The sequence below is a fragment of the Pelosinus sp. UFO1 genome (genome assembly GCF_000725345.1).
Classification (GTDB): domain Bacteria; phylum Bacillota; class Negativicutes; order DSM-13327; family DSM-13327; genus Pelosinus.
On the sequence record NZ_CP008852.1, the window covers coordinates 2625649 to 2715000 of the forward strand.

At 36.9% G+C, this 89352-nt stretch carries 101 protein-coding genes (2 of these 101 cut by a window edge); 6 read left to right on the forward strand and 95 right to left on the reverse strand.

The genetic code is table 11. The features are described 5' to 3' along the window. The 4 genes from UFO1_RS12470 to UFO1_RS12480 form a co-directional block, all read right to left on the reverse strand. A protein-coding gene (locus UFO1_RS12470; RefSeq protein WP_038671220.1) for a hypothetical protein crosses the window boundary here: on the reverse strand, positions 1-142 show its 5' portion. It extends 140 nt beyond the left edge of the window; 142 of the gene's 282 nt are visible here — the first part of the coding sequence; it begins with the start codon at positions 140-142; its stop codon lies off the left edge, out of view. After that, positions 139-330, reverse strand: a complete 192-nt coding sequence (locus UFO1_RS12475) for a hypothetical protein (protein ID WP_038671222.1) — start codon at positions 328-330, stop codon at positions 139-141. Before UFO1_RS12475 ends, UFO1_RS12470 begins: the two co-directional genes overlap by 4 nt. A gap of 90 nt (positions 331-420) precedes the next feature. Further along, the gene (locus UFO1_RS25255) at positions 421-576 is read right to left on the reverse strand and encodes a hypothetical protein (protein WP_158442821.1); all 156 of its coding nucleotides are present in this window, start codon (positions 574-576) and stop codon (positions 421-423) included. Positions 577-579: 3 nt separating this feature from the next. After that, positions 580-783, reverse strand: coding sequence for a helix-turn-helix domain-containing protein (locus UFO1_RS12480; protein WP_038671224.1), 204 nt, complete (start codon positions 781-783; stop codon positions 580-582). Between the two features lie 243 nt (positions 784-1026). Between UFO1_RS12480 and UFO1_RS12485 the strand changes: the two genes are divergently transcribed. Beyond that, positions 1027-1392: a helix-turn-helix domain-containing protein gene (locus tag UFO1_RS12485; RefSeq protein WP_038671225.1), complete on the forward strand. Its 366-nt coding sequence runs from the start codon at positions 1027-1029 to the stop codon at positions 1390-1392. A gap of 52 nt (positions 1393-1444) precedes the next feature. Here UFO1_RS12485 and UFO1_RS25260 read toward each other — a convergent pair whose 3' ends face one another. Together UFO1_RS25260 and UFO1_RS25995 are read right to left on the reverse strand one after the other, a co-directional pair. Further along, positions 1445-1585, reverse strand: coding sequence for a hypothetical protein (locus tag UFO1_RS25260; RefSeq protein WP_158442822.1), 141 nt, complete (start codon positions 1583-1585; stop codon positions 1445-1447). Between the two features lie 198 nt (positions 1586-1783). After that, positions 1784-2008: a helix-turn-helix domain-containing protein gene (locus UFO1_RS25995; RefSeq protein WP_071842015.1), complete on the reverse strand. Its 225-nt coding sequence runs from the start codon at positions 2006-2008 to the stop codon at positions 1784-1786. 210 nt (positions 2009-2218) lie between these two features. Here UFO1_RS25995 and UFO1_RS24790 point away from each other — a divergent pair, with 210 nt between their 5' ends. Further along, entirely contained in the window at positions 2219-2395 is a 177-nt protein-coding gene (locus UFO1_RS24790) for a ribbon-helix-helix domain-containing protein (protein ID WP_158442824.1), read from the forward strand. 60 nt (positions 2396-2455) lie between these two features. Next, positions 2456-3859, forward strand: a complete 1404-nt coding sequence (locus tag UFO1_RS12490; RefSeq protein ID WP_158442826.1) for a recombinase family protein — start codon at positions 2456-2458, stop codon at positions 3857-3859. On the opposite strand, the gene sigE is transcribed toward UFO1_RS12490, so the two are convergent. The 21 genes from sigE to UFO1_RS12595 form a co-directional block, all read right to left on the reverse strand. Further along, positions 3856-4593, reverse strand: coding sequence for an RNA polymerase sporulation sigma factor SigE (sigE, locus tag UFO1_RS12495; RefSeq protein ID WP_038671227.1), 738 nt, complete (start codon positions 4591-4593; stop codon positions 3856-3858). The two genes, UFO1_RS12490 and sigE, sit on opposite strands and share 4 nt — an antisense overlap. Further along, positions 4584-5510, reverse strand: coding sequence for a sigma-E processing peptidase SpoIIGA (gene spoIIGA, locus UFO1_RS12500; RefSeq protein WP_038671229.1), 927 nt, complete (start codon positions 5508-5510; stop codon positions 4584-4586). Before spoIIGA ends, sigE begins: the two co-directional genes overlap by 10 nt. Before the next feature lie 253 nt (positions 5511-5763). Then, on the reverse strand, positions 5764-6810 hold the full coding sequence (gene ftsZ / locus UFO1_RS12505) for a cell division protein FtsZ (RefSeq protein ID WP_038671231.1): 1047 nt from the start codon (positions 6808-6810) through the stop codon (positions 5764-5766). A 32-nt stretch (positions 6811-6842) separates the two neighbouring features. Further along, positions 6843-8036 (reverse strand): cell division protein FtsA, encoded by a 1194-nt coding sequence (gene ftsA, locus UFO1_RS12510; protein WP_038671233.1) that lies wholly within the window; start codon positions 8034-8036, stop codon positions 6843-6845. A gap of 226 nt (positions 8037-8262) precedes the next feature. Further along, positions 8263-8592 carry a small basic family protein gene (locus UFO1_RS12515; RefSeq protein WP_038671235.1) on the reverse strand — a complete coding sequence of 110 codons (330 nt, stop codon included), beginning with the start codon at positions 8590-8592 and terminating at the stop codon, positions 8263-8265. Beyond that, complete coding sequence (locus UFO1_RS12520) at positions 8592-9284, reverse strand: DUF881 domain-containing protein (protein WP_038671237.1); 693 nt, start codon at positions 9282-9284, stop codon at positions 8592-8594. Before UFO1_RS12520 ends, UFO1_RS12515 begins: the two co-directional genes overlap by 1 nt. A 37-nt stretch (positions 9285-9321) precedes the next feature. Beyond that, complete coding sequence (locus tag UFO1_RS12525; protein WP_038671239.1) at positions 9322-10083, reverse strand: cell division protein FtsQ/DivIB; 762 nt, start codon at positions 10081-10083, stop codon at positions 9322-9324. A 219-nt stretch (positions 10084-10302) separates the two neighbouring features. After that, a complete protein-coding gene (locus tag UFO1_RS12530; RefSeq protein ID WP_038671241.1) occupies positions 10303-11235 on the reverse strand; it encodes a D-alanine--D-alanine ligase in 933 nt (310 codons plus the stop codon). Between the two features lie 11 nt (positions 11236-11246). Continuing rightward, positions 11247-12500: a UDP-N-acetylglucosamine 1-carboxyvinyltransferase gene (gene murA, locus UFO1_RS12535; RefSeq protein ID WP_038671243.1), complete on the reverse strand. Its 1254-nt coding sequence runs from the start codon at positions 12498-12500 to the stop codon at positions 11247-11249. Between the two features lie 300 nt (positions 12501-12800). Beyond that, entirely contained in the window at positions 12801-14180 is a 1380-nt protein-coding gene (gene murC, locus UFO1_RS12540; protein WP_038671244.1) for a UDP-N-acetylmuramate--L-alanine ligase, read from the reverse strand. A gap of 98 nt (positions 14181-14278) precedes the next feature. Then, complete coding sequence (murG, locus tag UFO1_RS12545; RefSeq protein WP_038671246.1) at positions 14279-15394, reverse strand: undecaprenyldiphospho-muramoylpentapeptide beta-N-acetylglucosaminyltransferase; 1116 nt, start codon at positions 15392-15394, stop codon at positions 14279-14281. Positions 15395-15484: 90 nt separating this feature from the next. Further along, entirely contained in the window at positions 15485-16588 is a 1104-nt protein-coding gene (gene spoVE, locus UFO1_RS12550) for a stage V sporulation protein E (RefSeq protein ID WP_038671248.1), read from the reverse strand. Positions 16589-16638: 50 nt separating this feature from the next. Then, positions 16639-17994, reverse strand: a complete 1356-nt coding sequence (murD, locus tag UFO1_RS12555; protein WP_038671250.1) for a UDP-N-acetylmuramoyl-L-alanine--D-glutamate ligase — start codon at positions 17992-17994, stop codon at positions 16639-16641. Continuing rightward, positions 17995-18969, reverse strand: coding sequence for a phospho-N-acetylmuramoyl-pentapeptide-transferase (mraY, locus tag UFO1_RS12560; RefSeq protein ID WP_038671252.1), 975 nt, complete (start codon positions 18967-18969; stop codon positions 17995-17997). An 89-nt stretch (positions 18970-19058) separates the two neighbouring features. Beyond that, positions 19059-20417 (reverse strand): UDP-N-acetylmuramoyl-tripeptide--D-alanyl-D-alanine ligase, encoded by a 1359-nt coding sequence (gene murF / locus UFO1_RS12565; protein WP_038671254.1) that lies wholly within the window; start codon positions 20415-20417, stop codon positions 19059-19061. Then, positions 20417-21910, reverse strand: coding sequence for a UDP-N-acetylmuramoyl-L-alanyl-D-glutamate--2,6-diaminopimelate ligase (locus UFO1_RS12570; RefSeq protein ID WP_038671256.1), 1494 nt, complete (start codon positions 21908-21910; stop codon positions 20417-20419). The genes murF and UFO1_RS12570 overlap by 1 nt, the downstream gene beginning before the upstream one ends. A 215-nt stretch (positions 21911-22125) precedes the next feature. Continuing rightward, the gene (locus tag UFO1_RS12575; protein WP_038671258.1) at positions 22126-24213 is read right to left on the reverse strand and encodes a stage V sporulation protein D; all 2088 of its coding nucleotides are present in this window, start codon (positions 24211-24213) and stop codon (positions 22126-22128) included. 21 nt (positions 24214-24234) lie between these two features. Continuing rightward, positions 24235-24654, reverse strand: coding sequence for a cell division protein FtsL (gene ftsL, locus UFO1_RS12580; RefSeq protein ID WP_038671260.1), 420 nt, complete (start codon positions 24652-24654; stop codon positions 24235-24237). A 59-nt stretch (positions 24655-24713) separates the two neighbouring features. Further along, the gene (gene rsmH / locus UFO1_RS12585; RefSeq protein ID WP_038675168.1) at positions 24714-25652 is read right to left on the reverse strand and encodes a 16S rRNA (cytosine(1402)-N(4))-methyltransferase RsmH; all 939 of its coding nucleotides are present in this window, start codon (positions 25650-25652) and stop codon (positions 24714-24716) included. A gap of 56 nt (positions 25653-25708) precedes the next feature. Then, positions 25709-26140: a division/cell wall cluster transcriptional repressor MraZ gene (mraZ, locus tag UFO1_RS12590; protein WP_038671262.1), complete on the reverse strand. Its 432-nt coding sequence runs from the start codon at positions 26138-26140 to the stop codon at positions 25709-25711. Between the two features lie 166 nt (positions 26141-26306). After that, a complete protein-coding gene (locus UFO1_RS12595) occupies positions 26307-27122 on the reverse strand; it encodes a polysaccharide deacetylase family protein (RefSeq protein WP_144390885.1) in 816 nt (271 codons plus the stop codon). Positions 27123-27403: 281 nt separating this feature from the next. Between UFO1_RS12595 and UFO1_RS12600 the strand changes: the two genes are divergently transcribed. Then, positions 27404-27607: a DUF1858 domain-containing protein gene (locus UFO1_RS12600; protein WP_038671266.1), complete on the forward strand. Its 204-nt coding sequence runs from the start codon at positions 27404-27406 to the stop codon at positions 27605-27607. 94 nt (positions 27608-27701) lie between these two features. On the opposite strand, the gene UFO1_RS12605 is transcribed toward UFO1_RS12600, so the two are convergent. From UFO1_RS12605 to UFO1_RS12615, 4 genes are all read right to left on the reverse strand, one after another. Further along, entirely contained in the window at positions 27702-27935 is a 234-nt protein-coding gene (locus tag UFO1_RS12605) for a FeoA family protein (protein ID WP_038671268.1), read from the reverse strand. Between the two features lie 41 nt (positions 27936-27976). Next, complete coding sequence (locus UFO1_RS12610; RefSeq protein ID WP_371256727.1) at positions 27977-28549, reverse strand: nucleoside recognition domain-containing protein; 573 nt, start codon at positions 28547-28549, stop codon at positions 27977-27979. Between the two features lie 209 nt (positions 28550-28758). Further along, positions 28759-28887, reverse strand: a complete 129-nt coding sequence (locus UFO1_RS26000; protein WP_256380515.1) for a hypothetical protein — start codon at positions 28885-28887, stop codon at positions 28759-28761. A 254-nt stretch (positions 28888-29141) separates the two neighbouring features. Continuing rightward, positions 29142-29954, reverse strand: coding sequence for a YitT family protein (locus UFO1_RS12615; RefSeq protein ID WP_051789111.1), 813 nt, complete (start codon positions 29952-29954; stop codon positions 29142-29144). Between the two features lie 250 nt (positions 29955-30204). Here UFO1_RS12615 and UFO1_RS12620 point away from each other — a divergent pair, with 250 nt between their 5' ends. Continuing rightward, the gene (locus UFO1_RS12620; RefSeq protein WP_038671274.1) at positions 30205-31656 is read left to right on the forward strand and encodes a recombinase family protein; all 1452 of its coding nucleotides are present in this window, start codon (positions 30205-30207) and stop codon (positions 31654-31656) included. Between the two features lie 4 nt (positions 31657-31660). On the opposite strand, the gene UFO1_RS12625 is transcribed toward UFO1_RS12620, so the two are convergent. From UFO1_RS12625 to UFO1_RS12640, 4 genes are all read right to left on the reverse strand, one after another. After that, complete coding sequence (locus UFO1_RS12625; protein WP_038671276.1) at positions 31661-32917, reverse strand: ferrous iron transporter B; 1257 nt, start codon at positions 32915-32917, stop codon at positions 31661-31663. Between the two features lie 112 nt (positions 32918-33029). Next, entirely contained in the window at positions 33030-33353 is a 324-nt protein-coding gene (gene trxA, locus UFO1_RS12630) for a thioredoxin (RefSeq protein WP_038671278.1), read from the reverse strand. Between the two features lie 4 nt (positions 33354-33357). Next, the gene (locus UFO1_RS12635) at positions 33358-33750 is read right to left on the reverse strand and encodes a CoA-binding protein (protein ID WP_038671280.1); all 393 of its coding nucleotides are present in this window, start codon (positions 33748-33750) and stop codon (positions 33358-33360) included. A gap of 68 nt (positions 33751-33818) precedes the next feature. Next, positions 33819-34643: an RMD1 family protein gene (locus tag UFO1_RS12640; RefSeq protein ID WP_038671282.1), complete on the reverse strand. Its 825-nt coding sequence runs from the start codon at positions 34641-34643 to the stop codon at positions 33819-33821. A 198-nt stretch (positions 34644-34841) separates the two neighbouring features. Here UFO1_RS12640 and UFO1_RS12645 point away from each other — a divergent pair, with 198 nt between their 5' ends. After that, positions 34842-35180, forward strand: a complete 339-nt coding sequence (locus UFO1_RS12645) for an arsenate reductase family protein (RefSeq protein ID WP_038671284.1) — start codon at positions 34842-34844, stop codon at positions 35178-35180. A 95-nt stretch (positions 35181-35275) separates the two neighbouring features. Here the strand turns inward: UFO1_RS12645 and UFO1_RS12650 are convergent, their stop codons facing one another. The 60 genes from UFO1_RS12650 to UFO1_RS12945 all read right to left on the reverse strand — a co-directional run. After that, the gene (locus UFO1_RS12650) at positions 35276-36979 is read right to left on the reverse strand and encodes a proline--tRNA ligase (RefSeq protein WP_038671287.1); all 1704 of its coding nucleotides are present in this window, start codon (positions 36977-36979) and stop codon (positions 35276-35278) included. 4 nt (positions 36980-36983) lie between these two features. Then, a complete protein-coding gene (gene ispG / locus UFO1_RS12655; protein ID WP_038675169.1) occupies positions 36984-38051 on the reverse strand; it encodes a flavodoxin-dependent (E)-4-hydroxy-3-methylbut-2-enyl-diphosphate synthase in 1068 nt (355 codons plus the stop codon). 78 nt (positions 38052-38129) lie between these two features. Further along, positions 38130-39161, reverse strand: a complete 1032-nt coding sequence (gene rseP / locus UFO1_RS12660; RefSeq protein WP_038671289.1) for an RIP metalloprotease RseP — start codon at positions 39159-39161, stop codon at positions 38130-38132. A gap of 33 nt (positions 39162-39194) precedes the next feature. Then, entirely contained in the window at positions 39195-40352 is a 1158-nt protein-coding gene (locus UFO1_RS12665; RefSeq protein WP_038671291.1) for a 1-deoxy-D-xylulose-5-phosphate reductoisomerase, read from the reverse strand. A 78-nt stretch (positions 40353-40430) separates the two neighbouring features. Continuing rightward, complete coding sequence (locus UFO1_RS12670; RefSeq protein WP_038671293.1) at positions 40431-41255, reverse strand: phosphatidate cytidylyltransferase; 825 nt, start codon at positions 41253-41255, stop codon at positions 40431-40433. 18 nt (positions 41256-41273) lie between these two features. Further along, positions 41274-42041 (reverse strand): isoprenyl transferase, encoded by a 768-nt coding sequence (locus UFO1_RS12675; protein WP_038671295.1) that lies wholly within the window; start codon positions 42039-42041, stop codon positions 41274-41276. A 225-nt stretch (positions 42042-42266) separates the two neighbouring features. After that, entirely contained in the window at positions 42267-42470 is a 204-nt protein-coding gene (locus UFO1_RS12680; protein ID WP_038671297.1) for a hypothetical protein, read from the reverse strand. Position 42471: 1 nt separating this feature from the next. Continuing rightward, positions 42472-43032 carry a ribosome recycling factor gene (frr, locus tag UFO1_RS12685; RefSeq protein WP_038671299.1) on the reverse strand — a complete coding sequence of 187 codons (561 nt, stop codon included), beginning with the start codon at positions 43030-43032 and terminating at the stop codon, positions 42472-42474. After that, complete coding sequence (gene pyrH / locus UFO1_RS12690) at positions 43026-43754, reverse strand: UMP kinase (protein WP_038671301.1); 729 nt, start codon at positions 43752-43754, stop codon at positions 43026-43028. Before pyrH ends, frr begins: the two co-directional genes overlap by 7 nt. A gap of 190 nt (positions 43755-43944) precedes the next feature. Beyond that, positions 43945-44592: a translation elongation factor Ts gene (gene tsf / locus UFO1_RS12695; protein ID WP_038671303.1), complete on the reverse strand. Its 648-nt coding sequence runs from the start codon at positions 44590-44592 to the stop codon at positions 43945-43947. 77 nt (positions 44593-44669) lie between these two features. Continuing rightward, the gene (rpsB, locus tag UFO1_RS12700) at positions 44670-45371 is read right to left on the reverse strand and encodes a 30S ribosomal protein S2 (RefSeq protein WP_038671305.1); all 702 of its coding nucleotides are present in this window, start codon (positions 45369-45371) and stop codon (positions 44670-44672) included. 157 nt (positions 45372-45528) lie between these two features. Then, positions 45529-46086, reverse strand: a complete 558-nt coding sequence (locus UFO1_RS12705) for a hypothetical protein (RefSeq protein WP_038671307.1) — start codon at positions 46084-46086, stop codon at positions 45529-45531. A gap of 35 nt (positions 46087-46121) precedes the next feature. After that, the gene (locus UFO1_RS12710; RefSeq protein ID WP_038671309.1) at positions 46122-46457 is read right to left on the reverse strand and encodes a hypothetical protein; all 336 of its coding nucleotides are present in this window, start codon (positions 46455-46457) and stop codon (positions 46122-46124) included. 71 nt (positions 46458-46528) lie between these two features. Then, positions 46529-48157, reverse strand: a complete 1629-nt coding sequence (locus tag UFO1_RS12715; RefSeq protein WP_038671311.1) for a DUF342 domain-containing protein — start codon at positions 48155-48157, stop codon at positions 46529-46531. Between the two features lie 23 nt (positions 48158-48180). After that, complete coding sequence (locus UFO1_RS12720) at positions 48181-48939, reverse strand: FliA/WhiG family RNA polymerase sigma factor (protein ID WP_038671313.1); 759 nt, start codon at positions 48937-48939, stop codon at positions 48181-48183. Positions 48940-48970: 31 nt separating this feature from the next. Continuing rightward, on the reverse strand, positions 48971-49291 hold the full coding sequence (locus UFO1_RS12725) for a hypothetical protein (RefSeq protein ID WP_038671315.1): 321 nt from the start codon (positions 49289-49291) through the stop codon (positions 48971-48973). A 17-nt stretch (positions 49292-49308) separates the two neighbouring features. After that, the gene (locus UFO1_RS12730; protein WP_038671317.1) at positions 49309-49794 is read right to left on the reverse strand and encodes a chemotaxis protein CheD; all 486 of its coding nucleotides are present in this window, start codon (positions 49792-49794) and stop codon (positions 49309-49311) included. Beyond that, entirely contained in the window at positions 49794-50414 is a 621-nt protein-coding gene (locus tag UFO1_RS12735) for a chemotaxis protein CheC (RefSeq protein WP_038671319.1), read from the reverse strand. Before UFO1_RS12735 ends, UFO1_RS12730 begins: the two co-directional genes overlap by 1 nt. 30 nt (positions 50415-50444) lie before the next feature. After that, complete coding sequence (locus tag UFO1_RS12740) at positions 50445-50909, reverse strand: chemotaxis protein CheW (RefSeq protein WP_038671321.1); 465 nt, start codon at positions 50907-50909, stop codon at positions 50445-50447. 14 nt (positions 50910-50923) lie between these two features. After that, positions 50924-52960 carry a chemotaxis protein CheA gene (locus tag UFO1_RS12745; RefSeq protein ID WP_038675171.1) on the reverse strand — a complete coding sequence of 679 codons (2037 nt, stop codon included), beginning with the start codon at positions 52958-52960 and terminating at the stop codon, positions 50924-50926. A 14-nt stretch (positions 52961-52974) separates the two neighbouring features. Then, complete coding sequence (locus tag UFO1_RS12750) at positions 52975-54015, reverse strand: chemotaxis response regulator protein-glutamate methylesterase (RefSeq protein ID WP_038671322.1); 1041 nt, start codon at positions 54013-54015, stop codon at positions 52975-52977. Positions 54016-54026: 11 nt separating this feature from the next. Next, complete coding sequence (locus UFO1_RS12755; protein WP_038671324.1) at positions 54027-54680, reverse strand: flagellar brake protein; 654 nt, start codon at positions 54678-54680, stop codon at positions 54027-54029. A 33-nt stretch (positions 54681-54713) separates the two neighbouring features. After that, on the reverse strand, positions 54714-55601 hold the full coding sequence (locus UFO1_RS12760) for a MinD/ParA family protein (RefSeq protein WP_038671326.1): 888 nt from the start codon (positions 55599-55601) through the stop codon (positions 54714-54716). A 1-nt stretch (position 55602) separates the two neighbouring features. After that, positions 55603-56691 (reverse strand): flagellar biosynthesis protein FlhF, encoded by a 1089-nt coding sequence (gene flhF, locus UFO1_RS12765; protein ID WP_038671328.1) that lies wholly within the window; start codon positions 56689-56691, stop codon positions 55603-55605. Next, positions 56692-58764 (reverse strand): flagellar biosynthesis protein FlhA, encoded by a 2073-nt coding sequence (flhA, locus tag UFO1_RS12770; protein ID WP_038671330.1) that lies wholly within the window; start codon positions 58762-58764, stop codon positions 56692-56694. It abuts the gene before it with no gap. Positions 58765-58782: 18 nt separating this feature from the next. Beyond that, the gene (gene flhB / locus UFO1_RS12775) at positions 58783-59931 is read right to left on the reverse strand and encodes a flagellar biosynthesis protein FlhB (protein WP_038671332.1); all 1149 of its coding nucleotides are present in this window, start codon (positions 59929-59931) and stop codon (positions 58783-58785) included. Further along, positions 59885-60664: a flagellar biosynthetic protein FliR gene (fliR, locus tag UFO1_RS12780; protein ID WP_038671334.1), complete on the reverse strand. Its 780-nt coding sequence runs from the start codon at positions 60662-60664 to the stop codon at positions 59885-59887. The genes flhB and fliR overlap by 47 nt, the downstream gene beginning before the upstream one ends. A gap of 17 nt (positions 60665-60681) precedes the next feature. After that, a complete protein-coding gene (gene fliQ, locus UFO1_RS12785; protein WP_038671336.1) occupies positions 60682-60951 on the reverse strand; it encodes a flagellar biosynthesis protein FliQ in 270 nt (89 codons plus the stop codon). An 11-nt stretch (positions 60952-60962) separates the two neighbouring features. Continuing rightward, on the reverse strand, positions 60963-61709 hold the full coding sequence (gene fliP, locus UFO1_RS12790; RefSeq protein WP_051789112.1) for a flagellar type III secretion system pore protein FliP: 747 nt from the start codon (positions 61707-61709) through the stop codon (positions 60963-60965). Between the two features lie 23 nt (positions 61710-61732). Further along, complete coding sequence (gene fliO, locus UFO1_RS12795; RefSeq protein ID WP_236639186.1) at positions 61733-62275, reverse strand: flagellar biosynthetic protein FliO; 543 nt, start codon at positions 62273-62275, stop codon at positions 61733-61735. Positions 62276-62301: 26 nt separating this feature from the next. Further along, the gene (locus tag UFO1_RS12800; RefSeq protein ID WP_038671342.1) at positions 62302-62664 is read right to left on the reverse strand and encodes a response regulator; all 363 of its coding nucleotides are present in this window, start codon (positions 62662-62664) and stop codon (positions 62302-62304) included. Positions 62665-62727: 63 nt separating this feature from the next. Then, positions 62728-63831 carry a flagellar motor switch phosphatase FliY gene (gene fliY / locus UFO1_RS12805; protein WP_038671344.1) on the reverse strand — a complete coding sequence of 368 codons (1104 nt, stop codon included), beginning with the start codon at positions 63829-63831 and terminating at the stop codon, positions 62728-62730. Continuing rightward, the gene (gene fliM / locus UFO1_RS12810; protein WP_038671346.1) at positions 63824-64828 is read right to left on the reverse strand and encodes a flagellar motor switch protein FliM; all 1005 of its coding nucleotides are present in this window, start codon (positions 64826-64828) and stop codon (positions 63824-63826) included. Before fliM ends, fliY begins: the two co-directional genes overlap by 8 nt. Before the next feature lie 60 nt (positions 64829-64888). Continuing rightward, positions 64889-65362, reverse strand: a complete 474-nt coding sequence (fliL, locus tag UFO1_RS12815) for a flagellar basal body-associated protein FliL (RefSeq protein ID WP_038675172.1) — start codon at positions 65360-65362, stop codon at positions 64889-64891. Positions 65363-65547: 185 nt separating this feature from the next. Further along, on the reverse strand, positions 65548-65742 hold the full coding sequence (locus UFO1_RS12820) for a flagellar FlbD family protein (RefSeq protein ID WP_038671348.1): 195 nt from the start codon (positions 65740-65742) through the stop codon (positions 65548-65550). Positions 65743-65802: 60 nt separating this feature from the next. Further along, positions 65803-67491 carry a flagellar hook protein FlgE gene (locus tag UFO1_RS12825; protein WP_038671350.1) on the reverse strand — a complete coding sequence of 563 codons (1689 nt, stop codon included), beginning with the start codon at positions 67489-67491 and terminating at the stop codon, positions 65803-65805. A gap of 80 nt (positions 67492-67571) precedes the next feature. Beyond that, entirely contained in the window at positions 67572-67973 is a 402-nt protein-coding gene (locus tag UFO1_RS12830; protein ID WP_038671352.1) for a TIGR02530 family flagellar biosynthesis protein, read from the reverse strand. Positions 67974-68000: 27 nt separating this feature from the next. Further along, positions 68001-68618: a flagellar hook capping FlgD N-terminal domain-containing protein gene (locus UFO1_RS12835; protein ID WP_038671354.1), complete on the reverse strand. Its 618-nt coding sequence runs from the start codon at positions 68616-68618 to the stop codon at positions 68001-68003. A 15-nt stretch (positions 68619-68633) separates the two neighbouring features. After that, a complete protein-coding gene (locus UFO1_RS12840) occupies positions 68634-70016 on the reverse strand; it encodes a flagellar hook-length control protein FliK (RefSeq protein ID WP_038671356.1) in 1383 nt (460 codons plus the stop codon). A gap of 41 nt (positions 70017-70057) precedes the next feature. Next, positions 70058-70675 (reverse strand): MotE family protein, encoded by a 618-nt coding sequence (locus tag UFO1_RS12845; protein ID WP_038671358.1) that lies wholly within the window; start codon positions 70673-70675, stop codon positions 70058-70060. Between the two features lie 54 nt (positions 70676-70729). Further along, a complete protein-coding gene (locus UFO1_RS12850) occupies positions 70730-71245 on the reverse strand; it encodes a lytic transglycosylase domain-containing protein (protein ID WP_038671360.1) in 516 nt (171 codons plus the stop codon). 9 nt (positions 71246-71254) lie between these two features. Next, positions 71255-71698 carry a flagellar export protein FliJ gene (gene fliJ / locus UFO1_RS12855; protein WP_038671362.1) on the reverse strand — a complete coding sequence of 148 codons (444 nt, stop codon included), beginning with the start codon at positions 71696-71698 and terminating at the stop codon, positions 71255-71257. A 25-nt stretch (positions 71699-71723) separates the two neighbouring features. Next, positions 71724-73037, reverse strand: a complete 1314-nt coding sequence (gene fliI, locus UFO1_RS12860) for a flagellar protein export ATPase FliI (protein WP_038671364.1) — start codon at positions 73035-73037, stop codon at positions 71724-71726. Continuing rightward, positions 73034-73774 (reverse strand): FliH/SctL family protein, encoded by a 741-nt coding sequence (locus UFO1_RS12865; RefSeq protein ID WP_236639187.1) that lies wholly within the window; start codon positions 73772-73774, stop codon positions 73034-73036. Before UFO1_RS12865 ends, fliI begins: the two co-directional genes overlap by 4 nt. Then, positions 73767-74777, reverse strand: a complete 1011-nt coding sequence (fliG, locus tag UFO1_RS12870) for a flagellar motor switch protein FliG (protein WP_038671368.1) — start codon at positions 74775-74777, stop codon at positions 73767-73769. Before fliG ends, UFO1_RS12865 begins: the two co-directional genes overlap by 8 nt. Positions 74778-74792: 15 nt before the next feature. Next, positions 74793-76322 carry a flagellar basal-body MS-ring/collar protein FliF gene (fliF, locus tag UFO1_RS12875; RefSeq protein ID WP_038671370.1) on the reverse strand — a complete coding sequence of 510 codons (1530 nt, stop codon included), beginning with the start codon at positions 76320-76322 and terminating at the stop codon, positions 74793-74795. A 37-nt stretch (positions 76323-76359) separates the two neighbouring features. Continuing rightward, positions 76360-76659 (reverse strand): flagellar hook-basal body complex protein FliE, encoded by a 300-nt coding sequence (gene fliE / locus UFO1_RS12880; RefSeq protein ID WP_038671372.1) that lies wholly within the window; start codon positions 76657-76659, stop codon positions 76360-76362. Positions 76660-76674: 15 nt separating this feature from the next. Beyond that, a complete protein-coding gene (gene flgC / locus UFO1_RS12885) occupies positions 76675-77109 on the reverse strand; it encodes a flagellar basal body rod protein FlgC (RefSeq protein WP_038671374.1) in 435 nt (144 codons plus the stop codon). 6 nt (positions 77110-77115) lie between these two features. Next, positions 77116-77523: a flagellar basal body rod protein FlgB gene (gene flgB, locus UFO1_RS12890; RefSeq protein ID WP_038671376.1), complete on the reverse strand. Its 408-nt coding sequence runs from the start codon at positions 77521-77523 to the stop codon at positions 77116-77118. Between the two features lie 434 nt (positions 77524-77957). Beyond that, on the reverse strand, positions 77958-78734 hold the full coding sequence (codY, locus tag UFO1_RS12895; protein WP_038671378.1) for a GTP-sensing pleiotropic transcriptional regulator CodY: 777 nt from the start codon (positions 78732-78734) through the stop codon (positions 77958-77960). A 41-nt stretch (positions 78735-78775) separates the two neighbouring features. After that, positions 78776-80176, reverse strand: a complete 1401-nt coding sequence (hslU, locus tag UFO1_RS12900) for an ATP-dependent protease ATPase subunit HslU (RefSeq protein WP_038671380.1) — start codon at positions 80174-80176, stop codon at positions 78776-78778. Between the two features lie 14 nt (positions 80177-80190). After that, on the reverse strand, positions 80191-80721 hold the full coding sequence (gene hslV / locus UFO1_RS12905; protein ID WP_038671382.1) for an ATP-dependent protease subunit HslV: 531 nt from the start codon (positions 80719-80721) through the stop codon (positions 80191-80193). Between the two features lie 345 nt (positions 80722-81066). Next, positions 81067-82392, reverse strand: a complete 1326-nt coding sequence (trmFO, locus tag UFO1_RS12910; protein WP_038671384.1) for an FADH(2)-oxidizing methylenetetrahydrofolate--tRNA-(uracil(54)-C(5))-methyltransferase TrmFO — start codon at positions 82390-82392, stop codon at positions 81067-81069. Positions 82393-82415: 23 nt separating this feature from the next. Further along, positions 82416-84599 (reverse strand): type I DNA topoisomerase, encoded by a 2184-nt coding sequence (topA, locus tag UFO1_RS12915; protein WP_038671386.1) that lies wholly within the window; start codon positions 84597-84599, stop codon positions 82416-82418. Next, the gene (gene dprA, locus UFO1_RS12920; RefSeq protein ID WP_038671388.1) at positions 84596-85681 is read right to left on the reverse strand and encodes a DNA-processing protein DprA; all 1086 of its coding nucleotides are present in this window, start codon (positions 85679-85681) and stop codon (positions 84596-84598) included. Before dprA ends, topA begins: the two co-directional genes overlap by 4 nt. Before the next feature lie 184 nt (positions 85682-85865). After that, positions 85866-86993 (reverse strand): glycosyltransferase, encoded by a 1128-nt coding sequence (locus UFO1_RS12925; protein ID WP_038671390.1) that lies wholly within the window; start codon positions 86991-86993, stop codon positions 85866-85868. 20 nt (positions 86994-87013) lie between these two features. Beyond that, a complete protein-coding gene (gene folK / locus UFO1_RS12930) occupies positions 87014-87517 on the reverse strand; it encodes a 2-amino-4-hydroxy-6-hydroxymethyldihydropteridine diphosphokinase (RefSeq protein ID WP_038671392.1) in 504 nt (167 codons plus the stop codon). A 4-nt stretch (positions 87518-87521) separates the two neighbouring features. Continuing rightward, the gene (gene folB / locus UFO1_RS12935) at positions 87522-87878 is read right to left on the reverse strand and encodes a dihydroneopterin aldolase (protein ID WP_038671394.1); all 357 of its coding nucleotides are present in this window, start codon (positions 87876-87878) and stop codon (positions 87522-87524) included. Next, positions 87878-89080, reverse strand: coding sequence for a dihydropteroate synthase (gene folP, locus UFO1_RS12940; RefSeq protein ID WP_038671396.1), 1203 nt, complete (start codon positions 89078-89080; stop codon positions 87878-87880). The genes folB and folP overlap by 1 nt, the downstream gene beginning before the upstream one ends. A 127-nt stretch (positions 89081-89207) precedes the next feature. After that, a protein-coding gene (locus UFO1_RS12945) for a zinc ribbon domain-containing protein (protein ID WP_038671398.1) crosses the window boundary here: on the reverse strand, positions 89208-89352 show its final stretch. 695 nt of this gene lie beyond the right edge of the window; the window shows 145 of its 840 coding nt (coding positions 696-840); its start codon lies beyond the right edge, outside the window; the stop codon is at positions 89208-89210.

Sequence of the window (89352 nt, forward strand, 5' to 3'; positions counted from 1 at the left end):
CGGCAATTTCATCATCCGTATGACCTTCTTTATGCAGTTTTTTACGTTTTGCGTCTTCTAGGTCTTTGATAAAACGTTTTTTAAACTCTTCGAGTGTCATGCCGTTTATTAATCTACGTGCTGGTCTTAAATCTTTATTCATAATGCATACCTCATTGCCAACCTTCTAACTAGGTTAGTTTTCTTTGATGCTTGCTTACGTTTTGGAATTAGTTTGCAACACAGACGATCATCCCTGCAAGTTGGCTCCATCTTCTTCCCTCCTGGTAGTACAGCCCATATTCGCGGTTCAAATCTTGATATTGGTTTACCGCATCTAGCGCAAAACATTTTTTCACCTCCTATGTATAATTTCATATGCATATGCATACTCTATACTGGGGGAATATTTAAATTTTTCGCAGTTATGAATAAAAAAAATTATCTACACAAAACATTTGATATAACCCGCCCTATATGTTGTTTAAACGACTCAGGAGGATCATTATATAAAATACCTGCTATTCTGTATTGAAACTTTACTTCTTGCTTAGTTTTAAAATTTTTATTTCTTGATTTTACTTCCACTACAGGCATAGCTTACGCTCCTTCCGCTCTTTTAAATTCTATTTCTAGTTTTAAAACTTTACATGCCATAGCCGTTGAATCAGCGTTCCATCGCTTATTACCATTTAACAAGTTGTAAGTATATGTAGCCGAAAAGCCTATTTGCTTGGCAAAGTCAGGAATACTAATCTTTTGATCTTTTAGTTGTTCAACTACAACTTCAGAAAACTTATCCACGTTTACAACTCCCTTTTCTTATGTTTTAACCTTATGGTTGAATTGTATCCCAATGGGTTACTATTAACAATCATCATTTTAAGCCATAAGGATAGTATTTGAGAGTATTTGCAAGCATTATCTCCCTATAGCTTAAAAATACGCAGTTTTTTATTGTTTTTTAACCTATAGGGATATTGATTTTATTATCCTTATGGGATAAGATATAATCAAATAACGAAATGTTAGGGTGATTTTTTACAAATGGAAAACAATATAAGAAAAATTAGATTGTCCCAAACAGATAAAAATTTAAGGTCTGGCAATAAGATAGCTGCTTTGCTTGGTATTACGCCTCAGTATTACTACAATTTAGAGACTGGAAGAGACGGTAAACGGCTAAATATTGATCATATTACCAAGCTGGCGAAGATATTTAATGTTTCTACTGACGAGTTATTAGCAGATAGTATCGTAATTGATAATTTTGAAAACGTAGATGATAAACTAATGAAACTTGTCCTTAATGAAGAAAATGCACCTTACATTGTATTAAGTGCAAAAGCTAGAGAAAAAGGGCTTTCTCCTGAAACCCTTGAAAAGTTAATAGATTTATGGGCATCAAAGTAAAAGAGGCACAGCAATTAAGCTGTACCTCTTATTTTTTATAATTATGTATATATTATTTTATAGGAATGCTTTTAAATTTATTTTCATACAACGGGTCAACAGCATATGTACCATTCGGCAATCTTAACCATGGTATTTCACCGTTAAAGTCAATAAGTTTATATTCTTCTTTATCTATTGTTTCATTTGCCATAATTAATGCGCCTCTCTTGTTATTTTGTATCGAACATATGTTCTATTTGTATTTAATTATACCATGAAAATAATATAAAATCTTAAAAACAATTAATACAGTTTATCTTATAATTCGACAATATAAAATAGACCACCATTATTAAGGTGGTCTATAAAGCGAGTTCTTTGTATTTTTGTTTTTCATTTTACATCATCCTCACTCAAACAAGTCTTCAGGATTGCAATTAAACGCCTTACAAAATCCTTGCACTTGTTTTTTATTAATAGATGTTTTTACACCTGTTGCAATATCACCAATTGCCGTCTTAGAGACACCTGACAACTCAGCAAGTCCCCTTATGGTAAGTCCGTTTTGAATGCGAAGGGACTCTATTCTGAGTTTTTTCTTGAAAGTAAACCGCCTCCACTGGTATAAAGTCAATGTCTTATTATAACAGTTTTTGTCGGTTTTTGTAATTCCCGCTTATCGTTTTGTAATATTCGTTTATTGGCATATAATTGCCTTTTGGGACAAAGTGGCAAATTCCTGCTTGACATACGATTTTCTTTTAAAAATTTGCTTAAGCTAGATGAAGCTTAAGTCAGCTTACAACTATTACCTGTAATGATATTATTATTACGAGGTGAATACATGGGAGAATTAAAACATAGAGGGCATTTTAGTACTACTGTACCAATTTGGCAAATTGATTCAATTAGAAAATTATCTACTGAAACAAAGATACCAATATCACGATTGACAGAGGAAGCTTTTGATTATTTATTAACGAAGTATGGCATAGTTGAGAAAAAGAACCTACCAGGTTAATTGGCAGGTTCTTTTTTGTTTACATTTTATCCTAATAGATTATAATTAATAATGAGGGGAGTGTTTATTATTAATGTTATATATGCTCGGGTATCGACAGAAGAACAAAAGACAGGTTATTCTATTGATGCCCAACTAAAATCAGCTAAAGACCGTTATGCATCAATGGGAATAACAGATGTAGTAAATTTTGTTGATGACGGTTATTCTGGCGAATTTATTGAACGTCCAGCATTGGACAGGCTACGCCAAAGCATCAGGGATAAAACCGTGAGTAGGATAATGTTTTATGATCCTGACCGCATGAGTCGTAATTTAACAGTGCAGCTTATACTTGCCGATGAAATTGAAAAAGCAGGAATTGAATTGCTATTTGTGACTGGAGATTACGACGCTTCTCCAGAAGGACGTTTATTCTTTAGTATGAAAGGAGCAATTTCAGCATACGAAAAAGCTAAAATTAGAGAACGTACTATGAGCGGTAAAAGAGCAAAAGCAAGAAAAGGTAAACTTACTTTTAATGATCGTGCTTTGGGTTACGATTATGATTACACTATTTGCAACTATATTATAAATGAGGAAGAAGCTAAAACAGTTAAGCTAATTTATGATATTTACTTAAGTGAGAACTTAGGAACAATATCACTTGCAATAAAATTAAAAGCAATGGGAATAAAATCTAAAAAAGGTAAAGATTTTTCTGGAGGGACTGTGTACCGAATTTTAAAAAATGAGATGTATGCAGGAACAAAGCAAGCTTTTAAAATCTATGAGAAAAAAATTAGCCAATATAAGACTCAGAAAATAGCACGTGATCCTTCTGAATGGATACCAATCGAAGTCCCTGCAATCGTCACTCGTGATCAATGGGAACGCGTTCAAGAAAGATTAATAGAAAATAAGTTGTTAGCAGCACGTAAGGTTAAACACGACTATTTATTGCGCGGAAAGATTATTTGTGGACATTGTGGATACGCCATGATTGGCATTACTAGCAACAAAAAAAATAACACCTACCATTACTACTCTTGTTCATCAAAAAACGTCTATAAGCGTCCTTGCGACTCTAGGCTCCTAAGGTCAGATGAGTACGACGAGTTAGTATGGGACGAATTAGTTTATATTGCAGAAAACAATATAGAAATTACAGATAAAAAGACTGAAATTGTAGATAATGAAAAAATTAAAAAACATATCGATACATTAAGGCAAAGACAGTCCGCTTTAACAAAATGGGTAACGGATGGAACTATTGAAATAGAAGCTGCAGATCAGCAGTTACAAACTATAAAAAAGGAAATAGACATATCTCAATCTATGCTTAAAGAAAAGCAACCAAAGAAAACAACTTTTAACCCTGCTGCGATCTTGGAAGCTATAACCTTTGAGCAAAAAAGAAAAGCAATCTTGGATAGTGGTCTTAAATTCATATTAAAGAAAGGAGATATTGTTATTGATTATTAACCCATCCGCATCATTTCTTTTTTCATCTTTTTTAAGATTCGTTTCTCTAGTCTAGATATGTAAGACTGTGATATCCCTAGCATATCTGCTACCTCTTTTTGGGTACGCTCTAGCCCATCATCATGTAGTCCAAATCTTAATTCCATAATACGCCGTTCTCGACCACATAGTTTATTCATCGCAGCATGTAATAAAGTTTTATCGACTTCCTCCTCTACAGATTTATAAATAATATCGTTTTCAGTACCCAATACATCGGATAATAGTAGTTCATTTCCATCCCAATCAATATTTAGAGGTTCATCAAATGATACTTCTGCTCTTGTTTTACTATTGCGTCTAAGATACATCAATATTTCATTTTCAATACACCTTGAAGCATAGGTAGCTAATTTTATGCGTTTGACAGGATCGAATGTATTGACAGCTTTAATTAGGCCAATGGTACCGATGCTGACTAAATCTTCAATGCCAACACCTGTATTTTCGAACTTACGAGCAATGTAAACGACTAAGCGTAGATTCCTCTCGATAAAAATACTTTTTACTCCTAATTCACCTTTTTGCAAACGATTTAATAGAAATACTTCTTCATCATTACTTAAAGGGGGAGGCAGAACTTCTGTACTACCAACGTAAAAAACCTCATCCGTTTCTAATATTCCAAGCCACTGTAATATACCAATCATTTTAAGTTTAATTACTATTTTAACTATAGACCATGTCATGCGCATACACTTGCCCCCTCTTTTTTGTATAGTTCATTTATTATCTGAGGATGCAGCAACCCAGCATATCTCCCATCCCCAGACAAAGCACCATTATAAATAGCAATAATCACATCATGAACTTCTATTAATTCTGACTTGCTCGCCACTAATAAACAGTCTGCTTTAAAAGCCAACAACATGCTACGACTACCAATTGCGTGGTAGGGAATAATTTGAGTGCGGTCCAGCCACCTTATATCGGTGCATTGGGTTAGATTCGTTAGCCAAAGATCAGGACTATTTTCTCGTAGATAAGTTACCACTCCCTCACTTAAAATTGGCTCCAAGGCACCTTGGTTAACAATGACTACAGGTTTGCGACCTACTGGTGTATATAATCCATTACCTGTATCGAGCATTGCAGTAATGTCAACCTTTTTGCCGTTATATTCAATTGTTGTCTGATATAAGTTTTGGCAATGTTTCTTACCAAGCAGCATGCTTCGCACAATGCTAACAATTAAGAAAATACCCAGGCACCCTCCAAATAGTAAATTTTCCCAAGAGAGTTTCATAAGCACTGTTGTGAAGGTGTCCATATGATGATTAGTGTGCCAAAAATATAGCCATCCAACGATTGCTCCTCCTAAAATAAAGGATACAATATAAAAAGATCCTAAAAGTAAAAGTAATTTACGTCTAGATTGATAACCAAAAGATATCAGAACTAACAATAGGGACATTGCTATCTTAACGAACGCTGTATTTAAGATATCAGCGTTCGCTAACATACTAAATAAGACATAGCAACTTCCAATTGCGGCTGCTAACAGAATACGCCATATTTTGTATGTAATTCCTGCTGTCCAAGCCGTCAACAACAGTATCGAACTATTCATCATTATATTGATAATAAAAAGCACATCCGCATATATATACACATTTATTACCATCCCATCAATTTGTTGGTAATACTCTTTTTATAATAATCTATTGTCCCAAAGCATAAGTTATTCTTATTATAACAAACAGGTCTTTTTTTTTTTGTAGAAATATGGTTTTATTTTCCATTTTATTTGTCACAAAGACGAACAAAAAAAGCATGTGAAATTTCATTGTTTCACATGCTTTTTATTCGTTTTTACTATTCATAATATATTTTAATTAATACTCAAAAAATAGCAATTATAGATATTAACGTCTCATCCACGTTGGTATATCTAGGTCGCGAACCTTAAAAGGTTCTATTGTTGTACTCTCAATTTTTCCTGCAGCTAAATTCAGAGGTCTACCATCAAACCCTGTAGCAATCACTGTAACTCGTACTTCATCTTGGAAGTTTTCATCAATAACTGCACCAAATATGATATTCGCTTCTGGATCAACAGCATCAGAAATAATAGCAGCAGCCTCGTTCACTTCTAATAAACCTAAGCTTGGTCCGCCAGTAATATTCAATAAAACACCTTTAGCTCCTTCAATCGAAGTCTCTAACAAAGGACTCTTTATTGCTGCTTCTGCTGCAGCTACAGCTCGATTGTCACCTGAACCATAGCCAATTCCCATGAGCGCTGAGCCCGTATCAGTCATAATGGTTTTGACATCCGCAAAATCTAAATTAATGAGTCCTGGTACTGCAATTAAATCAGATATACCTTGTACACCTTGTCTTAATACATCATCGGCAATACGAAAAGCATCTATCATAGAAGTACGTTTATCAGCTACTTGCAACAACCGATCATTTGGTATAGTAATAAGAGTATCTACCTTTTCCTTTAATTTAGCAGTTCCAACTTCAGCTTGAGCTTGACGTCTGCGGCCTTCAAAAGAAAATGGTTTTGTAACGACACCAACAGTTAAGGCTCCCACTTCTTTAGCACATTCGGCAACAACTGGAGCTGCACCAGTACCAGTGCCGCCTCCCATTCCCGCTGTAACAAACACCATATCTGCACCGCGTAAAGCCTTAATAATATCTTCGCGACTTTCTTGGGCTGCTTTTTCACCAATATCTGGATTCGCGCCTGCCCCAAGTCCCTTAGTTAGTTTTTCACCAATTTGTATGCGATAAGCAGCCTGAGAGTGCATTAACGCCTGGGCATCTGTATTTACAGTTATAAATTCAACACCATGCAAACCAGCAGCAATCATACGATTTACAGCATTGTTACCGCCGCCGCCTACACCAATTACTTTAATTGCAGCAAATCGATCTAAATCCATATCTAATTCAAGCATTAAAATTTTTCCCCCTTATTAGTCACAAATGTTTAATTCTTAAAAAATTTATTACACCTATTCATCAATCGTTGCCAAGCGTTACTACCAGGAGCAACCTGAGGCTTGGACAGATTTTTCACAGCATATTTTACTATACTATAACAAGCAGTATTTCCAGGTGAACTATATTCTGGAGGCAAATCGCTAGGATGTATAATTTCAACTGGAACCCCAAAGGTTGTCCCTATACACTCTATAAAGCTTGGCATAGCTCCACATCCACCAGTTAGAAACACTTTTCCGATTTGAATCTCTTCTAACGATAGCTTTAAGTAATCAGATAATAAATAGATAATTTCCGAGACACGACTTTCAACAATATCGTTTAAAAAATCATATGGAATGTGTTTATCTGTTGTATTATAAGCATTACAATCTAACGTAATTTCCTGTCCTCGTAATTGTTTATCCAGCTTCGCATAATATTTTTTTATTTCTTCAGCATGATTCCAAGAAATGGAAATACCTTGCATGATATCACTCGTAATGTAATCTCCGCCTAAGGGTAATGATGCTGACAAAAAGACATATCCTTCCTGATATAGCGTTAACTCTGTCGTCCCTGCCCCGATATCCATAAGTAAAAAGTTGCCACTACTAGTAGATTTTATATTTTCCGTAACGACAATAGAATTTACTACCACATTTACAACATTTATACCTAACTCTTCGATAGCATTAACTAAGCTGTTGAGAATTTTTTTAGGTATGCTTACTATATGGGCTTGTACCTCTAAATGAGAGCCATTTTCTTGTAATGGTAATTCAACCCTTTGTTTATCAACAAAAAACTTTTGCGGCAACACATGTAGAACTTCGTGATCTTCTGTAACAGCAACAAATGTAGCTGCGCGCTTCCCACGACTTATGTCATCCTGTGTAATCTGATCAGTAAGTAAAGGAGAAACACTTCCCAAACTATTAACGGCTTTAATTTCTATGCCGCTAATACCAATATAAGCATCTTTCACGCAAATATCAGTAGCTCCAACTGCGCAATCAACCGCTTGTTTAATTGTCATCGCAAGTAACTTAGGATCAGAAAATATACCCTTTTTAAAACCTACTGTCGGCGCGGTTCCACTACCAGCAACTAAAACGTTTCCATTAGTATCTAATGTACCAATAAATACCTTAATAGTGCTTGTCCCTATATCAATCCCTAAGATATATCTGCCATCCATGACTAACCTCATTTGAAAGTATTATACATCATTCATTTATTTCAACATAAATACCAATTTCCCTTTTTTTATTCTAATAAAAAGACTTATATCCTAATAAAATATTTCAAAGGTCCCAATTATCGTAAACTAGAACAAATTTATACATTTTTTTACAAATAAAGACTTGAAATATCAACCTAAAAAAATTTTGCCGCTCTTATGAGCGGCAAATTTTTTTTATATATTATTTTCTTAAAAAATAACGACGAATAATTGCCAGATTTTGAAATATACGCAACCCAAATGCTAATAATGCTACATAGTATAAATCAATACCCAAGCGTTCTCCAATGTAAACTAAGCCTGCTGCCATTAACGCATTTGTGAAGAAGCCAGTAATAAACACTGTATTATCAAACTTCTCCTCAGCACCAGCTCTAAGACCACCAAATACTGAATCCAGAGAAGCTAGTAGTGCAACTGACATAAATTTAGCATACTCGACGGGTATGGTTAATGGAAAAAAGGCCCCAATAATAATCCCAACAATAAGTCCAATTAACGGTAAAGCCATTACTTTCCACCTTCCTTTACCGGTTTAGCATATTCAAAACGAAAGGCACCTTTATATGCTGGTATTTGTACCATATCCTGTTTTTTAACACTTACCGAAATGCCCCAGAACTGTAATGTTTCTATTACTCCGCCCCTCATTTTAAGAGAATTTTCTAGGGTTTGTGGTTCACCAATTACTAATATCTCATATGGTGGTGAATAGCGTGTGTTATTCACTGATAAGGTTGGCCCAGCGCATCGTATTTCTGAAGTAGCAATCAATCTTTGTCCATTAATAGAAATAGCCTCAGCACCAGCTGCCCATAGTTCGTTAATTACTTTAAGCATATCTTCATCATGAATTAAATATAAGTTCGGATTTTCCCCTGGTTTTGATAATCTTTTACTATCATCGATGGTTATGACAAGGCCTGTACCAGAAACCGCAACCACACCAGCACCCATTTTAATATTCTCAACTTCTTTTGTTACCGATCCTACTTCTGTCGCTTGACGCAATTCATGAACCTGCTTGAGTAGTATATCACGTTCCTTTTCAGTCTGGCTTAAGCGTTGCGATAAGTCTTCAATACGCTGAAAAGGAATACTTGATCGAATATCCTGTGTCGTGCGAAATTGTACTGCTAGCATGAATCCCAGCACTACACAAACAAAAGCAATAGCAGCCTGTCCCTGTTTAAGATGTAGCAACTTTTTTCTCCTTTCACTAAAACCACATTTTTTTAAATTAATTTAACTGTTTTATCTTAATAAACGGTGAAGCATACGTAAGATCAAGATATTCTACCATCATTTTTTTATTACCAATCTCATACAATATATCATTAGTTAGCTTTGCCTTATCAGACAATCTATCACTACTCCCTAAACGAATATGCACTGATGAAATCGTATATGCATTGATTTGCTCTGGGGATGTAGCATTAACTTCAGAAATCTGATTTAAAACATCTTCATTTAGTAGCGATAAATAATACAAAATACTCTTAATTTCTGGATTTTCAATTTTATCACCTACATATTCATCATCCAATCGAATTCCCGTAATAATTGGCACATTCATCTTTTTGATATTTTTAACTACTGCCAGAACAACCCCCTGCTGATCTAATTCTAAAAAACCATAACTACCAGCAACATATGCCGTAGGCTTGCGTTCTTTTATGCTAATAACAATAGTAGCTGGAAATTTTCTTGATACATCAACTTCTGAAATCCTCAAATCGTGAAGCAAACGGGTTCTTATATCCGCAGCATTTAAATTAAAGATATTTAATTTCTCAGGTATCTCTGCTATCTGATATACATCTTCTACTGTTACATAGTGATTGCCTTCCACCACCACTGCCCCCACTGTAAAATAAGATGATTTGATAAATAACAGTCCTGCAATTAGGATAACTAGGACTAAAATAAGTCCAACAAACCTTTGACCCAGTATTGATCCTTTATCTTTTGACATATACTGCAATGGTTCTTGTTCTCTCATTTCATCGCTCCTTGGACAGGTTGATATATACAATTATAAAGATAATCATACAACAATTCTAGTCCATAATGCAATATAAAAAGTAGACAGCATATTATATTTTGCCTAATAATTTCCTTTACAGGTCACTGTGAAGCTAGTGTAGCATCATAGTAACTGTTAATTATTAGATCCCATACAAACACTGTCTATATAACTCTATTCTTTTAAAATACTACTCTACTTGTTCGTTACCATGCACAACAATCGCTCACATAATGCGGGGAATGTTATTCCTGCTGCTGCTGCTGCTTTTGGAACTAAGCTGGTAGCTGTCATTCCAGGTATTGTATTTACTTCTAACACATAAGGCCTATCATTACTATCAAGCATAATATCAACCCTTGCAATACCACTACATCCTAATATAAGAAAAGCCTCAATTGCTATTTTTTGTACAAGAGTAGAAGTTGCTTTATTCAGCTCAGCTGGTACAATGTACTCTGTTGCACCACTTGTATATTTAGAATGGTAATCATAACGACCTGAATGAGGTACAATTTCAATAATAGGTAACGCCTCTGGTTCCTTGTTTCCCCAAACAGCAACCGTTAGTTCTCTACCTTTTACAAATTCTTCAATTAAAATAGTATCACTATATTTGAAAGCTTGTTGAACAGCTTCTAATAAATCGCCATTTTTCTCAACAATAACGACACCAATACTAGATCCTTGTGATGATGATTTTACAACAACTGGAATACTAAATTCCGTTACAATTTCCGCGACTAAATCTCGGTCCATATCAGCCTTTGTAAATAAAAGAGAGCGTGGGGTTGGGATGTCTGCAGATAAAAACATTCTTTTAGATATCCCTTTATCCATAGCCATTGCACTAGATAACACACCTGATCCAGTATAAGGAATTCCTAAAAGTTCCAATGCCCCCTGCAATATTCCATCTTCACCATATTGACCATGAATCGCATTAAATACAACCTCAATCCCTTCCTCAGTTAATTGCTCTACAAATCGAGTTGGTTCAAGATCAATACCTACTGCATTATAGTTTGACTCTTTAAGTGCAGCTAAAATTGCTTTACCAGTGTTTAAAGAAACCTCTCTTTCAGCGGATGGCCCTCCCATTACCACTGCAATTTTCTTATCTTTCATATTGCGTCCCCCTAGTCCTTTTTATGCCGTGAGATATTAGCCCCCAAGCTTCTTAGCTTTTCCTCTAATGCTTCATATCCTCGATCGATATGATAGACATTCTCTATTTCAGAAGTTCCTTCAGCAGCCAAAGCGGCAAGAACTAATGCTCCACCAGCCCTTAGATCATGTGCTGCAACAATGGCGCCTGTCAATTTTGGTATACCGCGTATTATGGCAGTACGACCTTCCACTTTAATCTTGGCTCCCATACGAATCAATTCATCTACGTGTTTAAATCGATTTTCAAAAATAGTTTCCGTTATAATACTCGTGCCTTTGCCATTGGTGACCAAGGAAAGCATTGGCGCTTGCAAATCCGTAGGAAACCCAGGGTATGGCAATGTTTTTATATCAACACCACGCAGATCTCCACCCTGCACACGAATATAATTTTTCCCAGTAGTAATTTGCACACCCATTTCTTTTAGTTTATCCGTCACTGAAAATAAATGCTCTGATAAGATATTTTCTACCATCACATCGCCACGAGTGATGGCTCCTGCTACAAGGAAAGTGCCAGCCTGGATACGATCAGACATTACAATGTGCTCAGTAGCAGTAAGTTTATTCGTACCATCAATTCTAATAATATCAGAGCCAGCGCCCATTACTTTTGCGCCCATTTTATTAAGAAACACTTGCAAGTCATAGATCTCAGGTTCACGGGCAGCATTTCGTATAATCGTTGATCCTTTTGCTAGTACTGCAGCCATCATCGCATTTTCAGTGGCTCCTACACTAGGATAGTCAAAATTAATTTCACCGCCTGTTAAACAATTGGTTTGCGCCTCAATAAAGCCAAATCCTTCTTTAACATCGGCACCAATTTTTTCTAAAGCCTTAATATGCAAATCAATGGGTCGTGGCCCAATTGCACAGCCACCAGGGTATGACATTCTTACTTTGTGAAATCTGCCTAACATTGGTCCCATTAGAAAGACGGATGCACGCATCTCTCTCATTAAATGTTCTGGAATTTCCGTATCTTGTATAGTAGTTGTATCAATTACTAATGTATTCTTTTCTCTAGTAATCTTCGCACCTAGTAATGCTAAGATGTCCTGCATGACGTTAATATCCCGTAAATAGGGAACGTCATGAATAATACTTATTCCGGAACATAAAAGTGTTGCTGCCATAATTGGTAATATGGCATTTTTAGCTCCACTCATTCTAATTGTTCCATTTAATTGTACCTCTCCCTTGACGATAAATTTCTCCATCGCCTACCCCTCCTAGAAAAGTACAATCACCCTATATAACATTGAAAATTAGATATGTCTAAGCCTCAGCAAGACATAACTCTTAGTTATGTAAAAGTTATCAACTTATTTACATAAATTTATATAGTTTATACATCATAGAATCTGTCTCAAAATACCCATTTATCTTTACCATATATTTTTATTCAAAAGTAGCTCATACCTAACCTTTGGGCATGATAACACAGTCTTGTCTTACTAAAAATGTATATTTTTGTACTCTACAATAGAGAGAATCCTCTTAAGCCATTAAACCTGCTTTTACTGTTCTTGAACTAAATTTTCTATTAGTTCTTCTCCTACACGATAAACATTTCCAGCACCCATAGTTATAACTAAATCACCAGGTTCAACAATTTCTTTGAGATACCTAGCTATCTTATCTTTATCTGCGATATAGATTACTTTCTTGCCTGTTTGGTTCTCAACCTCCTCTTTCAAAACCTCACCAGTAATTCCTGGAATCGGGGTTTCGCCAGCTGCATAGATATCAGTAAGTACTAGTATATCACTAGAGCTAAAGGCACTACCAAACTCATTTCGTAAGAAAGCAGTACGTGAATAACGGTGAGGCTGAAATACGCAAATCAACCTCTTCGGCTCAGTCTGACGCGCTGCCAACAAAGTAGTGGTTATTTCTGTAGGATGATGTGCATAATCATCTATAATCCAAACTCCATTAATTCTTGCCTTCGTTTGAAAACGACGCTTAGCTCCTTGAAAATAGGACAATCCTTCAACAATTTGTTCAAAGGTTAGGCCAACACGTAAACCAACAACAATTGCAGCTAAAGAATTAGATACGTTATGCTTACCGGGAACATTAATTTTTATATTACCGAGTAACTTATCTTCATGATAGACGTCGTATGTTGTCACTGCTCCCTGGGTCCTAAGGTTACGTGCCATATATTGGGCTTCATGATCAATCGCATAAGAGATATAAGGCCGATCTACATCATTGACTAATCCACGGATATGTGCGTTATCAAAGCACAAAATACCAAGTCCTGTATCAGATGGTAAATTACGCAAGAACTTCTTAAACGTATGTAAAACATTATCCATCGTTTTGTAATAATCCATATGATCATTTTCAATATTTGTAACTACAGCAATATGAGGTGAAAACTTTAAGAAAGAGCCATCACTCTCGTCAGCTTCGGCTACTAAATATTCTCCCAGCCCTAACTTTGCGTTGCCATTTAAGTAATCTACTTCACCACCAATAATCACTGTAGGATCCACCCCAGCATGCTCAAGCATAACAGCAATCATAGACGTAGTCGTTGTTTTACCATGGGCACCAGCAACAGCAATCCCCTTGTATTGTAGCATTAAATAGGCAACGATATCTGCCCGATGAAAAATAGGAATCTTTTTTTCTCGTGCCAACTTAACTTCAGGGTTGGTCTCTGGAATAGCTGTTGAAACTACGATAGCTTGGGTATCACAGAGATTTTCACCACTATGCCCTAAAAATACACGAGCCCCCATGCTTTCTAATTTATTTGTTGTTTCCGTTTTAGTAAGATCAGATCCGGAAACACTATACCCCATTTCTAACAAAACTTTGGCAATTGCGCTCATACCAGCGCCACCAATACCAACAAAATGAATTTTTTTTATGTCCTTTAGCAAAAAACTTTCTCCCCTTTCTTGGGCACCCTATCTACCTACCAGCTCTTATGCGTGTTTTATTGTATGCAGATACTAACGAGGGTGTTACAGCTTACTATTTAATGTCGTTTAATAAGACTAAGAGCCATATTAGCAATACTTTCGGCAGCCTCTGGACGGCCTATCTTTTTGCTGGCAATCGCCATAGTCTCTAACCTTTCTGGACTGTTTACTACATCATTAATACTTTTAATTAACAAGTCACCATTTAATTCTGTATCACGAATAAGAATAGCAGCCCCCTGCTGCTCCATAACCCTAGCATTAAATTCTTGATGATTTTCAGCAGCATATGGATAAGGAATTAATATAGATGGGATCCCTCTAGACGTTAATTCTGCTAACCCAATGGCACCTGCTCGAAAAATTGCAAGATCCGCTGCTGCTAATGCTTGCGGCATATTGTATAAATATGGTTTGATGATACTATTTCCAGCTGTTGTTGTATCTATACCACATTGGCTAAGATTTCTAACTATGCCATTATACTCGCTTTGCCCGGTAACATGCAAGAGTTGTATCTCTTTGCTGTCGGCAAAATATTGATGTACTTGCAGCATAGCTTGGTTTATGCTGCGGGCCCCTCTACTACCGCCAGATATTAAAATAGTCCGCTTAGTTTTATCAAGACCAAGAGCAACTATACTTTCCTCACGTTTAAACCGCATCACTTCATCACGTATAGGATTACCGCTAAAAAATGTCTTATTAGGATTAGGAAAATAATTTTTCGCCTCTGCGTACCCTAAAGCAATCTTATCTACAAAGCGAGATAAAATTTTATTGGTGATTCCTGGAATTACATTTTGTTCTTGAATCATTGTAGGAATTCCCATTAGGCTTGCTGCCAACAAAACAGGTCCACAAACATAACCTCCAGTTCCAATAACCAGATCAGGCTTAAAATTCTGAATGATTTTTCGCGACTGCCAGACACTCCCTATCGTTTTCATGATTGTCTGTATATTTTTTACCGACAGGCGCCGTTCAAACCCCGCTACATTAATAAACTGAATCTCCAATCCCTCTTTTGGTATAATGTCAGCTTCCAGCCCATGCTCTGTACCAATAAATAGTACCTCAGAAAAATTCACCTTCTCTTTAATCGCTTTTATTATAGTAATAGCGGGGTAGATGTGACCACCTGTTCCCCCGCCAGACACAATAATTCGCATACTTTACTTGCCCCCTTAAGTCAGAAGAATTTAATTTGGGATTGGCTCTAGAGTAATTCGGCGGGCTGCCTTACATTACCCTCCACTATTTTACTTGTTCTGTACGTATCTTGATATATTAAGCAATATCCCTACCCCAATAAGTGTAAAAATTAATGCTGAACCGCCAAAACTAATAAATGGCAATGGAATGCCTGTAACTGGCATCGAAGCAGTAACTACTGAGATATTCATAAGCGCTTGCATAACAATCATAGTTGTTAAGCCTGTTGCTAGCATGCTACCATAAATATCAGGTGCAGAAATGGCTATCTTAAATCCACGCCATGCAAACAAAAAGAATAATAATATTACCGTTATTGTACCAATGAAACCCAACTCTTCACCAAGAATTGCAAAAATAAAATCAGTATGAGGCTCAGGTAAATATAGAAATTTTTCACGGCTACGTCCAAGTCCTACTCCAAATAAACCACCCGAACCCAAAGCATATAGGGATTGAATAATATGATACCCTGTATTTAATGGGTCAGACCATGGATCACTAAAAGCTAATAGTCTCTTGAGACGATAAGGCTCGAGAATTATAGCAGCAATAATACCAACAACACCAACACTACCTAATGACCCCAAGTGAGATAACTTTGCCCCTGCAGTAAATAACAACACAAAAATTGTCCCACCGATTGCCAGCGCAGTTCCAAGATCAGGTTCTTTTAGTATTAAGCCAAATACTACCAACAATATAAGTAGCTGAGGAACAAGCCCTTTTAAAAATGTAGTTATCTTCTCTTGGTTCCTTGCTAAACTAGCCGAAGAAAATAACACCATACTTAATTTTGCAATTTCAGATGGCTGTAAATATAATGAGCCAAATCCAAGCCATCTACGAGCTCCATTTACGACTTTTCCTAGTCCAGGTATTAACACTAAGATTAAAAGAATGAGTGTGAATATTAATATTGGTGTAGCTAATTTACGCCACACATGATAATCCATATTCAATGTTAATAGCATAGCTATTACACCAAGTGTAACCCAAATGATTTGGCGCTTTAAAAAATAATAACTATCATTAAAATTAACGTAGGCTGAGACTGCGCTCGAACTATAAACCATTACAACACCAAAAATCAATAATGCAATAACAGCAAAAAACAGAACAAAATCTGGCGACTTAGGTCTTACCGCCAAAAGAGCTCCCCTCCTAACGTAAAATGCTATTGATATCTAGCCACTCGAACTTACAATTCATAAACTAATTTCTTAAATAATTTGCCACGTTCTTCATAACTAGCAAACATATCATAACTAGCGCATGCTGGAGAAAGCAAAACAACTTGTGGTTTTTTGGCAATTTGCTGTGCTAATTGTACAGCAGCAGCTAAACTAGTCACACTGTGGATTTGATTAACCCCTTGTGCAATAGCTGCCACTTCAAACCTTTCTTTAGCTTCACCCAACAAAATCAAATGATCCACTTTTTCCTTTATTAATTGCATAAAAACAGTTAAGTCCGTATTTTTATCCCGTCCCCCAGCAATTAATATAATGTTTTTATCAAAAGCCTCTAACGCTTTAATAGATGACTCAGGATTCGTAGCTTTAGAATCATTATAATAAGTAACACCATTTATCGTAGATACCATTTCAATACGATGCTCTACCCCAGTAAAATTAATTAAAGTTTTTACCATCGCAGATAAGGAAACTCCTGCAAAAAAAGCAACACCACAGGCGGCTAGTACATTTTCAATATTATGTCCACCTCTTAGCTGTATTTTGCTAACAGGAACTACTGCATAAGTCTTCCCTTGCCACTTCATAATGATCATGCCATCTTTAACAAAGATCCCAGTCGTTAATTCTGCCTGTCGACTAAAGAAGAATACTTTGGAAGGTACTTTACTAGCCATTTCTCTTACAGTCAGATCATCATAATTTAAAACGATATAATCATCACTTGTTTGATTTGCGAAAATCCGTTCTTTCATGGCGATATAATTCTCCATCGAATGATGCCGATCAAGGTGATCAGGAGTAATGTTTAAGATAGCAGCCACCCGAGGTCTAAAGTCAATACTTCCTTCTAGTTGAAAACTTGAAATTTCGGCTACTACAATACCTTTTTCACCGACTTCTGCTACTTCTTGCGATAGAGCCAGACCGATATTCCCGCCAACTACCACATTTCGATCTGTTGTTTTCACCATTTCACCAATCAATGTGGTAGTAGTCGTCTTACCATTGGTACCAGTAACAGCCAAAATTGGAGCAGGACATAATTGATATGCTACTTCAATTTCACTCATAACTTTTATATTTCTACTTTTAGCATTATTAATTAATGGAATATTAATTGATATCCCTGGTGAGACTACCACCCAGTCTACACCTTCTAATAACCCTTCATCTTGCCTACCTAAAGCTAGTGTTACACCACTTTCATGTATAGCCGAAAAATCCTTATTTTTTAGTAATTCTTGCGGTTTTGAATCACTTAACGTTACCTGTGCGCCACGATTCTGTAATACACAAGCAACGGATATACCACTAATACCAGCACCAAGAACCAGGACTTTTTTTTCAATAAAATCCACTTATATCCCTCCAGTCTGACTAACAACTAAAATAACTAATGCGATGGCGCTAAAGACGACCCCTGTTAACCAAAATACAGTAACTACCTTAGACTCAGACCAGCCCGCTAGCTCAAAGTGATGATGTATTGGACTCATACGGAATACGCGCTTGCCTGTTAATTTAAAGGAGATTACTTGAATGATCACAGACAAGGCCTCAAGCACAAACACGCCACCAACAATAACAAGCAGTAACTCAGTTTTCGTCAGAACAGCTACAGTAGCTAATGCCCCTCCAAGGGCTAATGATCCCGTATCTCCCATAAATATTTTTGCCGGATGAGCATTGTACTTTAAGAAACCAAGGCTTGCACCAGCTAATGCTACACAGAAAATAGCCAAGTTAGTTTTCGCAAAACTCATAGCAATTACTGCATAAGCTACTGCTGCAATCGTAGTAGTACCAGCGGCTAAGCCATCGAGACCATCTGTAAGATTTACAGCATTCGTAGTACCCACCAGTACCAAAAATATTAATACGTAGTACAGCGGACCAAAATCAACTGTAATTCCTAGTAAAGGCACCCATAAATCAGTACCCCGTCCCATATAATTCGTAGCAATGTATGCTAACGCTACAGCCATAATAATCTGACCTAGAAGTTTTTGTTTCGCTTTTAGTCCTAAAGAACGCCTTAAGGCCACTTTAATAAAATCATCCAAAAAACCAATTAAACCATGACCTAAGGTCACAAACAAAGCTAACCAAATTTCTGAACTCTTACCCCCAAAGATAACAACTGGTATGATAAGGGCGATTAGAATGATAATCCCCCCCATAGTCGGCGTACCCGCTTTGGCGTAATGACTTTCAGGGCCTTCCTGCCTAATGCTTTGCCCAAATTTCAATCCTCTAAGAACAGGAATTATCATGGGTCCAATTAGTAAAGCTATAATGAATGCCATTGCTGAAGCATATAACAACTCCTGCATAATCAACCTCCTAAACCATCAAAAAGAAACTTTTAAAATTTTACTGCTCTAATGTGCAGCACTAGAGCATGCTATTGTCGTATAACCTCTTACGAAAACATTTTTATAATATTCTCCATTTTCATACCTCGTGATCCCTTGACTAAAATAGTATCACCAGGCTCAATTAGTTTTTGTAATGCTTGTTGTGCCTCTTTATGGTTAGCACAAGCCATTACCTTTTTTATACCGCATGCACTAGCTCGCCGCGCAATATTAGTCGCCAATTCACCTACCGTTACAACTATATCAACTTGGCAATAAGCTAACCGATCTCCAATATTTCCATGGGCTTCTATTGCAACCGGACCCAATTCTAACATATCACCAAGTACAGCAACCGTTCTACCCTTAGCTACTTCAACCAATGTGTCAATCGCCGCTACCATTGACATTGGACTCGCATTATATGCATCATTAATGACAAGATAGTCGCTAATTTTTTCAATATGTAGCCGCATAGGACTTGCATTAAAGTTTTTACATCCAGCGCAAATATCTTCAACACTCAACCCTAGTTCTAGCCCGAGAGCTATAGCCGCTAACCCATTGTAAACATTATGTTTACCAACTGCAGGAATCTCTACAGCAAATTCATGATGAGCAAAACGACATGAAAATTTCATATTTTGCGTTCCCATCTGAATATTTTCTGCCTTTATATCCCCTTGTTCTAAACCAAAAAATTGGACGCGACTATTCACTTGTTTGGACATTTCTTTTACATAACTATTATCAGCATTCAATAGGGATAAGCCACTTTTAGGAATAAACTCCAGCAATTCAGCCTTAGCAGCAGCAATATTCTCTATTGAACCTAATAACTCAAGATGAGTTTCACCAACATTCGTGATAATAGCTATGGTAGGCAATGCAATGTTCGCTAATTGGCGAATTTGCCCCTTACCCCGCATACCCATTTCTACCACCGCTACTTCATGTTGCTTGGTAAGTTGTAGCAGCGTTAACGGCAAGCCAATCTCATTATTATAATTGGCTTCTGTTTTAAGAACATGAAACTTACTTGATAAAACAGCTGCAGCCATATCCTTTGTAGTCGTCTTACCATTTGAGCCGGTAATAGCTACAACAGGAATTGTAAAGCGCTGACGATGAAAACGAGCTAGATTTTGCAATGCCAATAAGGTATCTGCAACCTCAATAGCCGTAATATCTTTAGAAATCAGCATATTTTTACGACTAAATATAACACCACTTGCCCCGTTCTTTATTGCTTGTTCAATGAAATCATGCCCATCAAAACTTTCCCCTACTAATGGGATAAATAAATCGCCTTGCTTCACAGTACGGGTATCTGTGGAAACACCAGTGAAGTTGACTAGCCCTATAGAATTGACAAGGTTTCCCTCTGTCGCCAAACATACTTCTTCAACTGTAAACTCTGCCATTATTTCATCTCCTTGACGATTGCCGAAGCTACCTCTTTATCATCGAAGGAAATAGTTTTGTCCTTAAGAATTTGATAATTTTCATGGCCCTTACCTGCAATTATCACTATATCATCCAATTCAGCTAAATGTAAGGCACGATCAATCGCTTGGCGCCTATCGCTAATTTTTTCATAAATTTTTCCTTCTTTTAGAGATCCCTTTATGCCATTTTCAATCTCGGCAAGAATGATTTCAGGATCTTCCGTTCTTGGATTATCTGATGTAGCAATTACAATGTCGCCATATTTCGCAGCTAATTCTCCCATAATCGGTCTTTTCGTTTTATCACGATCACCACCACAACCAAATACTACTATGATACGCTTTGTAGCAATTTGCTGTGCAGTCTTTAAAATGTTTTCTAATCCATCTGGTGTATGAGCATAATCTACAATTATACTAAATGGTTGCCCTGCATCTACTAATTCAAATCGGCCAGGTACGCTTTGGAATTCTTCTAAAGTTTCTTTTATGACCTGGATATCTATACCTTCTGCCAAGGCTGCCCCAACTGCAGATAATACATTATATACATTGAAGAATCCAGTAATTTTAAGCTCTAATGACATTGTACCAAAAGAGCCAACAATATCAAACTGAGCACCTGATGCCTTAATATTTGTATTCTGTGCTTTAAGATCGACATTGTTGTCAATCCCATAAGTAATGGTTTTACACATTGTTTTTTCTATTATAAAAGAAGCCGCCTTATCATCTGCATTTATAATAGCAGTCTTTCCCTTTTTGTAACTATTCTTTATGCTAAGCAATTCAAAGAGTTTTGTTTTTGCTTCTAGATAATTTTCAAATGACACATGAAAGTCTAAATGATCCCGTGTCATATTTGTAAAAATACCTACATCAAATTCACAACCAGCGATTCGATTCAGAGCCAATGCATGAGAAGATACTTCCATCACTACGTAATCGATACTAGCCGCTACCATCTCAGCTAAGAGTTTTTGTAAATCAATTACATCCGGTGTAGTATTCTGAGTGGGTACTATACGGTCGCCAATGCTATTTTGAATGGTGCCGATTACCCCTACTTTATACCCTGCCTTATTTAATATACTTTTAATTAAATAGGTAGTGGTTGTTTTCCCATTTGTACCTGTAACCCCAATCATACGTAATTTGCGGCTTGGGTATTCAAAAAAATGAGGAGCTATCATCATCATTGCTGCCCTCGTATCAGCTACCTTTATTACCGTTAAACCCTGGGGAATATTTTCAACATCTTTTTCTACCAATATGGCTACTGCACCTTGGTGAAAAGCCTGCATTATATAATCGTGCCCATCCGTCTTTACTCCAGGCAAACAAATGAATAATGTCCCGGCGATTACTTTACGGGAATCATGAGCTAAATCCATTATAGTAAGCTTTGTTTCTCCATGCACTACAGCGTTTGGTAATAAACCTATTAATTCTTGCAATTCCTTTTTCATGTGACTACCTCCTACACTCCAACTATTATTACCATTGTTACCAATATTATCATAACAATGTGTAGATTACCATATCGGTTAACTTGAACAAGAAGAATTCCCCGTAAAATTACCTTCAATATAGCGCACCAGTGGACCACAAATCAATCGTGATATGGTTCTTTTATCTTTGTGGTCCACTTTCACCATCAGAACATAAGTGTTGTCTTCCTTAGTTATTCAAAGAATACAGTAATCTCACTTCCTGGCGGCGCCTTACTACCAGCAGCAGGTTGCTGCTTAGTAGCTTTTACACCCACTCCCACTGGCTTAATGCTGAGACCAACTTCTGCCAACATATCAGCTACCTCACGCAATGACTGACCACTACAATCAGGTACTGTAATCTCACCTAAGCCATAACGTGGTGTCATGGTATATAACAAGACACTCGAATCTTTAGGAATACGGCTTCCCGGTTTTGGAATTTGATCTGCCACTCGTTCGCCTGATTCTTCAATTCTAGCATTTAAACCAGCTTTTTTAAGTTCTTGCGCAGCTTCCGTAACCAACAAATTAATCACACTTGGTACCATAATATGAGTTTCTTTATCATCAGGCGAATGGGATTCTATAACTTTAGGCGCAATTTTTAAATATTGTAAAACATCTTTCATAATCCCATTAAAAACAGGAGCGGCGATTTGACCACCATAATACAAGCCCACAGGTTCATCAATAATTACAACCATAACGATCTGCGGATTATCTGCTGGTGCAAATCCAGCAAAAGATGCTACATATTTACCTGGCATATACCCGCCTTCTCCAACTTTTTGCGCCGTACCCGTCTTACCAGCAATTCGATAGCCCTCAACATAAGCATTTTTACCAGTGCCGTTTTCTACAACACTTTCTAAAATTTCTTTAACTTCTTGCGCAGCTTGCTTATCAACAACTTGATTTATTATGTCTGGTGTGAATCCTCGAATCACTTCATCGTTTTTATCTCTAACCTCTCGAACGATTTGTGGTCTAAGCCGCTGTCCACCATTTGCAACTGCTGCCACTGCGTTTAGTAATTGTAGCGGTGTTACCGCGATACTCTGCCCCATAGACATTGTCGCAATATTAATCGGCTTAACCTGTGACTTTGGTATAACAATACCTTTTGCTTCGCCTGGCAAATCTATATTCGTAGGTTTCCCTAAACCAAAAGCAGTAAAATATTTGTAAAAAGAATCAGCTCCCAGCCTAAGTCCAACATTTACAAAACCTACATTACAAGAATTTTCCACAACCTCCTTAAAAGATTGACTGCCATGCCCACCAGCTTTCCAGCAATGAATTGTCCGGCCTTGAACTTCCACAGATCCCGTATCAAAAAAACGCTCATTAGCAGATACTATTTTCTCACCCAGCACTGCAGTCGTCGTGAGAATCTTAAAGGTCGAACCAGGCTCATACGCATTGGATATAGCAATATTACGCCATAACTTTGGATCATAATCTGCAAATTGATTTGGATTATAGGTGGGACGGTTCGCTAACGCTAGTATTTCACCTGTGTTCGGTTCGATGGCTATAATCGTCGCTGCCTTAGCCTTTGTATCTTGCATTACCTTCTCAAGTTCTCTTTCGACAATTTGTTGTATTACAAGATCAATTGTTAGATAAATATTATATCCGTTAATCGGTTTGACAAATTGATGGGTTGCATGAGGAATTTCCTGCCCCCTTGCATCATACTCAACGACAATACTGCCACTACGACCTTTTAAATAACTGTCAAAGGTTAATTCTACCCCATCTAGCCCTTGACTATCAATGCCTGTAAATCCTAATATATGGGCTGCTAGGCTATCATTTGGGTAATAACGCTGATTTTCTTGCGTTAATCCAATCCCTGGCAAATTAAGCAAGTTCACAGCTTTGGCTATATCATTATCTACCTTACGCTTTACCCATGTAAAGGCTTGGCGCTTCTTCAATTTGTCAGTTAGTTTCTGCCTATCTAACGCCAAAATAGCAGCCAACTTGGCTGCTGTCTCTTCTACGTCTACTATTTCAGCTGGTATAGCATAAATAGACTCAGTACTCACACTTACACCGAGTTCTTTACCATTACGATCATATATTGTACCACGCTTAGCTTCGACAGGAATGTCTCGTACGCGCTGATCAATGGCACTTTCTGTTAACCAATTGCTTTTATAAAATTGGAGATACATTAGACGACAACCAAGTGCTACCATAATTACTGCAATCAATAGAAAAAGACAAGTCACCCTTTTCCTAATAGTAACATGCGCAGATGACGCCAATGGCCACTCCCCCATCTAGTTTTATTGTCCTTTGCTTTTTACCATACTAAGCATACCTTTTTCCTTTTCGGCATTCAACTTACTGCTGCTTTCTGAAGTAGTTGCACGGTATATACTTTGAGGCATCACCATCCCAAGTTCTGAAGTAGCAATCGTTTGAATCCGTTGCGGTGATCTTAGTTTCGCAATATCTAACTGTAATAACTCATTTTCCTTTTCCAGTTTAACAACTTGCGACTTCATCTTTACTAACTCATAACCCGATCTAATAATAGCTTCACTACTTACCGTTAAGAAAAAGGCAGCAAAGGCTACTATCATAACAGTTGTCAAACACTTAACTCGCAAAGCAATATCGGGTTTCACTAACTTTGTTTTATTAATGGATGGGACTTCTTGCTGTTGATAAATAGTCCAATCTTGTTTTTTATTTACTAACATATATATTCCCCTTCCTTAAATTTAGACCAATGTAATCCCTGATGATATTACAACGCTACCTATAAAGCCACTTTTTCTGCTACACGCAACTTAGCGCTTCGCGCCCGTGGATTCTCTTCTAATTCTGCTTCAGATGGAATTCGAGGTTTTCCTAATATTTTAATCTTTGGTTTATTTGTACACATACATATAGGTAATTCTTTCGGACAAATGCAACCTTTTGCCATATTCTGCATCGTTTGTTTTGCAATTCTATCTTCTAAAGAATGAAACGTAATGATACACAATCGTCCACCTATCGCAAGTCTCTCAATCGAAGTATTAAATGCCTCTTTTAAGATTCCCAGTTCGTTATTCACTTCAATCCGAATTGCTTGAAATGTACGTTTTGCAGGATGAGGCCCATCACGCCTCGCTGCAGCAGGAATGGCCCTTTTTATTATATCTACTAATTCGCCAGTTGTTTCTATTGGTTTCACATTACGATACTCAACTATAAATTTTGCAATTCTCTTTGCCCAGCGATCTTCCCCATAATCTATAATAATCTGGGCCAACTGCTCCTCCTCATAATCATTAACAACATCATAAGCAGAAAAGCTACTATTGGGATTCATGCGCATATCTAGCGGAGCATCTTGCATATAAGAGAACCCCCTTTCAGCAATATCTAGCTGGTGGGATGACACTCCTAAATCAAACAAGATACCATCTACCTTACTAACTTGAAGTTCATCTAAGACACGTCCTATGTTTTGAAAATTATCTTGTACAATATCTATTTGACAACTAGCATTTGCTAGTCTATCTTTACCTGTTTGTATCGCAGCTGGATCCTGGTCAATGCCAATAAATCGACCTGAAGAATGTAATTGATTTATTATTTGCTCAGCATGTCCACTACCACCTAACGTACAATCTACATAAATACCTTCAGGATTTGTTACTAACGCATCTACACTTTCTTTTAGTAGCACACTTACATGATGAAATTCCAAGTCCTTCACCCCATCCATTTTAAACTCTATATGAAAACTTAAATAGTATTTATCTTTTATATACCTAAATCAACTAGACTCTCCGCTATTTTCTCTACAGTTGGAGCGGTTTGCTCGTTGTAATTATCCCACTTAGTCCGGTCCCATATCTCAATACGATTGGACACGCCAATCACAACCACATCTTTATCAAGTTGCGCATATTCCCTAAGATTATTCGGTAATAATACCCTTCCTTGTTTATCGCATGAAATCTCTGCTCCACCTGAGAAAAAGAACCGAACAAAAGCTCTAGCTTCAGGTTTTGCTAACGGTAATTGTTTTAACTTACTTTCTAGGATAGCCCACTCTTTTCTATCATATACGAATAAACAATTATCAAGGCCCTTGGTGACAATAAAACTTTCTCCCAGTTCCTCACGAAATTTGGCAGGTAAAATGAGCCTTCCCTTATCGTCAATGCTATGTAGGTACTCGCCCATTAACATAATTTTACACCACCAAGTTATTTAATCCACCACTTCGCTCCACAATTACCCACTTTTAGTGTTCTATTTTAACAAAAAAAAATCCTTCCTAATTCTTGAAGGATTTTAATTATTTTTAATTAAACGACAAAGGGCCCATCAATAGGGCCCTTTGTCCTGAACATATTTAACTTTTAATTAGTCCTAACTCTTCTAAGATAGGTGCACCATTTAGCCGAATAAAAAAGCTCCGAAAGGTTTTTTGTCCCTTAAAAATAGGAATACGTTGTAATGAATATAAATCACTATCAGCACCAACTTGACCATATTCAATCGTGAATGCTGCCTTATATTTATTAGCCCTAACCATTTCTTCAATTTCTGCGTTATAGGTGCCAGTTGGATATGCAAAATACTTTGGTGGTTTCCCCAATTGACGAGTCAATTCATCTCGAGACTCACTCAGTTCACTCATAACTTGTTCCTTAGTGAGAGTCGTAAGAGATTTATGATTTGCAGTGTGAGAACCAAAGACAATACCATTCTTTTGCATCTCTCTAACCTGGTCCCAAGTCATAAATCGATCATCATGATTAATTAAATTCGTTACTAGGAAGATAGTAGCGGTAAAACCATATTTTTTCAAAATTGGATACGCATTTGTATAATTATCAAGATACCCATCATCAAAAGTAATCAAAATAGGTTTATCTGGCAATTCTTTGCAAGACTTTAAATATGCCATTAGCTGATCCGGTGTAATAGTATGGTAACCATTTTTATATAGATATTCCATCTGCTCTTCAAATTCTTGAGGCGAAACAGACAACGCATGATTTAATATGTCTACTTTGTGATAATTCAAAATAGGTATATTCTGAAGATTAATTGGGTTGTTTTCATTATAACTAGCCACAACCGAAGTAGAATCAAATTTTAAAAGTGATATACAGAAAAAAAATAGTATAATTCCCAATGTAATATATGTCTTTCGTTTATTCATAGTAATTCTTTTACCATCTCCTTATACAGGATAATTTTTTAAAAAAATCCATTAATTAACTACAATTTTCTACCTTCCCCCTAAAATAAATACGATTCTAACTTAGTATAACATTTCAGTTTTTGATTACAATAGCTAATAATAATTTCTTCCGTATTTTCTTAACTTTAGTCTTGAATATTGCAAAACGTAGCTAATTCTTCTTCCTTACAAAGAATGACAATTAAGAGCTACTATGCTATAGTAATCGCAGTTACTGTAAATAATTAGGAGGTTTTTTGATGCTTATTACTGAAAAAATGAGTATTTTAGAGGTGGTAGAGAAATATCCACAAACTATTTCTGTATTCCGTAATCATGGTATGGGATGTTTCGGCTGCTCTGCTGCACGATTTGAAAATATCGAACAAGGAGCCTCAGCCCACGGGATCGATATAACTGTACTTATGGCTGCTTTAAATGAAGCGGTAGAATCTAATTCTTAGTCGTCTTACTAATAAGTTACATAAAAAAACTTGGCATTTTGCCAAGTTTTTTTATGTAACTCTATACTTAATTTCCGTCGCTACTCCTTAAGCCTTATTCTAATGTCACAATAATATTTTTTGCAATTTCAAAATCTAAAGCAATCTGTGTATATCCTACTTCCAATACAAAAACAGGATAGGTTTGTAAAATCTTAATCAGCACCCCCGGTAAGATTCCAAAGGCAGCCATTTTTCGTAAATGACTATCTTCGCTACTTAGTAAAAGCCTTACAACACGTACCATATTCCCTTTCTTAAGCCTTACAATGGGTACAGGCTTCACCATATCTTCATCTCCTTGCAAATAGCCATTAAAGGCAATTCTTGCTATAAGCTAATTGACCAATAGTATAGTAAATGAGATAGTACGAATCCGCCAATAAAAGCTAAAAAAATGATAGTTAATAGCATTAACATGGAGATAAATACTCCTCTTTCCTTTATCATTACCGCAACTTGCGCTACACATGGTACAAATAGTGTTAATGTCGTACTAGCAATCAATAGCTGTTCTTTACTTAGGCGATTCGTAGCACACATCTCATATAGCCCAGCAGCCCCATAGTCTCTTCGGAAAAATCCTAATAAGAACGGCTGCGCGGTTTCTATTGGCAAGCCTAGTAATACCATAATAGGTTCTAGTTGACTTATAATATAAGATAAAACTCCATATCGGTCTCCACACCACATAATAAAACTCGTTATGAGGAAAACTGGCAATATTTCCACAAAATACCACCACATGCGGATGAACGCCTTGTGGAAAACATTCGATAATTTTGGAAGACGTAGGGGTGGTATTTCCATATAAAAAGCACTACTAGTTCCAGGCATTAACTTCCCAGACAGCCATCCAATACCCGTGAAAATGACTAGCATATAGACTCCCCATATTACCACTGATAAAGAAGATTCAGATAATAGTGCTAAAATAACGCCTAATTGTGCGGAACAGGGTATTGTTAAAGCAAGTAAGAAGGTTGACAGAATTCTTTCGCGGCGTGTTTCCAATGTTCGAGTTACAACGCGCGAAAAACAAACGCACCAAGTCTTCCTCTTATTACTTGACGCATGATATAAACCTTGTCCACGTTAAGCCGAGTCTGAATTTATTCGCTTTGTTTTTGCGGAATAAAGAATGGCTTTAAAGCATTTAACAGGTCATCAATAAATTCTTTTGGTGGTTCATCTTCGGAATATATCCTTCCATCTATCTCATATTCAAAAATTACTTCCATCTTAATCCCCCCCATTACTATATATGCTTAAGATTTGTCCATATTGCTACAAAAAAAAATAAGCATGGAAATAAGCATTCGGTAAATAGGTTATAAAAAAGAATAAATTTGACCTGCAATTGCCTGCTTGCCTCACTAAGAAAGTTAAAATTTGTTTACATTATTCTAAATAAAAAAAAGACAAGGCTCTTCAAATAGAGCCGTGTCTCTTTTTTTTAGCTTCGTCGCTTTATAGAACATTCATACTTTTGACATTAATGGATTGACTTCTTTTTGACTCTGCCTCCCATGACATCATGTACATCCGTTACTGTAACGAAAGCAGTTTCATCTTTTTCTTGCACAATCGTTTTGAGTTTGGCTATTTCAAGACGTGTAATGACGGAATATAGAATCTTTTTAGATTCTCCCGAATAACCGCCTTCGCCATGAAAAATGGTTACACCTCTCCCTAGACGAGCCATTAGCGCATCTGCAATTTCGTCAGGAGCTTCTGTAACAATCAGAATTCCTTTCGATTCATCTAACCCTTCAATCGTTATGTCAATCACTTTAAAAGCAATAAAATACGCTACTAAGGAATACATGGCTTTATCCCAGCTAAAAACGAAACCTGCACTGCCCAAAATAAAAAGATTAAAAAACATAACGATTTCACCAATAGAAAATCCTGATTTTTTCCCTAGCAAAATGGCGACTATCTCCGTCCCATCTAAAGATCCCCCATACCTGATAATTATGCCGACACCGATTCCAACGACGATTCCCCCAAAAGTAGCCGATAAAAATAGATCTCTAGTAACTTCAGTAATGGGATGAAATATTGAGACCCAGTAGGATAAAGATAAAATTGAGAAAACGGTTGAAATGGCAAACGTTTTTCCAATTTGCGTATATCCCAAATATAAAAAAGGTAGGTTTAACAGCACCAAGAACAGACTTAATGGCATGCCAGTCAAATGACTTGCCATAATAGATATTCCTACAATACCGCCATCAATGATTTGGTTAGGCACTAAAAATTCTTCTAGTCCAATGGCAGTAAAAATAGAGCCGATTAAAAGCATTATGTATTTTTTTATTGTGGATATAATTATTTTTTTCTTCTTTTGCAATACGAGACGTCTCCCCCTCCTACATAAAATTTAGTAAATTGGTATTTCTTTTAACTTTAAATTCTATAAAAAAGTATTATCCCCTTTTTAATATTACATCAGCCCCAAAATAATCCTCATGATGTTCATGAAACTATTTCTAAGATTTTATGAATTGAATATATTTTATTCATAGATTAACTAATATTTTATGGAGGATATTATGAATGCTCTTTACTGTCGTGTAAGTACAGACCTTCAGGCAGAAACAGGATATTCAATTGGTGATCAAATACGTACTTGCCGCGAACATGCGCTTGAGCTTGGCCTAGAAACATTTAGAAACTTTGAATATATTGATGATGGTTATAGTGGGGAGTACTTAGAAAGACCTGCTCTTGACCGCTTAAGGGAAGATCTAAGAGCTAAACTAATACAAGATGTCATAATATACGATCCAGACCGCCTTAGTCGTAACTTAACCAACCAGTTGCTTTTAGCTGATGAAATTGAAAAAGCTGGTGCAGTGCTACACTTTGTAACTGGCAGCTATGATGCTTCACCTGAGGGGCGTCTTTTTTTCTCAATTCGTGGTGCGATCAGCGCCTTCGAAAAGGCCAAAATTCGCGAACGAACTCTACGGGGTAAACGCGCAAAAGCCTGGAATGGTAAAATCATACAAAATGGCCATGCTTACGGATATGATTGGGACGAGGAAAATAGTACCTACATCATTAATCAGAAAGAAGCTGCCATTGTTAAAATGATTTATGATTTATATCTCAGTCGAAAACATACCATAAAAGATATTGCACTTTTTCTTAAACAGCAAAACATTTTCAATCGAAAAAATAACCCGTTTACTCTTTCTATGATTTATCGAATTTTAACTGATGAAAAATATGCGGGTATAAAATGGTCATTTAATATATATGATAAGAAAATTAGTCAATATAAACGCAAGAAAATAGCAAGACCGCAGGAAGAGTGGATTCCTATTCCGATTCCTCCAATCATTACATCCGATGAATATCAAACTGTACGGCAAATTCTATCGGAAAACAGACGCAAAAGTCCACGTAATACAAAACAACAGTACCTTTTACGTAATTTTATCAAATGTGCAGTTTGCGGCTATGGCATATCTGCCCATCATAAGCTCTACTCTTCTGGTAAAGAATATTCTTGGTATAAATGTCATTCTGGAGGAACCGATAAATCATTAACCCCTTGTGGTAACCCTGCTGTTTCTGCTTTAGAGCTTGATGATCTAATATGGAAGCATCTCTGCAGGCTTACCTACAGTCAAAAAGAACCTGCTTCAATTTTGCGGCAAGAAACAGTTCTCGATGATACAGCACAGCTAACTAAGCTAAAAGATTATCACAATCAGCTTAAAAAGAAACAGACTACTATAGTACGCTGGTTTCACGATAATATGTTATCTCCCGACGACGCAGAAAAAGAACTACAGTTTCTAAAAAGAGAACTACAAATTACCTTTTCTTCTATCAGTAAACTATCTTCCAAAATAACAAAAGGGCCTACTACAACTCCTGAAGAAATTCTATCAGCAACATCCTTCGCAGAACGCCGTACAATTTTCGAAAATCTAGGCTGGAAAGTATTAGTTGATAATCGTCAGAAACCAGTAAGAATACGATTTAAAATATAATCTTTTATCTTTCACGTGTGACCATAACTGCCATTGTTCCACATCCAAGTCCCAATGCAAAAGGAATGACAGCTCGACCATTAAGACTCAATTTCTTAAATATAATATCCATTAACATTGCTAAACGCGGCAAGTATCCACTGTCTTCAAGAATTGCAAATACGAAGAAAAAAGTACTAACAATTGGCAATATGATAATAAATGCATAGCGAAAACCTAACGTGAATAACCCATACTTACCTACTACTAATGACTGCATCCATTCCCAAGGAATGAATTGATATACAAATAATTGTACGAGAGGATTAATATAGGGCACAAAAATACTATTATCAATATAATCCACTAAAAAACCTGCTCCAAACCTTCCGACAAATTGATATATTCCAAAAAATAATACTAAACATAAAATGGGTAACCCAGTTGCAGGTTCCCTCGTTAAACGCCCCAGTTTTTCACCGGCTCCTTGTTGATATATTCCCCGCTCTTTTAAAACCTTATCACATATACTATCAACAATTTTTTGGCGTTCTATCGTTATTATATATTCCATGCCATACTGGTAACAATCACCTAATTTATTTATTTCGGTAATCATCTCACAAAATAAAGGCTCCTTACCAGAAGCTAGTTCGTAGAACGCTTTATCTCTCTGTATCAGCAAAAGAGCTACCATACGAGGTGATATGCCATACCCTTCCTTTAATTGATTACTAATTAGCATAATAGATTGTTCAATCGTATTAGTAAATTTCATATGAAAGCACGACTGTACTGGACGATATTGTCTAATCTCTTTTTTTAGACTCTCCAATCCAATGCCATTTATCGCTGATGCTGGGATGACCGGAATTCCTAGTATTCTACTAAGATGCCCAATATCAAGAACAATACCATTTTTTTCAGCTTCATCCATTAAATTAACAACTACTATTACGGGAAACCCCATATCTAAGAGCTGTATTGTTAGATTTAACATCCTGCGAATATTCTTAGCGTCCATTACGTGCACAACAATATCTGGCTTTTCTTGCAATAATATAGACCTAGCTACTCTTTCTTCATCCGTAATTGTTATGAACGAGTACATACCTGGAGTATCTATAATTTCATACATTCTACCATTTATTTTACAATATCCAGAAGAAACATCAACAGTGGTTCCTGGATAATTAGATACAGCAACATACTGTCCTGTTAAATAATTAAAGATTACACTTTTACCTACGTTAGGTGAACCCACTAACACAACTTTTGCCAATCATCTTCCCTCCACCACTAAAAATTATATTGCTATTTTCCTATTCAAAAAACAACATAATTAGAACAAAAAACAACCATATAACAGCTACGCTGTTATATGGTTGTTTTTCTTATAGCAAAGGTGTAATTTTGTCGCTAATAGCTGATTTTGGCATAAAGCCCATTAGCTTTTCAACCTTTTCACCTTTTTTCATTAGAATCATAGTTGGTAAACTCATTACACTATACTTTTGCGCTAAAGCTTTGTTTTCATCCACACTAATCTTTACGAATTTTACCTTGCCACTCATATCAGCAGCTAATTCATCAAAAACGGGCGCTAACTTAGTACAATGTCCACACCAAGGGGCCCAAAAATCGACTAATACAGGTAAATCAGACTCTACTACTTCCCTTTGAAAAGTTTCTTCATTTACTATAATTACATTCGACATTATGCTATGCCTCCTTTTTTCTAAGCTCTACCATAATACAAGCATGATGTACCACTGTAAGTCCTAATTCCTCGGCAACTTGAATGACCTGCTTTGCATCAGCACCTGGTTGCAGCCAAACATTTTGTATACCAAGTTCAGCACATTCACGCATAATAGCTTCCCCCACTTTTGCTGGCACTACCACATCTACCGCATCTGGTTTTTTAGGTAAGTCCTTTAAAGCAGGATAGCATTTTTGTCCTAATATCTCACTTACACCTGGATTAATAGGATATACCTCTAATCCTGCATCTAACATGACTTTAAAAATTTTATATCCAAATTTTTCTTTATTATCTGTAGCTCCCACAACTGCCCAAGTTTTCAAGTTTAGCATAGTATCGATCGTGCTCAAGTATGTTCCTCCCTTATATTCACTTTAGTTACATTATATTCCCCTAGATATTTTAGGTCAACATTTCATTATAGATTAAAAAACAAAGTAACTAGAGATAGGCAAATTTCAATACCAATTAGAATAATAACCGCCCATTCCAAACGAGTCCCTCTTTTGGCATGAGCTAGTCCTGAAAAGACCTCTGTAATATCCATTAATGTATCTATTTTATGACGAAGTTTCTCATAACGATCTGCCAACTCAAATAAAGTAGCAAGCTCATTAAATAATTCGCCCGCTTTTTCATTATTCCAAGTTATCGCAGGTTTATCCAATAACATGATATAGGAAATAGTACTCAATTTGAACTCTAAAATGCTGGCTGATAATTTTGCTAATTTCTCATCCGAAACTGCTAATTCCCCTTTGTGCAAGCTATTAACAACATCTTCTATTTCATCTAATACACGGGATATTTCCATTTCAATCTTTTCTAATGCTACTGACTTTGCCAATATAGTCGAAACAATGTCAAATTGGTACTCAGCTTGCTCTTCTGTTACCATATAATCATTATTAATGGCATATTCACTATCCGGATTATTTTCTATTTTATACTCATCAACATACTTAAACGGATTTGAGTCATTTATACCAACTTCTATATTTTTCAAGTAATTAACTACGTCCATTATTTCATGGTGTTGAAAATTTAAAAAGACAATGCTACCAAAATGAAAAAGATAAACCCTTTTCTCCTCGAAGTCACGTACAATGCCTTGTAATTCGCTCCCTTTGAGAATTAAATATTCTTCCCATTTCAATTTACGATTACTGCCAAAATGCTGGGAAATTTTATTCAAGTTCATCTCGTTCCCTAATACAATGGCTTTAAACTCTGTTTCAACCAATTGTTTCACTCTCCATGTAAGCTAATAAAATATCTTTAAACTCGGCTCATAGTAAAAGACTTGGCTTAATGCCAAGCACTAGAGGACATTGGTCTCTCTAAAAAAAGAATTAACACTACTATTTTTTGCAATTTAATTGCTTTTATCTATCTATTGAGATATTTTATAAGAGATACTACTAGAAAAGAGGGTCACTTTATGAATATTCAAATCTTTGGCACAAAAAAATGTCAAGATACTCGAAAAGCAGAGCGGTACTTCAAAGAACGAAAAATCCCTTATCAATTCATTGACTTAACAATAAAAGGACTTAGTAAGGGAGAGTTAACCAGTATACAGCGGTTTATTAATATAAGAGAGCTCATTAATACAACAAGTAAGGAGTATCAAGCAAGTAACTTAAGATACATTGTTCACAATACAGAGGACATACTTTTAAATAAGCCTTTATTATTCAAGACCCCGATTGTCAGAAATTCACCAATAGGAGCAACTGTCGGCTATTGCCCCGACAGTTGGAAACAATGGCAGGATTAATGAAATGATAAACTCCCAACCAAATAAAACACCGTCGCTACCTTTACACAAAGGAACTTATCTAAAGCTCCTTTGTGTCTGAAGATAGCTTTTTTTTATAATCTAGCTAATAAATTCTTTATCTCATCTAAATAATTATTTACATCAAAATAGAAGACTTCTCCAGTACGTCGCACTTTAACTTCAATTAGATTTTCATTGATTGTTTTCGGACCGACAGTTACTTTTAAAGGATATCCAATCAGATCAGCATCTTTAAATTTTACTCCAGGACGTTCGTTGCGATCATCAAAGACAGCTTCAACGCCAGATGCATTTAAATCTTGATATATTTTATTAGATAAAGACATTTGCGCCTCATCTTTAGGACTAATAGGAACTATTACCACATGATATGGCGCAATCGCAACTGGCCAAACAATACCATATTCATCATTATTTTGCTCAATTGTGGCAGCCATAGTACGACTTACCCCAATACCATAGCATCCCATAACCATAGGTTTTTCTCTACCATTTTCATCTAGATATGTCGCCTTTAAAGCCTCACTATATTTAGTATGAAGTTTAAACACCTGACCTACCTCAATACCTCTTGCAGTTTTAACAGCTACATCACAATGAGGGCATGGATCATTCTCCTGAATTAAACGAATATCTGTAACTATTGTTGGAGAAAAATCACGTTTAGCATTTACATTACGGTAATGTTGATTAGGAGTATTCGCTCCACATACCGCATTGTATAAATTCATAACAGTAGGATCTGCAACAATAATAGGACATTTTATGCCTACAGGACCAATAAACCCTGGAGTACTTCCAAGATCCTCAACTATTATTTTTTCATCTGCCAATTCTATAGTTAAGCAATCAACTATATTTTGCAGTTTAATCTCATTCACTTCGTGATCGCCACGTACCAAGGCCATGACAATGCCTTTGTCCGTATTATATACAAGTGTCTTAATCGTCTTATCTGCAGAAATCCCTAATAAAGCTGTCACAGACTCTATTGACTTAGTTCCTGGCGTGTCTGTGATGGTTAAACTTTGTAACTCTTCTTCTGGCATTAAGATTGGTTTCAATTCTGCTTTTTCAACATTTGCCGCATAATTACAAGATGGACAATATACAATAGCAGCTTCTCCTGAATCTGCTATTACCATAAATTCATGGGTTTTACTGCCACCTATGGCCCCACCGTCTGCTTCTACAGCTCTAAAAGTTAATCCGCAACGACTAAATATGTTGGTATAGGCGTCATACATTTGATCATAACTATTAGTGAGCCCCTCTTCATCTTTATCAAAAGAGTATAAATCTTTCATGATAAACTCACGACCACGCATAAGACCAAAACGAGGACGACGTTCATCACGATACTTATTTTGTATTTGATATAATTTTAAAGGTAATTGACGATAAGATCGAACATCTGACCGAACTAAGGTAGTAATCATTTCTTCGTGAGTAGGCCCCAGACAAAAATTACGATTATGACGATCCTTTAGTCTAAACATCTCATCACCATAGACATCCCAACGTCCAGTTTCCTGCCACATTTCGGCAGGTTGTATAATCGGCATTAATAACTCTTGACCGCCCTTACAATCCATTTCCTGACGCACGATTGTTTCAATTTTTCTGAGTACGCGTAGCGCCAAAGGCATATAAGTATAGATTCCACCAGCTGCCTTTCGAATCATGCCAGCCCGTAACATAAGCTGGTGACTGACCACCTCGGCCTCTGCTGGGGTTTCTCTTAATGTTGGAGCATATAATTGTGATACACGCATAGTTTTATTTTTCCTCCTCAATGAGTTTGTCAATTTCTGAAAATAATGCTGTAATTAGTTGATCTTCAGGGACTTTTTTTAGTATTTCGCCTTTGCGAAATACTAATCCTTGTCCTTTACCACCGGCAATTCCAATATCGGCTTCCTTAGCCTCACCTGGCCCATTCACAACGCATCCCATTACTGCAACTTTAAAAGGCTTACGTACATTACTCAATTTTTGTTCCACTTGTTCCGCAATTGCTGCTAAGTCAATATTACAACGACCACAAGTTGGACAGGATATCAAGGTTGGACCATATTCTTTTAAGCCTAATGACTTTAAAATTTCATTTGCGACCTTTACTTCTTCTACAGGATCACCTGTTAAGGATACACGAATAGTATCTCCTATACCTTGTGCTAATAAAGCACCAATTCCTACAGCTGATTTAACAATGCCTGATTTTATGGTTCCCGCCTCTGTAATCCCTAAGTGCAATGGGTAATCAATTACTTCAGACATTAATTGATACGCTTTTATCGTAGTCGGAACATCATTTGCTTTTAAAGATATTTTAATATCGCGAAAATCTAACTTTTCTAAAATAGCAATGTGTTGCAGTGCGCTTTTCACCATACCCGCAGGAGTGGGGTGACCACCGCATTCTTCTAAAATGCTTTTTTCTAAAGAGCCTGCATTTACACCAATACGAATTGGAATGCGCCTTTTTTTTGCTTCTTTGACAATAATGGCGACATGCTCTACATCACCAATATTACCAGGATTAATGCGCAACGCATCTATACCATTTTCGATGGCCGCAACAGCTAAACGATAATCAAAGTGAATATCGGCAATTAAAGGCGTTTTTACTTTTGACTTTATCTCTTTGATAGCCATAGCAGCAGCCATATCAGGTACAGCTAACCGCACAATATCACATCCTACAAGCTCTAACCTCTCAATTTGTGCTACCGTAGCAACTATGTTGTCGGTTTTCGTATTGGTCATTGATTGTACCGATATGGGAGCTGAATCTCCAATCAATATGTTACCAATTCGTATAGGAGATGTTTTTTTTCGTTGCATTTTTTTCACCCATTTCTCACCTGCCAAAAAACCATCCCATTTCGCAGGTGGTATATTTTTGCCCGCCTTTATTATTTCTTAAAATATCTTCAACCGAGAAATATCCTTAAAGGTAGCTACTAAGAATAAAAGCATCAATAATGCAAAACCAATCATTTGTATCAGCTGCATATGCTTTTTATCTAAAGGTTTGCCACGCAAACCTTCTATTGCTAGAGTCACAAAATGACCACCATCAAGCATAGGTACCGGCAATAAATTAATAAGCCCTAAATTAATACTTAAAAATGCCGCAAATTGCAACAACGGCATCAATCCTAATTGTGCTACCTCTCCAGCCATTTGTGCTACACCAATTGGTCCAGCGACCTCTGCTGCAACTTTTCCGGTAACCATTTGTGCTATGCCAACTACCATGCTGCTAGCCACTAGATAGGTCTGCTTAACAGCCAAACCAAAAGATTCCACGAAACCTGGATGGTATTTATCAATCTGTGGCATAACACCTATAATGCCTCGATTGGCTTTCTCATCATATTCTGGGACAATTATAGTGGTTTTAATTTCTTCGTTATGCTGATACCGTAACTTTAGTGGATTTCCCGCATTTACTTGTACAATATCAACAAAACCTCGCCATGATGTAATTTCTGTATCATTGACAGATACAATTTTATCACCGAGAGACAATCCTGCTTGAGCTGCTGGCTTATCAGCAAATACATTTCCAACAATAGGAACATTAGAAGGAGTGTCAATACCTGAATTTAGGAATATAGTCATAAATAATAAAACTGGCAATACAAAATTCATAGTTGATCCAGCGACTATCACTAACATTCTAGCGGGAATTGATTTTGCACTAAAAGAGCCTTCATCTTGTTCTTCATCCGGGTCCATACCTGCAATCTTGTTAAAACCACCTAGTGGTATAATTCTCCAAGAATATAAGGTTTCACCATGCTTGTAACTAATTATCTTAGGCCCAAAACCAATGGCAAATTCGTCGACTCGCATGCCAGCCATCTTTGCTGTAACAAAATGCCCTAACTCATGAACCAATACCAGAAGACCAAAGACGAAAATGGTAGCAACAGCTGTCATCAACAATAAAATCACTCCTATCTTTTTATTATAAGAAATCTATTCCCTAATCGCCCTTAAAATTTCCTTAGACTTACTTCGCGCTACCATATCCGTATGATAAATTTCATTCAAATCAGGTGCATTAATGAAGCTGTGGCTTTGCATTACACTATGTATCACTGTGAAAATATCAAGATAGCGAAGTTCTCCTTCAAGAAATGCATAAACAGCTTCTTCGTTTGCAGCATTAAATACACAAGGCATTGTTCCACCAGTATATCCTGCATCAAAAGCAAGTTGCAATATCGGAAAAGTAATTTTATCTGGAGGAGAAAAGGTTAAATCTGATAACGTTTTAAAATCAAGTCTGGGATAGTCTGTAACAACCCTTTCTGGATAAGTAAGAGCGTATTGAATAGGTACCCTCATATCGGGCTTTCCTAACTGCGCAATAACAGATCCATCTATAAACTCAACCATGGAGTGAACAATGCTTTGTGGATGTACGACAACCTCAATTTGGGAGTACTCCACCCCAAACAACCAACGAGCTTCAATCACTTCTAACCCTTTATTGGCTAAAGTAGAGGAATCTACGGTAATTTTTTTTCCCATTGACCAATTAGGATGACGTAAACAATCTTCCACTGTTATATTTTGTAATGCTTCTGTTTTTAATCCTCGAAAAGGACCACCTGATGCCGTCAGAAGAATGCGATTTATATTCTTACTATTTTCGCCTTGCAAACATTGAAAAATAGCACTATGTTCACTATCAACGGGTAAAATTTTAACATTTTTTTCTTTTGCAAGTTGCGTTACCAATTCACCAGCAGCTACCAAAGTCTCTTTATTGGCAAGAGCAATATTTTTACCAGCCTCAATAGCGGCAATCGTCGGTTTTAAACCTGCGAATCCTACTAAAGAAGTTAGTACTGTTGTTACTGCCACATGAGTAGCTGCTGCTATTAAACCTTCTTCGCCTGTCAAAATACGAGTAGGACCTGAATACCTTCTGACTAGTCTATCTGCTGCTTCCTGATCCACTAGTACAGCAATTTGGGGCTTAAAATATTCAATTTGTTTTTCAAGTAAAATATCATTATGGTAAGCAGCCAAAGCAGTTACAGAAAATTTATCTTGATGAGCTGCAATGACCTCTAAGGCTTGTGTGCCAATCGAACCTGTACTGCCTAATATCGATATATGTTGCATATAAACTCTCCCTTAACAGACTTGACATCTTATAAATCCCTTGTAAGTATTTAATAAAAATCTCTAAAAAAGATATTATTATAGTATAAAAATATGTATATAGTAGTAAATAACAGGAACTGCAAATAATATGCTATCGAAGCGGTCTAAAATACCCCCGTGCCCCGGCAGTATTTTCCCAGAGTCCTTAACGCCTGCAAATCGCTTCAAAGCAGACTCTGCTAAATCACCAATAGGCGCGACGATGCCAACTAAAAACCCCATAATTAAACTATGACCGATAGGTAACTGAAAGAGGTATCCTAGTCCAACAATAGCCACTACACTCCCAAATACACCTCCGAGAGCCCCCTCTACCGTTTTGGCAGGACTAATTCCAGGACATAGCTTATGTCTTCCAAACTTAGAGCCAACAAAATAAGCGAAAGTATCATTCGCCCAAGTCCCAACAAAGGCTAACCATACGTAAGCAGCTCCCGCAGACAAGTTCCCTAAAGAAGTAACTATGTGTAAAGAATTATTACTATATCTGAGAAGTAGTAAATGGGAAAAGGACAATCCAATATAAGTAATGCCAAATAAAGAAAAGGCCGCATCTACAACCGTAAATTTATTAGCCGAGACTACAATTTTATATAATACAAGCAAAGTACTAAAAAAAAGTGTCATTATAAGTTCTTGTGAATTTCCGAGCCATGCACACCCTAATATAATTATATTAGCTAAAAAACCTATGTAATATAAGACTTTAATATTCTTATTCTGTAACATAGTATAAAATTCATCCCATGCTAATAATGTAAGAATAAGAATCGCAGCAGCAAATAACCATTCTCCATATTGAATAACAAAAATTGTAATTGGTATACCTAAGGCCGCAGTCAAAACTCGCCTACCAAGCATCAAAACACCCCTGTAGTTTTATTTTTTCAAACCGCCAAATCTTCTCTCTCGCTTCTGATAGTCTATTATAGCCTGAATAAAATGCTCTGGCTTAAAGTCAGGCCAGTTAATATCAGAAAACCAAAATTCCGCATAAGCTGATTGCCATAATAAAAAATTACTTATCCGATAATCCCCACTTGGACGAATAACTAAATCAGGATCAGGTAAATCAGCAGTATATAAATTGTCCCTTATACTTTTCTCAGTAATATCTTGAGGAAGTAATTCACCACTAGCAATTTTCTCACCAATTACCCGAACAGAATGTAGGATCTCTGCTCGTCCGCCATAATTAACGGCCAAGTTAAAGACCAGACCCGTATTTTTTTTAGTATACGCCTGTGCTTCTTCAACCTTTTTCTGTAATTCAGCAGCCAATTCATCCACATTGCCAATAAAGCGAATTTGTACATTTTTCTTATGAAGTTCATCAATTTCACTATCAAGATATTCAGAGAATAACCTCATTAGTAAATTTACTTCATCTGCTGGTCTTTTCCAATTTTCAGTAGAAAATGCATAAGTAGTCAATACTTTAAGTTTCATGTTCACAGCAGTCGTGACAATATCACGCAGACTCTCTACACCAGCTCTATGACCAAGAGTGCGTGGCAATCCCTTTTTCTTTGCCCACCGACCATTACCATCCATAATAATTGCAATATGTTGTGGCATATTTTCTAATTTTACTAGGTCATATGTATCAATTTTAATATTTTTTTTATTAAACCAGTTCTTCCACATGTTATGACCTCCAAATTAATCTGGTAAGAAACTAAACCCCCTCTCGCGAGGGGGTTCCAGTTATGGAGCCAAAATAGCACCAACAGGGCAAACCGCCGCTCAGGCACCGAGATCTACACATTTCCTGAAACTGATAGTAAAAACATTCTACTACCAGTATTTCCGTAGTAATTGTTCACAAATACCCGGTCATACTTCATCATTAACATGTATAGCCAATAATTTTTAAGCTTTCCCTTTTACCACTTTATTAGCAGTTACTAAATGATACATATCACCATCAAATCGTTGCCTTATAACATAAGGGCAACTCTCATCTAAGTTAGCTGCTTGGCGAGTTGGATGTGATATTGTAACTTTATAATTTATCTTTGCTTCATCTAAATGTGTCTTAACCAAAGCAAAGGGTTTAGCTACTGTATCTATCATATCATACTTCCAATACTTCTTTTTCTTTCGCACTCATAATTGCATCAACTTCTTTTACATACTTATCCGTCAGTTTTTGCATTTCATCTTGTGCTTTTTTAACCTCGTCTTCGGAAATAGTTTTGTCTTTTTCAAGTTTTTTTATTGCATCATTTGCATCACGTCGAGAATTTCGAATAACAATACGACTATCTTCCGCTTTTTTATGAACAACTTTAACAAGTTCAAGACGTCGTTGTTGTGTAAGTTGAGGTATATTCAAACGAATTATCGTCCCATCACTATTGGGCGTAAGTCCTAAGTCAGACTTTAAAATAGCTTTTTCAATTTGAGCAATCATTGTCTTTTCCCAAGCTTGTATTGTAATCAACCTTGGTTCTGGCACTGCAATATTAGCAACTTGGTTAATTGGTGTCGGTGTACCATAATAATCCACAACAATCTTATCTAATAGTGCAGGCGTAGCCCTTCCGGCTCGCAGCGTAGATAATTCTCTGCGTAAGGCATCAATTACCTTCTTCATTTTTCCTTCATTACTGTCAAAAACTTCTTTAATTAACATGTATTATCCCCCACAACAGTCCCAATATCTTCTCCAAGGGCAGCTTTCAAAATATTCCCCGGCTCATCAATACTAAATACAATAATGGGAATTTTATTATCCATGCACAGACTAGTCGCAGTTGAATCCATAACACCCAATCCACGTTTTAAAACTTCTATGTAAGCAAGTTCTTTAAACTTTATTGCATCAGGATTTAAACGAGGATCAGAATCATATACGCCATCAGTATTTTTCTTGGCCATAAGAATTACATCTGCCTCTATTTCAGCTGCCCTGAGTGCAGCGGTCGTGTCAGTCGAAAAGTAAGGATTGCCGGTACCTGCAGCAAAAATAACCACTCGATTTTTTTCCAGATGACGAACAGCCCGACGCCGTATATATGGCTCCGCTATTTGGCGCATTTCAATTGCGGTCTGTACACGCGTATCCACATCACATTGTTCCAAGGCATCTTGAAGTGCCAGAGAGTTCATTACTGTGGCTAACATTCCCATATAATCAGCAGCAGCCCTATCCATTCCTTTAGCGCTTCCAGATAAACCACGCCAAATATTTCCTCCGCCAACTACCACAGCAACTTGTAAATTAGTATCCCTAATTTCTTTTATCTGACGAGCAATTGAATCTACAATAATTGGATCAATACCATACCCTTGTTGTCCAGCTAATGCTTCTCCACTCAGCTTTAATACTACACGTTTATACTTTGATGCAACCAAGCATACCCCTCCATCCTTCAATTGTTTTCCACAAAATACATATTAAGGCCTGTTAATAAACTTAAGAAAAGACAAAGCTATTACCCCCTATCCTTAGATATAGAAATAAGCTTTGTCATTCTTAGTTTGAAATCAAAATCAAGTATACTTCTTGATTTCCTAGAAAATAAGAGAACACTGCAGTGTTCTCTTATTTTTTAACAGCAGCCATTACTTCAGCAGCAAAATCATTGGCCTTTTTTTCAATACCTTCACCAAGTTGATATCTCGTAAATCTTCTGATGGAAATATTTTCACCAATCTTAGAAATATTTTCATTAATAAGTTGAGTAATCGTCTTGTCTGGATTTTTAATGAAAACTTGCTCCATTAAACATACTTCTTTATAGTATTTTTCAACACGACCTGTAATCATTTTTTCCACAATATTAGCAGGTTTTCCTTCGTTTAATGCTTGAGCTTTAAGGATTTCTTTCTCATGTTCTAACACTTCAGCAGGAACCTCTTCGCGACGTACACAAGTTGGATTAGCAGCAGCAATTTGCATTGCAATATCTCTGGCTAAGCTTTTAAAATTATCTGTTTTAGCTACAAAGTCAGTTTCACAGTTAATTTCAACCATTACACCAATACGTCCGCCACCATGTATGTATGCTTCAATAACCCCTTCAGAGGCAATTCGATCCGCTTTTTTAGCAGCAGCAGCTAATCCCTTTTCACGCAAGTAATCAACAGCTTGATCAAGTTCACCTTTCGTTTCAGTTAAGGCTTTTTTACAATCCATCATTCCTGCACCTGTACGTTGGCGCAATTCTTTTACCATTTCAGCAGTTATCATCTATGTAGTCCTCCTATCTATTGTTAAAGGTAAGGGAAAAAACACTAGTTGTCCCCCTTACCTTTATCTAAATATAGTTACTCAGCTTCTTCTACTTGTTCACCTTGTCTTGCTTCCAAAACAGCGTCCGCCATTTTAGCAGTAAGTAATTTAACAGCACGAATTGCATCATCATTACCAGGAATAACATAATCAATTTCATCAGGATCACAATTAGTATCAACAATAGCTACAATTGGTATACCAAGTTTTTTAGCTTCAGCAACAGCAATGCGCTCTTTGCGAGGATCAATAATGAATAATGCTCCAGGTAACTTAGTCATATTTTTAATACCACCAAGGAATTTTTGCAATCTTTCCATTTCATGGCGAAGAGTGATTACTTCCTTTTTGGATAGCACTTCAAATAACCCTTTTTCTTCCATTCCTTCTAATTCTTTCAAACGACCAATACGTTTTTGAATCGTTTGGAAATTAGTCAGCATACCGCCAAGCCATCTTTCATTAACAAAATACATGTTAGAACGAATTGCTTCTTCTTTTACAGCATCTTGCGCTTGTTTTTTCGTTCCAACAAATAAAATAGTTTCATCTTGTGCAATTTCACGCACAAAATTATAGGCATCTTCTACTTTTTTGACTGTTTTTTGTAAGTCAATTATGTAGATGCCATTACGCTCCGTAAAAATATAAGGAGCCATTTTAGGGTTCCACCTTCTAGTTTGATGTCCAAAATGAACACCGGCTTCCAAAAGTTGTTTCATAGAAATTACTGACATATTTATACCTCCTGTTAAATTACCGCCGCAATCCGCATCTTTTATTTTCCACCAATGCTGTATAAGCTCTGGCACAGTAAATAAAATTGGTTTGCGTGTGGATTTAGAATACGAATCATTATATCATATATTTTTTTATGTAACAAGTATTTTGTTATTATTTTTTATTCAACTGTAATAACAGTATAATTTCGCTTTTACTAATACCTGTAATTTTCGCAATCTCGGTACTACTATACCCCTGATCAGCCATCGATAATATAGTATTACGTTTATTACTGCGGGCTAATTCTTTATAATTATCTACGCCAATTTTTTGATTTCCATTGATAGGCATAGCCATTTGACCTAACTCTTTAACTTCCTTTTTCTGATCTTCTTCAAGTTTAATTTCTGAAGGATTCGATATAACCTCAATTGGACAATCTATTCTGTCCTCAGTTTTTTTCTCTAAAGGTTTGTTTGCAGCCCTAATCTTTTCATCCAATAATACAATACTTGTATCAGCTGTTTCCAATAGTTCTTCTAAATGCTTAATTCTTTCTTCAAGTTGCTGAATCACAAGGTCAGCTGTCTTCTCTAATTCTTCTTGTAATTGATTTGCAGAGGATTTCATATTCAGAGAAAATACTTGTAATAACATATTCCTTTTATAAAATATAAAAAGAATTACAAAAATAATCACGAGTATTGAAACCAAAACACTTGATAACATACTACCACCTCATTAGCCACGCGTACAGCATTACGTCATGTTTTTATATCAACCAAATGACCCAGTATGGGATCTTCATTAGATGCATGGTTCAACGTTTCACACTCTTTGTCATTCTTCTTAGTACCTTTGGAATTTTGCTCATCTCTTGAATGATTTTTTTCCCTTGGCTCTTTTTCTCGCCCAATCTTACCGCCTTCACTTTTAGCTGTGCCTTGCACTTGTTGTTGGCGATTTGTCGAAATATCTTTCCATTGTTCAGCAAATTGTTGTTGCTGTAAAGTGTCTTGTTGTTTTGCAATCGACTGCGCTTTGCCAACTTCCGTAGCCTTAGGGATCAGTACTTGTAAATCGACTGAGTTAATAGCCATACCCCTCACCACCCCATTACAATATACAAATGTCTGACTTACAATAGACTATCAGAACCTAATAATACATGCTATTTAAAATTACCAACTTTGATTTCTCCATCTTCTGCGTATAAGGATACAAATTTCAAAGTATCTCGTATCGGTTTAACTAGTGTACCAACAACAACCTTTACACCAGGATAAATCGCCTCTGCTACCTTTATACGTCCAGCGCGCATTTCTTCAAATTCTCCTTCGATAACTTTCATACGGGTACGCATAGTTTCGGCTTGGCCAACGAGATGGAATTGAGCTTTTGTTAATTTTAAAAGCATTTCTCGTTTATCAGCGGGTATAGTATGCTGATCCATTGCTCTTAGAATGTTTAAAGCCTTTTGCGTTTGTTCAAGATTCACTTCTACCTTTTTAATTTCCCGCCGTATATGCTGATATTCTTCCCTAATTGTTGGGTTGACGCCAACTTCCAACTCCGTACTTGTTGACATCTGGGTTCCAACTACTTTTGCACGGATTTCCTCACCCGCCATAATATTCCCACCAACAATCAATCCACGACGTCCTTCGACCTGGACTTTTTTACCTGCAGTAATACGCGAATGCATAACTACATCACTAACTAGTATTTCTACCCCCGCATGAACTGTGGCATTTTCAATAAACTTAGCGACTACATTTTCTTTTGCCTTTACATAGCCACGATGCATACCTTGAATACCCATTTTTATTACCACATTTTTTCCTTCAACTGTTCCGCCGCTGACAGAGCCAAAAATTTCTACATTACCATCAGCTTTCACCGAAAATCCTGGCATTACTGATCCACGCACTGTAACATTACCAATAAATTCAATATTCCCTGTAGAAACATCTACATCTTCTTTAATTTCAATAATTGGCAATACATTAACTTTATTATTTACAATTAAGAGTTGTCCTGCAATTTCAGCTCTGATTGTATTCGTATCAACAACCTTGACATTTTTCCCTACAGGTAGCATTAGATCTTTACCCGGTTTCGCAATAACTGGATGACCTAATACATCAGTTCCTGGGACTCCTGGGGTTGCCAAAATTTTTTCGGCCAATAAATCATCTGGCTGCACTGTAGTAAAGAGATTCATCTTTTTAAAATCTACACTACCATCCTCCAACTCCTGTGGACGGGCCTTATCTGCAATCGTTACGTGGTATTTTATCTGGGCATTGGTACCATGAACGGCTTGTTGTCCAGTAGCAAATACTACACTATTACCGGGAGAATCATATGCCTTTTTGATAGCGTCATGGTTCAGCCCAAAAACTATACCACTTGCTTTGATTTTCTCTAATACTGTTTCCATATTCAATGGCTTACATTTTGGCGGTAAGATAATTTCTAGAGATGCTTCCATCTTATCACGTGTCACTACAATTCGAATTTCGGGTTCAGGTGGAGGAACTAGAACAGGCTTTTCTGCAATTTTTGCCGGCTGGCCATCAGCTGTTTTTATTGTCTGTATGATAGCATTTCTATTAAATTCAGTTATATCCCGCTTATTTAATTGTTCAATTATCGCAATTTCGCTCACAGAAGTTTGCCCTTCCGCAAGAGCGTCAATTTTTAAATACACACCGCTGCTATTCGTTGTAATTGAATAGCCAGCAAATAAATCCGTTTTTTCTCCAGCCTCAACTACAGCGCGTTCATCATCACTCATAGCCACAACCCCCTTAAACTGTATCAAATAAAGCTTGATTTAATACGTGATAGTGCCCCTCTTAATCTAAAAATTGACTTCGTATGAAGTTGAGAAATACGTGCCTCAGACAGTTTCATAATTAGACTAATTTCTTTTAATGTTAAACCTTCATAATAGTATAATGTAACCACTAATCGTTCTTTTTCAGGCAATTTATCAATTGCCCTTGCCAAAGCTTGTTTGACTTCTTCCACTTCTATCTGCTCAGAAGGATTTGCTAAATGGGAAGAAGATGTTTCTGTTTTAATAAACTCCTCTAAAGGGACTATAGTACAAGCATTAAGTTGGTTTAGTAAGGTATATAACTCATTTAGTGTAATATTAAGTGCTTGAGCTATCTCATTGTCAGTAGCGACGCGGCATAGTTTGTTTTCAAGTTGGGATACCGTCTGTTCATATTGTTTCGCTTTTTGTCTGACGCTAGTAGGTACCCAATCTTGTGCACGAATCGCATCTAACATAGACCCTCTGATACGGACTACCGCATATGTTTCAAATTTAATCGCCCGCATAGGATCATATTTTTCAATTGCATCAAGTAAGCCAAAAAAGCCATTACTAATTAAATCGTCTTTATCTACATACTGAGGCAAGCTAATTGCAATACGGCTAGCAACTAACTTAACTAATGGTAAATAACGTTCAATCAATTTTTCTCTTGTTTCGACTTTTCTAGTTTGTTGATACTCTAACCATAATTTCATAATGTCTTCTATTTTAGCCTGGTTATTAACCATCATTTATAATTACCCCCAATAACTCACATATACATCATTCTTTGGGGCGCGATATCTGCTCAAAATTTCCAGAGGTAAATGGGGCAAATTCAGAATCTATAGATAAATCTTCGAGCGGTTGCTGCTCGTTAATAATCTCTGTTTCCTGTTCACGTCCCATCTCTTTTTCTAACACTCTTTTTAAAAATTTTTCGGCTATAATACCTATACCATAACCAATAAAACCAAACACAGCAATTGAAATAATAATACGATACAAAACAGTTTCTATTCTAGCACCTTGTAATATACCATTTAGGAGTGTCAGAGCGCCAACAATTGATGCCAAACCTAAAGCAATGCGCAACTTAAGCACTCTCTATCCCTCCCTAATTATAATTCTTTCTCGCCCTTAGCAATTGTCCTAACACGATAGATCCCTGTATCTAATTGCAATTCCACTGTTCGTCCATAATTTCCACCCGTATCATCTGCTACGAGTTTAATATCCATCTTTTTAAGCAACATTCGTACCGCTTCTGAGTTACGTTCACCAACGCGCATAACATCCGTTGCATTTGCGAAGGTAAACATTTGAGCTCCACCAGCAATCTTTGCCGTGATCCGGGATTTTACTGCTCCTAATTTTAACATTTCATCAAGCATTAAAGGTAAAGCTGTATTCGCAAACTTTGCAGGGTTTTCTGCAGAACGAGCTTGTGTACTATCTGGAAGCATTATATGAGCTAATCCACCAATTTTACTCACTAGATCGTATAATGCAATACCAACACAAGATCCTAGTCCGTAACTTATCAGACTACTAGGATTCCGACCAACTTTATAATCAGCCATCCCTACTTTTATCAGTTCTGACATTATTCCTTCACCCCTATTGCCGCCAAAATAGTATTTAACGAACCAGGATCAGGAATTAAGAAGAAATGTCCTTTTACACCATCACTCTCAGTTGTAAATTCAGTTTCAATTACTAGGGCATGATCTCCCATTTGACCTAACTGAATTAAGATTACACTTAAAATAGCTCCAGCCATATCCATAGCCAACGCAGGAATAGATGGTAATAATGTCAACTTCGTGAAATGAGATAATGCATTTAAGTATGCACCTGCAAGAATATTACCAATCTCCATCAAGGCTGATTCATCCATTGAGTTTAGCGATGTTGTATGACCTTGTTCTCGCCCCATTAGCATATCTACTAAATAAAAGGCACTATCCCGCGGTAGTAGAAATAAAATACTGCTAGGTGCAGGACCATATACACGTAAATATACGCCTGCAACCATTGCATCAGGGCCACCTACTACATCTGGTACTTCCCCTAATGGCATAATAGCAATTTTAGGAACCGTCATATCTATTTTTCGATTGATAATTTGGGACAAAGCTGTGGCGGAATTACCAGCACCGACATTGCCAATTTCTCTTAATGCATCCAATTGCAAATTTGATAAATTCAATATTTCATCCGACAATATTTCCACCTCATTTATAGTTCAAAATAACTATATCGCTTTTGTTTCCTGTCCAATCCCAATAATTTCTTCTAAGTTTAGTAAAATTAATAGTCGATTCTCTAATTTACCCACTCCACTAAGGTAACTAGCTGCTACACTTCCTGCAACAACATCTGGGGAATCGATATTTTCCTGATTGATAGTCATAACTTCGGATACCGCGTCTACAATCATTCCCACGGATAGTTCGTCAACTTTTACAATAATTATACGGGTGTCTTCTGTAACTACTTGCTGAGGCAAATTGAGACGTTTTTTTAAATCAATAACAGGTAAAACACTACCTCTTAAGTTAATTACACCTTTTATGTAATCCGGAGTGTGAGGAACTCTTGTAATATCTGTAATACGCTTTATTTCTTGGACTTGTAAAATACTTACACTATATTCTTCCCGGCCTAATTTAAAAACAACTAATTGTACTTCACTATTTGAGTAAATTTGCTCTGACATGTGCTGTCCCCCCCTTATTGGATTAATGAACCTATATCTAAAATAAGAGCTACTTGACCATTACCCAAAATAGTCGCACCAGCAATAATCTTTATACCAGCTAATAACTTACCTAAAGATTTAATAACAATTTCTTGCTGACCTATTAAGTTATCAACAATAATCCCTGCACGTTGCTCACCGATATGTACAATTACAACAAATAATTCTTCTTGTTGCTGTTCTTGCTGTTCCGTTTCAGGTATATTAAGTACATTAGCTAACCTGACGATCGGAATAATCTGCCCCCGCAGCAGAATCACTTCTTTATTTTGTACTGTCTTAATTTCTGATGGCATGATGTTAATCGTACTATCAATGGAACCTAATGGAATTGCATAAATTTCTTCAGAAACCTTAACTAATAATGCCTGGATGATTGCTAATGTTAACGGTAAGCGAATTTTGAACTTACTACCTTCATTTACCTTGGTTTCAACATCAACCATCCCACCAAGGGACTCTATCTTATTTTTTACCGCGTCCATACCTACGCCTCGGCCTGATACATCAGTAACAACGGCAGCAGTTGAAAAACCTGGTAAGAAGACTAACCGAACTGCTTCATTCGCGTCCATAGCATCTGCTTCCCCTTGGGAGATAAGTCCCTTCTCAACAGCTTTGCGTTTAATAACATCAGCATTAATCCCTTTGCCATCATCTTCAACCATTATGATTACGTTGTTTCCTTCATGACGAGCAATTAAACGAATCTCACCAATAGGATTTTTGCCCTTTTCTTCTCTTTCATGGGGCTGCTCAATACCATGGTCGATTGAATTACGTAATAGATGAACTAGAGGGTCACCAATTTCATCAATAACAGTGCGATCAAGCTCGGTTTCCTCACCTTGAATAATAAGATTAATTTCTTTATTAAGATCCCGGGATAAATCGCGAACCATCCGTGGAAAACGATTAAATACCTGTCCAACTGGAACCATACGCACTTTCATCACTACGGCCTGTAGATCAGTAGTTACCCTGTCCATTTGCTCAATGGTTTCAACTAAATCTGTTAATTTATGTGTCAAACCAATTTGCTCTAATCTTGTCTTGTTTATAACTAATTCACCAACAAGATTTAATAAGGTATCTAACTTGTCAATGTCTACACGTACGGATTGACCACTTTTATTCTTTTTTTCTACAACAGGTTGTGAAACTGTTGTAACAGCAGTTTTTTCAACTTCAGACTGTATCTTTGACGGCTGTTCCGTTATTTTTAGCGTAGACTCTTGCTTATGTATTTCATCAGGCAATACGCATGGTAAAACATCAGCTTTATCAATTTCTGAAATTGATAGTACGGTTTGCTGAATTTTATCTGCTTCAGAGCCAGTAACTATAACAACTTGAAAGGAAAGTGTAAAATTTTCTTTTTCTAATTCCTCTACTGCTGGAACACTTTTAATTACATCGCCTATTTCATCTAATGCGTTCATAACCATATAAGACCTGGCCGATTTTAAAAGACAACCTTCACGCAAAGAAACTTGTATTTCATAGGCTTGCATACCTTGTGCCCGAGCCTTTTTAATAATAGCTATTTCCGTATCACTAAGTACTAAGGAAGAAGCTTCAACTACACTTTTAACCTCTGCGTTAGTAACACTCGTCGGGACTGGTTCACCTTTCGCTAACGCCTTAAGTTTAGTTATAAGCGGTTTACTGTCAACAGAACTTTCACTATTAGTAGCAACACTTTCAACTAATTGTTCCAAGGTGTCTACACATTTAAAGATTGTATCAATAATATCATGACTAGCTTTTAATTGCCCCTTACGGAGCAAATCCAAAATATTTTCCATCTCATGTGTTAATTCAGCAATCGTTGTAAAACCCATTGTCGCTGACATACCCTTGATTGTATGTGCACTACGAAATATTTCACTTAATACGGATAAATTATCAGGATCATTTTCCAAATCCAATACACAACTATTTAGAGTTTGCAAATGTTCACGCGACTCTTCTAAAAACATTCCCATATATTGATTAGTATCCAAAATTTCCACCTCCATATTTATTTGACAAGAGATTTAATAATTTCTGCAGCAATAGATGAAAGAGGTACAACTTTATCAACTACACCTAATTCAATAGCGGACTTTGGCATACCAAAAACAACTGCTGTAGATTGATCTTCGGCTATAGTATATCCCTGTTGCTGTTTTATCGCTTGTATACCCTTCGCCCCATCATGCCCCATTCCAGTGAGTATGACACCTACAGTTCGTCCTCCATAAATCTTTGCTACTGATTCCATCATTGGATCTACTGCTGGTCGATGCCCTCCAATCGGAGGATCTTGATTCAATTTTACTACTTTGTTATTTCCTTCTCGCTCGACTGTCATGTGGTAATTACCAGGAGCAATGAAAACCATTCCTGGACGTATCACATCATTATGCTCAGCCTCTTTAACTGTCAAAGCGGATAAAGAATTTAAACGCTCCGATAGCGATTTCGTAAAACCTGGTGGCATATGCTGTACGATCACAACCCCACAAGGCAGATTACCGGGTAACCTAGTAATAACTTCTTGTAGCGCTCGTGGCCCACCCGTGGATGTGCCAATCGTTAAAATTTGTTCATTCGTTGATACCGCAGGTGATAAAGTAAGATTGGTCATAGATGGTAGATTTACCTTATGCTTACTTAACTGAGGCATATTAGCCTTACTCGCAGCTCGACATTTAGACAATATTTCAGTTCCAATGCCCGCAATGCTGGAAATAGCTCCAGCAGTTTTTGCAACAAAATCCACTGCTCCTAATTCTAAGGCAGCTAACGTTGCATCTGCCCCAGCACTAGTTAAGCTACTGAGCATAACAATTGGAGTTGGTTTTTCCCGCATAATGATTTCTAATGCTTGTATTCCATTCATAATTGGCATTTCAACATCCATAGTTACTACGTCTGGTTTAAAGTGTTTCACTTTATCCACAGCATCTTGACCATTACGTGCTGTATCGACTACTAAAAAATCAGGTTCATTAGAAAATAGGTCTGATAATAATTTTCGCATGAAAGCAGAATCGTCAACAATTAATATTCGTATCATCATCCTACCTCCTATAAGTTATAGCCCTTTTGACGCAGCTCCAACTGCTTCTTAAATATAAATCGACTAATTTTATCCCTTACACCGTCGCGAGCACCAATAAATTTTATACTCGTCCAAAATAATGGCCGATCAATTTGAGGCTTATGGATTCTAATCACTTCACCTTCAACCTGAATTTCATTTTGTTCAGGTAAAGTGATTATCATATTTACTTTCGTTCCAATTTTAATTTCTTTCTCACATACAGCCTGCAGTCCACCACCGCTAAGATCCTTAGTAACGACATTAAGAGAAATCAATTTCTCCTGATCATTCTCCAATGCATACTCAATTAAAAGTGGCTGTGCAACATCAAAACGAACAAAAGAACGTTGCTGCGTTTTTTCTATATCATAAGGAGGAGTAATAATCCATACCGGCAAAGGGCTCATTCTCTTAGTCAAAAATTTACTTTTAAAAACATAAACTCCAGTTTCATCAAACAGTTTTCCATAAAATCCTCTTCCAGCATCAAGCAAAATAGGATGTCCCTTCTGCATTGGCATGGCAATCATCACTTGATTAGAGGTTATTTCTTCAACACGACTTGTAAACTTGGGAGAATTGACATTTTTCGATAACATAATTTCTAAACGTTGATTTATCTTTAAAATATTTTCCAAGCTAATCCCCTTTTCCTCCTTACTGGAATGTTTTTATCGCATTAGTCCTACTAATTTACTAAAAAATCCTTTAATTCCATCTGTTTTTTTTATAGTAGTTCCATATAACAGACGATTAGCAATTTCATCAATACAACGTGCTGATGAAGAATTAGGAAATGCCAATAATAAAGGCGTTTGCTTTTTTACAGCCCTAACTAAATTAAGATCTTCACAGACAAAACCCAGACTATTGATTGATAATCCAAGAAACTTTAGAGAAACCTTTATTAATTTATCTGCAGTAATGTTACCCTCATTTGGCTCCAATACACGGTTAATGACCAATTTCAACACAGCATCACTAGAGTGATTAGCATAAGTTTTCATCATGGCATAGGCATCCGTAATTGCAGTTGGTTCTGGTGTTGTAATTATAATAACCTCATCAGCAGCTACCACAAAATTCATTACACTCTTATTTATGCCTGCTCCTGTATCAATCAAAATAATATCCGCTATATCATCTAATAAAGTAATCTGATTCACAATTCGGTTTAGCTGCGAATCATTTAAGTTGGCTAAATTATAAATTCCAGAGCCCCCTGACAAGAATTTTATACCAAGGGGACCGTCCGCTATAATATCAATTAAAGAAAATCCGCCTTCTAATAAATGCAAAAGATTATAAGGGGTTGAGCAACCTAATATAACATCTACATTACCCATGCCTAGGTCTGCATCTAAAATTACAACTCTCTGACCTAGTTTAGCTAACGCTAGCGCTAAATTCACTGTGAAATTAGTTTTGCCAACCCCCCCCTTACCACTTGTAACAGTAATTACGCGGGTATTCGTATGATTTGCCTTAATCACAGAACTACTAGGTTTAAGAGGAACACTTTGTACCATCTTTCGTAATTTTTCTGCTTGATCCCACATGCTAATCCCTCAAAATTAACGGTGTTAATTTACTAAAATCGACTAATTCTATATCATCAGGCACATTTTGACCATTAGTAACATAAGATAAAGATAATGGAAACTGATGCAAAAGATTAATTATTGTACCGATATTTCGAGTCTCATCAATTTTAGTAAAAATAACTTTATCCGGTGAACAGACAGAGAACTTTTTCACAATATCTAAAGCATCTTTGTACTTTGTAGTAGCACTCAATACCAAATACTTTTCAATCGTTTCATCTATTTGCAGAAGACTCTGTAATTCTTCTATCTGATCACTATTATGAGGGCTACGACCAGCCGTATCAATTAATATTAGTTGCTTATCCTTATTAGAATTCAAGACTTTTTTTAATTCATCTCCATCATATACAATATGGATTGGCATCCCCATAATATCAGAGTACGTCTTTAATTGCTCAACAGCGGATATACGATAGGTATCTGCTGTCACTAGAGCAACTTGATATCCGTCTTGAATTGCAAATTTGGCAGCCAATTTTGCAATCGTTGTTGTTTTGCCAACCCCAGTTGGTCCAATAAACGCAACTATTTTCCTACCCTCTTTAGGGATTTCAATCCCGGAAACACATTCCAAACAGGTCTGAATTTGTGCAATTATCATCTTACGAAGTTCAAAACTCGCAGTATCAAATTTAGATGAATCAACCGGTAATTCCTGCAATATTTTCTCAGCGACATTAATATCAATATCGTTATTAATTAATAGTTCAAGTGCTGGAGAACTCTTACCATCCTTTGGAATCTTATGTAAAACCTTCTCTAATAAGTTACGCATGCTAGCAAGCTCAAATTGTACTGCGACATCCTTAGATGTTTCTTTACTATTAGGTTCTATTTTTTGTACCGAGGGTGCTGACACTGGTGGCGCTATTGGTGTCTCAATCGCTGCAGTGACTTCTACTTTCTCTTTTAAAAAGTAGCCAAAAATGCCACCTCTACGAATCTTTCTTGTATGTAATATAATTGCATCACGGCCTAAAACACCCTTGACTTGCGCCATAGCTTCCTGTATAGAATCAGCAGTAAACACTCTAACTTTCAATTATATTTTCACCATCCCTAACGATTGCACTTCAACATTGGATTCCATTTCTGCATAAGATAAAACAATTAAATTAGGTATGCTACGCTCCACTAATTTATAGAAATAAGTTCTAACAGCAGGACTTGTAAGAATAATTGGTTGATAACCAATATTTGTAATTCTAGGTAACTCTTTAGACAAGCAAGATATAATTGTCTGTAGGACAGTTGGTTCAAGAGCTACATAGGAACCATTTTCATTACGTTGAACTGCGCCTGCAATCAGGTTTTCCAACTGTGGATCAACAGTTAAGCAGGTCAAAACATTATTTTGTGCATATTGCCTTGAAATTTGTCTAGCTAATGCATGACGAACATATTCGGTTAAAATATCTGTATCCTTTGTCAACTGAGCATAGTCCGCCAGGGTTTCAAAAATTGTCACCATATCTCGTATGGAGATCCGCTCACGTAATAATTTAGCTAATACTTTTTGAATATCACCAATTGATAACAAGTTCGGTGTTAATTCTTCTACTACAGTTGCATTATTTTGCTTCACGGATTCAACTAAGGTTTGAACTTCTTGACGTCCCAAAATTTCAAATGCATGACTCTTAACAACTTCTGTAAGGTGAGTCGCCAATACTGATACAGGATCTACCACAGTATACCCTGCCAGTTCCGCTTGTTCTCGATTTGCCTCTTGAATCCATAATGCAGGTAAACCAAAAGCGGGTTCTACCGTTTCAATGCCGCTAACTTCCTCAAAGACGGTGCCTGAGTTCATAGCCAAGTAATGATCAAGTAATAATTCGCCCTTAGCAATCTCTATTCCTTTTAATTTTATTACATAGATATTAGGTTTCAATTGAATATTATCCCGAATCCGGATAGTAGGAACAATCAGCCCTAATTCTAAAGCACATTGGCGACGGATCATAACTACGCGATCAAGCAAATCCCCGCCTTGAGAAATGTCTACCATAGGTATGAGACTATAACCAATTTCAAGCTCCATAGTATCAATTTGTAGTAATGATACTATATTTTCTGGATTACGTACCTCTTGGTTTTCCTTTTCCTCCAAATTATTTATCTCTGACTGCACCTCATGCTGCATGCTTCGTCTTAACACAAAGCCAATTGCAAAAGCAATAAGAGCAAGAGATAAAAAAGGAATAATTGGCAAGCCAGGAACAAAAGATAACATTGCCAATACGCCGGATACAATGAAAAATACTCTTGGAGTTGTAAAAATCTGTGCTACAAGATCATGACCCAAATTTGAATCTGATGCAGCTCTCGTAACCACAATACCTGTTGCGGTAGAGATTAATAATGCTGGTATCTGATTTACTAAGCCTTCTCCCACAGTCAATAAGGTGTAGCTTTGCAATGCTTGCACTACACCTAAATTCCGCTGAACCATGCCAATAATAAAACCACCAACAATATTGATAACAATAATAATAATTGCTGCTATCGCATCCCCTTTTACAAACTTACTCGCTCCGTCCATCGCTCCATAAAAATCAGCTTCTCGCTGAATCTTAACGCGGCGATGACGTGCTTCAGCATCTGTAATCGCTCCAGAATTCAAATCAGCATCAATACTCATTTGTTTACCTGGCATAGCATCCAAAGTAAACCTAGCAGCAACTTCCGCGACACGCTCAGAACCTTTGGTAATAACCATAAACTGTATAATAATCAAAATAACAAACATAATAAAACCAATAATAGCATTACCACCAACTACGAAATTACCAAAGGCCATAATGACCTCACCTGCATACCCATCAAGTAAGATAAGTCGCGTCGACGACACATTTAGTGCTAGTCGAAATAAGGTGGTAATTAACAATAAGGAAGGAAAGATTGAAAACTGCAATGGCTCAACATTATAAACAGCTATCATTATAATAATAAGAGCTAGGGTAATATTTAATGTTAACAATAAATCCAGTAAAACAGATGGCAATGGAATTATCATCATGACAACAATCATAATAATTGCAAGACCAACTACAATATCACTATATTTTGTTATTTTAGAAAAACCTGAGAACGGCGCTGTTTGTGTAGCCACTTTATTCGCTCCTTCAAATTAAGAAAAACGTTTTTTTAATTTATAAACATATGCTAATACTTCTGCTACGGCCTGGTATAATTCTGGTGGCACTGGTTGATTAATCTCAACAGCAGCATATAAGGCTCGAGCTAATATTTTATTTTCAACAATAACAACACTATTTTCTTTGGCAATTTCCTTAATTTTTTGCGCTATTAGATCTTGCCCCTTTGCTACAATGACGGGGGCCAACATCTCTTTATCATATTTTAAGGCAACAGCAAAGTGAGTTGGATTTGTCACAATTACATCAGCCTTCGGGACCTCTTGCATCATACGTTGCATAGACATAGCCCTCTGACGCTGTTTGATTTTCCCCTTTATTTGTGGGTCACCTTCCATTTGTTTAAATTCTTGCTTAATATCATCTTTACTCATCATCAGACTTTGTTTGTGTTCCCACCACTGATAAAAATAATCGAAAGCGGCCAACACCATCATTACAGCACTAATTTGAAAAACCAAGTCCAAAATAAGTGACGCCGTTAAGTGCAAAGAATCAATTAATTCTGCACCCACTAAAGCAGGAATCTGTAGTGTTTGTTTGATCATAAAGCGATAAATAAAATAACCAATAATAACTATTTTCAATATTGATTTTGCCAGTTCCACTATGGATCGTTTAGAAAATAAACGTCCAAACCCTGCAATCGGATTTATTTTACTAAAACTAGGCATAAGAGGTTCTAATGAAAAGATAAAACCAACCTGAATAAAATTAATTGTCAAAGATATTAGCAAAATAACACACATCATTGGTAGGGCAGTTTTTAAAAACACAACACCAAAACCAAAAAAAATCTCTTGCAGAGAATTTATTGTAATGTCTGGTAAAACTAAATTAGTAAAAACCAATTGCATATAACCGATTAATTCATCGTAAATATAAGAACCAATAATTTTAAGTGTAAAGAAAGCTGCTAAAATAACAAATACGGAATTCACTTCCGTGCTTTTAGCAACTTGTCCCTTTTCCCTGGCTTCTCCCTTGCGTTTTGCAGTACCCTCTTCTGTTTTTTCCCCAGCAAATAACTGTAAGTCAAAATCTAATTTACTATAAGAATAACATAGATTCACTTTATCCCAAGAGTGCCAAGAGTCGGAAAATATCTTTATACATTCCATTAAACGCCATCTCCAAAAAAATTATATAAAAAGGCAATGCTAAAGATAATACAAAAAGACCAATAAGAATTTTTCCCGGCACACCCACAACAAAAATATTCATTTGTGGCATTGTTCGAGCTAATATTCCTAAAGCTATATCTGTAATTATTATCGTGATAAGGATTGGCATACTAATCTTTAGTGCAATAACAAAAGTTCCACTAACCATATTAATAATAAAGTCAGATAATGCTGCCTGAACTGTAAATCCAGTTACAGGTACTAATTTAAAGCTAGAAAACAAGGCAGACAACAAAACATGATGACCATTCGTAGCTAAGAACACTAGCAATGCTAAGATATATTTAAAATTACCAATCAGCGGAACCTGAGTACCTGATTGTGGATCAAATATATTAATAACACCAAAGCCTATCTGCATATCAAGTAATTGACCTGCCATTTGAATGGAAGAAAAGACTAGAGAACTTACAAATCCTATAATCAAACCAATAACAAGCTCTCCCATAACAACGAAAAGATATGGAAGAAAATGTTCTGGTATTACTACCCCACTTTGAAACGCCAGCGGAAATAATATATATGTAATAATTAGCGCTAGGCCTACTTTAATATACTTATTAATGTTCTTACTACCGAAAATAGGAGTCAACATAAATATGCCAGTAATACGAATAAATATTAGTAGGAAAAAGCCTATTTGATTTTGCATTAACGCAAAAAAATCCACAAAAATTACTCCTTACATCAACGGACCATATTTGGTAAATTAGTGAAAATTTCACGTGTATAATCAACCATCAAACTTAACATCCATGGACCAAATACCAATATTGCAACAAAGATGGCAATTATTTTAGGAATAAAAGCTAGTGTTTGTTCTTGGATCTGTGTCGTAGCTTGAAAAATACTAACCAAAACACCAACTAATAGGCCAAGCCCTAACATGGGTGCTGCGATAAGCATCACCATTGACAAAGCATCACGACTAATTTGGACTGCCATATCACCTGACATAAAACCCTCCTTTAGTGGAAACTATGAATCAATGAGAGAACAATCAAGTGCCAACCATCCACTAATATAAATAATAATAATTTAAAAGGTAGTGAAATCATTACGGGTGGCACCATCATCATACCCATTGACATTAAAGTACTTGCCACCACCATATCCACGACAATAAAGGGAATGTAAATTAAAAAACCGATTTGAAAAGCAGTTTTCAGTTCACTAATAATAAAAGAGGGTATCAACGTAGTAGTTGGTACATCCTCTGGGGAATTAGGACGGGGACCTTCTGTCAAATTAACAAATAAGGCCAAGTCATTTTCTCGCGTCTGTTTAAACATAAACTGACGCATCGGCTTTAATACTTCTGTCATAGCCGTCTCCTGAGAAACAGTACCCGCCAAATAAGGTTGAAGGCCATTCTGATTAGCCTGATCAAGATACGGCGACATTGTAAAGAAAGTTAAGAATAACGCTAAACCTACCAAAACCTGATTTGGTGGCATCTGCTGTGTGGCAAGAGCACTACGCAAAAAAGATAATACGACAATAATCCTTGTAAAAGATGTCATCATTATTAAAATTGATGGCGCTAAGGTTAACACGGTCATAGTAAGTAGAATTTGCAAACTAAGTGCTACATCCTTGGGATCAGTAGCAGCCTCTACCCCAATATTTAGATTTGGAACTGGAACTAATGGAGCAGAACTAGCTAGTGACGGAGTAACAAATAAGACGGTGAAAGCAATCACACTAAAAAATATGTTTCGATATTTAGACACTTACCTTACCTCTTCTCGCTTTCCTGTTTTTGTTCATTTTGCGTAAACGCGCCAAAAGTAGTAGGAAATGTTTGGGAAAGTCGTTGTAGAGAAGCGAGTTGCCTTTGAAAAACCCCCTCAAACTGCTCTTTAGGCACAGAAAGCTGTTCTACTTTCAATTTTTCAATTTCCTCAACATCTGTTATTTCTTGTAAAACACTAATATTCTGATCTGTAACTCCTAAAATCAAAAACTTACCTGCAATTTCAACGATGTACACTGCTCGGTTAGCTCCTAAAGACAAGGTACTAACTATTTTATTGCTGCCAATTGCCGATAAACCTCCCAACTTTTTTCCTAAAAAACGGGAGGCAAAATAGGCAAGCCCAATAACAAGTGCAAAAGTCAGTAATAGAGAAAAAATATAGGAAATGGTAGAAAACCAAGATACAGAGGCAGTGGACTTTGGTTCTTGATATTGCAAGTATTCGCCACCAGCTTCTGCAGCATAAACTGGGTCAATTGTTAATACTCCGGAGAAGAGTATTAACAATACTAATATAAACATTCCTAGGTATCTCTTATTATTCATTATTAACCAACTGCTTTACGAACAGCTTCCAATACTCTATCAGGTTGAAAAGGTTTTACAATAAAATCACGAGCACCAGCTTGAATGGCTTCAACAACCATTGCTTGTTGTCCCATTGCACTGCACATGATGACTTTTGCACTAGGATCAAGTTTTTTAATTTCTTTTACGGCAGTAATACCATCCATTTCAGGCATAGTAATATCCATCGTAGTAAGATCAGGTTTTAATTCTTGAAACTTTTCAACGGCCTTAAGACCATTTTCCGCCTCACCAACTATTTCATAGCCATTTTTACTTAAAATATCCTTTACCATCATGCGCATGAACGCCGCATCATCAACAATTAAAACTTTTGTTGCCATTTCTATATCTCCCCCTAATTACTTATATAACGTTTATTAATCAATCATTAATAGAAAGATAATTTACTGCAAATTATAGGTACGTTCTAGCGGACTAATAATGTCAGTAATTCGAACACCAAAGTTTTCATCAATAACTACAACTTCACCTTTGGCAATCAATTTTCCATTTACTAATATATCGACAGGTTCTCCAGCTAATTTATCTAGTTCAACAACTGAACCTGGTGCCAATTCTAAAATATCGCGAATCAATTTACGGGTTCGCCCTAACTCCACAGTAACCTGTAAAGGAACATCCATTATAAGATCAATATTTGTGTCAGTGCTTGGCATAGCTCCCGGCATCAACGGTGCAAACTGTACTGGTTGTACATTTACATGCTGAATAGGTTGTTGCTGTTGCACTGGCATAGCAACTTGTTGCTGCACTTTTGGTGTTTGTGGTGATGAAGCTGCTACTTTAGGCGCTTGAACAGCAGGTGGCGCATTGACTGGTTCTACAGCATTCATTAAGCTATCGACCATTTCTTTAGCTACATCAATCGGTAAGATTTGCATAATTTCACTATCAATTAAATCTTCTACTTCCATACGGAAAGCAACACGAACAATATCGTCATTCGTCCCAACAGCATTTGTAATACTAGAAGCAACAGCAAAATCAATTAAGTTAACACTAGGTGGTGAAATATCTATTTTTTTACGGAACATAGTTGACATGGAGGTAGCAACCCCTCCCATCATCTGGTTCATAGCCTCACTCACCGCGCTCATATATAGCTCATTTAATTCAGTCGGTGGATTTGTTCCATCCCCACCCATCATCAAATCTGCAATGATTAATGCATCCTGTTCTCTTATCGCTAGCACATTTGTTCCGAGAATACCATGCGTATATCCAACCTCAATAACCAAATAAGGAAGAGGATACTGGCCCTTTATATCTTCTAAATTAGATACAGATACACGTGGCGTAGTAATTGATACTCGTCGGCCAAGCAGCACTGATAATGTAGTTGCTGCACTGCCCATAGAAATATTACCAATTTCACCAAGAGCATCTTTTTCTATATCCGATAAATCAGGGGCTGGAGAGGATGAAGTCGCCTCGCTGCCCTTCAGCAAAGCATCAATCTCATCTTGGGAAAGAAAGCCTTCACTCATTATTTTCATCTCCTTCAGAAATCACTTTTGTAACTTGTAATGCAACTTTGTGCCCAGAAATCCCTGGTTTCCCTCTGAATTTTTTATTTTGACCTACCATAACATCTAAATCATTTTCAACTTTGCTATTTAATTGTAGGACGTCATTCACCGTTAAACCTAACAATTCCTGTACGGTTATGGTAGTTTTACCCAACTCAACAAATAGAGGGATAAAAGCTTTCTCTAGTTTACGTTGTATAGCATTAATATGCTCTGGTAATGCCTGTTTTGCAACCGAGGACGCAACCCAATAAGTCGTTGTTAATTTGGACATAATTGGCTCAAGAACTAAATAAGGGATACAAATATTAACTAATCCCTCAGCTTGACCAATTTTAATGTGTAAGGTAATAATAACAACCATATCATTAGGCGGTACAATCTGAGTGAACTGAGGATTTGATTCCATTACTTCTAGCTTAGGTTCTATTGCAACAACTTGTTTCCAAGCTTCTTGAAAACATTCTAAGGTTTTATTAATAACCCGTTTAACAATAGCTTCTTCAATATCCGTTAAAGAACGTGTTTTCGTTGGTGGTAAGCCAGGTCCGCCAAATAGCCGATCAATAATCGAAAAAATGACATTAGGATTAAATTCTAAAATTGCATTTCCTTTAAGCGGACGCATTTGAAATACACCAATTACACTTGGATTTGGCAATGAACGAATAAACTCTTCATACGTCAATTGATCAACAGAAGCCACATCAATATGTACAATTGTCCGAAGATGTGCAGAAAGGTAAGTGTTCATAAGGCGAGCAAAGTTTTCATGTAACATATACAATGTGCGAATTTGATCCTTAGAGAATTTATCAGGTCTCTTAAAATCATAAGCTTTAATTTTCCGTTGCTTTTGCTCATCCTTAATTTCTTCAGCAGACACTACCCCCGTAGATAAGGCAGACAATAGATCATCAATTTCAGATTGTGATAATACATCTGATCCTGCCAATATTCCCCCTCCTTTCCCAGCTAATCTATTACTTATTATAATACGACATAATTTTTAAATCTACTGCAAAACAAAATTAGTAATATATACGTCATAGACTCTATCGTCACCAAACGCTTTATTAATTTCATTTTTTAGAAGTTCTTTTAATTGTTCTTGCTTTAAAGGATCAAAGTCCTCAATTTTTTGTGAACGCAATACATATACTGCTGTATCAGCTAACTTTACTTCCTCAGGAGAAGTACCTTTTCCTGTAGCCGCCGCACTCTTTTTATCAGGCTTTAATTCGACAATAAGCCCAATTTTTAGATAACGTCCACTATTCGCTCCGCCAATATTAATAATTAATCCATCTTTTGCATCACCCAATTTAACAAAAACACCTGGATCTCGTTGAGAAGATTTTTTATCTACCGTTCTGTCCGAGACAATTTTAGTAGCAATAAAATAGGAAATCCCCCCTGCCAACAATAAACCAACTACAATCATTCCTACAATCATCATCATAGAAAACTTCTTTTCACCATCAGCCACTGCTACACCTCCAATTTCATCTAAACGCACCACTGTAAATCGCCATTTTCAATAATGTCTTATTCTTTATGCATCTAAGAACTAAGGCATCTTACAAGATAACTTTATTCAAAATGATAAGATAACAAGAAAAATTTCTATTTATCATATAATTTTCTCTTTTAGTTTTTTCTAATGTGCTTAATTTATCTAAACTTACCCAAGATAGCCCGGCGGTAATCCATAACTTTACGTACTACCTCATCCATGGATTCTTCTACAATTAATTTCCTACCACCGGTAAGAGTAATAACCGTATCAGGAGTCTCTTCAATGGTTTCAATTAATTCGGCATTTAATACAAATTCTTCTTGTGATTTAAGACGCGTAACTTTTATCATAAAACACCCTCCATAACTTAACAATTTATAAGATAAGGGGGATATAATCCCCCTACACTATTATCGTTTTAGGTTCACAAGCTCTTCCAGCATGCTATCATCAGTTGTAATAATTTTAGAGTTAGCCTGGAAGGCACGTTGCGCAACAATCATATTTGTAAATTGTTGGGCCAAATCAACATTAGACATCTCCAAACTACCAGGAGTAAATGTGCCACGGCCACCAGTACCAGCCGTACCAATCTGAGGTTCTCCCGAATTAGTAGATTTAGAATACAAACTACCACCTGAGGAAATCAAGCCATCCGGATTATTAAATACAGCTAAAGCAACTTGACCAATAACCTGCGTTTTTCCATTCGTAAAACTGCCAATAATTGATCCATCAGTACCAATTGATTGACCATTTAAAGTACCTGCAGCATATCCATCTGTATCAGCTATTTTAGCCGTTGAATCACTACCATTTTGCGTCAATGCCGAACCACTAGGTTGAACTGTAAAAGCACCTGCACCTGCATACGGACCTCCAGCTGGATCAATTGTTAGAGAATTAAAGACTGTGCTAGTATTAAATGTGCCATCTGCATTAAATTTAATCGTAGATGGTCCCCCAGTAACAGTAGCAACTGTAGTTTTTCCATCTGCACCGCCAATGATTGTTGAAGCTGGTGTAAATCTCCACGTATTACTTCCTGTTTTCGTGATCGTACCTGTTAAGGTATATTTATTTCCTTGTGTATCATATAGATCCAAAGAAACTGGCTGAACCGAATCATTAGTAGATGCTGCAGTTGCTGAAGTCACAGTTGCACTGGTAGCTGTGGTAGCTACCGGGGCTGCGGCGGTCATGGCTGACGCAGCCGTAGTAATTGCTGCTGTAACTCCTGCATCTGCCGCTATTGCGCTACTTGCCGCTGAAGCCGAAGTTGCAGCAGTATTCGCTGCCGTCGCTGCGGCGTTCGCTGCGGCTAAGGCAGCTGCAGCTGTACCTGTGCCTGCAACTAAGTTAGCTGCGGCAGTTTGAGCTAATAGAGCCTTTGCTACAGCATTATCTGCATCTGTTTTTGCTGTATCTACAAGACTTTTTGTAGCCGCTGTAAGTGGTCCATAAGCTGTTACCACAGCTGCTACCTTTGTTTGTAATGTAGTAGTATCCGTTACAGCTGTATCAGCATTACTTTTTACTGTGGCTGAATCTAAAGCAGTAGCACCAGCATTTAAATTACCACTCAGTGTAATTGCAGTCGATACTTTGGCAGCCATAGTAGAACCCACTGGAATTTTCAGTGCTGAAATTGGCTGCGTAGTGTCAACAACACCAGAGGCATTAGCTTGCCAACCTAGTACACTATAACCTGCACTATTAACGAAATTACCTTGTTTATCAGGAGAAAAATCGCCACTACGAGTATACATTTGATTTGTAGGCGTACCTACAACAAAAAACCCATCTCCGGAAATTGCTAAATTTGTTGCAATACCTGTCGATTGTGTACTTCCATCTGTAAAATTCGTACTAATACTAGCTACACTTCCCCCAAGACCAACCTGCATTGGGTTAGTTCCTCCCTTATTGCCTGAAGGACTGGAGGCACCTTTTAGTGTTTGACTTAGCATATCTTGAAAAGTAACATTAGAAGTTTTATAGCCTGTTGTATTAACATTTGAAATGTTATTACCAATAACGTCCATATAAGTTTGGTTATTTTTCAACCCAGAAACAGCAGCGTACAAGGAACGCATCATAATAAATCAACCTCACTTTTATTTATTTTTGACTGTATCCATCATTCAACAGCCAAAGGCTCTCCACTAGAGGTCCAGCCTTACACAATTACCGCACTATCAATATTCGTAAAAACATTCTCTTTACTATTTGCACCATCCATAACCGTAATCACTGTTTTATTTTTCACACTAACTACTAAAGCTAGATTACTATTACTCATGAATACCAAAGATTCATTCGCACCTTTTTGTGCAGCTTTTTCTACTGCATCATTCAATTTAACTAACTCGGCCTGCCCTAGCTTAATACTCCTACTTTGCAATCGTTGCTGAGCATGCTGAGAAAATTTTACACCTGCTATCTCTTGCGTTAAAAGTTGATTAAAAGATGTAGTACTATTTTTACCTTGGTTATAATTAGTGTTATATGCTGGATTACCAGTAATCTTAGTTACAGGAGCCATAGATTGTTGCAATTGATATATACTATTTTCAGCCATATCTTCTAACCTCCTGATAACGCAACACTATTTTGTAGTATCAGTTACTTTACTCACATCTACTTTAGTTGGAACTATCAGTCTAGTGATTTTTGTTGATGCAAAAGTACTTGTTGTAGTCTTTCCACTTGAATCTGTTTCCGTTGCTGTAACTTTTACTGCTCCACTACTATCAACGGTTGCGCTCGTAATTACACCGGAATGGGACACTTTACTACTATCAGTCCAGCTAACTGCACAATTTACTAAGTCGCCTGTTGTAGTTGGAAGATATTTTGGATACTGCACCGCATCTACCCCAACAACCAAACTAGTAACTCCAGAAGCAGTACTTGTTCCCGCCACGACCCCTGAAATAACATTACCACTATCATTTTTGAAATTTATAGTATTACCAATCATATTACTAGCCTGCATATTAGTCATAGTAGTATTTAGATTTTGCATTTGTTCCAAGCTAGAAAATTGAGCCATTTGTGCAACAAATGCTGTATTATCCATAGGGTCTAATGGATTTTGATACTGAAGTTGTTTAACAAGTAAATTCAAAAAATCATCTTTCCCTAAAGAACTATTTGATTTAGTCGCTGTAGCTGTATTGCCATTAGTATTAGTATTTGTTGCACTACTAACTGCATTAGACATAAAACCATCTCCTTTTTATATGCGATAATCTACACCGGATACTTCTGAAGTCGATTCGCTTACACTAGTAGACTCTAGTGCATCAATAAAATCTTCCTCAATTTTCTTATTATGTACTTTCACTTCCGGGTATTGTTGGCTTTCCCGCTGTTCATTAGAAAAGAAATCTCCTAAACCTGCATATACACCAACATTCTCGATTTTTAACCCTTGATTCGATAGATCTTGTTTCAGTTGTGGAAGCGATGCTTCAATCATGTTACGAACTTCGCTATTATTAGAATGGAAACTCGCACTAACTACGCCACTTTCAACGGTTACTTTGAAAGTTAATTCTCCCAAATGTTCTGGCTTAAGCTGAATAATCATTTCTGAATTTTTCGAACCTGTTACTAGGCGTGCCTGTTCAACAATTTGTGAAGAAATATTATAAGGGTCTTTCACTGGTTGCTGTACTACTTGCTTTACCTCAGGCGCTACAACTACTGTTTCATTTTTAACCGTTTGCTGATTCAAAACATTTACAAAAGTTTCTGTCTTATCTGCCGCTTTAGTAGATAAGCTGTCCTCGGCACTTAACTGTTCCTTACCGTCTAAAAGTAAAGAATTCAATTTGCTATCACTTGTCGTCGTGACTTCTTCTGGAGCGTTTGCTATTTGAGGAGCGTTCACAGTGTTTAGATCAGTATCAACCACTTCAGGAACTACAGATGTTACTATTGTCTGAGGCGCACTTGATGTGTTTGATTTTATGAATTTCCCCGCACCAATATCATTTAGATTAATACTTTTATTCTTAGATTGGGAAACATTATTATTGCCTACCCCATTACTACTTTCCGTAGAGGCAACTGCCGAAAGTAATGCTTGATTCGCTGTCAAGTCTATACTTTTCGTAGAATTAACAGTTAATTGTACTTGCCCTGTTGATTGCACTTGTTCTACTGACTGTACTTCATTCAATAACTCTTGCAATTTAGCTTGTTGCGATCCAAGATTATTACTCTCAACAGGTTCATTTACAGTCGTCATTTTTTGCATCAAATTTGTCAATTCATTTTGAGTCATTTTCTGACTTGCAATCCCCATCTCTGACAGCTGATCTTTAGCGTCCACTATTTGCGTTATCCCATTATCTAACACATCATCGCTTTGAGTTGCTATTACATTTATAGTAGCCGGCAAAGCCATCCCCATAAGTCCTAACATTAACGGAGCAGCGGTAGAACTATTCGCTTCGTTTGTATCAGCTTTTGTTGCTTTTTCCGTCTGAATGTCTAATGCTTTAGCAAACCCTAATGCTGACTTACCATTGTCAGTACTACTTCTTTGACTTCCAGCTTTCGGCGCAACCTGTGCTTTTGTTTCTACCGGAATCACATTTACCATTGTAGCCATTTTTTCACCTCCCTTCACTAAATTCCCTTTATGTTTAAAGGCTAATTTATGTTTTTGCCTCTAAGCATGGCTTGTGTTAAATTTGCTGCCCTACTAGGATCAAGTAATGCCATAATTTTTGAGACTTGTTCATCTTCCATTTTACTCAAAATGTCCAATACCGTATTATCATCTAGCTTATTCAAAATACCTACTGCTTCATCAGGTTTCATGCCACCATACAACCTAGCTAACTTAGAAATGCGTTTGGCTTCTTCTTGTTGCTTTATTTTAGCTTGTTTTTGCAATTCGGTATCATCTACTTTCCCTTTCACACTAGAAACGTCCGGCATCACCACTGGTGGAACAACTTGGGGACTAGCAGGTGTTAGTGCTAACTCAGGATTCTCCTGCTCTAATTCAACAGGTTCAAAATTAGTCTTGGGCTGAGGAAAATACTGACCAATAACTGGATATTCATTTAGTTTCAAACTTTTTGTTAGTCCTTCTATATCAAATATCTTTAAATAGATTCCCAATGCAAAACCAGCACCAGCAACGATTAGCAAAACAACCCCAATAAGTAGCATTTTAAAAATCAGACCCGCTCTTTTTTTAGGTTTTTCAAGTTTACTATCCGTTTTTTTTATTTTATTATCAATCTTCACTTTTTCTGCCATATTTTCCACCTACCTTTGAAGGCTGCGTATCTATTAAGCCTACAGAACCTATTTTTACTTAGACAATTCCATTACTTTGGCTACATATGCCTTCGTTTCCGAATACGGAGGAATACCATTATAATTTTTTACAGCCTGAGGCCCAGCATTGTAGGCAGCAACCGCTTTCGTGACATCGCCATCAAAAGTGGAAATTAGTTGTTTTAAATAACGTACGCCACCATCAATATTCTCACGTGGATCTTTAATATTATGAACGCCTAATCCTTGCGCTGTCTCAGGCATCAGTTGCATAACCCCTACTGCGCCAGCCGAGGAAACAACATCGGGTGACAAGTTAGACTCTACTTTTGCAACTGCCATGGCAAGTTTAGGATCTACTCCATACTTTTTAGCTGTAAATTGAATCATTTTGCCAATATCGTCTGATGCAAAGGTCTTTTCCCCTGTAGCATTACTCTTTTCTACCCCAGCTAAAACCTTAGAAAAATTCATTGCAGGAACTGGAGAATAATTAAACCTTTGCTCTATGGCGTCTATACGTTGTAATACTTTATTTATACCATCCATACAATCACCTTAGTTTTCTCGTACATAAAGTTGCAGACCGATTTCATCTAACATTTTTTGCTCTTCCTTTATCATCTCATCCTGATAATGCTGCAACTTTTTTTCACGAAATTTTTCTACAAGCTTATGATTTTTTACCGCTTCTTCTAGGTTACGTAAACATTCTTTTCGTTTTTCATCGAAAGCTAGTACACGTTCCTTTTGCTTCGTAATTTCATATTTAATCTTTTCAAAATAATACTGGTATGCCCTTAACGTTTCAATCGTTAGTGCATCTTGCTGGTAGTTTCGTAATTGCTCTATATTTTGCGATAACTTACTTTCTAATTCTCCCAATTTTTGTTTTTCTATTTGAAATTGATTCGTAGCCTGCCAAAATGCAATTTGTACTTGTTCCTTTTGCATTTTTCTAAATTTAAGCAAAGTTTCTAAACGGAATGTAAAAGATTGCATTTAGTTTCACACCTTAAAGTTAAAATCAGGAAATCAAAGACAGTAACTTTGCAATCGTTTCATCGGCAGACATGTGTTCATTTACATCTTGCTGCAAAAAGGTTTTAATGGCGTCAATCTTTGCTATGGATTGATCAATATTTACGTTACTCCCTGTTGCGTAAGCACCAATATTAATCAGATCCTCCGCTTCACGATAAGTGGCCATAATAGAACGCAATTTTTGTGCTGCTGTATAATGTCCCTTCTCAACAATGTCTATCATAACCCGGCTCACACTTGCAAGCACATCAATCGCCGGATAATGATTTTGCGTAGCAATGTTACGAGATAGAACAATGTGGCCGTCTAAAATACTGCGTACTGCATCAGCTATCGGTTCATTCATATCATCACCATCTACCAATACCGTGTATATACCAGTAATGGAACCCTTATCTCCAGTACCGGAACGCTCTAGCAATTTAGGTAACATAGCAAATACTGAAGGAGTATAACCACGAGTAGCTGGTGGTTCACCAATAGTTAGGCCAACTTCTCGTTGTGCCATAGCAAAGCGTGTTACAGAATCCATCATCAATACAACATTTAGCCCTTGATCTCTAAAATATTCAGCTATAGCGGTAGCCGTCATTGCTCCTTTGATACGTACTAGTGCTGGTTGATCTGATGTTGCTACCACAACTACAGATCTTTTCAAACCTTCTTCCCCTAAATCACGTTCAATGAATTCACGGACCTCACGGCCCCGTTCACCAACCAAAGCAATTACATTTACATCTGCCTCTGTATTACGGGCAATCATGCCAAGTAGAGTACTTTTACCAACACCACTACCAGCCATAATCCCTACACGTTGTCCACGTCCAAGAGTTATTAAACTATCAATCGCCCTTACGCCAACTGAAAGCTTTTCCTCAATACGTCGACGAGATAATGGAGGAGGAGGAGCGTTATGTAAAGGATACATAGTATTTACTGATAACGGTCCCTTATCATCCATTGGATTGCCTAAGCCATCCAAAACTCGTCCCAGAAGATGATCGCCCACATTTACCGTTAAAGTCTGATGAGCAGAAAACACTTCACAGCCAGGGCCAATACCTTGCATTTCTCCGATTGGCATTAACAGGACTCTATTTTGACGGAATCCTACCACCTCAGCAGCAATGGCTCCTCCCTCATTACGAGGACAAATATAGCACAAGTCGCCTAAATTGACACTTGGTCCCTGAGACTCAATAACTAACCCAACAATTTGGGTGATTTTCCCTGATACCTTCATTGACTCAGTACAATTAATAGCATTTAAGTATTTACCAACTTTAAAAACACTCATGGTAAAACTCCCTGCAATGCTTTTTTAAGGGTGTCAAATTGGGTATCAATTCTAGCATCCACCATTCCATAAGATGTATCGATCACACAACTACCATTTTCAAGAGTATGGTCCGCAGTTATTTTTAATACGTGCTCCCCGCCAACCATAACTTGCAAATCTTGTTTAACTTGTAATACAGCATCAAAATCCTGAACGCTTACCCTAATAACAATTTGTTCTTGATCACGGACCTTATCTAGCGCAGCTTTTACAACTGGTAGAACTACTAGAGGGTTTTCTGTTATTTCACTCGCCAATACTTTACTAGCCAAAGCAAGAGCAATTTCGACAATTTGTCGTTCTGCTGCAAGAATCATATCCTTAGCTTGCTTTTCAGCAACACTTAAAGTCTGCTGCGCCTTTACAACTCCTTCATGAATAACCTGTTGCATTTCATCTAAACCGGCTTTTTTCCCTTGAGTTATACCCTCTTGGTAACCAGTTTGATGTCCTTCATCATAAGCCTGTTGTTTGATTTGCTCCACCAACTGCTTAGCTTCAGTCAAACTCACTTCCATAGCCATTTTAGCTTCAGCAATTATGTTTGCAGCCTCTTCTCTAGCTGAAGTGATCAATTCGTTTGCGATAGAAGGATCCACTACGACTTCTTCAACAGTTTTTTCTTCTTTCACAATAAAGTTATTAGTCAATATTCTAGGTTCTTGCATACAAGCAAATTTTATAATCTTAGACAATGATTTCGTCCCCTTTACCACGTGAAACAACTATCTCACCTGAATCTTCCAGACGACGAATGACATTAACGATTTTTTGTTGGGCTTCCTCTACATCTCTAATGCGTACAGGACCCATATACTCGATTTCCTCACGCAACATATCGGCAGCACGTTTTGACATATTCTTGTAAACTTTATTAGAAACTTCAGCGGAAGACGCTTTGAGAGCCAAAGCCAAATCCTTACTTTCAATTTCACGCAACACCAATTGAAGTGATCTATCATCCAACAAGACAATATCTTCGAAGACAAACATACGACGCTTAATTTCTTCTGCAAGTTCAGGATTTTGGACTTCCAAATTCTCCATAATAGTTCTTTCCGTAGAACGATCTACTCGATTCAGAATTTCAACAATTGAATCAACACCACCCGCAGATGTAAAATCTTGCGAGGCCATAGACGAAAGCTTACGTTCTAATATACGTTCTACATCTTTAAGGACATCAGGAGATGTACGATCCATTGTTGCAATCCGTTTCGCTACATCCACCTGACGTTCAGGCGGCAATGATGATAAAATAGCGCCCGATTGCTCTGGTTGCAAATAAGACATAATTAAAGCAATCGTTTGAGGATGTTCATTTTGGATAAAATTAAGTAATTGAGATGGATCCGTTTTACGCGCAAAATCAAAAGGTCTAATTTGCAAACTAGATGTCAATCTATTAATAATAGATATCGCTTTATCAGCACCTAATGCTTTTTCTAAAATATCCCGAGCGTAATCCAAACCTCCAGTAGAAATATAATTATTAGCTAATAAGAGTTCATGAAATTCATTTAATACCTTTTCCTTTTGTTCAGGAGATACTGTTCTTTGATTTGCTATTTCTAGAGTGAGTTTTTCTATTTCATCTTCTTTAAGATGTTTAAACACTTGGGATGAAATCTCTGGACCAAGCGATATTAATAGGATGGCCGCTTTCTGTTTATTATTTAATTCATTTGATTGGTACACATACTTACCCCCACTCTACTCTTCAGACAACCAAACTTTTATTAATTGAGCAACATCTTCTGGTTTGGTTTTAGCTAGTTTTTCAAGTTCTTTGCGTTTTTCAACTAACTGTTTCTCTTGAGCCGTCATTTCCGATTCAGCTATAGGCATAACCGGTTCTGTTGTTGCAGCCACCTCATCTTCAAGTTCTTCATTTGTAACTTTACGGCGACTACGCACAATATACAAGACACCAAGAACAGCTAGTATTGCTAACGCTATTTTTAACCACAACGCTTGCTTTTGTTGATTTTCATAATCTAATTCTTCTTTACGCTGCTTATCAGCGGCTTCCGTATTAAAGGTTATGCTTTCAACGGACACAGTATCGCCTCTTACTGCATTAACACCGATAGCGGAGGTAACAGTTTTAAGAATACTATCTTGTTGTGCCTTGTTGACGCTGGCATCTACCAATACAGCCACTGTCAATCTCTTAATAGAACCTGGAGTTGCAATTACTTTTTCTTTTGTTTCATTAATTTCGTAATTACGAGTAACTTCTTTTTTCTCATAATTTGACTGAGAGTTATTAGCCGTTACATATCCTGGTACATTAGAAGTAGTTCCTGGAACTCCACCAGGCGCATTTGGTGAACCACCTTTAAAATTTTCATTTAATTCTTGAGAACTTCGTACTATTCCTTTATCATCCACAACTGGTTCGAAGGTCTGTTTATCTACAGTACGTTGGTCAAAACTAAGTTCTACATTCACTCTTGCTGCAGCTTTATTCGGCCCTAATACCTGTTCCAACAAAGATTGAACATTTTTTTGTAAATCATCTTGCACTTTTTTAGTCATTTCAATCTGAGTCAACGTTGCATTGGCCCCTGCTGTGCTTGCATCATTTTGTTCATTAAGCACACGCGCCATTTGATCCACAACAGTAACATTTTCTGGTTTCAATCCTTGAATGCTATGGGCAACTAAATTAACAATACCTTTTACTTGCTCTTTTGATAATTGCGTCCCTGTACGAAGCTTAAGCATGATTGAAGCCGTAGCAGGTTTTTCATTTTTCTTATACAAACTATCTTCTGTTAAAACAATATGTACCCTAGCTTTTTCAACTTCAGCCATTTGCTCAATTGTACGAGCAAGTTCTCCCTGCAATGCTTGAATCAAATTTACTTTGTTTTGAAATTCAGTAGCACCAAATTTGCTCTGCTCAAATATTTCGAACCCTTTATTGCCTCGTGGCAATCCTTGACTCGCCAAATCTAGCCGTATGCGATAAACATCTTTAGAAGGAACCATGATTGCAGTGCCATTACCACCTATTTCGTGATAAACTTTCATTTCCTTCAGCTTATCTCTTACCTCACCAGCATCTTTGGCTTCCATCTCAGTGAACAAAGGCACAAGATCCGGGCGACCACCCCACCAAAAACTCCACGCTACGATTACTGCGAATATAAGTATGGCCGAACCAAGAATCATATATCTTTCTCTTTTAGCCAAGCTTTGCCACAAGCGCAGAGACCTTTCTTTTAAATCCGCCATTGTCTCCACCCTTTCGAATCAACAAAAATATTATTTATTATACCGACATACGCATGACTTCTTGGTATGCGTCAACCACCTTATTACGTACTTGCATTGTTAATTGCATTGCTATCGTGGCTTTTTCGGCCGCAATCGTAACTTGCGATATATCTTGAAGTTTACCAGCTGCCAGATTATAGGATGCTGCTGCCGCATTTTGTTGTAGACTATTTACTTCACCGAGAGCTTCTGTTAGAAATTCGCCAAAATTTTTAGTGCTCCCCTCAACAGGTGAAACGGCTTGTCCAATACTAGTAGGATTTACTGGCGTTAACTTAAGTGCTTCGACACGCATGAACTACAACCTCCATTATTTTCCTATTTCTAACGCCTTAAGAGCCATGCTTTTCGCCGCATTAACTGTTGTAACATTTGCTTCATACGCCCTAGTAGCAGTAATCATATCTACCATCTCAGTTACAATATTAACGTTGGGCATTTCAACATATCCCTCTTTATTGGCATCTGGGTGAGCTGGATCATATACTTGATGTGTCGGTGAATTATCTTTATTTATTCCAACCACTCTAACACCATTGCCACCACTCGCTTTTTTAGATAAAATCTGCGCAAATGTCTCTTCGTTTTCACGTGGTTCAAATACGACAACTTGCCGGCGATAAGCTCCACCTTCAGCAGTACGAGTCGTATTGACATTGGCAATATTATTAGAAATTACATCCATTCTAAGTCGTTCAGCTGTTAAGCCAGATGCGGCCGCATCAATAGCACCAAACATTCCCATTCCTAATTATCTCCCTTCTTTTATAGCTGACTTAATTCCCGTAAAATAGCTCCCCAACTGCTGTACCACAGCATTATAATATATATTATTTTTTGCTAAATTAGCCATTTCAATATCAATATCTACATTACTACCATCTGTTCGAAAAGAAGTCTGATCAACTACGTTTACTGAAGGAGTCGGGATATTTCCCTTTTGCGTCGATAAATGCTGACTATTTGTTTTTACCATCTGTAATTTTTTATTATCCATAGCGTCTTGCAGTAAATCTTCAAAAACGACTTCGCTTTTCTTAAAATTTGGAGTATTAACATTAGCAATATTATTACTAATTGTCTGTTGCCTAAGAGACGATGCGGAAAGCGCTTGTTCCAACACTCCTACACGTGGTGATGATAAAATAGAATTTAACACCCAAAATCCTCCTGTATTATATATTTTATGTAAAATTATTGTAATTTCCTGCACAAAATGCATACATTACCATATTAATTCTACACAATCCTCGGAATACCTTTCTTTTTCTACAAAATAAGAGCTCATTTAGCGCATTTTTTAGATTTACTTATTTCAATAAAAGGCAGTAAGATCCCTTCCTTTTCTTTCTGAATCTCCATTAATAATATAATACTTTTCCTGGTTGCACATCTACCAAAAGATATAGATTTTATTCTCTACAAGTCTTTTAAAGTCATCTCCGATAGGCTTCAAGATCATAAAAAAAATGTTGTTTTAAATGACGAAACAGGAATGTCTCCTATCATATATCTACAATAGGAGACATTCCTGTAAATTAATTGTCGTTTTTCCCATGAATTTATGCAGTTACGATGTTTTCTTCTCGCAATTTATTTCTTGAGTTTTTTCAGTTCTTCAAATAAACGTTCATTTAATACTTTTATATAAGTGCCCTTCATTCCAAGAGATTTCGACTCAATAACTCCAGCACTTTCAAATTTACGCAAGGCATTTACAATTACAGAGCGCGTAATTCCAACTCGATCAGCAATCTTACTCGCTACTAATAAGCCTTCATTTCCTTCTAATTCATTTAAAATATGAATTACAGCTTCCAATTCTGAATAAGAAAGTGTACCAAGGGCAACTTGCACCGTAGCCTTTTTACGAGCCTCATCCTCGATTTTTCCACTACGGTCTCTTAATATTTCCATACCAACAACGGTTGCTCCATATTCAGCAAGGACTAGATCATCATCATGAAATTCTGCATGAAATTTAGCAACAATTAGAGTACCAATTCGTTCACCTACACCATGTATGGGAACTATCGTAGTATATTTATCAGTAAAAATACACCCTGTATCTTCACTAAAAGAACACATGCCGCCTTCTAAACTTAAATTCGGCGAAGTTTCAGTTACTCTTAGCAACCATTCTACATAGCGTTCAGGAAAATGTCCTTGTAATAACACTTTATCACGCATTAAGTCACATTCAAAATCACCCAGCAATGCATATCCCAATACAGTACCATCTTTACCAACAATATACACATTCGCTTCCATGACAGTACTAAGTACACGGGAAATCTCATCATATTCCACTTTCTCGGATTTTTGCAATAATTTATTAATTTTACGAGTACGTTCTAACATCGTTGCCATAATTAATTCCTCCTACCCTTCTCTAGGTTGTATAACCTAATTTACAATATAAAATGACTTAAGTCTTGGTTAACTACAATATGAGCCAATTTAGCGTTGACATATTCTTTATCAATAATAATCAACTCTTCATTTATATCAGGTGCTTCAAACGCCAAATCTTCTAACAGTTTTTCTAAGATAGTATGTAAGCGCCTAGCACCAATATTTTCAGTCTGAGCATTTACTTCGAAAGCAATTTCAGCTAATTGTTCAATTGCATCATCAGTAAATTGAATCGATATATCCTCTGTTGCAAGCAAACTAACATATTGCTTAATTAGTGCATTTGCTGGCTCTGTTAAGATTTGTTTAAAATCATCTTTGGATAAACTAGTAAGTTCTACTCGAATCGGAAACCGCCCCTGTAACTCTGGAATTAATTCAGATGGTTTTGCTGTATGAAAAGCTCCTGCTGCCATAAATAAAATGTGATCCGTTTTTAATGAGCCATGTTTCGTAACAACAGTAGAACCTTCAACAATTGGCAATATATCTCGCTGTACACCTTCTCGAGATACGTCAGGCCCGGAAGACTGACCACGCCCTACAATTTTATCAATTTCATCAAGAAAAATGATTCCTGAATCCTCTGCTAAAGCAAGGGCCGCAGAAGTTACTTCATCCATATCAACAAGCTTTTGCGCCTCTTCCTGAATAAAAACTTTACGGGCATTTGCAACTGTTACATTTCGTTTCTTTTGTTTCTTAGGAAAAATATTGCCAAACATATCTTGAATATTAATACCCATTTCCTCAATACCTGTATTTGAAAAGGCGCCTACCATAGGATTCATTGTGTCTTCTACTATTATTTCAATAAATTCGTTTTCCAATTCACCACTATTTAAACGTTTTCTCCAATATTCACGATCGAGAACCGGTTTTTCAAAAGAATCGTTTATTATCGTTTGTGAAGTAGACTCGCTACTCGTAGAATTTCCACCAAATAATATTTCAAAGGGATTACGTACAGTCTCCTTTTTAGTTGTAGGAGAAAAAAATTCTAAAATACGTTCTTCGGCAAATTCATGAGCTTTGTCAGTTACTTCTGCCATTTTCTCTTGTTTGACCATGCGAATTGCTGTCTCCACTAGGTCACGCACCATAGATTCAACATCACGCCCTACATATCCAACTTCTGTGAACTTGGTGGCTTCAACCTTTACAAAGGGCGCATTCACTAATTTAGCTAAACGCCTAGCAATTTCGGTTTTACCTACACCAGTTGGACCAATCATTAATATGTTTTTAGGAATAATTTCATCTTTTAAATTAGTAGATAACTGCTTACTACGCCAACGGTTACGCAGTGCGACTGCAACTGATTTCTTAGCTTGTTTTTGTCCTACAATATATTTATCTAACTCTATTACAATCTGTTTAGGTGTCATCTCACTCATACTGTCACCCCTTTTTATAACTCTTCAACTGTAATATGGTCATTTGTATACACACAAATACTTGCTGCAGTTTGAAGCGCTTCCCTTGCGATTTCAGAAGCAGATAAATTAGAGTGTTTTACTAAAGCCCGCGCTGCGGCCAGGGCATAAGGCCCTCCTGAACCGATGGCCGTCACCTCATCATCTGGTTCAATGACTTCACCATTTCCTGAAATAATTAACATATGTTCAGTATCTGTAACGATTAGCAACGCTTCTAATCTACGTAACACTCGATCCATACGCCATTCCTTAGCTAACTCAACTGAAGCGCGCATTAAATTACCATTAAATTCTTCTAACTTTGCTTCAAATTTACTAAATAGTGTAAATGCATCTGCTACAGACCCAGCAAAACCAGCTAATACTTTGCCATGATATAAACGGCGAACTTTTTTTGCGTTATGTTTCATAATTGTATTACCACCAAAAGTTACTTGACCATCCCCTGCAATTGCTGTTTTTCCTTGTTTTTTTACAGCAAGAATGGTTGTTGCATGAAACATAAGAAATCGCCTCCTATGCATGTGGATGTACTCTCTTATACAAAAACAGAATTTTCGTTATAATGAGACCGAATGATCACTGTTCTCACATTAGCAAAAAGAACCTCCCCAACACCTTGTAATTTTGCAAATCTGGCGAACTAATCGATAACTGCCAAATAACTTATTACAGTATGCTGCGAGGCGTTCTTTTCAACCATAAAATAAAGCATAAAGCTGTATCTGTTGTAACAACAATTCCATAATTCAAACCACACTTATCCGTAATCACTAGTATAAGCAGTCTCACCTTTTGTCAATCTATGTAGCAAAATTTATTAATTTATACTAGCACAATAACTAAAATTATGCAAGATTATTGTCTAATTTTTCTTTTTCTTTGAATTGTTTTAGAGCCTCTAAAGATCGCTGCGCGATTAAGCCATTTTTTATTTTCTTATCTCTAATTCTTTCTTCCCAAGGCGGAAGTAGCCCAAAGTTTATGTTCATTGGCTGAAAGTGTTTGCTATTTGCATTTGTAATGTACTGACATAGCGCACCATGGGCGGTTTCTGTGGGGAAGATTAAAGGTTTCTTTCCTGCTAATAAACGCCCAGCATTAATTCCAGCAACTAATCCTGAAGCAGCAGACTCAACATACCCTTCGACCCCAGTGATTTGGCCTGCAAAAAATATATTCTCATTGCTAGCCATTTGCATTGTCGAAGATAAAACCTTTGGCGAATTAATAAATGTATTACGGTGCATAACACCTAACCTCACAAATTCTGCCTTCTCTAAGCCGGGTATCAAGCGAAAAACTCTTTCTTGTTCTGGCCATTTTAAATGCGTTTGAAAACCAACAATATTATATAATGTGGCTGCAAAATTATCCTGGCGCAACTGTATCACAGCATAAGGTAACTCACCCGTAACTGGATGCTCTAAACCAACCGGCTTAAGCGGACCAAAACGCAATGTATCAATACCGCGACTTGCCATTTCTTCTACAGGCATACAACCTTCAAAGAATATAGCCTTTTCAAAGCTTTTAACAGGCGTCGTTTCTGCATTTGTTAGTTCCTGCCAAAAATGTTCATATTCTGCCTTTGTCATAGGACAATTTAGATAATCGTCATCCCCTTTGCCATAACGAGAGGCTCTATAGATTTTCTCCATATTAAGAGACTCACCTACTAAGATAGGGGCAGCTGCATCATAGAAGTATAGATAATCATTACCTGTTATTCTTCCAATCGCTTCTGACAAGTTTGGTGATGTTAATGGTCCACTTGCAATGATAAGTGGCGCCGCCTGAGGGATCTCTGTTACTTCTCCCTTCACAACTTTTACCCTTGGGTGATTCGAAAGAGTCTTTGTTATAAATTTGCTGAAGGCATCACGATCCACTGCTAATGCACCACCTGCTGGTAGTTTACTATCATCCGCAGCCTTCATTATTAATGAGTTGAGCTGTCGCATTTCTTCCTTCAATAACCCTACAGCATTTTCTATTGCAGCACCACGTAGAGAATTACTGCAGACTAACTCGGCAAATTGGTCCGTATGATGGGCCGGTGACATAACCTGTGGCCTCATCTCAAGTAATTCAACATCAAAACCAGCCTCAGCCACCTGCCAGGCTGCCTCACTGCCAGCCAATCCAGCTCCTATTATTGTAACTTTTGACACAATACTTCCTCCGATGATATAAATTATTCAGTCTTAACTGTTTTTTTAGTTGTTGACTTAGTTTTTGGTTTTGTTTTCTTCTTTGTCTTTGTTGTCTTATTTTTTGCAGCATCTTCTACTTTTTTTTCAGCCGTAGCCGGACGTGTTATACATGACTCGTTACTGCATACTGTACTAAAGCGACCATTTTTAAAATTGTGCCGCAACATGAAAGCTCCACAGGTTTGACAATTTTCTTTTAATGGCATATCCCATGTCATAAAGTCACAAGTGGGATAACTTTGACAACCATAAAACGTTTTACTCCGTTTTGTCTTTCTCTCTACAATATTACCAGCACATTTAGGGCACTGTACACCTGTTTCTTTTAAAATCGGCTTCGTGTTACGACAGTCAGGAAATCCAGGGCATGCTAAGAAATCACCGTATCGTCCATGTTTCACCACCATAAATTTACCACAGTTTTCACATTGTACATCCGATATTTCCACTGGAAGCTCTACATGACCAATCTCTTTTTCAGCCTGCTCCAAATCTACGGCAAACCAATCATAAAACTCCCGCAATAAGCTTAGGCGTGTACCTTTGCCATCTGCAATTTCGTCTAGCTTATTTTCCATGGTAGCAGTAAATTCAACATCTACAATCGCCTTAAAATATTGCTTTAGTAAGTCTAAAACTACAAAGCCCAATTCAGTAGGTTGAAACTTTTTCTCTACTCTTACTACATAACCACGAGCTACAATCGTTTCAATAATGGGAGAATACGTACTTGGTCGGCCAATACCTTTTTCCTCTAAAGTTTTTACCAAGCTAGCTTCCGTATATCTAGGTGGTGGTTCTGTAAAATGTTGCTTCGGAGTAATTTTATTTGCTTTTAAACTTTCTCCAGTCACTAATTCAGGTAATGTAATATCTTTCTCTTTTTCTTCACCATCTTTACCTTCCGTGTATACGGCCATAAATCCGGGAAATTTAACGGTAGATCCTGTAGCTCGTAGACCAAATCGTTCAGCAGTAATATCAACCGTTAGAGTATCATAAATGGCAGAAGCCATTTGACTGGCAATAAACCTTTCCCAAATTAATCGATATAATCGTAGCTGTTCCTTTGAAAGGTATTTAACTATCTTATCAGGAGGAAATTCTAAACTAGTAGGGCGAATTGCCTCATGAGCATCCTGGGATTTCTTTGTAGAGTACACTGGACTTTTATCCGGCAAATAATTTTCCCCATATGATAATGCAATATAGTTCCTAGCATCAAGTTGTGCCGATTCAGCTAGACGTACTGAATCAGTACGCATATAAGTAATCAATCCCACAGGGCCTGAACTACCAAGTTCCAGTCCTTCATAAAGTTGTTGAGCTACCATCATCGTCTTACGAGAGGTGAATCCCAATTTTCTTGACGCCTCTTGCTGCAAACTACTGGTGATAAAAGGTGCCGCAGGGTTTCTTCGACGTTCTTTACGTTTTACATCTGTAACCGTAAACTCTGCTTTTTCTAACTCTTCTTTTATGTTCTCAGCTTGGTCTTCGTTATCTATTTTAGCTTTTTTCCCATCAACTAAGATGAGTTGTGCGTCAAATAATGCAGTTTTAGGCTTTCCTCGCAATTTTGCCACAATAGACCAGTACTCTTCCGAAACAAAAGCTTGAATTTCTTTTTCTCGATCACAAATAATCCCTACCGCTACAGACTGTACACGGCCGGCACTAAGTCCTTTGCGCACTTTTCTCCATAATAAAGGACTCAGTTGATAACCTACAATTCGATCTAAAAGACGCCTCGCTTGCTGAGCATCTACTCGCTCGAGATTAATCGGTCTTGGCTTCTTTACTGCATTTTGAATTGTAGTTTTAGTAATTTCATTAAATTCAATGCGACAAGCTTTATCTTCAGGAATATTTAGAATATGTGCCAAATGCCAGGCAATGGCTTCCCCCTCACGGTCAGGGTCAGATGCTAGATAAACAGTATCTGCAGCTTTTGCCGCACTTTTAAGACTTTTTATTATATCGCCCTTACCGCGAATGTTTATATATTTAGGCGCAAAATTATTGTCCACATCTACGCCAAATTGACTTTTAGGCAAATCTCGCAAATGTCCCATAGAGGCCTTAACCGTATAATTTTTCCCTAAGAATTTCTCAATGGTCTTTGCTTTAGCTGGAGATTCAACAATAACTAATGCTTTACTCACTTGATTCCCTCCTTAGCGATACGCAAATAACGTCTCCCGCTATGCTCTACCGCTAACCCACGTAATTCAAACTGTAATAATATATATGTAATCATTCCTGCCTCTAATTTCGTTTTCATAACAATTTCTTCAATTCCTATTGGAAAATCATAAGTAAGCGACTCATAAACCTTTACTTCCTCTGAAGTAAATTCTAACAGCTGAGGCTCCTTTTTTGCTGCAATAAGATTATACTCTTCTAATATATCTTCTGCACTATCAACAAGTTTTGCTCCTTGCTTTATGAGTCGGTGTGTACCTTTACTAGATACTGAAAAAATACTGCCAGGTACTGCAAAAACATCTCGCCCTTCTTCCAAGGCAAAGTCTGCAGTAATTAACGCGCCACTTTTTTCTGCCGCTTCTACTACCACTACACCCCGAGACAATCCATTAATAATTCGATTCCTTGCAGGAAAATGACCTGGATGAGCCATAGTGCCAGGTGCGTATTCTGAAACCACAGCGCCACATTCAGCAATGTGATTTAGTAAGTTTCTATTTTCAGGAGGATAATCAACATCAACTCCACAACCGAGTACAGCGATTGTATATCCTTTACTTAAAGCTCCTTGATGCGCGGCAGTATCAATACCCCGAGCAGCACCGCTAACCACCCAAACCCCTGCCTCAGCAAGTTCTGCTGCCAACAATTGTGCAATATTCTTGCCGTAGGAAGAAGCTTTCCTTGCACCAACAATTGCGATTAGTTGATCTGTCTTGGGCAGCATACCCCGATAATATAATGCTGGTGGGACATTAAAGGTATTTAAAAGCAACTTGGGGTAATCCGTATCATTAGTACAGCAAATTTTAATTCCTTTCTTCTCCCAATCATATGCTAATGTATATATATCTATTTTTTCCCGATGTATGATTAATTTATTAAAGATTGATTCATCTAGAATTCCGCATAAAGATAAATCATGCTGCTTGGCATGCCAAGCTTGTTCTGCACTACCAAAGAATGAAACTAAGCTTCTAAGACGTGCGTTACCAATACCAGATACCATTTGTAATGCTGCCAGATATATCTTTTCCATATTATCCCCCAACATTGCTTTACTAGAATATCTGCCCTTCATACGTTTCTTAGGAAAATAGTATAAAACAAGGGTAATTATAGCATAATTTCACATAACACACCACGAGAAATGTCAATATAGATATATAAATAAGTTCCAATACTTCGTAAATATAACTATAAAAGGTCTTCAATGAAATGTATTAATCCTTAATTTGAGAAAAAATATAGTTCCCAATCATAGCAGCAGCCTGTGGTTTTCTAATTTGCAAGGCATTTTGTCGCAATTCATTCAGTTCTTCTGGATGTTCAATAAATATCCTTCTCATAATAACTCCAATATCTTGCATTGAATCTGCCCGCAGAGCAACATTGTGAGCAATTAGATAGTTGGTATTCGCTTCTTCTTGACCCGGAATTGGTTGATAAATTAACATAGGTAGACCACTACATAATGTTTCGGCACAAGTCATCCCTCCGGGCTTTGAGATAATAAGGTCAGAAATAGCCATTAATTCATTAACATAATTAACATACCCTAAAATAAGCACCTTATTGCGTAGCTTCGGCCCTAAACTACATATTTTTTTATACATAGTTTTGTTATTTCCTGTGACAACAATAATTTGTAATGGAATAGTAATGGCATCACAAGCTAGTAGAATATTATCCATAGGCAAAATTCCAGCTCCGCCACCCATAATTAAAACGGTTTTGACATCACTGGCAAATCCAAACTTGCTTAGTATTTTCTCTTTATCCAGTAGACAAGAGAATTTTTCATCCACGGGGATTCCCATCACTTTTGTACAAGTACTCTCCACATTAGATTTAATTAAATACTCTCGCATATCTTCATTTGCAATAATATAATGTTTGATCTCAGGATAAATCCATAGACGATGTACCACAAAATCTGTTATCACTACCACTACTGGTATGTTAATTCTATTATGTTTCATTAAATAAGCTACTAATCCAGCCGGTGTCGCATGAGTACATACAATTACCGCTGGGTTATAGTCTAAGATATACCTTTCCATATTCTTGGCTAAATAACGGCTAACCAGCTGACGACCTAGCAATGCCAAATGGCTCTCATTACCCCAACCATACATCATTCCATAAAGTTTGGGAAATATTTTTAGGATCTTAAGATAGATACTTAAAATACCTTGCCCAATATAAGGATTAAAAAAATCAAAAACATTTGCCATTTTTGTTTCAATCTGATCTTGTTTATGCATTGCAGAAGCGATTGACTCTGCAGCTTTTATATGACCTGCCCCCACTGGGGCACTAATAAACAATACTTTACTTAAAATCGCCAACTTGCGTTAGCCTCCCTCTTTCATGATTGAATAAACTCCATTTCTAACCTTTTATAAAAGGCTACGTCTGAACTATCATTCAGTTTTTGTAGCAATTGCCTGGGAGTTAAGCCTTGATGTATAGGCATATCATTAATTACTTCTTGCATAGGTATCAGAACAAAACACCTTTCATGCAAACGAGGATGAGGTAGTTGTAATACCTCATCCTGAATAACAAGATTATGATAGATAAGAATATCAATATCTATCGTCCTAGGGCCCCAACGCCGGTCACGGATTCTCCCTAGCTGACATTCTGTGTTTAAACATACTTGAAGTAAGTCATAAGGCGTTAATTTTGTCTGCACACTGATAACCGCATTTAAAAAGTGTGGTTGTTCCAACATACCAACAGGCTTTGTTTCATATAAAGAAGAAACATTATCAACACTAATTTCAGAATGCTGATGTAGTTTATAAATTGCTTTTTTTATATTTATTTCCCGGTCACCTAAGTTAGATCCCAATCCTAGTAAAATCATCCTGTTATTTTCTCCGTTTCGTCTCTACTTGTACATAATCTAAAGGACCAGGTATCGGTACAGCTGGCTTACGTATTCTTATGGTAACCTCATTCGCAATTGTAGTCTTTAAAATTAACTCGGCAATATGTGCTCCTACAGCCTCTAACAATTGAAACCTATGGTTTTCCATAATGTCTTTAATTTGACTATATATCACCGTATAGTCAATTGTATGAATAAGATTATCTGTTTCTCCTGCTAAGCTCAAATCTGCGACTATTTCTGCATCTACATAAAACCGTTGCCCCTGCTCGCGCTCATATTCATACACACCATGAAAACCATAAAACACCATATTCTCAAGTAAAATTGTATTCATTATACATCTCTCCTCATCATCGCATCCATCATTTTTGCAATTCTAGCCATTACTTTTACATCATGAACTCTAACTATATTACTCCCCTTCATAATCCCCATAGATACTGTGGCACCTGTTCCTTCCGCCCTATCTTCCACTGGGAGTTGTAAGACTTCACCAATAAACCTTTTATTGGAGGTGCCAAGTAATATAGGGCACCTTAATGATGTTAGTTCCTCTAGACGAGACATAACCACTAGGTTTTGCTCCGGAGTTTTCCCAAACCCGATACCCGGATCAACTATAAATTGATTAAAGCTAATACCAGCCTCTAACCCAATGTCAATGCTTTTTTGTAAAAAGGAACATATCTCTGACATAATATCCTTTTCATAATTAGTACCATTCTGATTATGCATAATAACTACTGGTACTTTGTACTGAGCTACGACCTTAGACATATCAGGGTCATGTTGTAAGCCCCATACATCATTTATCATGTGTGCACCTAATTGCAACGCCTGAAGTGCTACTTTTGGCTTATACGTATCTATAGATACGGGAACACTAGAAATAGCTAGTACATTCTCAAGTAATGAACCTAAACGTTCCATTTCTTCTTCTGCAGATATCTTTTCCCCGTCTTGATAAGGACGAGTAGATTCAGCACCAATATCTATAATGTCAGCACCATTTTGTATCATTTCTTCCACACGGCGCAGTGCATTATCCATAGTATTGTAACGGCCACCGTCAGAAAAAGAATCGGGAGTTACATTTAAAATCCCCATAATTAAAGTACGTTGAGGAAGAATTGATAATACCTTTTCACCCCAAGAATACCGACGCTCAGGAGCTTTTTCATTGTCAGTTAAAGCATCCTCAATAGCTTGGGCTATTTTGGGCAACCCCCACGGCTGCATTTTTAACTGTGATATAGCCATCTTATATTGTTTCAAAGTAGCACAAATTAGGACATCAGTACGTTCAACGCTAAGGTCTGCAGTGCCTCTACCTACAGCAACTTCTCCGCCTTTTGCCAAAAATGTTTGTTTTAAAAGATTGGCACTTTTTGTTAAAATTCCTTCTAACTTCATTACTTTAAATACCGCTTTATTACCCATAATCTGAATACCAGTTTTATCACAATTTACCTTAGCAAGTTCATCCTGCGCTTGTTTTAGGCTGGAAACTGTTAAAATACGTGCATTAAAGGCCATTTTATCCTCCCGAATAAGCTTATTATTTTATTGTACCACAGCTATGGTACTTTTTATGAAAACTTTTATAATTTACTAAAAAAATAAAGAAAGACTTTAATTTTACTAAAGTCTTTCTTTACTGAAATTAAAAATTATTTGATTGAATAGCTTGGTAAGCCTTAACTAAATCCATTTTATGTACAAAAACAATTTCTTCAACCTTACTGTCCTTATAGATAAGCTGTAATAAATTATCTACTATTATGATTTTTGATAATAATGTATAGGAT

Bases quoted from the DNA above. Each gene is read 5' to 3' on its own strand.
- UFO1_RS12475 (WP_038671222.1), bottom strand. From the start codon at position 330: ATGTTTTGCGCTAGATGCGGTAAACCAATATCAAGATTTGAACCGCGA.
- UFO1_RS25255 (WP_158442821.1), bottom strand. From the start codon at position 576: ATGCCTGTAGTGGAAGTAAAATCAAGAAATAAAAATTTTAAAACTAAG.
- UFO1_RS12485 (WP_038671225.1), top strand. From the start codon at position 1,027: ATGGAAAACAATATAAGAAAAATTAGATTGTCCCAAACAGATAAAAAT.
- UFO1_RS25260 (WP_158442822.1), bottom strand. From the start codon at position 1,585: ATGGCAAATGAAACAATAGATAAAGAAGAATATAAACTTATTGACTTT.
- UFO1_RS24790 (WP_158442824.1), top strand. From the start codon at position 2,219: ATGGGAGAATTAAAACATAGAGGGCATTTTAGTACTACTGTACCAATT.
- sigE (WP_038671227.1), bottom strand. From the start codon at position 4,593: ATGCGCATGACATGGTCTATAGTTAAAATAGTAATTAAACTTAAAATG.
- ftsZ (WP_038671231.1), bottom strand. From the start codon at position 6,810: ATGCTTGAATTAGATATGGATTTAGATCGATTTGCTGCAATTAAAGTA.
- ftsA (WP_038671233.1), bottom strand. From the start codon at position 8,036: ATGGATGGCAGATATATCTTAGGGATTGATATAGGGACAAGCACTATT.
- UFO1_RS12515 (WP_038671235.1), bottom strand. From the start codon at position 8,592: ATGGCTTTACCGTTAATTGGACTTATTGTTGGGATTATTATTGGGGCC.
- UFO1_RS12525 (WP_038671239.1), bottom strand. From the start codon at position 10,083: ATGAGAGAACAAGAACCATTGCAGTATATGTCAAAAGATAAAGGATCA.
- UFO1_RS12530 (WP_038671241.1), bottom strand. From the start codon at position 11,235: ATGAAAGATAAGAAAATTGCAGTGGTAATGGGAGGGCCATCCGCTGAA.
- murA (WP_038671243.1), bottom strand. From the start codon at position 12,500: ATGGAGAAATTTATCGTCAAGGGAGAGGTACAATTAAATGGAACAATT.
- murG (WP_038671246.1), bottom strand. From the start codon at position 15,394: ATGCGAATTATTGTGTCTGGCGGGGGAACAGGTGGTCACATCTACCCC.
- mraY (WP_038671252.1), bottom strand. From the start codon at position 18,969: ATGCAGGAGTTGTTATATGCTTCAGCAATGGCATTCATTATAGCTTTA.
- murF (WP_038671254.1), bottom strand. From the start codon at position 20,417: ATGGCAGAGTTTACAGTTGAAGAAGTATGTTTGGCGACAGAGGGAAAC.
- UFO1_RS12570 (WP_038671256.1), bottom strand. From the start codon at position 21,910: ATGAAAAAGGAATTGCAAGAATTAATAGGTTTATTACCAAACGCTGTA.
- ftsL (WP_038671260.1), bottom strand. From the start codon at position 24,654: ATGTTAGTAAATAAAAAACAAGATTGGACTATTTATCAACAGCAAGAA.
- mraZ (WP_038671262.1), bottom strand. From the start codon at position 26,140: ATGTTAATGGGCGAGTACCTACATAGCATTGACGATAAGGGAAGGCTC.
- UFO1_RS12595 (WP_144390885.1), bottom strand. From the start codon at position 27,122: ATGAATAAACGAAAGACATATATTACATTGGGAATTATACTATTTTTT.
- UFO1_RS12600 (WP_038671266.1), top strand. From the start codon at position 27,404: ATGCTTATTACTGAAAAAATGAGTATTTTAGAGGTGGTAGAGAAATAT.
- UFO1_RS12605 (WP_038671268.1), bottom strand. From the start codon at position 27,935: ATGGTGAAGCCTGTACCCATTGTAAGGCTTAAGAAAGGGAATATGGTA.
- UFO1_RS26000 (WP_256380515.1), bottom strand. From the start codon at position 28,887: ATGGAAGTAATTTTTGAATATGAGATAGATGGAAGGATATATTCCGAA.
- UFO1_RS12615 (WP_051789111.1), bottom strand. From the start codon at position 29,954: ATGCTTTTAATCGGCTCTATTTTTACTGCCATTGGACTAGAAGAATTT.
- UFO1_RS12620 (WP_038671274.1), top strand. From the start codon at position 30,205: ATGAATGCTCTTTACTGTCGTGTAAGTACAGACCTTCAGGCAGAAACA.
- trxA (WP_038671278.1), bottom strand. From the start codon at position 33,353: ATGTCGAATGTAATTATAGTAAATGAAGAAACTTTTCAAAGGGAAGTA.
- UFO1_RS12645 (WP_038671284.1), top strand. From the start codon at position 34,842: ATGAATATTCAAATCTTTGGCACAAAAAAATGTCAAGATACTCGAAAA.
- UFO1_RS12650 (WP_038671287.1), bottom strand. From the start codon at position 36,979: ATGCGTGTATCACAATTATATGCTCCAACATTAAGAGAAACCCCAGCA.
- ispG (WP_038675169.1), bottom strand. From the start codon at position 38,051: ATGCAACGAAAAAAAACATCTCCTATACGAATTGGTAACATATTGATT.
- UFO1_RS12665 (WP_038671291.1), bottom strand. From the start codon at position 40,352: ATGCAACATATATCGATATTAGGCAGTACAGGTTCGATTGGCACACAA.
- UFO1_RS12670 (WP_038671293.1), bottom strand. From the start codon at position 41,255: ATGCTTGGTAGGCGAGTTTTGACTGCGGCCTTAGGTATACCAATTACA.
- UFO1_RS12675 (WP_038671295.1), bottom strand. From the start codon at position 42,041: ATGTGGAAGAACTGGTTTAATAAAAAAAATATTAAAATTGATACATAT.
- UFO1_RS12680 (WP_038671297.1), bottom strand. From the start codon at position 42,470: ATGATAGATACAGTAGCTAAACCCTTTGCTTTGGTTAAGACACATTTA.
- frr (WP_038671299.1), bottom strand. From the start codon at position 43,032: ATGTTAATTAAAGAAGTTTTTGACAGTAATGAAGGAAAAATGAAGAAG.
- tsf (WP_038671303.1), bottom strand. From the start codon at position 44,592: ATGATAACTGCTGAAATGGTAAAAGAATTGCGCCAACGTACAGGTGCA.
- rpsB (WP_038671305.1), bottom strand. From the start codon at position 45,371: ATGTCAGTAATTTCTATGAAACAACTTTTGGAAGCCGGTGTTCATTTT.
- UFO1_RS12705 (WP_038671307.1), bottom strand. From the start codon at position 46,086: ATGTTATCAAGTGTTTTGGTTTCAATACTCGTGATTATTTTTGTAATT.
- UFO1_RS12710 (WP_038671309.1), bottom strand. From the start codon at position 46,457: ATGGCTATTAACTCAGTCGATTTACAAGTACTGATCCCTAAGGCTACG.
- UFO1_RS12715 (WP_038671311.1), bottom strand. From the start codon at position 48,157: ATGAGTGATGATGAACGCGCTGTAGTTGAGGCTGGAGAAAAAACGGAT.
- UFO1_RS12720 (WP_038671313.1), bottom strand. From the start codon at position 48,939: ATGATGGTTAATAACCAGGCTAAAATAGAAGACATTATGAAATTATGG.
- UFO1_RS12730 (WP_038671317.1), bottom strand. From the start codon at position 49,794: ATGTCAGAACTGATAAAAGTAGGGATGGCTGATTATAAAGTTGGTCGG.
- UFO1_RS12740 (WP_038671321.1), bottom strand. From the start codon at position 50,909: ATGTCAGAGCAAATTTACTCAAATAGTGAAGTACAATTAGTTGTTTTT.
- UFO1_RS12750 (WP_038671322.1), bottom strand. From the start codon at position 54,015: ATGATACGAATATTAATTGTTGACGATTCTGCTTTCATGCGAAAATTA.
- UFO1_RS12760 (WP_038671326.1), bottom strand. From the start codon at position 55,601: ATGTGGGATCAAGCAGAAAAATTACGAAAGATGGTACAAAGTGTTCCT.
- flhB (WP_038671332.1), bottom strand. From the start codon at position 59,931: ATGGAATGTATAAAGATATTTTCCGACTCTTGGCACTCTTGGGATAAA.
- fliQ (WP_038671336.1), bottom strand. From the start codon at position 60,951: ATGTCAGGTGATATGGCAGTCCAAATTAGTCGTGATGCTTTGTCAATG.
- fliO (WP_236639186.1), bottom strand. From the start codon at position 62,275: ATGTTTATATTAGTATTGTTAATACTCTTCTCCGGAGTATTAACAATT.
- UFO1_RS12800 (WP_038671342.1), bottom strand. From the start codon at position 62,664: ATGGCAACAAAAGTTTTAATTGTTGATGATGCGGCGTTCATGCGCATG.
- fliY (WP_038671344.1), bottom strand. From the start codon at position 63,831: ATGAGTGAAGGCTTTCTTTCCCAAGATGAGATTGATGCTTTGCTGAAG.
- UFO1_RS12820 (WP_038671348.1), bottom strand. From the start codon at position 65,742: ATGATAAAAGTTACGCGTCTTAAATCACAAGAAGAATTTGTATTAAAT.
- UFO1_RS12825 (WP_038671350.1), bottom strand. From the start codon at position 67,491: ATGATGCGTTCCTTGTACGCTGCTGTTTCTGGGTTGAAAAATAACCAA.
- UFO1_RS12830 (WP_038671352.1), bottom strand. From the start codon at position 67,973: ATGGCTGAAAATAGTATATATCAATTGCAACAATCTATGGCTCCTGTA.
- UFO1_RS12835 (WP_038671354.1), bottom strand. From the start codon at position 68,618: ATGTCTAATGCAGTTAGTAGTGCAACAAATACTAATACTAATGGCAAT.
- UFO1_RS12840 (WP_038671356.1), bottom strand. From the start codon at position 70,016: ATGGCTACAATGGTAAATGTGATTCCGGTAGAAACAAAAGCACAGGTT.
- UFO1_RS12845 (WP_038671358.1), bottom strand. From the start codon at position 70,675: ATGGCAGAAAAAGTGAAGATTGATAATAAAATAAAAAAAACGGATAGT.
- UFO1_RS12850 (WP_038671360.1), bottom strand. From the start codon at position 71,245: ATGGATGGTATAAATAAAGTATTACAACGTATAGACGCCATAGAGCAA.
- fliJ (WP_038671362.1), bottom strand. From the start codon at position 71,698: ATGCAATCTTTTACATTCCGTTTAGAAACTTTGCTTAAATTTAGAAAA.
- fliI (WP_038671364.1), bottom strand. From the start codon at position 73,037: ATGAGTGTTTTTAAAGTTGGTAAATACTTAAATGCTATTAATTGTACT.
- fliF (WP_038671370.1), bottom strand. From the start codon at position 76,322: ATGGCGGATTTAAAAGAAAGGTCTCTGCGCTTGTGGCAAAGCTTGGCT.
- fliE (WP_038671372.1), bottom strand. From the start codon at position 76,659: ATGCGTGTCGAAGCACTTAAGTTAACGCCAGTAAATCCTACTAGTATT.
- flgC (WP_038671374.1), bottom strand. From the start codon at position 77,109: ATGGGAATGTTTGGTGCTATTGATGCGGCCGCATCTGGCTTAACAGCT.
- codY (WP_038671378.1), bottom strand. From the start codon at position 78,734: ATGGCAACGATGTTAGAACGTACTCGTAAAATTAATAAATTATTGCAA.
- hslU (WP_038671380.1), bottom strand. From the start codon at position 80,176: ATGAGTGAGATGACACCTAAACAGATTGTAATAGAGTTAGATAAATAT.
- hslV (WP_038671382.1), bottom strand. From the start codon at position 80,721: ATGTTTCATGCAACAACCATTCTTGCTGTAAAAAAACAAGGAAAAACA.
- dprA (WP_038671388.1), bottom strand. From the start codon at position 85,681: ATGGAAAAGATATATCTGGCAGCATTACAAATGGTATCTGGTATTGGT.
- folK (WP_038671392.1), bottom strand. From the start codon at position 87,517: ATGATTTTACTAGGATTGGGATCTAACTTAGGTGACCGGGAAATAAAT.
- folB (WP_038671394.1), bottom strand. From the start codon at position 87,878: ATGAATACAATTTTACTTGAGAATATGGTGTTTTATGGTTTTCATGGT.
- folP (WP_038671396.1), bottom strand. From the start codon at position 89,080: ATGGCCTTTAATGCACGTATTTTAACAGTTTCCAGCCTAAAACAAGCG.